Origin of the sequence: Pantoea sp. EKM20T (assembly GCF_011800485.1) — a bacterium.
Lineage (GTDB): Bacteria > Pseudomonadota > Gammaproteobacteria > Enterobacterales > Enterobacteriaceae > Pantoea > Pantoea agglomerans.
The window spans coordinates 287,042-400,601 of the sequence record NZ_JAALFW010000003.1 but is presented as its reverse complement, the minus strand read 5'-3'; the positions used below and the strand labels follow the sequence as shown (position 1 = coordinate 400,601).

111 protein-coding genes (2 of these 111 cut by a window edge) are annotated in these 113,560 nt (G+C 56.2%); 54 read left to right on the top strand and 57 right to left on the bottom strand.

All coding sequences use genetic code 11. From position 1 onward, the window contains the following. The 3 genes in view from HFD94_RS07850 to rhaM are tightly spaced (at most 10 nt apart) and all read left to right on the top strand, a layout consistent with a single transcriptional unit that may run on beyond the window. Positions 1-734: the 3' portion of an L-rhamnose isomerase gene (locus tag HFD94_RS07850; RefSeq protein WP_050680446.1), read on the top strand. It extends 523 nt beyond the left edge of the window; the window shows 734 of its 1,257 coding nt (coding positions 524-1,257); the start codon falls outside the window, past its left edge; it ends in the stop codon at positions 732-734. A 10-nt stretch (positions 735-744) separates the two neighbouring features. Then, positions 745-1,587 (top strand): rhamnulose-1-phosphate aldolase, encoded by an 843-nt coding sequence (gene rhaD / locus HFD94_RS07845; protein WP_010670187.1) that lies wholly within the window; start codon positions 745-747, stop codon positions 1,585-1,587. Continuing rightward, positions 1,577-1,891: an L-rhamnose mutarotase gene (rhaM, locus tag HFD94_RS07840; RefSeq protein ID WP_010670186.1), complete on the top strand. Its 315-nt coding sequence runs from the start codon at positions 1,577-1,579 to the stop codon at positions 1,889-1,891. Before rhaD ends, rhaM begins: the two co-directional genes overlap by 11 nt. Before the next feature lie 47 nt (positions 1,892-1,938). Here the strand turns inward: rhaM and HFD94_RS07835 are convergent, their stop codons facing one another. Further along, the gene (locus tag HFD94_RS07835; protein WP_122888861.1) at positions 1,939-2,589 is read right to left on the bottom strand and encodes a TetR/AcrR family transcriptional regulator; all 651 of its coding nucleotides are present in this window, start codon (positions 2,587-2,589) and stop codon (positions 1,939-1,941) included. Between the two features lie 307 nt (positions 2,590-2,896). Between HFD94_RS07835 and HFD94_RS07830 the strand changes: the two genes are divergently transcribed. Both HFD94_RS07830 and HFD94_RS07825 read left to right on the top strand, forming a co-directional pair. Next, complete coding sequence (locus HFD94_RS07830) at positions 2,897-3,154, top strand: DUF1471 domain-containing protein (protein ID WP_031592385.1); 258 nt, start codon at positions 2,897-2,899, stop codon at positions 3,152-3,154. Between the two features lie 37 nt (positions 3,155-3,191). Then, positions 3,192-3,449, top strand: a complete 258-nt coding sequence (locus HFD94_RS07825; RefSeq protein WP_033757723.1) for a YdgH/BhsA/McbA-like domain containing protein — start codon at positions 3,192-3,194, stop codon at positions 3,447-3,449. 61 nt (positions 3,450-3,510) lie between these two features. Here the strand turns inward: HFD94_RS07825 and HFD94_RS07820 are convergent, their stop codons facing one another. From HFD94_RS07820 to HFD94_RS07805, 4 genes are all read right to left on the bottom strand, one after another. After that, positions 3,511-4,695 (bottom strand): sugar transporter, encoded by a 1,185-nt coding sequence (locus tag HFD94_RS07820; RefSeq protein ID WP_010244774.1) that lies wholly within the window; start codon positions 4,693-4,695, stop codon positions 3,511-3,513. 174 nt (positions 4,696-4,869) lie between these two features. Beyond that, positions 4,870-5,412, bottom strand: a complete 543-nt coding sequence (cybB, locus tag HFD94_RS07815) for a cytochrome b561 (protein ID WP_010244777.1) — start codon at positions 5,410-5,412, stop codon at positions 4,870-4,872. A gap of 112 nt (positions 5,413-5,524) precedes the next feature. Then, positions 5,525-5,785, bottom strand: a complete 261-nt coding sequence (locus HFD94_RS07810) for a hypothetical protein (RefSeq protein WP_089414168.1) — start codon at positions 5,783-5,785, stop codon at positions 5,525-5,527. A gap of 167 nt (positions 5,786-5,952) precedes the next feature. Beyond that, positions 5,953-7,206 carry an MFS transporter gene (locus HFD94_RS07805; RefSeq protein ID WP_122888862.1) on the bottom strand — a complete coding sequence of 418 codons (1,254 nt, stop codon included), beginning with the start codon at positions 7,204-7,206 and terminating at the stop codon, positions 5,953-5,955. 95 nt (positions 7,207-7,301) lie between these two features. Here HFD94_RS07805 and HFD94_RS07800 point away from each other — a divergent pair, with 95 nt between their 5' ends. The 4 genes from HFD94_RS07800 (at position 7,302) to HFD94_RS07785 (ending at position 11,912) form a co-directional block, all read left to right on the top strand. Continuing rightward, a complete protein-coding gene (locus tag HFD94_RS07800; RefSeq protein WP_122888863.1) occupies positions 7,302-8,195 on the top strand; it encodes a LysR family transcriptional regulator in 894 nt (297 codons plus the stop codon). Positions 8,196-8,325: 130 nt separating this feature from the next. Further along, a complete protein-coding gene (locus HFD94_RS07795) occupies positions 8,326-9,543 on the top strand; it encodes an ROK family transcriptional regulator (protein ID WP_122888864.1) in 1,218 nt (405 codons plus the stop codon). 113 nt (positions 9,544-9,656) lie between these two features. Further along, on the top strand, positions 9,657-10,355 hold the full coding sequence (gene bioD, locus HFD94_RS07790) for a dethiobiotin synthase (RefSeq protein WP_122888865.1): 699 nt from the start codon (positions 9,657-9,659) through the stop codon (positions 10,353-10,355). A gap of 180 nt (positions 10,356-10,535) precedes the next feature. Then, positions 10,536-11,912: a nucleobase:cation symporter-2 family protein gene (locus HFD94_RS07785; RefSeq protein WP_033787814.1), complete on the top strand. Its 1,377-nt coding sequence runs from the start codon at positions 10,536-10,538 to the stop codon at positions 11,910-11,912. A gap of 526 nt (positions 11,913-12,438) precedes the next feature. Here the strand turns inward: HFD94_RS07785 and osmV are convergent. Genes osmV through HFD94_RS07765 form a run of 4 tightly spaced genes read right to left on the bottom strand, consistent with a single transcriptional unit; the run spans position 12,439 to position 15,877 of the window. Next, positions 12,439-13,575, bottom strand: a complete 1,137-nt coding sequence (gene osmV / locus HFD94_RS07780) for an osmoprotectant ABC transporter ATP-binding protein OsmV (protein ID WP_167432972.1) — start codon at positions 13,573-13,575, stop codon at positions 12,439-12,441. Further along, positions 13,575-14,222, bottom strand: a complete 648-nt coding sequence (gene osmW / locus HFD94_RS07775; protein ID WP_010244802.1) for an osmoprotectant ABC transporter permease OsmW — start codon at positions 14,220-14,222, stop codon at positions 13,575-13,577. The genes osmV and osmW overlap by 1 nt, the downstream gene beginning before the upstream one ends. 9 nt (positions 14,223-14,231) lie before the next feature. Continuing rightward, on the bottom strand, positions 14,232-15,143 hold the full coding sequence (locus HFD94_RS07770) for a glycine betaine ABC transporter substrate-binding protein (protein ID WP_122888867.1): 912 nt from the start codon (positions 15,141-15,143) through the stop codon (positions 14,232-14,234). Between the two features lie 17 nt (positions 15,144-15,160). Continuing rightward, the gene (locus HFD94_RS07765) at positions 15,161-15,877 is read right to left on the bottom strand and encodes an ABC transporter permease (protein ID WP_122888868.1); all 717 of its coding nucleotides are present in this window, start codon (positions 15,875-15,877) and stop codon (positions 15,161-15,163) included. 392 nt (positions 15,878-16,269) lie between these two features. Here HFD94_RS07765 and HFD94_RS07760 point away from each other — a divergent pair, with 392 nt between their 5' ends. Further along, complete coding sequence (locus HFD94_RS07760; RefSeq protein ID WP_122888869.1) at positions 16,270-17,736, top strand: MDR family MFS transporter; 1,467 nt, start codon at positions 16,270-16,272, stop codon at positions 17,734-17,736. Between the two features lie 39 nt (positions 17,737-17,775). On the opposite strand, the gene HFD94_RS07755 is transcribed toward HFD94_RS07760, so the two are convergent. Further along, positions 17,776-18,072, bottom strand: a complete 297-nt coding sequence (locus HFD94_RS07755; protein WP_033771805.1) for a DUF1161 domain-containing protein — start codon at positions 18,070-18,072, stop codon at positions 17,776-17,778. Positions 18,073-18,116: 44 nt separating this feature from the next. Then, on the bottom strand, positions 18,117-18,440 hold the full coding sequence (locus tag HFD94_RS07750; protein WP_010244816.1) for a DUF1283 family protein: 324 nt from the start codon (positions 18,438-18,440) through the stop codon (positions 18,117-18,119). Positions 18,441-18,720: 280 nt separating this feature from the next. On the opposite strand from HFD94_RS07750, the gene HFD94_RS07745 reads away from it, so the two are divergent. Further along, positions 18,721-19,047 (top strand): YnfA family protein, encoded by a 327-nt coding sequence (locus tag HFD94_RS07745; RefSeq protein WP_031292947.1) that lies wholly within the window; start codon positions 18,721-18,723, stop codon positions 19,045-19,047. A gap of 31 nt (positions 19,048-19,078) precedes the next feature. On the opposite strand, the gene ydfG is transcribed toward HFD94_RS07745, so the two are convergent. Next, positions 19,079-19,825 (bottom strand): bifunctional NADP-dependent 3-hydroxy acid dehydrogenase/3-hydroxypropionate dehydrogenase YdfG, encoded by a 747-nt coding sequence (gene ydfG / locus HFD94_RS07740; protein WP_033757999.1) that lies wholly within the window; start codon positions 19,823-19,825, stop codon positions 19,079-19,081. Positions 19,826-20,227: 402 nt separating this feature from the next. Between ydfG and guaD the strand changes: the two genes are divergently transcribed. The 5 genes from guaD (at position 20,228) to dcp (ending at position 28,221) form a co-directional block, all read left to right on the top strand. Further along, on the top strand, positions 20,228-21,556 hold the full coding sequence (gene guaD, locus HFD94_RS07735) for a guanine deaminase (protein ID WP_122888870.1): 1,329 nt from the start codon (positions 20,228-20,230) through the stop codon (positions 21,554-21,556). Continuing rightward, positions 21,553-22,995: a xanthine dehydrogenase small subunit gene (xdhA, locus tag HFD94_RS07730; RefSeq protein WP_122888871.1), complete on the top strand. Its 1,443-nt coding sequence runs from the start codon at positions 21,553-21,555 to the stop codon at positions 22,993-22,995. The genes guaD and xdhA overlap by 4 nt, the downstream gene beginning before the upstream one ends. Then, on the top strand, positions 22,985-25,351 hold the full coding sequence (gene xdhB / locus HFD94_RS07725; protein WP_122888872.1) for a xanthine dehydrogenase molybdopterin binding subunit: 2,367 nt from the start codon (positions 22,985-22,987) through the stop codon (positions 25,349-25,351). Before xdhA ends, xdhB begins: the two co-directional genes overlap by 11 nt. Beyond that, entirely contained in the window at positions 25,338-26,114 is a 777-nt protein-coding gene (gene xdhC, locus HFD94_RS07720) for a xanthine dehydrogenase accessory protein XdhC (RefSeq protein ID WP_122888873.1), read from the top strand. The genes xdhB and xdhC overlap by 14 nt, the downstream gene beginning before the upstream one ends. A 61-nt stretch (positions 26,115-26,175) precedes the next feature. Next, positions 26,176-28,221, top strand: coding sequence for a peptidyl-dipeptidase Dcp (dcp, locus tag HFD94_RS07715; RefSeq protein ID WP_122888874.1), 2,046 nt, complete (start codon positions 26,176-26,178; stop codon positions 28,219-28,221). A 51-nt stretch (positions 28,222-28,272) separates the two neighbouring features. On the opposite strand, the gene hpxO is transcribed toward dcp, so the two are convergent. Further along, entirely contained in the window at positions 28,273-29,430 is a 1,158-nt protein-coding gene (gene hpxO / locus HFD94_RS07710) for an FAD-dependent urate hydroxylase HpxO (RefSeq protein ID WP_122888875.1), read from the bottom strand. A 619-nt stretch (positions 29,431-30,049) separates the two neighbouring features. Between hpxO and HFD94_RS07705 the strand changes: the two genes are divergently transcribed. The 5 genes from HFD94_RS07705 (at position 30,050) to HFD94_RS07685 (ending at position 33,742) form a co-directional block, all read left to right on the top strand. Beyond that, a complete protein-coding gene (locus HFD94_RS07705) occupies positions 30,050-31,231 on the top strand; it encodes a glycosyltransferase family 4 protein (protein ID WP_022625633.1) in 1,182 nt (393 codons plus the stop codon). 67 nt (positions 31,232-31,298) lie between these two features. Beyond that, a complete protein-coding gene (locus HFD94_RS07700) occupies positions 31,299-31,544 on the top strand; it encodes a hypothetical protein (protein WP_022625634.1) in 246 nt (81 codons plus the stop codon). A gap of 31 nt (positions 31,545-31,575) precedes the next feature. Further along, positions 31,576-32,730 carry a class C beta-lactamase gene (gene ampC, locus HFD94_RS07695; protein WP_060680228.1) on the top strand — a complete coding sequence of 385 codons (1,155 nt, stop codon included), beginning with the start codon at positions 31,576-31,578 and terminating at the stop codon, positions 32,728-32,730. 89 nt (positions 32,731-32,819) lie between these two features. After that, positions 32,820-33,272, top strand: a complete 453-nt coding sequence (locus HFD94_RS07690) for an antitoxin Xre/MbcA/ParS toxin-binding domain-containing protein (RefSeq protein ID WP_167432971.1) — start codon at positions 32,820-32,822, stop codon at positions 33,270-33,272. Beyond that, on the top strand, positions 33,272-33,742 hold the full coding sequence (locus tag HFD94_RS07685; protein ID WP_010244853.1) for an RES family NAD+ phosphorylase: 471 nt from the start codon (positions 33,272-33,274) through the stop codon (positions 33,740-33,742). The genes HFD94_RS07690 and HFD94_RS07685 overlap by 1 nt, the downstream gene beginning before the upstream one ends. Before the next feature lie 40 nt (positions 33,743-33,782). Here HFD94_RS07685 and HFD94_RS07680 read toward each other — a convergent pair whose 3' ends face one another. The 3 genes from HFD94_RS07680 to HFD94_RS07670 all read right to left on the bottom strand — a co-directional run bounded on the left by HFD94_RS07680 (position 33,783) and on the right by HFD94_RS07670 (position 37,892). Continuing rightward, entirely contained in the window at positions 33,783-35,606 is a 1,824-nt protein-coding gene (locus HFD94_RS07680; protein ID WP_122888876.1) for a glycoside hydrolase family 15 protein, read from the bottom strand. A gap of 93 nt (positions 35,607-35,699) precedes the next feature. Then, positions 35,700-36,593, bottom strand: a complete 894-nt coding sequence (locus HFD94_RS07675) for an SDR family oxidoreductase (protein WP_010670164.1) — start codon at positions 36,591-36,593, stop codon at positions 35,700-35,702. Positions 36,594-36,857: 264 nt separating this feature from the next. Further along, positions 36,858-37,892 carry a LacI family DNA-binding transcriptional regulator gene (locus HFD94_RS07670; protein WP_060680225.1) on the bottom strand — a complete coding sequence of 345 codons (1,035 nt, stop codon included), beginning with the start codon at positions 37,890-37,892 and terminating at the stop codon, positions 36,858-36,860. A 221-nt stretch (positions 37,893-38,113) separates the two neighbouring features. Between HFD94_RS07670 and HFD94_RS07665 the strand changes: the two genes are divergently transcribed. From HFD94_RS07665 to HFD94_RS07650, 4 genes are all read left to right on the top strand, one after another. Next, a complete protein-coding gene (locus HFD94_RS07665; protein ID WP_033779163.1) occupies positions 38,114-39,139 on the top strand; it encodes an ABC transporter substrate-binding protein in 1,026 nt (341 codons plus the stop codon). Between the two features lie 87 nt (positions 39,140-39,226). Continuing rightward, complete coding sequence (locus HFD94_RS07660; RefSeq protein ID WP_167432970.1) at positions 39,227-41,452, top strand: iron ABC transporter permease; 2,226 nt, start codon at positions 39,227-39,229, stop codon at positions 41,450-41,452. Next, positions 41,449-42,510, top strand: a complete 1,062-nt coding sequence (locus tag HFD94_RS07655; RefSeq protein ID WP_033779165.1) for an ABC transporter ATP-binding protein — start codon at positions 41,449-41,451, stop codon at positions 42,508-42,510. The genes HFD94_RS07660 and HFD94_RS07655 overlap by 4 nt, the downstream gene beginning before the upstream one ends. 23 nt (positions 42,511-42,533) lie before the next feature. Continuing rightward, positions 42,534-43,328: an inositol monophosphatase family protein gene (locus tag HFD94_RS07650; protein WP_010244873.1), complete on the top strand. Its 795-nt coding sequence runs from the start codon at positions 42,534-42,536 to the stop codon at positions 43,326-43,328. 33 nt (positions 43,329-43,361) lie between these two features. Here the strand turns inward: HFD94_RS07650 and HFD94_RS07645 are convergent, their stop codons facing one another. Continuing rightward, positions 43,362-43,799, bottom strand: coding sequence for a GNAT family N-acetyltransferase (locus tag HFD94_RS07645; RefSeq protein ID WP_060680221.1), 438 nt, complete (start codon positions 43,797-43,799; stop codon positions 43,362-43,364). A 180-nt stretch (positions 43,800-43,979) separates the two neighbouring features. On the opposite strand from HFD94_RS07645, the gene hipB reads away from it, so the two are divergent. The 5 genes from hipB to HFD94_RS07620 all read left to right on the top strand — a co-directional run bounded on the left by hipB (position 43,980) and on the right by HFD94_RS07620 (position 49,571). Continuing rightward, the gene (hipB, locus tag HFD94_RS07640) at positions 43,980-44,228 is read left to right on the top strand and encodes a type II toxin-antitoxin system antitoxin HipB (RefSeq protein WP_022625644.1); all 249 of its coding nucleotides are present in this window, start codon (positions 43,980-43,982) and stop codon (positions 44,226-44,228) included. Continuing rightward, positions 44,228-45,541, top strand: a complete 1,314-nt coding sequence (locus HFD94_RS07635; protein ID WP_167432969.1) for a type II toxin-antitoxin system HipA family toxin — start codon at positions 44,228-44,230, stop codon at positions 45,539-45,541. The genes hipB and HFD94_RS07635 overlap by 1 nt, the downstream gene beginning before the upstream one ends. 104 nt (positions 45,542-45,645) lie before the next feature. Then, positions 45,646-45,852, top strand: coding sequence for a type II toxin-antitoxin system MqsA family antitoxin (locus tag HFD94_RS07630; protein WP_010244885.1), 207 nt, complete (start codon positions 45,646-45,648; stop codon positions 45,850-45,852). Between the two features lie 176 nt (positions 45,853-46,028). Then, positions 46,029-47,450, top strand: a complete 1,422-nt coding sequence (locus tag HFD94_RS07625; protein ID WP_167432968.1) for a Xaa-Pro peptidase family protein — start codon at positions 46,029-46,031, stop codon at positions 47,448-47,450. Positions 47,451-47,525: 75 nt separating this feature from the next. Then, positions 47,526-49,571, top strand: a complete 2,046-nt coding sequence (locus HFD94_RS07620; RefSeq protein WP_033757657.1) for an FUSC family protein — start codon at positions 47,526-47,528, stop codon at positions 49,569-49,571. A 386-nt stretch (positions 49,572-49,957) separates the two neighbouring features. Here HFD94_RS07620 and HFD94_RS07615 read toward each other — a convergent pair whose 3' ends face one another. The 8 genes from HFD94_RS07615 to HFD94_RS07580 form a co-directional block, all read right to left on the bottom strand. Then, positions 49,958-50,293, bottom strand: a complete 336-nt coding sequence (locus HFD94_RS07615; protein ID WP_010670154.1) for a gamma-glutamylcyclotransferase family protein — start codon at positions 50,291-50,293, stop codon at positions 49,958-49,960. 224 nt (positions 50,294-50,517) lie between these two features. Further along, positions 50,518-51,234, bottom strand: a complete 717-nt coding sequence (locus tag HFD94_RS07610; protein ID WP_010670153.1) for a fimbrial assembly chaperone — start codon at positions 51,232-51,234, stop codon at positions 50,518-50,520. Beyond that, on the bottom strand, positions 51,200-52,552 hold the full coding sequence (stbD, locus tag HFD94_RS07605) for a fimbrial usher protein StbD (RefSeq protein ID WP_167433004.1): 1,353 nt from the start codon (positions 52,550-52,552) through the stop codon (positions 51,200-51,202). Before stbD ends, HFD94_RS07610 begins: the two co-directional genes overlap by 35 nt. Continuing rightward, on the bottom strand, positions 52,530-55,091 hold the full coding sequence (locus HFD94_RS07600; RefSeq protein WP_243234776.1) for a fimbrial outer membrane usher protein: 2,562 nt from the start codon (positions 55,089-55,091) through the stop codon (positions 52,530-52,532). Before HFD94_RS07600 ends, stbD begins: the two co-directional genes overlap by 23 nt. Beyond that, complete coding sequence (locus HFD94_RS07595; protein ID WP_010670151.1) at positions 55,063-55,809, bottom strand: fimbria/pilus periplasmic chaperone; 747 nt, start codon at positions 55,807-55,809, stop codon at positions 55,063-55,065. Before HFD94_RS07595 ends, HFD94_RS07600 begins: the two co-directional genes overlap by 29 nt. 57 nt (positions 55,810-55,866) lie before the next feature. Further along, the gene (locus HFD94_RS07590) at positions 55,867-56,412 is read right to left on the bottom strand and encodes a fimbrial protein (RefSeq protein WP_010670150.1); all 546 of its coding nucleotides are present in this window, start codon (positions 56,410-56,412) and stop codon (positions 55,867-55,869) included. A gap of 20 nt (positions 56,413-56,432) precedes the next feature. Continuing rightward, positions 56,433-56,951 (bottom strand): LuxR family transcriptional regulator, encoded by a 519-nt coding sequence (locus HFD94_RS22990; protein ID WP_223565442.1) that lies wholly within the window; start codon positions 56,949-56,951, stop codon positions 56,433-56,435. Positions 56,952-58,691: 1,740 nt separating this feature from the next. Then, positions 58,692-59,711: an alpha/beta hydrolase gene (locus HFD94_RS07580; protein ID WP_010244912.1), complete on the bottom strand. Its 1,020-nt coding sequence runs from the start codon at positions 59,709-59,711 to the stop codon at positions 58,692-58,694. Between the two features lie 746 nt (positions 59,712-60,457). Here HFD94_RS07580 and uraH point away from each other — a divergent pair. Next, positions 60,458-60,880 (top strand): hydroxyisourate hydrolase, encoded by a 423-nt coding sequence (uraH, locus tag HFD94_RS07575; protein WP_010244915.1) that lies wholly within the window; start codon positions 60,458-60,460, stop codon positions 60,878-60,880. Positions 60,881-60,894: 14 nt separating this feature from the next. Here uraH and HFD94_RS07570 read toward each other — a convergent pair whose 3' ends face one another. Continuing rightward, the gene (locus tag HFD94_RS07570; RefSeq protein WP_167432967.1) at positions 60,895-61,818 is read right to left on the bottom strand and encodes a LysR family transcriptional regulator; all 924 of its coding nucleotides are present in this window, start codon (positions 61,816-61,818) and stop codon (positions 60,895-60,897) included. 152 nt (positions 61,819-61,970) lie between these two features. Between HFD94_RS07570 and HFD94_RS07565 the strand changes: the two genes are divergently transcribed. Both HFD94_RS07565 and HFD94_RS07560 read left to right on the top strand, forming a co-directional pair. Then, entirely contained in the window at positions 61,971-62,720 is a 750-nt protein-coding gene (locus tag HFD94_RS07565) for a glucose 1-dehydrogenase (RefSeq protein WP_033787857.1), read from the top strand. Between the two features lie 264 nt (positions 62,721-62,984). Then, positions 62,985-64,085, top strand: a complete 1,101-nt coding sequence (locus HFD94_RS07560) for an NADH:flavin oxidoreductase/NADH oxidase (protein WP_167432966.1) — start codon at positions 62,985-62,987, stop codon at positions 64,083-64,085. Between the two features lie 43 nt (positions 64,086-64,128). On the opposite strand, the gene HFD94_RS07555 is transcribed toward HFD94_RS07560, so the two are convergent. After that, positions 64,129-64,713: an NUDIX domain-containing protein gene (locus HFD94_RS07555; protein WP_033767247.1), complete on the bottom strand. Its 585-nt coding sequence runs from the start codon at positions 64,711-64,713 to the stop codon at positions 64,129-64,131. 82 nt (positions 64,714-64,795) lie between these two features. Between HFD94_RS07555 and HFD94_RS07550 the strand changes: the two genes are divergently transcribed. Then, a complete protein-coding gene (locus HFD94_RS07550) occupies positions 64,796-65,545 on the top strand; it encodes a DeoR/GlpR family DNA-binding transcription regulator (RefSeq protein ID WP_167433002.1) in 750 nt (249 codons plus the stop codon). Here the strand turns inward: HFD94_RS07550 and HFD94_RS07545 are convergent. From HFD94_RS07545 to HFD94_RS07535, 3 genes are all read right to left on the bottom strand, one after another. Further along, positions 65,538-66,056 (bottom strand): glutamate racemase, encoded by a 519-nt coding sequence (locus tag HFD94_RS07545; protein ID WP_167433003.1) that lies wholly within the window; start codon positions 66,054-66,056, stop codon positions 65,538-65,540. The genes HFD94_RS07550 and HFD94_RS07545 overlap by 8 nt on opposite strands. A 120-nt stretch (positions 66,057-66,176) precedes the next feature. Further along, complete coding sequence (locus tag HFD94_RS07540) at positions 66,177-66,575, bottom strand: VOC family protein (protein ID WP_167432965.1); 399 nt, start codon at positions 66,573-66,575, stop codon at positions 66,177-66,179. A 141-nt stretch (positions 66,576-66,716) separates the two neighbouring features. Further along, the gene (locus HFD94_RS07535; RefSeq protein WP_022625658.1) at positions 66,717-66,860 is read right to left on the bottom strand and encodes a hypothetical protein; all 144 of its coding nucleotides are present in this window, start codon (positions 66,858-66,860) and stop codon (positions 66,717-66,719) included. 433 nt (positions 66,861-67,293) lie between these two features. Between HFD94_RS07535 and HFD94_RS07530 the strand changes: the two genes are divergently transcribed. Then, on the top strand, positions 67,294-68,325 hold the full coding sequence (locus HFD94_RS07530) for an NADP-dependent oxidoreductase (protein WP_010244937.1): 1,032 nt from the start codon (positions 67,294-67,296) through the stop codon (positions 68,323-68,325). Between the two features lie 41 nt (positions 68,326-68,366). On the opposite strand, the gene HFD94_RS07525 is transcribed toward HFD94_RS07530, so the two are convergent. The 7 genes from HFD94_RS07525 to HFD94_RS07495 all read right to left on the bottom strand — a co-directional run bounded on the left by HFD94_RS07525 (position 68,367) and on the right by HFD94_RS07495 (position 77,351). Continuing rightward, positions 68,367-69,227: a PfkB family carbohydrate kinase gene (locus HFD94_RS07525; protein WP_167432964.1), complete on the bottom strand. Its 861-nt coding sequence runs from the start codon at positions 69,225-69,227 to the stop codon at positions 68,367-68,369. Positions 69,228-69,229: 2 nt separating this feature from the next. Beyond that, positions 69,230-70,087 (bottom strand): MurR/RpiR family transcriptional regulator, encoded by an 858-nt coding sequence (locus HFD94_RS07520; RefSeq protein WP_010244943.1) that lies wholly within the window; start codon positions 70,085-70,087, stop codon positions 69,230-69,232. Further along, positions 70,087-71,058 carry an ABC transporter permease gene (locus tag HFD94_RS07515; protein ID WP_010244946.1) on the bottom strand — a complete coding sequence of 324 codons (972 nt, stop codon included), beginning with the start codon at positions 71,056-71,058 and terminating at the stop codon, positions 70,087-70,089. The genes HFD94_RS07520 and HFD94_RS07515 overlap by 1 nt, the downstream gene beginning before the upstream one ends. Before the next feature lie 32 nt (positions 71,059-71,090). Further along, positions 71,091-72,593, bottom strand: coding sequence for a sugar ABC transporter ATP-binding protein (locus HFD94_RS07510; RefSeq protein WP_167432963.1), 1,503 nt, complete (start codon positions 72,591-72,593; stop codon positions 71,091-71,093). A 16-nt stretch (positions 72,594-72,609) separates the two neighbouring features. Beyond that, entirely contained in the window at positions 72,610-73,650 is a 1,041-nt protein-coding gene (locus HFD94_RS07505; protein WP_050679533.1) for a substrate-binding domain-containing protein, read from the bottom strand. A gap of 55 nt (positions 73,651-73,705) precedes the next feature. Next, positions 73,706-74,686 (bottom strand): TIM barrel protein, encoded by a 981-nt coding sequence (locus HFD94_RS07500; protein WP_010244956.1) that lies wholly within the window; start codon positions 74,684-74,686, stop codon positions 73,706-73,708. A gap of 307 nt (positions 74,687-74,993) precedes the next feature. Then, positions 74,994-77,351 carry a membrane-bound PQQ-dependent dehydrogenase, glucose/quinate/shikimate family gene (locus HFD94_RS07495; protein ID WP_167432962.1) on the bottom strand — a complete coding sequence of 786 codons (2,358 nt, stop codon included), beginning with the start codon at positions 77,349-77,351 and terminating at the stop codon, positions 74,994-74,996. Positions 77,352-78,019: 668 nt separating this feature from the next. Here HFD94_RS07495 and HFD94_RS07490 point away from each other — a divergent pair. Beyond that, positions 78,020-79,033, top strand: coding sequence for a GT-D fold domain-containing glycosyltransferase (locus HFD94_RS07490; RefSeq protein WP_167432961.1), 1,014 nt, complete (start codon positions 78,020-78,022; stop codon positions 79,031-79,033). 191 nt (positions 79,034-79,224) lie between these two features. After that, the gene (locus tag HFD94_RS07485) at positions 79,225-80,547 is read left to right on the top strand and encodes an MFS transporter (protein ID WP_061703962.1); all 1,323 of its coding nucleotides are present in this window, start codon (positions 79,225-79,227) and stop codon (positions 80,545-80,547) included. 92 nt (positions 80,548-80,639) lie between these two features. Here HFD94_RS07485 and HFD94_RS07480 read toward each other — a convergent pair whose 3' ends face one another. Both HFD94_RS07480 and HFD94_RS07475 read right to left on the bottom strand, forming a co-directional pair. After that, a complete protein-coding gene (locus HFD94_RS07480; RefSeq protein ID WP_062757637.1) occupies positions 80,640-82,070 on the bottom strand; it encodes a cytosine permease in 1,431 nt (476 codons plus the stop codon). Positions 82,071-82,425: 355 nt separating this feature from the next. Further along, entirely contained in the window at positions 82,426-82,881 is a 456-nt protein-coding gene (locus tag HFD94_RS07475) for a helix-turn-helix domain-containing protein (RefSeq protein WP_167432960.1), read from the bottom strand. A gap of 129 nt (positions 82,882-83,010) precedes the next feature. Here HFD94_RS07475 and HFD94_RS07470 point away from each other — a divergent pair, with 129 nt between their 5' ends. Together HFD94_RS07470 and HFD94_RS07465 are read left to right on the top strand one after the other, a co-directional pair. Further along, positions 83,011-84,222, top strand: a complete 1,212-nt coding sequence (locus HFD94_RS07470) for an MFS transporter (RefSeq protein WP_167432959.1) — start codon at positions 83,011-83,013, stop codon at positions 84,220-84,222. Further along, positions 84,219-85,103 (top strand): EamA family transporter, encoded by an 885-nt coding sequence (locus HFD94_RS07465; RefSeq protein ID WP_167432958.1) that lies wholly within the window; start codon positions 84,219-84,221, stop codon positions 85,101-85,103. Before HFD94_RS07470 ends, HFD94_RS07465 begins: the two co-directional genes overlap by 4 nt. Before the next feature lie 16 nt (positions 85,104-85,119). On the opposite strand, the gene HFD94_RS07460 is transcribed toward HFD94_RS07465, so the two are convergent. The 4 genes from HFD94_RS07460 to HFD94_RS07445 form a co-directional block, all read right to left on the bottom strand. Next, positions 85,120-85,752 (bottom strand): DapH/DapD/GlmU-related protein, encoded by a 633-nt coding sequence (locus tag HFD94_RS07460; protein WP_167432957.1) that lies wholly within the window; start codon positions 85,750-85,752, stop codon positions 85,120-85,122. A 626-nt stretch (positions 85,753-86,378) separates the two neighbouring features. Next, positions 86,379-87,680, bottom strand: coding sequence for a sorbosone dehydrogenase family protein (locus tag HFD94_RS07455; protein WP_010670132.1), 1,302 nt, complete (start codon positions 87,678-87,680; stop codon positions 86,379-86,381). A gap of 12 nt (positions 87,681-87,692) precedes the next feature. After that, on the bottom strand, positions 87,693-88,100 hold the full coding sequence (locus HFD94_RS07450; protein ID WP_010244987.1) for a hypothetical protein: 408 nt from the start codon (positions 88,098-88,100) through the stop codon (positions 87,693-87,695). A 165-nt stretch (positions 88,101-88,265) separates the two neighbouring features. After that, positions 88,266-89,381, bottom strand: a complete 1,116-nt coding sequence (locus HFD94_RS07445; protein ID WP_167432956.1) for an ABC transporter substrate-binding protein — start codon at positions 89,379-89,381, stop codon at positions 88,266-88,268. A 346-nt stretch (positions 89,382-89,727) separates the two neighbouring features. Here HFD94_RS07445 and HFD94_RS07440 point away from each other — a divergent pair, with 346 nt between their 5' ends. From HFD94_RS07440 to HFD94_RS07415, 6 genes are all read left to right on the top strand, one after another. Next, positions 89,728-90,882, top strand: coding sequence for a mandelate racemase family protein (locus HFD94_RS07440; RefSeq protein ID WP_167432955.1), 1,155 nt, complete (start codon positions 89,728-89,730; stop codon positions 90,880-90,882). A 123-nt stretch (positions 90,883-91,005) separates the two neighbouring features. Then, complete coding sequence (locus HFD94_RS07435; RefSeq protein WP_167432954.1) at positions 91,006-92,637, top strand: ABC transporter substrate-binding protein; 1,632 nt, start codon at positions 91,006-91,008, stop codon at positions 92,635-92,637. Then, positions 92,634-93,665 carry an ABC transporter permease gene (locus HFD94_RS07430; protein WP_010245000.1) on the top strand — a complete coding sequence of 344 codons (1,032 nt, stop codon included), beginning with the start codon at positions 92,634-92,636 and terminating at the stop codon, positions 93,663-93,665. Before HFD94_RS07435 ends, HFD94_RS07430 begins: the two co-directional genes overlap by 4 nt. Then, positions 93,662-94,567 (top strand): ABC transporter permease, encoded by a 906-nt coding sequence (locus HFD94_RS07425; protein ID WP_010245003.1) that lies wholly within the window; start codon positions 93,662-93,664, stop codon positions 94,565-94,567. Before HFD94_RS07430 ends, HFD94_RS07425 begins: the two co-directional genes overlap by 4 nt. Beyond that, a complete protein-coding gene (locus HFD94_RS07420) occupies positions 94,539-95,405 on the top strand; it encodes an ABC transporter ATP-binding protein (RefSeq protein ID WP_010245006.1) in 867 nt (288 codons plus the stop codon). The genes HFD94_RS07425 and HFD94_RS07420 overlap by 29 nt, the downstream gene beginning before the upstream one ends. 9 nt (positions 95,406-95,414) lie before the next feature. Continuing rightward, positions 95,415-96,179, top strand: coding sequence for an ABC transporter ATP-binding protein (locus HFD94_RS07415; RefSeq protein WP_167432953.1), 765 nt, complete (start codon positions 95,415-95,417; stop codon positions 96,177-96,179). Between the two features lie 70 nt (positions 96,180-96,249). On the opposite strand, the gene HFD94_RS07410 is transcribed toward HFD94_RS07415, so the two are convergent. Beyond that, positions 96,250-96,888, bottom strand: a complete 639-nt coding sequence (locus tag HFD94_RS07410; RefSeq protein ID WP_033767204.1) for an RpiB/LacA/LacB family sugar-phosphate isomerase — start codon at positions 96,886-96,888, stop codon at positions 96,250-96,252. A gap of 139 nt (positions 96,889-97,027) precedes the next feature. On the opposite strand from HFD94_RS07410, the gene HFD94_RS07405 reads away from it, so the two are divergent. The 3 genes from HFD94_RS07405 (at position 97,028) to HFD94_RS07395 (ending at position 98,680) form a co-directional block, all read left to right on the top strand. Then, entirely contained in the window at positions 97,028-97,357 is a 330-nt protein-coding gene (locus tag HFD94_RS07405) for a cupin domain-containing protein (protein WP_010245017.1), read from the top strand. Positions 97,358-97,623: 266 nt separating this feature from the next. Further along, complete coding sequence (locus HFD94_RS07400) at positions 97,624-97,863, top strand: hypothetical protein (protein WP_064691309.1); 240 nt, start codon at positions 97,624-97,626, stop codon at positions 97,861-97,863. A 322-nt stretch (positions 97,864-98,185) separates the two neighbouring features. Beyond that, the gene (locus HFD94_RS07395) at positions 98,186-98,680 is read left to right on the top strand and encodes an ATP-binding protein (protein WP_064691308.1); all 495 of its coding nucleotides are present in this window, start codon (positions 98,186-98,188) and stop codon (positions 98,678-98,680) included. Between the two features lie 19 nt (positions 98,681-98,699). Here HFD94_RS07395 and HFD94_RS07390 read toward each other — a convergent pair whose 3' ends face one another. Continuing rightward, complete coding sequence (locus HFD94_RS07390; protein ID WP_064691307.1) at positions 98,700-99,593, bottom strand: dihydrodipicolinate synthase family protein; 894 nt, start codon at positions 99,591-99,593, stop codon at positions 98,700-98,702. 125 nt (positions 99,594-99,718) lie between these two features. On the opposite strand from HFD94_RS07390, the gene HFD94_RS07385 reads away from it, so the two are divergent. The 5 genes from HFD94_RS07385 to HFD94_RS07365 all read left to right on the top strand — a co-directional run bounded on the left by HFD94_RS07385 (position 99,719) and on the right by HFD94_RS07365 (position 103,586). Next, complete coding sequence (locus HFD94_RS07385) at positions 99,719-100,033, top strand: antibiotic biosynthesis monooxygenase (protein ID WP_061901455.1); 315 nt, start codon at positions 99,719-99,721, stop codon at positions 100,031-100,033. 1 nt (position 100,034) lies between these two features. Next, positions 100,035-100,418, top strand: coding sequence for an amino acid-binding protein (locus HFD94_RS07380; protein ID WP_010245033.1), 384 nt, complete (start codon positions 100,035-100,037; stop codon positions 100,416-100,418). Positions 100,419-100,422: 4 nt separating this feature from the next. Further along, positions 100,423-101,133, top strand: a complete 711-nt coding sequence (locus tag HFD94_RS07375) for a helix-turn-helix transcriptional regulator (RefSeq protein ID WP_061901456.1) — start codon at positions 100,423-100,425, stop codon at positions 101,131-101,133. A gap of 325 nt (positions 101,134-101,458) precedes the next feature. Further along, a complete protein-coding gene (locus HFD94_RS07370) occupies positions 101,459-102,766 on the top strand; it encodes an MFS transporter (protein WP_122888982.1) in 1,308 nt (435 codons plus the stop codon). Positions 102,767-102,776: 10 nt separating this feature from the next. After that, positions 102,777-103,586, top strand: coding sequence for a substrate-binding domain-containing protein (locus HFD94_RS07365; RefSeq protein ID WP_122888897.1), 810 nt, complete (start codon positions 102,777-102,779; stop codon positions 103,584-103,586). Here HFD94_RS07365 and HFD94_RS07360 read toward each other — a convergent pair. Further along, positions 103,561-104,460, bottom strand: a complete 900-nt coding sequence (locus tag HFD94_RS07360; protein WP_033767197.1) for a LysR family transcriptional regulator — start codon at positions 104,458-104,460, stop codon at positions 103,561-103,563. The genes HFD94_RS07365 and HFD94_RS07360 overlap by 26 nt on opposite strands. A gap of 14 nt (positions 104,461-104,474) precedes the next feature. Further along, positions 104,475-104,966 carry a MarR family winged helix-turn-helix transcriptional regulator gene (locus tag HFD94_RS07355; RefSeq protein ID WP_010670119.1) on the bottom strand — a complete coding sequence of 164 codons (492 nt, stop codon included), beginning with the start codon at positions 104,964-104,966 and terminating at the stop codon, positions 104,475-104,477. Positions 104,967-105,039: 73 nt separating this feature from the next. On the opposite strand from HFD94_RS07355, the gene HFD94_RS07350 reads away from it, so the two are divergent. Then, positions 105,040-105,978: a zinc-binding alcohol dehydrogenase family protein gene (locus HFD94_RS07350; RefSeq protein WP_010670118.1), complete on the top strand. Its 939-nt coding sequence runs from the start codon at positions 105,040-105,042 to the stop codon at positions 105,976-105,978. Here HFD94_RS07350 and HFD94_RS07345 read toward each other — a convergent pair. From HFD94_RS07345 to pqqF, 10 genes are all read right to left on the bottom strand, one after another. Continuing rightward, entirely contained in the window at positions 105,965-106,414 is a 450-nt protein-coding gene (locus tag HFD94_RS07345) for a thiol-disulfide oxidoreductase DCC family protein (protein ID WP_033779212.1), read from the bottom strand. The genes HFD94_RS07350 and HFD94_RS07345 overlap by 14 nt on opposite strands. Further along, positions 106,383-107,006, bottom strand: a complete 624-nt coding sequence (locus HFD94_RS07340) for an AAA family ATPase (RefSeq protein WP_122888898.1) — start codon at positions 107,004-107,006, stop codon at positions 106,383-106,385. The genes HFD94_RS07345 and HFD94_RS07340 overlap by 32 nt, the downstream gene beginning before the upstream one ends. Then, positions 107,003-107,440: a PTS sugar transporter subunit IIA gene (locus HFD94_RS07335; protein ID WP_010245049.1), complete on the bottom strand. Its 438-nt coding sequence runs from the start codon at positions 107,438-107,440 to the stop codon at positions 107,003-107,005. Before HFD94_RS07335 ends, HFD94_RS07340 begins: the two co-directional genes overlap by 4 nt. 9 nt (positions 107,441-107,449) lie before the next feature. Continuing rightward, entirely contained in the window at positions 107,450-107,719 is a 270-nt protein-coding gene (locus HFD94_RS07330; protein ID WP_010245053.1) for a hypothetical protein, read from the bottom strand. Positions 107,720-107,814: 95 nt separating this feature from the next. Next, on the bottom strand, positions 107,815-108,657 hold the full coding sequence (locus HFD94_RS07325; protein ID WP_010245055.1) for a class II fructose-bisphosphate aldolase: 843 nt from the start codon (positions 108,655-108,657) through the stop codon (positions 107,815-107,817). Continuing rightward, entirely contained in the window at positions 108,644-110,011 is a 1,368-nt protein-coding gene (locus HFD94_RS07320) for a PTS sugar transporter subunit IIC (protein ID WP_008925155.1), read from the bottom strand. Before HFD94_RS07320 ends, HFD94_RS07325 begins: the two co-directional genes overlap by 14 nt. Then, positions 110,004-110,318 (bottom strand): PTS sugar transporter subunit IIB, encoded by a 315-nt coding sequence (locus tag HFD94_RS07315; protein WP_010245062.1) that lies wholly within the window; start codon positions 110,316-110,318, stop codon positions 110,004-110,006. The genes HFD94_RS07320 and HFD94_RS07315 overlap by 8 nt, the downstream gene beginning before the upstream one ends. 10 nt (positions 110,319-110,328) lie before the next feature. Then, positions 110,329-111,309 carry a 6-phosphofructokinase gene (locus HFD94_RS07310; protein ID WP_010245065.1) on the bottom strand — a complete coding sequence of 327 codons (981 nt, stop codon included), beginning with the start codon at positions 111,307-111,309 and terminating at the stop codon, positions 110,329-110,331. 458 nt (positions 111,310-111,767) lie between these two features. Then, positions 111,768-112,352, bottom strand: a complete 585-nt coding sequence (locus HFD94_RS07305) for a YceI family protein (protein WP_010245067.1) — start codon at positions 112,350-112,352, stop codon at positions 111,768-111,770. A 114-nt stretch (positions 112,353-112,466) separates the two neighbouring features. Next, positions 112,467-113,560, bottom strand: the 3' portion of a protein-coding gene (pqqF, locus tag HFD94_RS07300; RefSeq protein WP_167432952.1) for a pyrroloquinoline quinone biosynthesis protein PqqF. 1,183 nt of this gene lie beyond the right edge of the window; the window shows 1,094 of its 2,277 coding nt (coding positions 1,184-2,277); its start codon lies off the right edge, out of view; it ends in the stop codon at positions 112,467-112,469.

The following is a 113,560-nucleotide window of genomic DNA, read 5'->3' as shown; positions in this document are numbered from 1 at the left end:
AGCTTGGCACGCCGTCAGTGATGAATATCTGGGTGCCGGACGGCATGAAAGATATTACCGTGGATCGCCTGGCCCCGCGTCAGCGTCTGATGAGCGCACTGGATGAGGTCATCTCAGAAAAACTGAACCCGCAGCACCATATTGACGCGGTTGAGAGCAAGCTGTTTGGCATTGGCGCAGAGAGCTACACCGTGGGCTCCAATGAGTTTTATCTCGGTTACGCCGCCAGTCGCCAGACAGCACTATGCCTGGATGCAGGACATTTCCATCCCACCGAAGTGATCTCCGATAAAATTTCCGCCGCGATGCTCTATGTGCCGCGTCTGCTGCTGCACGTCAGCCGCCCGGTGCGCTGGGACAGCGACCATGTGGTGCTGCTGGATGATGAAACTCAGGCGATCGCCAGTGAGATCGTCCGCCATCAGCTGTTCGACAAAGTGCATATCGGACTCGATTTCTTCGACGCCTCTATCAACCGGATTGCCGCCTGGGTTATCGGCACCCGTAACACCAAAAAAGCGCTGCTGCGTGCCCTGCTGGAGCCAACCGATCGTCTGCGCCAGGCCGAGAACGAGGGCGATTACACCGCGCGGCTGACGCTGCTGGAAGAGCAAAAATCATTGCCATGGCAGGCGGTATGGGAAGCCTGGTGCCTGCGCCATGACGTCCCGGCTGATGCCAGCTGGTTAGGCGACGTCCGCCATTATGAACAACAGATTTTGAGCCAACGTTAAGGATTTCACTATGCAAAGCATTCTTTCTTCCGGGTTTGTTAAGGGAATGGTCAAAGCAACCAGCGATATGTGGCTGAAGGGCTGGGACGAACGTAACGGCGGCAACGTCAGCCTGCGTCTGCGGGAAGAGGAGGTTAAACCTTTTGCCGCTGATTTCTGCCTGCAACCGCGCTGTATTGAGCTGACACAACCCGCGCCGGCGCTGGCGAACGACTGGTTTCTGGTGACCGGGTCAGGAAAATTCATGCGTAATGTCCAGCTTGATCCGGCGGATTGTCTGGCACTGCTGCAGGTCGATGACAAAGGGCTCTCTTATAAAATTCACTGGGGCCTGTCGAATGGCGGTTTGCCGACCTCTGAACTGGCGTCACACTTTCAGTCTCATGCGGTGCGTAAAGCGGTCAGCAAGGGTGCAGACCGGGTGATCATGCACTGTCACGCCACCAACTTTATGGCCTTAAGCTATGTGGTTGAGATGGATTCCGCCCGCTTTACCCGTCTGCTGTGGGAAGGGAGTACCGAATGTCTGGTGGTGTTCCCGGACGGTGTGGGTGTTTTACCCTGGATGGTACCCGGCACCGATGAAATCGGCACCGCGACAGCCGGGCAGATGCAGTCACATACCCTGGTGATGTGGCCATTCCACGGTGTCTTTGGCACGGGCCCGACACTCGATGAGACTTTTGGTCTGATTGATACGGCGGAGAAATCGTCAGAAGTGATCGTCAAAGTGCTGTCGATGGGCGGTATTCGTCAGAGTATCACCACAGAACAGCTGGTTGCATTGGGTGAGCGCTTTGGTGTGAAGCCGTGGCAACCGGCGCTGGATGCAGGGCCTGCTAATGCTGCGTAAAGCCTTTGTGATGCAGGTGAATCCTTATTGCCATGCAGAGTATGAGCGTCGGCACTCACCGATCTGGCCAGAACTGGCCGAAACCCTGAAAGCGCACGGCGCGCACAACTATGCCATCTGGCTGGACGCCGAGCGGCATCTGCTGTTCGCCAGTGTTGAGATTGAATCTGAGGAGCGCTGGAACGCGGTGGCAGAAACGGAGGTCTGTCAGCGCTGGTGGGCATCAATGAAAGATCTGATGCCGTCGAATGCAGATAACAGCCCGATCAGTGAGCCGTTAAAACCGGTTTTCTTTCTGGAATAAAATCGGGAATAAAAGATGAAAAGGGCGGCATCGCCGCCCTGATATTTTTAACGCTTAGCCTGACACAGGCCGGTGAGTGTCGGCCACATCGCCATCAGCGTATCAATAATGCTCTCCAGATCGTCACGCTCAACGCCTTCACGCGCCCGCACCGACATGCCCTGCAGCATACAACTCAGATAACGTGACAGCGCGGAAATGTTTACTGACGCACTCAGTTCACCACGCTGCTGACGCACCAGCAGAAAATCTTTTAACACATGCTCCTGCGACTGATGCTGCTGTTGCAGCATGGTGGCAATCTCTGCTGAAGCCGCCGACAGGGCGGTTGAGGTGCAGATAAAGAAACAGCCGCCGGGAGAGTCGCGTTCGGTAAAACAGGCCGCGGTGGCGCGGAAATAGGCTTCAATAGCCCGATCCACCGGTAACTGGTCATCGCCCAATGCCGCTTCACGCCATGCACTGAACTTCTCCACGTAGCGCTCCATCGCCGCGCGAAACAGTCCCTCTTTATTAACAAACTCGGCGTAGAGGGTTGGCGCTTTCGCGCCGGTTGCGGCCACCAGATCGGCCAGAGAAGTTCCCTCGTAACCGTGCGTCCAGAACAGGGTCAGAGCTTTATCGAGCGCTGCTTCGCGATCGAACACTTTTGGTCGGCCGCGGCATTTCTTTACATCGCAATCCTGAACCTGACTCATACACCCTCACTGACAGTAAAACACCCTATTAAATTACCGATCATTATAAAAATGTGCAAGGCCTGGCGTGGATGCCGCCGACAGGGGTTGCCATTTTGTGCGCCAGCGCATTATTACAGCCCCTTAGGTTAAGTCAGAAAAGAGGCTGAAGCCCATAATCACGCCACTTCGCGAATAAAATAACGCTCATTAAATAAATGTTGACGACAAACCGTATCGGGGTCTATCATTTGTTTAACGGTCATTAATTAAATAGTGACAACCCATTCAGACCAACCGAATTTCAATATTGAATAGAGAGATTATTATGAAAAACATCAAAACCACCCTGGCAGCACTGGCACTGACGACTCTGACTTTTGGCGCATCTGCCGCTGACCTGGTGACCAGCGAACCTGTTAATCAGCAGCCAGTTGGCACCATTTCTGTACTGGGCGGCACCAATCTGTCTTCTGTTGAAGCGCAGTTGAGTGCTAAAGCGGATGAAGCGGGTGCGAAATCGTTCCGCATCACCTCAACCAGCGGCCAGAACAAACTGCACGGCACGGCTGTGATTTATCAGTAATTTTGATTTCAACAGAATAAGTGAGAAGGGGTTCGTTATGAAAAATATCAATATGATGGTCGTGGCGGCGGTGCTAAGCGGTCTGTCATTTGCCAGCGTAGCGGCCCAGCAGGTCAGCAGCACACCGCTGGATCAGCAAAAAATCGGTGTCATCAGCGCAACGGGCAGTACTAATCTGCTCTCGCTGGAGCAGCAACTGTCAGAAAAGGCCAGCGATGCAGGGGCAAAGTCTTTCCGCATCACTTCGACCTCTGGCAGCAACAACCTGCATGGCACAGCCGTTCTTTATAGATAAAGTGATCGGTAAATAACCCTGAACAGGCTTCAGATAACCCGCTTATCTGAAGCCTTTTTTATTATCCGTTACTGCGTAACTGTGGATAACGACGGAAGATATAAACACACCAGAGTAACGCCACCAGGCCAATCATCCCGCCGACATTGCCAACTTCCGCCATGCTCAGATGCAGGCTGACCTGATTACCCAGCAGCGCACCCGCGCCGATACCGATATTGTAGATACCGGACATCAGCGACATCGCCACATCCGTGGCATCCGGTGCCAGCGACAGCACTCGCACCTGCATACCCAGTCCGATCATCATCATCGCCATTCCCCAGACAACGCATAGCGTTGAGATAGCCGCAGGGCGAACGGCAGCAAAAATCAGCAGGCCCATGCACAGGGTGATCAGCGCGATGGCCGCAATCAGCAGTCCGGAGGGAAACTTATTACCGAGTGTGCTGAACAGTACGCTACCCACAATGCCCGCAGAGCCAAACAGCAGCAGTAGCAGGGTAGTGAAGTTGCCACTGGAATGGGCCACGGTTTGCATAAAGGGCTCGATATAGCTGTAAGCGGTGTAATGCGCGGTAACGACCAGCGTCACCAGCAGATACATGCTGACCAGCGCCGGACGGCGAAACAGCATCGGCACACTGCTCAGCGAGCCGGTATGTTCACTCGGCAGACGCGGCAGGATGCGCACCAGCATAATCATCAGCACCAGTGCCGAAAGGCCAATCGCGCCGAAGGTCGTACGCCAGCCAAGATACTGACCGACCACGCGGCCAATCGGCACGCCCAGCACCATCGCCAGCGCGGTACCGGTTGCCAGCATACTTAGCGCCTGAGTTTTCTTACCGGCCGGAGCGACGCGAATAGCCAGCGAGGCGGTGATCGACCAGAACACCGCGTGAGACAGGGCGATACCCACGCGTGACACCATCAGCGACCGGAAATCCCAGGCAACGGTAGAAAGTACGTGGCTGACGATAAAGATCAGGAACAACACACCCAGCAGCAGTCGTCGCTCAATATTGCGGGTCAGCAGCATCAGCGGCAGTGAGAGCAGTGCGACCACCCAGGCATAGATGGTCAGCATGATCCCGACGTCAGCCGTCTGCATTGAAAAGTCAGCAGCGATGTCAGATAACAGGCCAACCGGCACAAATTCGGTGGTATTAAATACAAAGGCGGCGATGGCCAGCAATACCACGCGTAGCCAGGCAGTTTTACGTGAAACAGTAGTTGGTTGCATGAGGAGTCAAGTCAGTCAGTACAGCGAATCGGATGCGGCAGAAACATCCAGCGAAAGTGACCTGCGTCACAAATTACTGACCATTGTAGTGAATAAAGCGGGAAGAGAAACCTTATAAACGCCTTTTAATGCTGAAATTTTTTTATCGCCCCATCACAGGGCGATAGCCTGAGGTTATTGACCGCGACGCCGGGCGGGCATCATTCGCAGCAGAGTATTGTCTTTAAGCAGATAGTGATGGAACAGTGCGGCAGCAGCATGCAGTCCGATCAGCCAGTAACCCAGCGGTGCCAGGGTTTCATGCCAGCCAATCAGCATATCCGCCATATCAAAGTCAGGTTCAGGCGCGACCGGCATGCTGATGCCAAACAGCCACCATTCCCGACCTTTAAGATAACGCGATGTCAGGCCGAGGATCGGCAGAGTGATAAACAGGGCATAGAGCAGGGTATGAGTCAGATGTGCCAGCCCGGTTTGCCAGCGCGGCGGAGCGGGAGTAATGGGCGGTGTGCGATGCCGGGTGCGTAAAAAGAGGCGGGCAAGCATCAATACCAGGATGGTCGCGCCGGCGCTGAAATGGGTAATGATCATGGCATAACCCTGCCAGGATCCGCGCTGTGCAAAACCGCGCAGTTCAATGGTGGCGTAGGCCGTCACCACCAGTAAAAAGGTGAGCCAGTGAAGGGCTATCTGAGCGCGCGCAAACTTATCCCGCATTGTGCATTCCATTAAAGAGAATCAGGAAGATTAACATAACGGAAAACAGCGGTAATTCTTAACAAATTAGCGCAGCGGGAAAAATTTTTTCCACCTTACCAGGTGGATCAGATTAACGCGAAGACGGGGTGTGCTTCAGGGCCACGCTGAGCTGGGTGGCCTGCTGGTCAACATTTTTGAGTGGACAACAGTTTTCACAGCCGATTGCGCCAGCATAATATTTTTTAGCCTGCAGGATGGCGGCATTCACATGGTAAAAACTGCCCAGAAACATACGGTTATCGATGTCGGGAAGATGGGTGCAGCCTGCGGCATGAACCACATGATTATTGTTATATCCTGATTGTTTATTGACGTAGTAGTAGAGAGCCACAGGCGTTCCTTGTTGCCGTGTTAAAAGGCAAAGCAGATGAATTATTACAATAAAAACGATTATAGCGGGAAACCTGCATTTTGTTTGCTGTGGCTCTGAATAGCGCGTTTATTGTGATAAACCGCCAGGCCCGCAGGAGAAGCCAGGCCTGGCATGAGAAGACATTCTCAGAGTTTTTTACTGTGCAGACGCCAGGCAACCAGTAACGCCAGGATCAGCAGGACGCTGATAAACAGCGTAATCCCGCTCCAGCCAAAGTTATGCCAGAACACGCCACCCAGTGTACCCGCGACGCTGGAACCCACGTAGTAGCTGAACAGATAGAGCGAAGAGGCCTGGCCTCTTGCCCGGCGGGCCCGGGGGCCAATCCAGCCGCTGGCAACCGCATGGGCGGCAAAAAAACCGGCGGTGAACAGCATCATCCCTGGCAGGATCAGCCAGAGGGAGTTGAAGGCGGTAATCAGCAAACCCAGCAACATGATGGCTGTAGCACCCAGCATCACCGGTCCCCGACCCAACCGGTTGGTCAGCGCGCCCGCCTTAGGCGAACTCCAGGAGCCGGTGAGGTAGACCACTGATAACAGCCCGACCACAGCCTGGCTGAGATGCCAGGGCGCATCCAGTAAACGGTAGCCAATATAGTTAAACAGGGTGACAAAGGCTCCCATCAGCAGGAACCCTTCGGCAAACAGCCAGGGAAGGCCCGGATCGCGCCAGTGCAGCCGGAAGTTAATCAGCAGATTACGCGGACGCAGCGTAATGGGCCGGAAATGGCGCGACGCAGGCAGGATTTTCCAGAACATCAGCGCCGAGGCCAGCGAAAAACAGCCGATTACCGCCACGGCGAGTCGCCATGAGAAGAGGTCGGTCACTACACCGCTCAGCAGTCGACCGCTCATTCCGCCTATCGAGTTACCGCTGATATATAACCCCATGGAAAAGGCGACGACCCGTGCATCCATCTCCTCGCTGAGGTAGGTCATGCCGACCGCCGCCACGCCACTCAGTGACAATCCCATCAGCGCCCGCATGATCAGAATGCCGTGCCAGCTGGTCATGGTGGCCGAGACCAGCGTGCAGATGGCGGCCAGCATCAGGGCTGTGACCATCACCGATTTACGACCGATAGCATCAGAGAGCGGCCCGGTGACCAGCAGGCCCAGCGCCATCAGGCCGGTAGAGATGGAGAGCGACAGGCTGCTGGTTGCCGGAGAGATACCAAACTGCTGTGACAGCACCGGCAAAATCGGCTGCACACAGTAGAGCAGGGCAAAGGTCGCCAGCCCGGCGGAGAAAAGCGCCAGCGTCACGCGCATAAACTGTGGCGAATCCCGGCGGATATGACCTGAAGCGGCAACTGACTCTGGCGGCGCAGAGACCGCATTCTCATCCACTGTGACAGCCTGTGTTGAGCGACTCACACATCATCCTCAAATTTAGAAAACCTGTCGTCAGCTTAAGAAAGCGGCATTATGATGTCTAATATATTAATAATCTCAAATGAGACGTTTAAGATATGAATGTCGAACTGCGTCATCTGCGCTACTTTGTTGCGGTGGCGGAAGAGTTACATTTCGGGCGGGCGGCCCAGCGTCTGAACATTTCTCAGCCGCCGCTCAGCCAGCAGATTATTCAGCTGGAAACAGAAACGGGCGCAAGGCTGTTCAATCGCACTAACCGCAGCGTGCAGCTTACCGCTGCCGGACAGCAACTGCTGAGTGACGCCCGCGCGATTCTGTTGCAGGTCGAGCAGGCGGCCGATCGCGCCGCCCGGCTGCATCGTGGTGAAGAGGGGGAGCTGCGGATTGGCTTTACCTCCTCGGCCCCGTTTACCGCCGTGGTCTCTGACGCGCTATTTCGGTTTCGTCAGCGCTGGCCGCAGGTACATATTCAGATGCAGGAGATTAATACCCGCCAGCAGCTGGCACCGCTTCATGATGGACGGCTCGATCTTGGCGTGATGCGCAACACGCCGCTGCCTGCCGATCTGCGTCATCAACTTCTGTTGAGTGAGCCGCTTTATGCGGTGGTGCATAAGGCGCATCCGCTGGCTGACGCCGATAAAATCTCTGTCACTGCCCTGGCGGCGGAACCCTTTGTCTTCTTTGATCCTCAGGGCGGAACCGCGCTCTACAGCGATATTCTGGCGCTGCTGCACCGCTACCATATCAAGCCCTTTATTACCCAGGAAGTGGGTGAGGCGATGACCATCCTTGGGCTGGTGGCAACCGGGTTAGGCGTCTCCATTCTGCCTGCCTCATTTCGTCGGGCGCGGCTGGCCGATCTGGTCTGGTTGCCATTAACGGAAGAGGATGCCATTTCAGAGCTGTGGCTGGTCTGGTCAGCCGGACGCGAAATAAATGCGCAGATGGAAAACATGATGGCGTTGCTGCGGCGAAACCGGCCCTGATGCGCGGGCAACACCGCATCAATCTGTGCGATAAATCACATTTCTAATCAAATATTTGACGCTGTCGCCGGATCTGGCTCACCATGGCGCATGTTTATTTAGAAGCGCGAAAATAACCGGGAGCAGGGTTGTGAATCCGGACAGTCAACCTGGCCACATTGACCAGATCAAGCAGACTAATGCAGGTGTCGTATATCGATTAATTGACCGTTATGGTCCCATTTCGCGTATCGAACTTTCCCGCCGTGCTCAGCTTGCTCCGGCCAGCATTACCAAAATTGTGCGTGAAATGCTGGACGCACATTTAGTGCAGGAGACCGAGTTTCAGGATCCCGGCAGTCGTGGTCGTCCGGCGATAGGCCTGATACTGGATACCGACGCCTGGCACTATCTGGCTATTCGCCTGCATCGCGGCGCCATGACGTTTACGCTGCGCGATCTCAGCAGCAAGGAACTGGTGGAAGAGAGCCTGCCGCTGCCTGATGAGTCTGCACAGCCGTTACTTACCGCGCTGATTGAACAGGTTGATGCCTTCTTTATTCGTCATCAGAAGAAGCTGGAACGCCTGACGGCCATTGCCATTACATTGCCAGGGCTGATCAACGCCGCGTCAGGTGTGGTGCATCGGCTACCGGGTTATAAGGTGCGCGATATGCCGCTGGGCGATGCGCTGGCGGCACGAACCGGCTTACCGGTGTTTGTGCAGCACGATATTTCAGCCTGGACGCTGGCGGAGTCGCTGTTTGGTGCCTCACGTGGGGCGCAGGATGTGATTCAGATTGTGATTGATGAAACCGTGGGAGCCGGGGTGATCAGTGGCGGTCAGCTGTTGCATAAAAGTGGCAGGGCGCTGGTCGAGATCGGGCATACTCAGATCGACCCGTATGGTCAGCAGTGCTACTGCGGTAATCATGGCTGTCTGGAGACCGTGGCCAGCACCGGCAGTCTGCTGGCGCTGGCGGCGCAGCGTCTGCCTGCCCAGCCCGACAGCCTGCTCAATAACCAGCCGCTGACACTGGAGTCACTGTGCGCAGCGGCGCAGTCTGGCGACCGTCTGGCGCGCGACACCATCGCCAGCGTGGGTCACCATGTTGGCCGGATTCTGGCGATGATGGTCAACATCTTCAATCCTCAACATATTCTTATCGGTTCCCCCCTGAATGCCGCCGCGGATGTGCTGTTTCCGGCCGTGAGCAACACCATTCTGCAGCAATCACTCCCGGCCTACAGCGCGAGTATCCAGCTGGCACCTACCGAATTTAGCGAGCCGGGAACGTTAGGCGGCGCAGCCCTGATCAAAGACGCGCTCTATAACGGACACCTGTTAGTGAAACTGTTGCAAGGTTAAGCGGGCCTAATCTTGCGCTAACGCAATCTGTTCTCATCCTCCATTCCTTAAAATGCCGGTTCGCAGCAAGGTTAATCACCGATTAACCACAAAGGTTCGAGAGGAGAAGTTGAGTGAACAGACTATTTGTTACCGGCACTGACACCGCAGTGGGCAAAACGGTGGTGTCACGCGCCCTGTTACAAAGTTTTATCCAGGCCAGGCTCAGTGCCGTCGGGTACAAGCCCGTCGCGCGCTGCGCGGTCAAAACCGCTGACGGCCTGCGTAACAAAGATGCACAGGTTCTGCAAAGCGCTTCATCCATCGATTTACCCTATCCGGCGATCAATCCGCTGGCCTTTCAGGAAGAGGAGATCTGCACCCATCCGAGCCAGATCATTGATTACGCATTGCTGACACAGGGCTTAAGCAGCCTGACGCAGCAGGCCGATCGCGTGGTCGTGGAGGGCACTGGCGGCTGGCGCAGCCTGATGAACGACGGACGTCCGCTCTCCTGCTGGGTCGTTGAGCAGCAGCTGCCGGTGGTGCTGGTGGTCGGCATCCAGTCGGGCTGTATCAGTCACGCCCTGTTAACAGCAGAAGCGATAGCGCAGGATGGACTGCCACTGGTGGGCTGGGTGGCCAATCGCATCAATCCGGGACTGGCGCAGTACAGCGATATTATTGAGATTCTGCGTGAAAAAATTAGTGCGCCGCTGCTGGGCGAGCTGCCTTATCTGCCGCGTGCAGAACAGCGCGATTTGACGCCTTACATCGATATTTCTCTGCTGGAGCAGAACAATCTGCACGCTGTGAGTGCAAAGATCGCCTGATTATGAAACAAAATAAGTCATCTGAGTCGGCAATGAGCCTAAAGTTTCAGGCTTGTTGTCGGCTGTCTTTAACTATTTCCATTTAGAATTGAAAGACCTGGCTCGGATATTGCGAAATCGTGGCGTCATGGCGCAGAAAATGCATTAACTCCGCTTATCACACTGAGCTGGAGCCCCATCATGTCGCACTCGCACGAGAAAGGTTTGTTATATGGGCTTGAAGCCCGCATCGGCCCCGCCCCGGCGTTTTTCGCCGCACTGCAACATCTGCTGGCCAGCGTGGTGGGAATCATCACGCCGCCGCTGATTATTGGCTCCGTTCTGGGGTTGCAGGCCTATATTCCTTATCTGATCAGCATGTCATTGTTCGTTTCCGGCTTAGGCACGTTTATGCAGGCCAGACGCTTTTATGGCATCGGGGCGGGCATGATCTGTCTGCAGGGCACCAGCTTCGCGTTTCTGGGGGTGATCCTCTCGGGTGGTCTGATGGTGAAAGGGCGCGGTGGTTCGCCGGAAGAGATTATGGCGATGCTGTTTGGCTGTAACCTGGTGGCGGCGTTGATTCCGATTCTGATCAGCCGCTGCGTTGGCTCGCTGCGCAAAGTTCTGACGCCGGTGGTGACCGGCACGGTGATCACCCTGATTGGCATCAGCCTGATAAAAGTCAGCATTACCGACTGGGCGGGCGGGCACAACGCCACAGATTTTGGATCGCCGGGAAATCTGGCGCTGGGGGCGCTGACGTTGCTGGTGATCGTGGCGCTGAACCGCTCGCGAAATCGCTGGGCGCGGCTGGTGGCGGTGGTGGCCGGAATCGCGGTGGGATGCGTTGCCGCGGCCTTGACCGGTCATCTGCAACTTAATGTCGCGCCGGAGAGCAACTGGCTGGTGCTGCCCGCGTTCTTCCGGTTTGGTTTTGCCTTTGACTGGACCATTTTCCTGCCGATCGCGCTGGTGTCAGTGATCGCGGTAATTGAAGCCGTCGGTGACCTTACCGCTAACTGCCTGATTTCACAGCAGCCGATCACCGGCAAACCTTTTCAGCAGCGGTTGCAGGGTGGCATTGTCGCCGACGGCCTGAGCTGTGTGCTGGCAGCGGTCTTCTCCGCCTTTCCCAACACCACGTTTGCGCAGAACAATGGCGTTATCCAGATGACCGGCGTCGCCAGCCGTTACGTCGGTATGCTGCTGGGAATCATGCTGGCGCTGCTGGGGCTGTTTCCCTTTATTGGCTCCCTGTTGCAGCAGATCCCGCCGCCGGTGCTGGGCGGGGCGACAATCGTGATGTTTGGCAGCGTGGTTGCTGCGGGCATCCGTGTGATGACCCAGACGCCGCTGGGTCGCCGCGAGATGCTGATTGTGGCGATCGCTTTTGGTATTGGTCTGGGCGTGGAGGCGGTGCCGGATGTGCTGAAGCAGTTCCCGCCGCTGATTAACAGTCTGTTTGGTCATGCGGTGACGACCGGCGGTATTCTGGCGATTGTTCTGAACATGGTGTTGCCAGACGAGGTGTCTGTGGTGGAAGAGGTGGAGGCGGAAACGCTGACTGAAAGCTGAATAACGCATAAGGGCTGAAGTTGTTCTGACAGATGGCTCAGAAATTTAAAGCGATGGGAGCATACGCCTGTAGCAAAGCATCGCGTGCCAGGGACAAAAGCGGCTGGGCTGTATTGAACAACGCAAAGCGTAGGCCCGGCTACGGACGCACCACTGGGATGAGGCGCGTAATAGCACGCGCTGAGCCAGCGGCGATTGGCTGCTTTTGCGTCTTTGCGGAGGGCGGGTGTTCCCTGAGCGACTGCTTTACTGACAGAGTACAGGTCCGATGCGATTGTTTGAGAATGTGGACCAACTTTGGCCAGAATGGCTTTAAGATCGAGCCTGCTCAGGGAACCGGGTCAGATCGTAAAGACGCAAAAGCCGTCGTCCCTGACTGCTCGGCCCGCGCCGTCCTGGCGCGGGACGCTTTCCTCCTCTGACCCGGTTCCCTGCGCGTTAAGCTAATGAGTTGCGGCATGATTCACTCGGAACTGGGTATCAGAGCTGTTTTAATGGGCCGGTAAGACCCATTTAGGTGACGAAATTATGGATTCAGACGACGGCGGGTACGACCGGAACTGAGGTAATCCGCAATATAATCCTGCGAAATCTCACCGCTGTAGCGACCCTCTTCATCGACAATCGGCATCCAGACCGTGTTGTGCTCATAGAGTTTTGATAGCACCACGCGCAGGTTCTCTTCCGCTTTACCGGTGACCTTAAAGGTGTGCAGTCGCTCTTCACAGCGGCCACTGACGTTACGCGCCTCGCGACGCTTCACGAAGCCCAGCGGTTTGCCATCCTCATCGACCACGGTAATCGACCGCATATCGTTCTCATCCATGGTGCCAAAGGCTTCTTCCAGCGGTGTAGAGCGGCGGACGGTGATGGTCGGCTGCTGGTCGGTCACGTCGCCCGCCTGCACCAGTAACAGGCGCTTAAGCGTACGGTCCTGACCCACAAACGAGCCGACGAACTCATTGGCAGGGGTCGCCAGCAGTTCATCCGGGCTGGCGCACTGCACGATTTTACCCTGACCAAATACCGCTATGCGATCGCCGAGCTTCAGCGCCTCGTCAATATCGTGGCTCACCAGCATCACGGTTTTTTTCAGCTGACGCTGCATGTCGAGAAACTCGTTCTGGATCACTTCGCGGTTAATCGGGTCAACGGCGCCAAACGGCTCATCCATCAGCAGCACCGGTGGATCCGCCGCCAGGGCACGAATCACCCCGATACGCTGCTGCTGACCGCCGGACATCTCACGCGGATAGCGATGCAGGAATTTGGTGGGATCCAGCGCTACCATGCTCATCAGCTCGGTAGCCCGCTCGTGGCACTGCTTTTTGTTCCAGCCCAGCATGCGTGGCACCACGGTAATGTTGTCCTCGATGGTCATGTTGGGAAACAGACCAATCTGCTGGATAACATAGCCAATGTTGCGGCGCAGGGTGGTGGTGTCCTGTGTACTGGTATTTTCACCATTAATCAGGATCCGGCCACTGGTGGCGGGAATCAGGCGGTTAATCATCTTCAGCGTGGTGGTTTTCCCGCAACCCGAGGGTCCCAGCAGCACGCACATCTCACCGGCTGGCACGTGCAGGCTGACGTTATCAACGGCTTTATTTGTCGTGCCGTTTTTCTGGGTAAAGGTTTTCGTCAGGTTTTCCAGCGTAATCATTATCGAATCCCCTTTGGAGTCAGCGCCTGCTGCAAACGGTGCAGCAGCCAGTCAAGAAAAATAGCCAGCAGACAGATCATCAATGCCCCGGCAATTAACATACGAATATCACTGCCGCTGATACCATCCAGCAGCAGCTGGCCCAGACCGCCCGCGCCAATCACGGCGGCAATCGCCATGACGCCAACGTTCATTACCACGGCGGTACGGATGCCACCGAAGATCACCGGCAGCGCCATCGGGATTTCAACCCAGCGCAGGCGCTGCCAGAACGTCATGCCGATACCACGACCCGCCTCACGCAGGCCGTCCGGCAGATTCTCCAGCGCGGTGTGGGTGTTGCGCACAATCGGCAGCAGCGAGTAGAGGAACACGGCGGTAATCGCCGGCAGCGCGCCAATGCCCTGACCGATGAGTGAAAACAGCGGGATCATCAGACCAAACAGCGCAATGGTGGGAATAGTCAGCACCACGGTGGCGATACCGAGAATCGGCGTTGCCAGCCATCTTACACGCACGATCAGAATGCCAAGCGGCACGCCAATCACAATTGCCAGTCCGACCGCGACCAGCACCAGCCAGCTGTGCTGCCAGCTCAGGGTGAGCAGGGTGCTCCAGTTATCCATGATGTAGTGAAGGGTATCCACAGTGCCTCCTTACAGCATGTTTTTGGATTTAAGGAAATCACGCGCCACGGTTTCCGGTGACTGATGATCGATATCGACCCGCTTGTTCAGCTCCGTTATCGCCTCATCGGTGATCTGCGCAGAAAGCTGATTAAGCGCGGTATCCAGGCCCGGATGACTCGCCAGCACATCCTGACGCACAACCGGCGTCACGTTGTAGCTTGGGAAGAAGTGCTTATCATCCTCCAGTACTTTCATGTCGAAGCCCTTAACCCGGCCATCGGTGGTGTAGATCAGACCGGCATCCACGAATCCGTCGCGTATCGCGTTATAGACCAGACCCGGGTCCATCTGGCGGATCTGCGGGCGATCCAGCGTCAGGTTGTAGGTTTTCTGCAGCGGCTTCATGCCGTCTGAACGACCCGAGAACTCCAGGTCCAGACCCAGTCGCCAGTTATGCTCCTGGTCGGTTTTACGCACCTGTTCAATCTTCGCAACCAGCTGCGACATGGTGCTGATGCCCTCTTTTTCGGCCCGTTCACGGGTCATGGCAAAGGCATAGGTGTTGTTCATTGGTGCCGGGTTAAGCCAGACCAGCCCCAGTCTCGCATCCAGTTTTTTCACCGTCTCATACGCCTGCTGTGAAGACATCGGCTGGTTGATATGGTTAAAGATGATCAGCGAGGTGCCGGTATATTCCCAGACCATATCAATCTGCTTATTCAGCAGCGCATTACGGCCAATGGTGGTGGCGATATTGCGTTTAGGCACCACCTCGAAGCCTTTCTTCTGCAGCCAGAGCACCGTCATTGCTGACAGGATATGCTGCTCTGTGAAACTTTTGGTCGCCATCACCAGCGGTGCAGCAGCCTGTGCCGTCTGGCTTAACAGCAGTGTCGCGGTCAGCGCGACAACGCTTTTCTTAATCCAACGCGTTAGCATTGCAAAGCTCCTTGTGGTCAGGCCGCAGCGTGCGGACTCAGAAAGCGGCCCAGCGCGGCCAGCATCATATCCAGTACCAGTGCCACCAGTGCAGTGGCGACGGCGCCGAGTATCAGCGTCGGAAAGTCATTCAGATAGATGCCCGGGAAGATCAGCTCGCCAAAGCTGCTGGCGCCAATCAGGAACGCCAGTGGGGCGGTGCCGACATTGATGGCGGTGGCGATGCGCACGCCAGAGAGGATGACCGGCAAGGCATTCGGCAGCTCTACCTGACGCAGACGCTGCCATTTGGTCATGCCGATGCCGTTGGCCGCCTCAATCAGCGACGGGGGAACTGCGCTCAGACCAGAGAAGGTGTTGCGGACGATAGGCAGCAGCGAAGCCAGAAACAGCGCAATCAGCGCCGGACGGTCGCCAATCCCGATAATAACCATCGCCAGAGCCAGTACCGCCAGCGGTGGCAGGGTGTTACCGACATTGAAAATCTGCATCACGTACTCTGCCCAGCGACGTGCAAACGGGCGACTTAGCAGGATGCCGCTGGGGATACCGACCAGCAAAGCGAACAGCATTGACCAGAAGACTAAGAAGAGGTGTTGTTGCCCGAGATAAAGCAGATCGACTTTACGTGCGACCAGCTGATCCCAGCCAAGGCCCCAGATCAGCACCGTGATCACCGCGACCACTGCAAGCAGTGCCAGACCGGCGCGTCGGGCCAGTGAAGCATTTTGCATAGGAGAATCTCCCTGATTACGATCTCAATTGTTATAACAACCATAAACAGCCCGACAGGTACGGCAAAAAATGCCGCCGCGCCCAATACCGAAACTGCGATAAAATGTAGATAAAATGACTGTTTACCCACTCTTTTTCAGTGAATACTGAATAAGATGGTGTAATGCTATAGCAGCCCTTTATTGCACAAGCCAGCTTTTAAGCCACAAATCAGAGAGATAGAAACAGGTTAAAATGGTGTTAAAGCCGCGTAGCCGCTGGGCTAATGCGACAATAAAAAATTTTCATCGACTTCTGGTGACACTGTCACAGAGGGCGCAGAAAATGCGCACGCGCGGGAAACTGCATTGTCTGTTTTTCAGCTAGCCTTGCAGATTAAAAAAGGAACCCTATGACTGAAAGCGCACAACTCCGGACCGGACATCGCCACTGGATCTTAATCGCCTGCATGCTGGCGATGTTTATGGCGGCCATTGAAGTCACTATTGTGGCCACCGCGATGCCCACCATCATTGCTGACCTCGGCGGTTTTTCGCAGTTTGGCTGGGTCTTCTCGATCTATCTGCTGACCCAGGCGGTCAGCGTGCCGCTCTATGGGCGGCTGGCGGATATGGTGGGTCGCAAAACGATGTTTTTTGTCGGCACGTCGATTTTCCTGGTGGGGTCGGTGCTGTGTGGCTTTGCCCATACCATGACCTGGCTGATCCTGTTCCGGGCGTTTCAGGGCCTGGGAGCGGGGGCGATCATGCCGCTCAGCTCCACCATCGTGGCGGATATCTATTCGCCGCGCGAACGCGCCAGCGTGCAGGGCTGGCTCTCCAGCGTCTGGGGTGTAGCGGCGATAGTGGGGCCGCTGACCGGCGCGTGGCTGGTACAGCACTTTAGCTGGTCGGTGATTTTCTGGGTCAATCTGCCCATCGGCCTGATCAGCATGCTGATGCTGTGGCGCTGGCTACCGTCGCACCAGAAGGAGGAGAAATCGCAGCCGCTGAACCTGGCGGGCAGCGGCTGGCTGATGCTCTGCGTGACGGCCTTGCTGATTGCGCTGTTGCAGGCGGAACAGCTGGGCGTCTGGCTGGTGCCGTTTCTGCTCTTCTCACTGTTCGCTGGCTGGCAGCTCAGACGCCACGAGCTGCATTCAGCGGCACCGCTGTTTCCGCTGATAATCTGGCGCAGCCGGCTTATCGTGGCGGGTAATGCGGGCAACCTCATCATCGGGGCGGCCATGATGGGCATCAGCGCCTTTCTGCCCACCTGGATTCAGGGGATCAGCGGCGGTTCACCGTTACAGGCGGGCAGTGTGCTGGCGATGATGTCGATTGGCTGGCCGCTGGCCAGCACCCTCAGCGGCAGACTGATGCTGCGCACCTCCTACCGCTTCACTGCCCAGCTTGGAGCGCTGTTGCTGGTGACCGGCAGTGCCTTGCTGCTGTTTTTACAGCCCGCAAGCTCACTCTATCAGGCGGGCGTTACGGCGTTTCTGATCGGTACCGGCATGGGGATGACCAGCACCACGTTCCTGGTTTCAGTACAAAACCAGGCGGATTACCAGATTCGCGGCATCTGTACCGCTTCAATTATGTTCAGCCGGATGATCGGGTCGGCGGTAGGGACGGCGATCATGGGCGCGGTGCTGAATCTCAATCTGCAGTGGCGTTTGCCGCAGGTCGAGGATCCGGTGCAGAAGATTATGTCCGAACCCAGCCGTCAGCAGTTACAGCCGGAAACCCTGCAGCAGATGACAGCAGCCATTGCCGCCTCACTGCACTGGGTGTTCGTGGTGGCACTGGTGATTGCGCTGTTTGCGGTGGGTGTGGCATGGATGATGCCGCGTCAGCGGCCGGAACAGGCGGACTAACAGGCAGGGCGACAGGATGTCGCCCTGATTTGAACAGAGCTACTGGGCAGATGAGTCCTGCGAACTGCCGGCACTGGCAGGTACGCTGGCTTCGTTGTCACTGCCTGAGCGCTTATAAACAATTTTTTGTGTGTCGTTCTCACAATGTCCGACGACCTGGCCACCCGCCTGATCAACCTGATCGTTGGCGACGATGTCGAGACTAAAACCCGACTCAGGCACACCGTTCTGAATAATTTTCTGGCTGATTTCGGTTTTTACCGATTCACAGGATGCCTGCGCCATCAGCGGCAGAGCAAATAACGCCGCGCTTAACAAAACCCTCTGTAGCTTCATCACGTCTTCCTTATGTTAGTCGTCGTCATTACTATAGCTCAAATTTACGGCGCTACCGGGCGACCGGAACGACGATCCAGACAACGCAGGGTGTTGGGCTCCCAGTAGGCGTTGAGATTGAGGCTCTGCTCGCACTTGTCGCGGGTATCAAACGCACGATCGGTTTTATCAAACTCTTTTTCGACGCGGGTGTTCACTTTGTTACGCAGCATGCGCGTGTCATTCCATTGCTCTTTATCCTGGCGCGCCGCTTCATTGCTCAGCGCGGAACTGCCATCTTCGATAATCAGACGATTAGTATTCGCAGTGGCAGTGAATGCCGCAGTGGAGAGGAGAACCATCAGCACGGCAGGGATCATTTTTTTCATCACACTATCCTTTAGTTAACGCAAACATCGCCATCCACGACAGCGGTTGCAGCGGGCATGCTTAGAGCCTGGCTCATCAGGGGGCATTGAGGCAGACAGTCTGGACACAGACAGCGCATTACAACCGGCGCGTACAGGGTGTACGTGAGGAGGGTGAGCACTGCCCAGGTTCAGACGGACAAATAAAACAGCCTGATGGGCCTGGCTCTTAGTATATCATCGCCGTTTCTTTGCTCACCAGCAGTGAGTCGTTTGTTTACGTTAAGGAGAGGTAAGGATGCTGATTAAAACCGCCTTGCTGTTTTTTATTACCGCGCTGGCGGAGATCACCGGCTGCTTTCTGCCGTGGTTATGGCTGAAAAAAGGCGGCTCAGCCTGGTTGCTACTCCCTGCGGCAGCAAGTCTGGCGCTGTTTGTCTGGCTGCTGACGCTGCATCCCGCTGCCAGCGGACGGGTTTATGCCGCCTACGGTGGCGTCTATGTGCTTACCGCGCTGCTCTGGTTGCGGGTGGTGGATGGCGTGAAGTTAAGTGTGTGGGACTGGAGCGGGGCACTGATCGCATTCAGCGGCATGCTGATTATCGTGATGGGCTGGGGACGCGGGTAACGCCAGCCGTGAGGGCTGGCGCTGCAGGGAGTTAAGGTTTATGCACTTTCAGCCCCGCCAGCGTCTGGCTGACCGGCATCATCTCAAGGCTATTGATGTTGACATGTTTAGGCAGTGTGGCCACCCAGTATACGGCTTCTGTCACATCTTCCGGCGTTAAGGCGGTAGCCCCTTCGTAGACCTGACCCGCTTTGTCATCATCGCCCTTAAAGCGCACGTTGGAAAACTCTGTGCCGCCGACCAGACCCGGTTCAATGTCGGTCACGCGTAGCGCGGTGCCGTGTAAATCGGTTCGCAGATTCAGGCTGAACTGGCGCACAAAGGCTTTGGTGGCGCCGTAGACGTTGCCGCCAGCATAGGGCCAGCTACCGGCAATCGAACCGATATTGATGATATGACCGACATCACGCTCCACCATCTGTGGCAGCAGGGCGCGGGTCATATAGACCAGGCCTTTGGTGTTGGTGTCGATCATGTTTTCCCAGTCTTCGACGTTGGCTTTGTGCGCCGGTTCGACGCCCAGCGCCAGACCGGCGTTATTGACCAGCACGTCGATATTGCGCCATTCCGCCGGTAACTGCGCCACCGCCTCTTCAATGGCGGCACGGTTACGCACATCGAGCTGTACCGTATAAATATTCTCGCCCAGTTCTTCCTTCAGCGCTTTTAAACGTTCAGCCCGTCGTCCAGTGGCAATCACTTTATGACCATTCTCAATAAAGCGGCGGGTGATGCTTTGACCAAAACCGGCGGTCGCACCGGTGACAAAAATAATCATCTCACTGTTCCTTATGCCATTTTCAGAGTCGATGGCTTCACCATAGCATTTCATTTCCGCTTCTGCGCGTGGAAAAACGGCCTGACCTGTAAACGGATTTTAACGGGTAGCCAGCTGCGCCTTTTCAGGGCAGATTGCACCGTTAAAGGGCAGGTTTGCGGGTAACCGGCCATACTCAAAATGACCAGGGCGCGCAATATTGCGTAGCAACCGTTTGCATCCGTTCCGTAAACGGTTGCCATGCCATCTCAGTCCTTATCTGTTGCGCAACTTCCCTCTGTTTAGCTTATTTAACTGATATTTAAAGAATTTATTCTATTTCAATTCTGGCACGCAGGTTGCAAAGGATTATTCAGATAATCATCTGCAGATATAACATCGCGCTTTCAGAAAGGACTACCCATGCTTTCAGCAACCGACACGGCGATACGCGCCAGCTTCTTTGACTTTACCGGCGTGGTGGATCGTCCCGACGACCTGGCCGGCCAGGCCCGCTATCTTGAGGATGCGGTGCTGCTGCTGCGTGATGGATGCGTAGTGGGGCTGGATAGCTGGGAGAATAGCGAGGCGATGCTGGCGGGGCATCCGGTCATCGACCTGCGCGGCAGACTGATCGTGCCGGGCTTTGTCGATACCCACATTCACTATCCGCAGACAGAGATGATTGGCGCATTTGGCGAGCAGCTGCTGGAGTGGCTGAATCACTACACCTTCCCGGTTGAAGCGCAGTATCACTGTCCCGATCATGCTGCGCGGATGTCCGCCTTCTTCCTGCATCAGCTGCTTTCCAACGGCACCACCAGCGCGCTGGTGTTTGGTACCGTCCATCCGCAATCGGTGGAGGCGCTGTTCAGCGCCGCCGAAGCGCTGAACATGCGGCTGATTGCCGGGAAAGTGATGATGGATCGCAATGCGCCCGACAACCTGATCGAAACCCCTGAACAGAGCTACCAGCAGACCCGGGCGCTGATTGAGCGCTGGCACCAGCGCGGACGCCTGAGCTACGCCCTGACGCCGCGCTTTGCGCCGACCTCATCCCCACAGCTGCTGGAAAAAGTGCAGCAGCTGCGTCAGGAGTTCCCGGATACCTGGCTGCATACCCATCTCAGCGAAAACCCGCAGGAGGTCGCCTGGGTCAAAGAACTGTTCCCGGAGCGTGAAGGCTATCTGGATGTTTATCATCATCACCAGCTGACCGGCCGCCGCAGCGTCTTTGCTCACTGTCTGCATCTGGAAGAGAACGAATGGCAGTGTCTGCACGATACCGATTCATCCATTGCTTTCTGTCCCACCTCAAACCTGTTTCTCGGCAGTGGCCTGTTTAACCTGAAACGCAGCTGGCAGCAGGGGGTGAAAGTGGGGATCGGCACCGATGTCGGGGCGGGCACTACCTTTAATATGCTGCAGACCCTGGGCGAAGCCTACAAGGTGGGCCAGCTGCAGCACTACCGGCTCAGCGCGGCCGAAGCCTTCTATCACGCCACGCTGGGCGGGGCGCGTGCGCTGGATCTCGACCACGTGATCGGAAATTTCAACGTCGGTAAAGAAGCGGACTTTGTGGTGCTGGATCCGGCGGTTTCTGCTCTGCAGCAACTGCGCATCGGCAACAGCAAAGATATCTGGGAAAAACTGTTTGTATTAATGACGCTTGGCGACGACCGTAATATTGCCCAGACCTGGGTTGCCGGTCGTCCGGTCTGGCAGCGCGACGCACAGGAGCAAGCCGCATGATCCAGTTTCTGTTAAACAACCAGCTGGTCAGCGAGGACACGCTCGACCCCAACCTCACGGTGCTCAACTACCTGCGCACCCGTCAGCAACGCCCTGGCACCAAAGAGGGCTGTGCATCTGGCGACTGTGGCGCCTGCAGCGTGACCCTGGGCAAAGCCGTCGGGGGAACGATGCAGTATGAAACGGTTAACAGCTGCCTGACGCTGGTCTCCGCGTTACAGGGCAAGCAGCTGATTACGGTTGAGGATCTGCGTCACGGCCGCGCACTGCATCCGGCGCAGCAGGCGATGGTCGACTGCCACGGTTCGCAATGCGGATTCTGCACGCCAGGCTTTGTGATGTCGCTGTTCAGCCTGCAAAAGACCGCTTCGGGCTGGGATCGCCATCAGGCGGAAACTGCGCTGGCGGGCAACCTCTGCCGCTGTACCGGTTACCGGCCGATTATGGCCGCCGCCGAACAGCTCTGCTCGCAGCCGGTGACAGACCAGTTCGATCAAGGTGCCGCCGCAACCGTGCAGCGGCTTGAGGCGCTGGCAACCCCGGAGATGCAGGAATTAGGGGGTGAGGGCCGCCGTTGCTTCCTGCCCAAAACCCCGGCTCAGCTGGCGGCGATCTATCTGGCACATCCCGAGGCGAGGCTGATTGCCGGTGGCACCGATCTCAGCCTGCAGATTACCCAGCAGCATAAAAGAATACCGTTGCTGATTGCGCTGGAGCAGGTTGCCGCGCTCAAAGTCTGCAGCGAATTTGATGATCACTACCTGCTGGGCGCAGGGGCTTCGCTGCAGCAGGTCAGCGAATTTCTTGCCAGCCGCATTCCCGGCGTCAGCGAGATGCTGCAACGCTTTGCCTCGCTGCAAATCCGTCTGCAGGGCACATTAGGCGGCAACATCGGTAACGCTTCCCCCATTGGCGACGCCTCGCCGGCGCTGCTGGCCCTGAACGCCAGCCTGTTGTTACAGCGTGGTGAGCAGCAGCGCAGTCTGCCGCTGGATCAGTTCTTTACCGGCTATCGCCAGACCCGGCTCGAAAAAGGGGAGTTTATTCGCGCCATTCGCATCGATAAAGTGACGGTGTCACCTGATTTTGTGGCCTGGAAAGTGTCCAAACGGCTGGACGATGATATCTCCGCCGTGTTCGCCGCTTTTAATCTGCAGATTGAACAGGGCGTAGTCAGTAGTGCCCGCATCGCCTTTGGCGGCATGGCGGCCACACCGCAACGTGCCCGTCACTGTGAACAGGCATTCATCGGTCAGCCACTGAATGCCGTGACGGTGTCACGCGCAGCCGCGGCGCTGGCAGAGGATTTCCAGCCGCTCTCCGATTTCCGCGCCAGCAGTGACTACCGTCTGCAGGTCGCACGCAACCTGCTGCGCCGCTACTGGCATCGCCACAACGGCGAAATAACCTGTATTGAGGTGGCCCGCTATGTCTCATAACCGTCCTGAACTCAACGAAGAGGTCATTAAGGCGCAGTATGCCGCTGATTTACAGAGCGGCGTTGGTCGCAGTAACCGCCATGAAAGCGCGGAAAAACATGTCTCCGGGGAGGCGCGTTTTATCGACGATAAGCCGGAGCTGCCGGGTCTGCTGCATCTCTGTCCGCGCCTGAGTGAGTATGCTCATGCGCGCATCCTGCATATTGATGTTCAGCCCTGTTATGCCGTTCCCGGCGTCGTCAGCGTCCTGACCTGGCAGGATGTGCCGGGCATCAATGATGTCGGGCCGCTGGAGCCGGGCGACCCGCTGCTGGCCCATGACAAAGTAGAGTATCTGGGACAGATCGTGATCGCGGTGGCGGCGGAATCCCCCGAAGCTGCGCGTCTTGGCGCGGCCGCTGCGGTAATTGAATATGAGGTGCTGGAACCGCTGCTGGATGTGGAACAGGCGCTGGCACAGGGCAGCTTTGTGCAGGAACCTCACATTCACCAGCGCGGTGATGTGGAAGCGGCCCTGGCGCGTGCGCCGCATCGGGTCAGCGGGGCGTTTCACATTGGCGGCCAGGAGCATTTCTATCTGGAAACCCAGACGGCAATGGTCATCCCCGGTGAAGATCAGCAGTTGCAGGTCTTCTCCTCAACCCAGAACCCCACCGAAGTGCAGAAACTGGTGGCGGAAGTGATGGGCATCAGCCTGAATCAGGTAACGATAGATATGCGCCGGATGGGCGGAGGCTTTGGTGGTAAAGAGACGCAGGCGGCCGGTGTCGCCTGTCTCTGCGCCATCGTGGCGCGCCTGACCGGCCGGGCGGCGAAGATGCGGCTTTCACGCCGCGACGATATGCGCGTCACCGGCAAACGCCATCCGTTCTTTGTGCGCTACGAAGCGGGCGTTGAAGAGGATGGGCGTCTGTGCGGCATCAAAATCGATCTGGCCGGAAACTGCGGTTATTCGCTGGATCTTAGCGGATCGATTGTCGATCGTGCCATGTTCCACGCCGATAACGCCTATTACCTCGGGGATGCACGGGTAACCGGCTATCGCTGCCGCACGAACACCGCCTCGAACACCGCCTATCGGGGTTTTGGCGGGCCACAGGGCATGGTAGCGATTGAACAGATCATGGATCACATCGCCCGTGAGCGCGGGCTGGATCCGCTGGCGCTGCGCAAGCGTAACTACTATGGCAAGCAGGATCGCAACATCACCCATTACCACCAGCAGGTAGAGGATAACCTGCTGGATGAGATTACCGAACAGCTGGAGCAGAGCAGCGACTATCAGGCTCGCCGCGCGGAGATTAAGGCGTTTAATGCCCGCAGTCCGCTGCTGAAGCGCGGTCTGGCGCTGACGCCGGTGAAATTCGGCATCTCCTTTACCTCCAGCTTTCTCAATCAGGCGGGGGCGCTGATTCTGATCTACACCGACGGCACGGTGCAGCTTAACCACGGCGGCACCGAAATGGGCCAGGGCCTGAACACCAAGGTGATACAGATTGTCGCCGAAGTGCTGCAGATTGAGATCGATAAAATTCAGATCACCGCCACCGACACCGGCAAAGTGCCCAACACCTCGCCAACCGCGGCCTCCAGCGGAGCTGACCTCAATGGCAAAGCGGCGCAGAATGGTGCAGAGATCCTGCGCGACCGCATGACCGCCATGCTCTGCGAGCTACACCAGTGCGACGCGTCGGCGGTGAGCTTCCGCAACGGGGTAGTGCGCGCCGGAGATAAACATTACACCTTCGCCGAGGTGGCGAAGCTAGCGTGGCTGAATCAGGTGCCGCTCTCCGCCACCGGCTACTACCGCGTGCCGGGGATTCATTACGACCGGGTCGCGGGTCGCGGGACGCCGTTCTATTACTACGCTTACGGTGCAGCCTGCTGTGAAGTGGTGATTGATACCTTAACCGGTGAATCCCGCCTGCTGCGCGCCGACATTCTGCATGACGTCGGGGCGTCGCTGAATCCGGCCATCGACATCGGCCAGGTTGAAGGAGGCTTTGTACAGGGCGTCGGCTGGCTCACCTGCGAAGAGCTGGTGTGGAGTGATAAAGGCCAGCTGCTGACCGATGGCCCGGCGAGCTACAAAATTCCTGCCATCAGCGACGTTCCGGCGGACCTGCGGGTCACGCTGCTGGAGAACCGCAAAAACCCTAAAGACACGGTGTTCCACTCCAAGGCCGTTGGTGAACCGCCGTTTATGCTGGGCATCGCCGCCTGGTGTGCCCTGCAGGATGCGGTCGCCAGCGTCTCCGATTACCGGCAGCACCCGCTGCTGGACGCGCCCGCGACGCCGGAGCGCATCTTCTGGGGCGTGCAGCGCCTGACGGGAGGGGTTGATGATTTATCATGACTGGATTGGCGTGCTGCATCAGTTGCGTGAAAAACGTCAGAGCTGCGTATTAATCACCGTGCTCAGTGAGCACGGTTCGGTGCCGCGCGACAGCGGCAGCAAAATGGTGGTGACGCAGCAGGAGAGTTATCTCACCATCGGTGGCGGTCATCTGGAGTTTGAGTGCATCGCCCAGGCCAGGGCGATGTTGCAGAGTGGGGCGACTGCGCCACACACCGAGGATTTCAGCCTTGGCGCGCGGCTCGGACAGTGCTGTGGCGGCAAAACCACGCTGCTGTTTGAGCCGCTGCTGCAGGCGCAGCCGGAGATCTACCTTTTTGGCGCAGGCCATGTGGGACAGGCGCTGGTCAATCTGCTGTCAACGTTACCCTGTCACATAAACTGGATCGATAGCCGTCCGGCGCAGTTCAGCCACGTTCCCGCTGGCGTGGTGACGCTGCAGCCGGACGATCCGCTCGACTGCGTAGCACAGGCACCCGCAGGCAGCTACTTCATCATCATGACCCATCATCATCCCCTCGACTTCGAACTGTGCGAGGCGGTGCTGAAGCGCGGCGATTTCCGCTATGCCGGGGTGATCGGTTCTGAAACGAAAAACCAGCGTTTCCGCTACAGGCTGGCGGGCAAGGGGGTGGAGAGCGAACCGCTGGCGCGCCTGCGCTGTCCGATTGGCCTGCCGGACGTCAAAGGCAAGCTGCCCGCCGAGATTGCGGTGGCGATTGCCGGTGAAATCATCAGCGTTTATCAGCAGCACGTCGCCTGAGTTGTCGCCTGCGCGGCAACCTGTCAGGATAAGACTTTGCGATGCCCACCAGGAGCGAACCATGAACGCCCGTCAGAATCCCTTCTTTAGCGTCAGCACACTGCCTTACCAGACCCCTCCTTTTGACCAGATTGAGGAGCAGGATTTTCTGCCCGCGCTGCAGGCGGGCATTGAGGAGAAGCGTCAGGAGATCGAGGCGATCGCACTGAACAGCGACGCGCCCAGCTTTTTCAACACTTATGAGGCGCTGGAGAGGAGCGGACAACTGCTCAACCGGGTGAATCTGGTGTTCAGTGCCATGACCTCGGCGCATACCAGCCCGTATCTGCAGCAGGTGGATGAGGAGATTGCACCTCAGCTCACCGCGCTCAATGATGACATCATGCTTAACCGCCCGCTGTTTTCGCGGCTCGATGCGGTCTATCTGCAGCGCGCTAAACTGGATGCTGAATCAAAACGGCTGGTTGAGGTGATCTGGCAGCGTTTCCAGCTGGCGGGAGCCAATCTGCCGGAAGCGCAGAAACAGCAGCTTAAAACACTGAATCAGGAAGCGGCCCGCCTCGGTACCCGCTTCACCAACAAATTGCTGGCCGCCACTAAAGCGGGCGGGCTGGTCGTCGATGATCTGCAGAAGCTGGCGGGACTCTCACCGGCCGATCTGGCGGTGGCGCAGGCGGAAGCGCAGGCACGCGGACTGGAAAAGCGCTGGCTGCTGGTGCTGCAAAACACCACCCAGCAACCCGCACTACAGAGCCTGGCCGATCGCGCAACCCGTGAAGCGCTGTTTAAGGCGGGTGTGACGCGCACTGAAAAAGGCGATGAGAACGACACCCGCGAGCTGGTATTACGTCTGGCGCAGGTCAGGGCCGAGCAGGCGCGGCTGCTGGGATTTGCCAGCTATGCCGAGTGGAAGTTACAGGATCAGATGGCCAAAACGTCTAAGGCGGCGCTGGCGTTTATGCATAACATCGTGCCTGCCGCGCGCGGTCGTGCGGAGCGTGAAGCGGCGGCTATCCAGCAGACCATCGACCAGCAGCAGGGCGATTTTACCCTGCAGGCCTGGGACTGGCGTTTTTATTCCGAACAGGTGCGGCGTGCCCGTTACGATCTGGATGAGAGCCAGATTAAGCCCTACTTTGAACTGAATTCGGTGCTGCAGAATGGCGTGTTCTGGGCGGCGACGCAGCTCTATGGCATCCGTTTCACGCCGCGACAGGATCTGCCGGTTTACCATCCCGACGTCCAGGTCTATGAGATTTTTGACGCCGATGAGACCCCGCTGGCGCTGTTTTACACCGACTTCTTTAAGCGCGACAGCAAAGGCGGCGGCGCCTGGATGAGCAACTTCGTCAACCAGTCCACGCTGCTCGACAGCAAACCGGTGATCTACAACGTCTGTAACTACACCAAACCGCCAGCCGGTGAACCGGCGCTGCTGAGCTGGGACGACGTCATCACGATGTTTCACGAGTTCGGCCACACGCTGCACGGTCTGTTTGCCAGCCAGCGCTATCCGAGCCTGTCGGGAACGGAAACCCCGCGCGATTTCGTTGAGTTTCCTTCGCAGATCAACGAGCACTGGGCCAGCGAGCCAGCGGTGTTCCGCAACTACGCTCGCCACTATCAGACTCAGGCGCTGATGCCCGCTGAGCTGCATGAAAAAATCGTCCGGGCCGCCACGTTCAACAAAGGCTACGAGATGAGCGAACTGCTGGCTGCCGCGCTGCTGGATCTGCACTGGCACAGCCTTAACCGTGATTCCGCGCCGCAAAGCGTGGAGGGATTCGAGCAGCAGGCGTTACAGAGCGATAATCTGGCGCTGACGGCGGTGCCGCCGCGCTATCGTTCCAGCTATTTCCAGCACATCTGGGGCGGTGGCTATGCAGCAGGTTATTACGCCTATATCTGGACGCAGATGCTCGCCGACGATGGCTATCAGTGGTTTGCGGAACATGGCGGACTGACGCGCGAGAACGGCGACCTCTTCCGGCAGAAAATTCTGTCCCGGGGGAACAGCAGCGATCTTAAAACACTGTATGAAATCTGGCGGGGCGGGCCTCCGCAGCTGGAGCCCATGCTGAAAAATCGTGGTCTGGCGGAGTCATAGCAGAACGGGCTGTCACGCGCTGGTCGCGCTGACAGCCCGGTTTTATTCGTATTAACCCAGCGGGCCACCTTCAATGGTTTCGCACATTCCGGCCAGCACCCGTTCACCGGTTTCGCTTTTCAGAGAGTCATACCATTCTGCCGTGATCGCCGGATCGCGCGCATGCGTGACGTCACAGCGTTTGCGCGCTTTCAGCACCAGATCTTTTACCCGTTCAACCCGTCGCGCCTGATAGCGCAGCAGTGCATCTTCAATACCCAGTGAATGAGAAGCCAGCGTTGAGGCCAGTACCACGGCATCCTCCATCGCCGCGCAGCCGCCCTGGCCGATATCGGGCGTGGTGCTGTGGGCAGCATCGCCCAGCAGGGCCACACGTCCTTTAACAAAGCGGCTGAAAGGTTCAATGTCGTGGATCTCAACCCGATTGGTGGTGTCAGGATTGATTGCCGCGATCAGCTGCCGTACCGGCTCCGCCCAGCCCTTAAAATAGCCGGTTAAGTCCGCTTTCACCGTGCTGCGATCCTGCGGCAGCCCTTTCGGCAGCGGCACATCAAAGAAGAAGTAGAATCGATTACCGCTGACCGGCATCAGCGACACCCGCTTGCCGTCACCGACAAAGGTGGTCCACTGATCGGCGGGCGCAATCCTCTCATCTATAGTGACCAGGCCATTCCAGTTAACGTAACCGGCGTAACGTCGTTCAAGCTTCTGCTCCAGCACATACTCGCGGATCACCGAATGGGTGCCATCGGCGGCAATCAGGAAATCGCCGGTGGCCTGAGTGTTGTCGGAAAAGGTGGCAATCACGCCACTGCCGGTCTGCTCGACCTGGATCACCCGCTTACCAAACTGCACCCGTTCACGCCCGAAGGTATCAATCAGCATCGCCTGCAGTTCTGCCCGCGCCACCGGACAGGGATATTCGCCAACCTGCTGCACCAGCGGTGCCATACTGAAGCGGGTCAGGGGCGCGCCGGTGGTGCCATCGTGATAGGCCATATAGGCCATGTTCCCGCCCAGCTCACGCAGCGCGGTTTTCATGCCCAGCGCATTCAGGCATTTAACCCCGTTGGGCCAGATGGAAATCGCCGCGCCGACGGGCTTCATCTCCTTTACGGCTTCAAAGACCTCAACGTCAATTCCGGATTTCTCCAGCGCAATGGCACTACTCATGCCGCCTATACCGCCACCAATCACGATTGCTTTCATAATGCTCTCCTGTCTGCATACGTCACTTCCTGCAACTTTTGTACCAGAGAGATGGTGGTAGAGAGTTTCATATAAATAACAATGTAAATCATAGGCTTAATGTATAATGGGGGGCACCTGACTCCCGCCTTCCTCTTAATCAGTTGCACTGAATTGTGGCAAACGGGCGTGCAAAAAGGGTGCGGCTATAACCGTACTGCATCATTTGTTTCATTATCGCCCGTCTGTGTCTGTGTTAATCATCAGCCAGTGGAACGCGCCGGGCACTTTTCAGCATGGTCATTCTTATTACTTTAAAAGTTATTAACTAAAATCCTCATCCGCTTCGCTAATATTCCTGACAATTAATTAAACATTTACATAACAACTGGCGCGAATATTTCCCGGAAAATAATCGTTATATTCAATAAGGGGTTAGCCTGACACAGTTAAACACACCTGTTAATAAAAAATGCAAATTCATAACCAGACACAATTGTGTCTGTTTTAGCACCGTGCGCAATCATTAGCAAAAGCGTTCAGGCCGCGTCATTACGGGCTTTTAGGATATTGCTCAGACCCGCCAGTCACGATCACGTGATATAGATCACTCCGGACACAAGGACTCTGGAAGGCGAACATGAAAATTGGAATCACGAATAACCAGTATCCGGAGCAGCGTAATATCTTAGTTAATCCGGATAACGAATATATCAATCTGAAAAAGAGCAATCTGTTCTACTTTATTAATCCGTTACGAACCCGATTGCTCAAAAAAAATAAAACCTTTGTCTTTCAGCCTGTGCCTTTTTCAGGGGCATCGCGGGCTGACATCCTGCATCTGTTCAATGAAGTGGCGATAACCCATCAGAAGTGGGTCGCGTCGTTTGAAACGGAGCTGCCGCGTGTGCTGCCGGTGGCGGGCGTCGCCAAGCAGGATAACCCCGAGCTGAAACGCCTCATTCCTTATCTGTTAAAAGATAACTGCCTGGGGTTGATTGCCATCTCAGATGCCACCCTGAACATTCAGATGAAACTGTTCAGGCCGGATATTGCCCAGCAAATCCGCCGTAAAACCCTGGTGCTGCATCCGCCGCAGAAGCTGTTTGTCCAGCAGAAAACGCCGCGTCAGCCCGGTATTCTGAAACTGACCTTTGCCGGTAACGAGTTCTACCGCAAAGGCGGGGCTGAAGTCGTGCTGGCGATCAGTGAGCTGATTGAAGAGCGCAAACTGGAAGAGTCGCAGCTGGATGTGCAGCTGATTGGCGATCTCGCCAAGCGTCGTAACGTGGCGCACCGCCAGTTCCAGGATGATGAGACCTTCTATAGTGGCATTGAGAACCGCATCAAACGCTATCGCTGCTTCACGCATCATTCACAGATGGATAACGGCGCCCTGATGCAGCTGTTCCGCCAGAGCGATGCCGGACTGCTACCAACCTGGCAGGAGACGTACGGTTTCTCAGTGCTGGAGATGCAGGCTAACGGCTGCCCGGTGATTACCAGCAACGTGCGCGCGTTGCCAGAGATTAATCCCGCCAGTGCAGGCTGGGTGATTGCGAGTCCGCTGAACGCTGACCGTGAATACAGTATTACCTCGCCAGAGCAGAAAACGCAGTTGCGTCAGTCGCTGGTGGAGGGGCTGAAATCGATACTGCTCGCTATTATCGACCGTCCTGAGATGCTGCAGGAGAAAGGTGAGGCGGCGATTCTGCGCATCAAAGATCAGCATGACACCCAGCGTTACATTGCCCGGCTCAACGATATCTACAGCCGTGGCGTGATTAATGTCACTCAACATCCCCCTGTGGTCTCAATTTGATTAGATTTCTCTGACGGGGCGCGCCAGACTGGCCATACTTAGTGCAGCGTCCCTCTGGAGAACTCTTATGAAAATGATTATCAGCCTGCTGCTGTCCGGATTACTGGGCAGCAGCGCCTTCGCTCAGCCCGCACCGCTTTTTCCGGCCCGCGCGCCCCTGGCACAGCTGACGCCCGTCGCTGCCCGCTGCGATGTCTCCGCCTGTCAGACCAACTGCTACACAGAACAATCGCACTGCAACACCCGGGACAACGGTGGCTGCAGTTCTCAGGCTCAGATGTGCGTGCAGGCCTGTGCCGACCAGTGTAAATAATTTAATTCAGTGAAGAATCCCTTAGTTGCCAATGAAAAAGTCTTTGTTTTATCTCGCGTTATTCTCTCTTTCTGCCAGCTGTGTCGCCGCCGATCTCTCTTCACAGCAGGTTACTTCTCTGGTTAAAGCCGCGATCGAACCGCTGATGGAGCAGCAGGAGATCCCCGGCATGTCGGTGGCGGTGCTTTACAAAGGCCGGGCGCAGTTTGTGAACTTCGGTGTGGCCGATCTCGAATCACGTCGCCGGGTCACGGAAAACACGCTGTTTGAGCTGGGCTCCGTGAGCAAAACCTTTACCGGCACCCTGGCCGGCGTCATGATCCGCAACGGCGAAATACGCCTTAACGATCCGGTGCAGAAGTACTGGCCGCAGCTGACCGGTGAGCAGTGGCGTCCGGTGCGGATGCTGCATCTGGCGACCTATACCGCGGGCGGCCTGCCTTTACAGTTGCCGGATGATGTCACCGATCAGGCTTCGCTGCTGCGTTTCTATCAGGAATGGCAGCCAGAAGCAGCGCCCGGCACGCTCCGGCAGTACTCTAACGCCAGCATCGGTCTGTTTGGTTCGCTGATGGTGAAGGGTGATTATGAGCAGGCGATGGCGCGAAATGTGTTTCAGCCACTGCGTCTGACGCGCACCTATATCACCGTGCCGCCCTCAATGATGCTGGACTACGCCTGGGGCTATAAAAATGGCCAGCCGGTACGGGTTTCACCCGGCATGCTGGATGCAGAAGCCTACGGCGTTAAATCCACCGCGCGTGACATGCTCACCTTTATGCAGGCAAATGTGGATCCTAACCGCCTCTCTTCGGGGAATGCCGTGCTGCGTAATGCCATTCGCACCGCGCAGGCGCGCTACTTCAAAGTCGGCACCCTGTTTCAGGGACTGGGCTGGGAGATCTACGACTGGCCGGTGACTGCCGACACGCTGATGGGCGACAGCGATAATGGTGTTGCGCTGCAACCCCGCCCGGCGACGCTGCTCAATCCGGTCGGGCCGTCGCAGAGTGCCAGCTGGGTGCATAAAACCGGTGCAACCAATGGATTTGGTGCCTATATCGCCTTTATTCCTGAGAGGAACAGCGGCATCGTGATACTCGCCAACAAGAATTACCCTAATCCGCTGCGTATAAAGGCGGCGTGGCAGATTCTGCAGGCGTTACAGCAGGAGAAGCCTGAGTAACAGGCATCACGCTTGCTCAGCGACGGGGTAAAGCTGGCACCTCCTGTTCATTTGCGCTAAAATAAAAATCAAATGAACAGGAGGCTGCTATGTCTATCGCCATCTACACACCCGCTCAGCATCGTCGCGACAATTCGCTGCTGCATGCCCTGAATCTGCCGGAAACACTGCCTGATGCGCACCAGCGTATTGCGGTAGGGTTCAGCAGCGGCGTGCTGAAACGCACGGCGTCGTTGTCCACCTTTGACGAGGGCTGGCTGTGCCGTCTGGCGGGCATTGATCGCACCACCTACAACCGCAAAGTCAAAGATCCACAGCAGACCTTTTCGCCCGATCAGAGCGGACGGATCTACATGCTGATCCGCATCCTCTCTGCCGGCAGCAAACTGTTCCGCGACGACAGGCAGCGTCTGGTGCAGTGGCTGGAAACGCCCGCCAAAGCGCTGGGCGGTAAGAAACCGGCGGAGATGACCACCACGGTGGCGGGTGCAGAAGCGGTGATTAACCTGATTGGCCAGCTTGAGCATGGCGTGATTACCTGATGGCAGTACGTTTCTTTCGCCTGGTGAAGAGTGAGTATGCGATGAGCGCCTTTGATGGTTTTGGTGCCCGCACTTACGGGGGGCGCTGGAATTCCGTGGGAACGGTCTGTGTCTATATGGGATCAAGCCGGGCGCTCTGTGTACTTGAGGCGCTGGTTCATCTCACCATTCAGGATCTGTCACACGATTACTCTATGCTGTCGATTAGCGTCCCTGAATCGCTGATTACCGAGCTCTCGCTGGCGGCACTCCCCGATGACTGGCAGGCCGATCCTGCGCCATCGTCCACGCGGCAAATTGGTGACGACTGGCTTGCCAGCCCGGATAACGGCCTGGTGCTGAAGGTGCCGAGCACGCTGACCGGTGAGTGGAATGCACTGTTCAATCCCCGTCATCCGGCAGCGGCTGGCATCATCAGTAAGGTGGTGGTAGAGCCATTTTTCTTCGATCCGCGTTTCAGGCTGCAATAGGGCGCCGGATTCGCCACTTTTCTCACCGCAACATCTCACATCACGCTGGTGCCTGCGATTCCGATAGCGCCTGCGCCGCGCAGATCAGTGCCAGATGACTCAGCCCCTGTGGCATATTGCCGCGCCAGCTCTGGCTGCGGACGTCATACATCTCATTGAAGATATCGACATTACCGTGGCCGTTCAGCGTAGCCAGGATCTCCTGCATCGCCTGTTCTGCCTCATCCGCCTCACCCATCTCTGCCCAGGCTTCCACCAGCCAGAAGGCGCAGGCGAGAAAGGTACTCTCTTCTTCTCTTACCCCGCTGTAGCGATAGAGCATGGCGCTGCCGTCACCCAGTTTTTGCCGGATAGCACGGTAGGTCGAGAGCATCCGCTGCGGATTGACCGCGTTGCCGTAGCTGTGAACCAGCGCCAGCGACGCGTCGAGGCGATCGTCACTGCCGGCGTAAAAGAGATAAGCCTGCTGTTGCTCTGACCAGCAGTGCGACTCAATCCAGTCGCGGATACGGTCACGTTCCCGCTGCCAGCGCCCCAGCCAGGTCGGTTCGATATGCTGGCTTTCTGCCAGCGCCACCGCCCGATCCAGCGCCATCCAGCAGGCCATTTTGGAGTGGGTGTAGTGTTGCAGCTCCGGCAGCTCCCAGATGCCGCAATCCTTCTGCCGCCAGTGATCGGCGCAGCAGTTCGCCAGCTCGCCCAGCATGCGCGAGGTGGTGATATCAAGCACGTGTCCCGCCTCGATAAAATGCTGCGCGGTGACCAGCATGTCGCCATACATACTGAGCTGCAGCTGGTCACGGGCATTATTGCCGACCCGCACGGGCTGAGAGTTCTGATAGCCGCTCAGCGGCGGATAACGCTCAGCGGGGACCTCATCACCATTCAGGGCATAGCAGGCGCGCAGCCTGACGCCATGGCGCATGATGGTCTGCGACAGCCAGGAAAAGGCCGCCTTACAATCTTCCAGCGCCCCGAGATAGACGAAGGCTTTAATAATCAGGCAGGCATCGCGCACCCAGGCGTAGCGGTAATCATAATTTTTTTCGCCGCCGATCCCCTCCGGCAGGGAGGTGGTGGCAGCAGCAGCCAGCGCGCCGGTCGGGGAGTACCAGAGAAACTTCAGCGACAGGGCTGAGCGCTTCACCAGCGTCGGGTAGCGGCCCTCATAACTCAGGCTCTCCACCCAGCTGGTCCAGCCGGTGTGGCTGGTTTCAATCCGCTGATCGATAGCCTCCAGCGGCGGCACCGCCAGCGGCTCTTTCTCGGTCACCAGCAGCGCGCAGAGCGAGCGGGAACCGGCATAGGTACGCAGCGTGGCGCAGACCTGCTCGTCATCCAGCTCCGTGATCTGAATATCTTCGCTGGTGCGCAACATCGCCATGATCTCCGCGATGTGAAACACCTTGCCTTTCTCATTATCGGCCACCCACGGTGAACGGGTTTCGGCGGCGGTGCCGAAGCGCAGGGTGATCGCTAATTCCACTTCACCGCTGACACCCTCTATGCGGCGAGCCAGTTCGCACCAGGGCAGACGGCCCGCCAGCGTGCTGTTAATCGATTCGGTCAGCAGCACGGTGCCGTCACGGGTTTCGAAGCGGGTCTCCAGCACGTTGCTGTTATCGCGGTAGCGGCGTGAGACCTGATAAGGCGCACGCGGGACAATCTGGAAGTAACCACCGAGTCCGGCATCAAGCAGGCGATCAAACAGGGGCTTTGCGTCGAGATTGGGCGCGCACCACCAGTCAATGGAACCGTCCGGCGCAATCAGCGCAACAGAACGGCCTTCACCAATGGTGGCATAATCACCCAGGCCCGCAAAGCCCTCTTTTCTGACCGGCGAATGAAAGATCGGGTTTTCCATAATCTGCTTCCTTATATCACGGTGGCGAGGTTTCTTAAGCGGGGCAAAAGCGGGACAAAAAAATGGCCGCGTTATGCGGCCACCTGAGTGAGATTACAGCGTACCGGTGCCGCCATCAGAACACCAGACCTGCCCGGAGGAGTAACTGCTCTCGGTTGAGGCCAGGGTAACGTAGAGTGGGGCGATCTCAACCGGCTGGCCCGGACGGCCCATCGGTGAGTCGGCGCCAAACTGCTTCACTTTCTCCATCGGCTGTCCGCCGCTGGACTGCAGCACGGTCCAGTACGGCCCTGGTGCAACGGCGTTGACCCGGATACCGTCACCACCCAGCTGCTTCGCCAGGGATTTGGTAAAGGCGACGATGGCCGCTTTGGTCTGCGCATAGTCGAGCAGAATATCGCTGGGTTTAAACGCCTGTACGGACGAGGTATTAATAATGGACGCACCGCGTGGCAGATATTCCAGCGCCGCTTTGGTGATCCAGAACATCGCATAAACGTTGGTTTTAAACGTTGCGTCAAAATCTTCCGTACTCAGGGTCCGGATGGACTCATTAAATTGCTGACGACCGGCGTTATTAACCAGAATATCCAGGCCACCTAATTTATCGGCTGCCTCTTTGACCAGCTGCTGACAGAATTCTTCAGAACGAATGTCGCCAGGAATAGCAAAAACTTTACGGCCTTCCGCTTCGATTAATTTAATCACTTCATCGGCGTCGGGCTGTTCTTCCGGCAGGTAGTTAATCACCACATCTGCGCCTTCACGTGCATAAGCGATAGCCACCGCGCGGCCAATACCGGAGTCACCGCCGGTGATCAGCGCCTTGCGGCCGGTCAGTCGGCCCGTGCCGCGATAGCTGGTTTCACCGTGGTCGGGAACCGGGATCATTTTACTGGCCAGGCCTGGCGCCTGTTGTGGCTGGTCCTCAAAAGGAGGTTTAGGAAATTGATCCAGATCGAGCGTCTTGTTAGTTGGTGTAGCCATTGTATGCTCCTTGAACAGAGTTATCTGAGACATTAAGCCTGGCACAAATGTGATATTTGTCACATCTGACTGCTGATTCATTGAGCAGTTAAAACCAGAAGAACTTAATAATGCAGATAAAGCGTAGACAGAAAATCGGAACACTGTGCAGTAGCGTCCGATTATTTTTCAGTGCAGGGGCGGGATATTTAAAGCGAAGCGTAAGATCGGTTGTGGATTATTTCAGGGCGTAATTACATAGCGGAAGAAAATAAAAAAGGGCGGTTAACCGCCGCGTACCGAACCGCGCCAGACCACATCTGCCGGATATATTCTCCGCTCCTGCTGCTGTTCATTTTTTGGCATCAGCGTCTCCGGTTGCGCTTCCGTCTCCACCAGCCAGGCAATGGCATCGCGGGCGAATTGCTCCACCGGCTGTGCAAAGGTCGTGAGGTTGTAAGAGGCCCAGCCCGACTGCGCGATATTATCGTGTCCGATGATGCAGAGATCGTCCGGAATACGCAGCGCAAAGCGGTGACGCGCCTCATCCATAAAGCCGCAGGCGAGCAGGTCGGTGGCACAGTACACCGCATCAGGGCGAACTTTACGTGTCAGCAGACGCTGGGCCAGAATCTGGCCGCTTTCGTAAGAGGTGGTGCCGAACCGCTCCACCTGGACCGTGACGCCCACTTTCTGCGCGGCGGCCAGAAAATCCGCTTCGCGCTTCAGCAGACTCGGCGTTCCCGCCAGCGAATTGACAAAAGCGATGCGGCTGCATCCCGCCCGCACAAACGCGTTAACCGCCATTTCTGCGGCGGGGCGGGAGTCGAGATTGATACTGAGCGTGCCGGGCAGGGACTCGTCGCGGTTAATCAGCACCAGATGCTGACCATGTTTGTAGCAGAGCCGCGTGATGCCGCTGTCCGGCATGCCGGAGAGAATAATCGATGCGTCGGCGCGAAAATTAATCGCCTGCTGCAGCGCGGCGGAAACGCGCGCATCAGATCGATCAGTGTTAATCAGCATCGCCACTTTTCCCGCTTCCTGCAGATACTGGGTCATCCAGCGCACCAGGCTGGCACGGTAGGGCGTGTCCACCTCGGAGGCAATTAAGCAGACGATGCCGCTGCGGTTGCGCACCAGGCCGCGCGCCAGATGATTGACGTGATAGCCCAGTTCCTCCGCCGCTTTCATCACCCGCTGACGGGTAGCATCTGACACGCTGGCTCCCGGTGTAAAGGTGCGGGAGACCGCTGAGCGGGAGACGCCCGCCCGGTCAGCCACATCCTGCGCACTCACCACCGCCTTAAGCTGCTGCATGTTCTCTCCTCGCCTGACATTGTCTGCACTGAGTTTGCCTGAAGTTGCAAGGCTGTGCAAAAAATACAGACGGGCGAAAGGTTTCAAATTTGTGACAGCGACTGACAATTGCTTAACAACTGAATTGACACTGCAGCAGGGCCGCCGTACTAATCTGCACATATGTTTGCACACATGTGCAAAAGCTGGCGCGCCTGCGTCATCCAGCCCAGGAGAACACCATGCGTTATTCCTCTCTGCTCGCTGCTGTAATTGTCTGCCCTATAGTGCCGTTTGCTGCCTCGGCGGCGGGCAATCTTAATATGATCTGCTCAGCCGATGTGGTGGTGTGCGAACAGATGACCACGCTGTTCAGCCAGTCCCATCCCGATATTAAACTCAGCATGGTGCGGCTCTCTGCCGGTGAAGCCTATGCCCGTATCCGCAGCGAGGCACGCAATCCCCGTACCGATATCTGGTGGGCCGGTACCGGCGATCCGCATATGCAGGCCGCCGAAGAGGGGCTGACCCAGGCCTATAAATCGCCACTGCTCGATCAGCAACAGCCCTGGTCACAAAAAGTGGCGGAGATCTCCGGTTATCGCACCGTGGGCGTTTATGCCGGTGCGCTGGGCTGGGGCTATAACACCAGACTGCTGGCGGAGAAAAAGCAGAAAGTGCCTGCCTGCTGGGCGGATTTACTCGACCCTGGCTTTAAAGGCGAGATTCAGATCGCCAATCCCAACTCTTCCGGCACGGCCTATAACACCCTGGCGACGCTGGTGCAGATCATGGGCGAAGACAAAGCCTTTGACTACCTGAAGAAGCTCAACGCCAACATCTCGCAATATACCAAGTCCGGCTCTGCTCCGGTCAAAGCCGCCGCGCGCGGTGAAACCACCATCGGCATTGTCTTTATGCATGATGCCGTCGCGATGGAAGTAGATGGCTTCCCGATTAAGCCCGTCGCGCCCTGTGAAGGCACTGGCTATGAAATAGGTTCGATGTCGATCATCAAAGGGGCACGAAACCTGGCCAATGCCAAAGCCTGGTATGACTGGGCGCTCAGCGCTAAAGCACAGTCGCATATGAAAGAGGCGAAATCGTTCCAGCTGCCCTCTAACCGCAAGGCGGAGATCTCTGAATATGCACCGCGCTTCGAGAACATCAGGCTGATCGATTATGACTTTAAAACCTATGGTGACTCAGCAAAACGCAAAGCGCTGCTGGGCCGCTGGGATAAAGAGATTGGTGCCAGCGCACAATAACGGTGGTGCGCCCCGGCCACCTGAGCCGGGTCTGTGCCAGACCGCGGTGGCGTAAGCCTGATGTCCGCTTCCTGATTGAGGTGATTTATGAATGCGCACAATCGTCGCTTAACCGGCGCGCTGCTGGCGGGCGCCAGCGCGCTGACGCTGCTGCCCTGGTATAGCCTGGAGCAGGGCTTCTTCTCGGGTGACTGGCTGTTCAGCTTATGGGGTGATGAGACCAATGCGCCTGCGCTGGGGCAGCTCGCGTTACACAGCTGGCTGGGCATCGCCGTGGCGCTGTGGCTGCTCTGTGCTGGCAGCGCCTTTCTGCCCCCGGGCCGCACCCGCAGCACGCTGCTGCTGCTGTTCAGCACCTGCGGCATTCTGTTTCTGGTGCTGGAAGGGCATGCCATCGGTTTCAGTGGCTGGAACTGGTTATGGCTGGAGAACCTCACCGGCCCGCTGGCGCAGGGGCAACCGGCGATGGGCGCGGGCGCGCTGCTGCTGCTGACCATATTTTTGCTGATTTTCGCCTTTGCCCTGGCGGAGCGCGGCGTGCTGAGAGGCGATGCCTTTGTGGTGGCGTCGATTGTGCTGCTGGTGGCGCTGGTCACGACCTTTGTGCTCTATCCGGTGCTGAGCCTGTTTGTCGCCTCGGTGCAGGATATTGATGGCAGTTTTAAACCTGACGGACTGATTGCCAATATGCAGGATCCCGCCATCTGGAGCCTCGGCTGTTTTACCGGTGGCACCTGCGGCACCGCCTGGCGCACGCTGGGACTGGCGCTGATGACGGCCAGTGGCGCTACGTTGCTGGGACTGGCGTTTGCACTGGCGGCGACGCGCACCTCGCTGCCGTGTAAAAAAGCGCTGCGGATGCTGACCATTCTGCCGATTATCACGCCGCCGTTTGTCATCGGTCTGGCGCTGATCCTGCTGTTTGGCCGCTCCGGCGTGGTCACCGAATCGCTGGCGACGCTGTTCGGCATCGAGCCGGGCCGCTGGCTCTATGGCATGACCGGCATCTGGATTGCCCAGGTGCTCTCCTTTACCCCCATCGCCTTTCTGGTGCTGATTGGGGTGGTCGAGGGCGTCAGTCCGTCACTGGAAGAGGCGTCACAGACCCTGCGTGCCAGCCGCTGGCGCACTTTCTCCCGCATCTCGCTGCCGCTGATGGCGCCGGGGCTGGCCAACGCCTTCTTAATCAGCTTTATCGAAAGCATGGCCGATTTCGGTAACCCGATGGTGCTGGGCGGCAGTCACGGCGTGCTGTCGACGGAGATCTTCTTCTCCGTGGTCGGCGCACAGAACGACCCGAGTCGCGCGGCGGTGCTGGCGATGATCCTGCTGGGCTTCACCCTGGCCGCTTTTCTGGTGCAGCGCGTCTGGCTCTCCGGCAAAAGCTTCGCCACTGTCACCGGCAAAGGCGACGGCGGCCGTCATGTGATGCTGCCGCGTCCGGTGCGCTACAGCGTCTATGGCATGGTGATACCCTGGGGTCTGTTCACCCTGTTGATCTACGGCATGATCATGATTGGCGGCTTTGTGCAGTCCTGGGGGCTGAATAACAACCTGACGCTGGATCACTATATCCGCGCCTTTAGCGTCAGCGTTAATCAGGGGCAACTGGTCTGGAGCGGCGTTGCCTGGAGTTCTTTCTGGACCACGCTGGAGATCGCCCTGATTGCCGCGCCGCTTACGGCCATTGTCGGACTGCTGACTGCCTGGCTGATTGTGCGACAGAAGTTTGCCGGTCGTCAGACCTTTGAGTTCATGCTGATGCTGAGCTTTGCCATTCCCGGCACGGTGATTGGTGTGAGCTATGTGATGGCGTATAACCTGCCGCCGCTGGAGATCACCGGTACCGCGATGATCCTGATCGCCTGCTTTGTCTTCCGTAATATGCCGGTGGGAGTGCGTGGCGGTATTGCGGCGATGAGCCAGCTGGATAAAAGCCTGGATGAAGCTTCCCTGACGCTGGGCGCAAACAGTTTCCGTACCCTGCGCAAAGTGGTGCTACCGCTGCTGAAACCGGCCATCAGCGCCGCGCTGGTTTACGCCTTTGTGCGGGCCATTACCTCTATCAGCGCGGTGATTTTCCTGGTCAGCGCCCAGTACAACATGGCGACCTCGTACATTGTCGGGCTGGTGGAGAACGGTGAGTATGGCGTGGCGATTGCCTACTCCTCGGTATTGATCGTGGTGATGCTGCTGATCATTGGCCTTTTCCAGCTGCTGGTGGGCGAACGTCGCCTGCGTCGTGCAATCCAACCGGCGGTGATTATTGCCGCACCCTCTGCATCCACTCTGACTCAGGAGAGAGCCGTATGACGACCATTAACGCCGGATCGGTAGTGTTTGAACATGTCGCAAAGCGTTTTGCCGGTTTTACTGCCGTGCCGGATCTGTCGCTCACCGTAGAGCCGGGTACGCTGGTGACGCTGCTCGGGCCGTCCGGCTGCGGCAAGACCACTACGCTGCGACTGCTGGCCGGGCTGGAGCATCCCACCGCAGGGCGGATTCTGATTGGCGGCAAAGATGTCACCCATCTGCCCGCCAACGAGCGCGACGTGGCGATGGTGTTTCAGTCCTACGCGCTGTTTCCCCATATGAACGCCATCGACAATATTCTCTACGGGCTGCTTTCCTCGGGCATGAACAAACGCGAGGCGCAGGACAGGGCGCGCGAGGGGCTGAAGCTGGTGGGTCTGGAGAGTCAGGGGCAGCGGTTGCCGTCGGAGCTTTCTGGCGGACAGCAGCAGCGTATTGCGGTCGCCCGCGCGCTGGTGCTGGAACCGCAGGTGCTGCTGCTTGATGAGCCGCTATCGAACCTTGATGAGCGTCTGCGCCGTCGGGTGCGCACCGACATCCGCGATCTGCAGCAGCGGCTCGGGTTTACGGCGGTTTACGTGACCCATGACCAGGAGGAGGCGCTGGCTGTCTCCGATAAGATTATTGTCATGAAAGAGGGAGATATTGCCCAGCAGGGTGCGCCGGAGACGCTTTACCATTCGCCCAATTCGGTCTTTATCGCGGACTTTATGGGGGAGGCGAATATTCTGCCCTGTGAAGTGGAAGAGGCAGATACGGATGACGCGCTGGTCCGCCTGGGTAATCAGCGCTTCCGGGTGCGAGGTGCCGGAGCAAAAACCGGCAGTGCTCAGCTGGCGGTGCGACCGCAGTTTATTACGTTGTCCGGCGACGGTCAGGGGGCGCTGCAGGGGGAGATCATTCACAGCACCTGGCTGGGTGACCATATCGAATATGAAGTTGCCACCGAACTGGGCGCGCTGTTCATTATCGATCCGCAGATGGAACAGCGTCTGCCGCTCGCCACCACAGTTGGCGTCAACTTTAAGCCGCAGGGCCTTGCCCTGATTGCCCGTTAATCTGACTAACTCAAGGAGTTCGCATGGAATCGCATGATGAAATAATGGCGCGTCTGGCTTTAGCGGAAGCCGTTGCCCGTGAAGGTGGCGCGACGGCGTTATCTTACTTCAACCGTCGCGAGACGCTGGTGGTGGAGACCAAGTACGATTTGCAGGATGTGGTGTCGATTGCCGACCGTGAAGTGGAGCAGCTGATTGCCAGCCGTATACGGGATGCGTTTCCCGATGATGGCTTTCTGGGTGAGGAGTCGGGACTGCAGGTGGGAGAGTCTGACTACACCTGGGTGGTTGATCCAATCGATGGCACCAGCCCGTTTCTCAATGGGATGCCGAGCTGGTGTGTTTCCGTCGCGGTACTGCGCGGCGATGTGCCGGTCATCGGGGTGATTTTCGCGCCGACCTATCAGGAGTGCTACGTGGCGGCACTGGGGCAGGGCGCAACGCTCAACGGTCATCGTCTGCAGGTCGATCCCACACGCACGCTGCAAAACCACGTTACCGGTTTTGGTGCCAACAGTTATGTCAGCCCGCAGCAGGTAGGCGAGATTGTGGCAGCACTATTGTCGGCAGGCGGTAACTTTATCCGTATTGGTTCCGGCGCACTGATGCTGGCCTGGGTTGCCGCCGGTCGGGTCGTGGGTTATTACGAACCCTATATGCACGCCTGGGATTGCCTGGCGGGTTACTGCCTGGTAAAAGAAGCGGGCGGCTGGTACCACCCGTTTAACACCGAAGGTGATCGCATCACTAAAGGCGCGCAGGTTCTGGCCGTGGCACCGGGTGCCGAAGCGGATCTGCGGCGCATTGCCGGTTTGTAATTATGTGACCCTGTCACGCTGATGGTACTGTGGTCAGCGTGATGCTTTTGGCCGTAGCGTTTTGGTCAGATAGTGACGCTGCATACCGGTTTGCGGAAAATCGGGCAGGGACATCTGCGGCTGATAACCCTGTTTCTGATAAAACGGCAGGGCCTGAAAACTAAAGGTATCCACCAGCGCATAGAGACATCCCATCTTTCCCGCCTCCTGCTCTGCGGCTTCCAGCAGTGCGCTGCCCAGACCACTGCCACGGAGCGTTTCGTCCACCCAGAGATAATCGATACAGAGCCAGTTTCCTTTGCGTGCGGCGATCACTCCCCCGCGCAACGTTCCCTGTTCGTCCCTGTGAGAAACCGACAGCGGTCCCCAGTTATCGCGGCTGATAAATTGCCGGTTGTAAGCCCCCAGTCCTGCCAGCAACTCTTCCCGATCGTCGTCGTTGACCTGATGGGTAAGGGTAAATGTGCTCATCCTCGTCCTCTTTTATTCGTGGTTCCGGCTTATCCCCTGCAAAGGATAATTGTGCAATTATCCGCTATAGGGTATAAAGTAATTGTTATCCCCTTCAGGGGGTAAAAGCTGTTTTATACCCTGTCGGGGATAATACCCCTGCGCTATGCTTACAGCCTGTGATCCAGAAGGAGCCACCCCATGATATACAGCCCGCTACAGCTGGCAAACCGGCTAAAGCTCATTCGTCAGCGTAATGGCTGGACCCAAAGTGAGCTGGCGAAAAAGGTCGGCCTGAAACAGGCCACCATCTCTCACTTTGAAAATGCCCCTGACAGTACCTCGCTGGCAACGCTGTTTAAGCTGTTACAGTCGCTGGAGCTGAGTCTGGAAGTTCAGGAGAAAGAGGAGGCCAGTGCGCCTCAGCTGCATGATGAGGATGAGTGGTAATGCAAAGGCTGATTGCGTGGATGAACGGCGAGCGGGTAGGCGTACTCACCCGGCAGCGAAACGGCGCTCATGAGTTTCAGTATGATACCGGCTGGCTGAGTAATCCGCTCTCCAGGCCGCTGTCACTTTCGATGCCGTTGCAGGTTAGGGCGATCACTTCACACGCCGTGATTAACTTCTTCGATAATCTGCTGCCGGATAGCCCATTGATTCGCGACAGAATTGTGGCACGTTACCAGATTAAATCCCGTCAGCCGTTTGATCTGTTGCAGGAAGTGGGACGTGACAGCGTCGGGGCGACTATGCTGCTGCCGCCCGATATGCCACTGCCCGCACTGCAAGCCCGCTATGAAGTGCTGGATGAAACCCGGCTGGAAAGCGTGCTGTCGGCCTATCAGTCAGATATCCCGCTGGGGATGCTGCGTGAAGAGACCGATTTCCGTATCTCGGTCGCGGGGGCGCAGGAGAAAACCGCACTGCTGCTGACCGATGAAGGCTGGAGCATTCCTGCCGGTGCCACGCCCACCTCGCACATCATTAAGCTGCCGATCGGAGAGATTAAACAGCCGGCCGCGACGCTGGATATGCGTGAAAGTGTGGAGAATGAGTATCTCTGTCTGGCGCTGGCCCGTGCACTCGGTATCGGCGTGCCGCAGGCAACGATTATCCGTGCCGGACAGATGCGCGCCCTGGCGGTAGAACGTTTTGACCGCCGCTGGTCACGCGATAAAACCCGGTTGATTCGCCTGCCGCAGGAGGATTTCTGTCAGGCGCTGGGACTGCCATCTTCAACCAAATATGAGTCGGATGGCGGGCCGGGTATTACGGAGATCATGCAGATACTGATGGGATCGAGCAACGCCATCGAAGATCGCTATCGCTTTATGATGTTCCAGGTGTTTCAGTGGCTGATTGGCGCAACCGACGGTCACGCCAAGAACTTCTCACTGTTTATTGAGCGCGGCGGCAGTTATCGACTGACTCCCTTTTATGATGTGATCTCCGCTTACCCGGTACTGGGCGGCACCGGTCTGAACAAGCGAGCACTGAAACTGGCGATGGGGCTGCGTGCCACTAAGGGGAAGAAGACAGAGATCGACAAGATCTTCCCGCGCCATTTTATCGCCACGGCAAAAAGCGTCAGTTTTGATCGTGACAGTTTGCAGCAGATCTTCGACTTCTTTATTAAGGCCTTTCCCCAGGCAGTGGTCTCGGTGCGCGATGCCTTGCCGCCCGATTTCCCGCAGCACATCGCCGACGCCATTTTTAGTCATTCACTGATTATGCTGGAGCGGCTGCGGCACAAAGAGTGATGGCGCTTATGAGCTGGCAATATCCTGAAAAACCTCTCCTCATGTGTATGGCTAAAAGCCTGTCGGCTATGCTTATCTGACAGGCTTAACAGGAGAGTCATGGTATGAAGTGTCCGGGATGTGAAGGAGAGGCGTTTGTGTACGCCACGCGCGACGTCAGTCTTAATACGGGTAATCCGGAGGACGTTGTGCCAGATGTAAAGGGCGATCACTGCATCCGCTGTGGAGCGGTGATTATGAATGCCGGAACGTCGGAGTTATATCCCGAAAAGGCTGAAGCGCTGGAGAATGCAGGCGTGCCCATCAAATAACATAGAGAGCCCGTTTAGCGCGGGCTTCTTTGTCTCTGTTACAGGTGAATGTCCCTCTTTTGATAACACGCAACGAGTAAGTTGTGTGATTGTGGCACCCTACAGGCTAAACCTCAGGTTTACCCTGGGAACGGAAATCAAACCCCCGTCAATCAATCTGGCCACTGGAGTGCGTTATGGATGCCAATCGCTATGCCCTGGAAACAATCCCGTCACCGCCGGCATTTCCCGGTGCTGCCAGCCCTGTGATGTCTGATGAAACACTGAATCGCCGTCTGGCCGCCATTATTGAGCGGATGCAGCAGCAGCAGATTGCGCAACTGATTATCTATGCCGACAAAGAGCACGGCAGCAATTTTGAATATCTGGCGGGATTCATTCCGCGCTTCGAGGAGGCGCTGCTGGTGGTGACTCAGCAGGGCGAGCTCACCTATATCATGGGTAATGAGAACCTCAAGCTGGTGCCGTTTGCCCGCAATCCGGGACGCTGTCTGCATGCGGCGGTCTTTTCTCTGCCCAACCAGCCTATGCGCGGGGAGCAGCCCCTGGATCAGCTGTTAACAGAGGCAGGGATATTGGCGGGAGAACGCACCGGGCTGGTGGGCTGGAAGTTATTTACCGGCAGGCAGCAAGGGATGTTTGATCTGCCGCAGTTCATCTATGCCGCGGCGGCGCAGGCAGCGGGCGGCGATGCACAACTGGTAAACGCCACCGGATTGTTTATCTCGCCTGACAACGGTGCACGCTGCGTTAACGGCGCCGATGAAGTGGCGTTTTATGAGGCGGGGGCCAATCTTGCTTCAACCGCGATGCTGGCTGCGCTGGATAGCGTAGCGCCGGGCGTCACAGAGAAGGCGTTAGGCGCACGTCTGAACGCAGAAGGGCAGCCAAACACGGTGGTGACGATTGCCGCGACCGGCGATCGTTTCGCCCAGGCCCGGCTCTATCCGTCTGATAAACGGATTGCGACAGGCGACAAGCTTTCTCTTACCACCGGCTACAAAGGCGGGCTGACCAGCCGCTCGGCTTACGTGGTCAGTGAAGCTTCTGAGTTACAGTGTAACGTCTCCGACTGGCTGACCCGGCTGGCGATCCCCTATTATCACGCGGTGGTCAGCTGGCTGGAGCAGCTGCGGATCGGGATCACCGGCGGCGAACTCTATTCGCTTATCGAAACGGTGCTGCCGAAAGCGCAGTATGGCTGGCATCTTAATCCGGGGCATCTGGTGGCTGACGAAGAGTGGCTAAGCTCGCCCATCTATCCCGATTCAGCCGTGACACTGAAAAGCGGTATGCTGCTGCAGATCGATATTATCCCGTCGGTGCCGGGTTATGGCGGCTGCAGTATCGAGGATACGGTCGGACTGGCGGACGCGGCGTTGCGTGATGAGCTGGCGCATCGTTTTCCCGATCTCTGGCAGCGAATGACTCAGCGCAAAGCGTATCTGACAGACGTGCTGAAGATTGAGCTTGCCGAAGAGGTGATTTTGCTCTCGAACACGGTAGGCTATCTGCGCCCTTTTTTACTGGATAAGCGCCGTGCACTGGTGCGCCAGCAGGGGCTTAACCGGCCTGATGCGGCCGGTAATAATTTGTAAAATTTAACTGAGAGTAAAACGCAGGCGCATCTGTCAGGATACGCGCCTCAGAAAGTTCCTGGTTGCTCTCATTCGATGAAATGGTTTACCAAAAACGCGGTTTTGTTTGCCTGCAAAACCTCCTTTGCCGCGTTTATCGCACTCTCTGTGGCGCTCGTTCTTAACTTCGAAAAACCCGCCTGGGCGCTGACCACGGTGTTTGTCACCTCGCAACTCTATGCAGCATCGACCGTCTCGAAATCGCTGTTTCGCCTGCTGGGCACGCTGCTGGGCGGCATCTTTATTCTGCTGATCTACCCCGAAACGGTGCAGTCGCCAGTGTTGTTCAGCCTGTGCGTATCGCTATGGGTAACGGTTTGCCTCTGGCTCTCTCTGCATGACCGCACGCCGAAGAGCTATATCTTTATGCTGGCCGGCTACAGCGCAGCGATTATGGGATTTCCAGACGTTGAGTCACCGTTGGCAATCATCAACACCGTAGTTTCACGTATTGAGGAGATTACGCTGGGCATCCTTTGCAGCACGCTGGTTCACCGGCTGATGTTTCCGGTTTCGATGCATCATCTGCTGGGGCAGAGCGTTAATCTCTGGTTTCAGAACGCGCGCAAACTCTGTGATGAACTGATCAGCGGAATGGCAAAGAACAAATCGCTGGAGCGCGAAGATATCCTGATTCAGATGGCGGGATATCCGTTGAATGTTGAAACGCTGCTGACCCACTGCGTCTATGAGGGCGAAGCGGCGCGTAATGTCATCCGTCTGGTCAGCGTACAGTATCAGCATCTGACTTATCTGCTGCCGACACTGACGGCGATTGAATCACGGCTGGGTGTGCTGGCCGAACTGAATATTCGTTTTCCGCCGTGCGTCACCGACGTGTTTCAGCAGTTCCTGTTGTGGCTGCATCACGATCGGATTAACGATATTGCCGGACTGCGTGAAGCGATTGCTGCCAGTCAGGCAACCCTGGAGCACGAATGGCGGGCCGGGCTGCTGGCAACCGAAGAGAGCCTGCTGCTGATTGGTCTGCTTGAGCGGCTGGCTAACTTTGTGCGCATTGCCGATGCTTATGAGAATGTCAGTGCGCGCGCAGGGGATCTCTACAGCCACGGGGATGGGGCGGCGATCCGCAATATCCGGGAACACCGGCATATCGATAAGGGACTGTTACGGCTGTCCGCGCTGACGGCATTTCTGGCGACCTTCCTCTCCAGCCTGTTCTGGATCGGCAGCGGCTGGGCCGATGGGGCGAATGCACCTCTAATGGCGGCGATCATCAGTTCATTTTTTGCTGGTGTCGATTCCCCGGTAACGCCGATGAAGCTGTTCGTGAAAGGGGTGATGATTGCGCTGGTGGTCAGCCTGTTCTACATCGCTTTTCTGATCCCGCAGGCCAATACCTTACAGGCGCTGATGATCATACTGCTGCCCGGTCTGATGCTGCTGAGCCTGGTTATTGCCAATCCGGCGACCAATCTGGTAGGGCTGAGTGTCGCCATTCAGATCCCCGGTTTTATCGGCTTAAGCCATCACTATGTCCCGAATCTGATCGTCACGCTGAATGCGGCCATCTCCTCGATGGTGGGGATTATGTTTGCGGTGGTGCTGACGGCGTTGATCCGCAACAAACGGCCGTCATGGATAGCCAGAAGAGCGGTGCAACGAGGGCTGCGCGATCTGTTAGGGTTTATTAAAATGGTGGAGCGCAATTCCGCCACGCTATTGTCACGGCAGCAATTTATTGCGCGGATGCTCGACCGGGTGAATATCATTTTGCCGCGTAAAAGGCTCGATCCGGTGCCGGATATCGTGGTGGGGGGGTATCTGATTACTGAAACCTGGCTGGGCGCCAACTGTTATGACTTCTACGCACGTTATCGTGAGGTGCTGGAGAGCCATCAGATTGATAGTGGTCAGATGTTTCACGAGCTGGCGCTATACCTGAAGCGCAAGATGAAGTCGCTGCAGTTAGCGCCACATCAGGATCTGCTGGAAGAGTTGGATCTGTTGCTGCTAAGACTGGAGCCGATCGCCCGAGAGGAGAGTGTGGCTGTTGCGCCCTTAATCCATCTGTTTAATATTCGGGTATCACTGTTTCCACATCAGCGCTGGCCAGATTAACCCGGTATAACAAGGCTGGCTGGTGGATTTAAGATAGCGTAAAGCGGGACCAGAGCGGACGATCTCATTTTAGTTACATCATACATTAGATCTTAATTAAATTGAGAATCAGGCAGCGTGCCCATTTATTTGTCTTGCAGGAAAATAAGGTCAGCAGAGTGGAAAGGTTGGTTTGTAAAAATGGCCAGCAATGGCCTGAGCGTGAAGCGCAGGCATTATACCGGTTTTAAATCAGACTGTTGCATTCAATTCTCTAGCCAGGAACGCCTGGTTAATACTGGTCATAAGCGCGTCCTGCTGCGTCAGAAGCCTGCAACAAGAGCAGGGCGCGCGCATCCCAATGCAGGAAAGCAGGGTTGATGCAGGAAACGTTCAGCGGTAATAGCTCAGCGGCTTTCCTGCGGCTGGAGCTGATAAATCCACGCACTGTATTGCCGATTATCTTCGGCAGAAACGCGAACCTCGACGCGATCGTAGCCATCTTCAAACGCATCCAGCATCGGCCAGTGGGCGTCCAGCTGGTCGGAGAGAAACAGATAACCCGGCACGTCGGTGCCGTGCTCATCCAGAACGATGCCCGGAAAATCAGCCGCTGCGCCCCAGCCGCGCTGATAGAAGGTACCGTTCACCGAACCGGCCAGCCATTCTCCGCCAATATTTTCCAGGATATGGGCATTCTCGCGGCCCGGACAGAGCGTGCCATAGACAAATAAGCGTTTCATTTTTTCTCGTCGTTGAAACAGTGGAAGCCAGCAACTCTAGCGCGGCTAAAATGGATTGTCTTGCGGAACTGCCTCTTCAGCCTCTCAAAACGCCATGCGCAGGTAAATTCTGCGTACTGCCAGCCCCATCAGATGCGCAGAATTCATGTAGCGACGCCCTGGACTGCCGCAAAAGGTCGGATTTATGTGCACTCTGCCTGTCGGCAGATGGCACTCCCGTCCGGTTACTTCAAGGTTGTCGTGTAGTTAACCGGAATCCCCTGGTCATTGATCACCGCATAACTCACTGACTCACCGGGTTTCGGCAGAGTGTGACTGTCAATGTAAGCATCAGATTGTGGGGCAAGAGTGAGATTTTTTATTGATTGCTGACCTTCAGAATAGACATTCATGCTCATGAACCAGGGAGTAGGGTTGGTTATGGCGATTTTATTTCCCTTTACCGCGAAACGGAGCTTTTCCGGATCGGTGGTCAGCGGGGCGTTTAGTCCCTCAGGCCGTATAAAGATTTTTAGCCGGATTCGCAGCGGTAACACCACTTTACGTTCAGCCGCGTTAAGCTCTTTTTTCAGCGCAGGGATCTGATAAATATTTAACCAGTAGAGGCTCTCTTTGTCCGCGGGCAGCGCCTGACGTGAAGTGAGTACCAGACGCAACGATCGCATTTCTCCCGGATACATTTTTACCACCGGCGGTATGACTATGACGGGCGTGATGCTGGCGTCGGGTGAGAGAGTCAGGTCACCGTCATCTGTCCAGATTTGCAAATACGTTTCGTTTCCGCCGCTGTTGACGACGTTAACAGACTGGCTCAGATCCGATTGATTGAAAACGATCCGGGTTTTATCCACATTGACCACCGCCCAGACGCTGAATGAGAGCAGGACGCCAGATAACACAACGACGTTACTGAAAACTGACCACAACCTGTAACTGCGCATTGACTGTTCCTGCTGTAATAGTTTGCCCGCTGAGCGCTTCAAGAGAGGCGGTGAAATCACCACTGTAAATATCAGCGCCTCCTGAGGAGATTTGCGACGTTAAATCTTTATAGGCATACCAGCCACGCCTGTTGCCCGTGCCCGTCACTGTTCTGTCAGGCAGTAAATTGAGCGCCATATTATGACTGTCATAAATTTTTATACCGACGCCGGAGGCGGCAGCGCTGCTACCATAGTGGGTATCCAGCAGCCAGGTTAGCCCGCCGCCAGCTGTACTCAGCCCCAGATTTCTTGCCTGCGTCACCGCATTCGACTGGTTAACGAGAAAGCCCATAGCGACATTTGCTGACGTGATCGTCGATGTACTGGTGCCGGAGATGGCACCGGACTCGCACTGGATAATGATAGTAAAAGGAGCCTGACTTTTCCCGCCCGCGGCAAGGGTATTCACGCTTACGGTCGGCAGCAGCACCACCGAAGGATAATCCTGGACTTCGCATAGCGCGCCACGCACATAGGTGACATTTGAGAAGGTGCTCCAGGCAGCGGGCCAGTTACGGTAAAAACCATACCAGTAAGAAAGACTATCCTGGCCCACTTTCAGATTATTGGTATCCAGCCCGGGTCCTTTAAAAGCAATATATCCGCGAGGTTGTGTCCAGTTGTCCACATAGCGATTGCTGTTGCTGGCGTAATAGCGCGTAGAGTCTATTTTAAACATTTCATACAGCACATTGCTGAAAGCACTGGCCGGAATATAAATATAGGTGCCATCAGAATACCAGTCACTGGCTGTCAGCTGTCGGGCTTTCCAGTAGCGACTGTAATATTCGCCGGTTGTCAGGTTAGTTAGCCTGACGGCAACATTTGCAGCGACATCATAATAGGCGCCGTCCACTTCAGAGGTAATATATTGACCGGCATAGGGGCTGTCACCATTGGTGGCATACATCTCATACAAACTGTCTGCATCTGCCACGGCGCAGCGGTAAAGAATCTGGTTAGCTGAGTAGGAAACATTGCTGGCCGATGACAGAAAGCTGCCTACCGAGCTGGCCAGCAGTGTGCCAGAGGGCTGGAAGGTCTTTCCGCTATTGATGCTGATCACAGATGGCAGGCCCACATTCCCTGAGCAGGTGTCGCAGGCGCCGGTCCAGTAGGCGGCGGTATAACCAGCTGCAATCGCGCTTTGAGACAACGAGGATGTGGCGGTAACAACACTGCAATTAGCCCAGGCGGGCACATTGAACAGCAATAATAAGATATACAGGAAATATTTTTCGATTCTCACACGATTAACCCTTATGGCAGACAGCATCCAGGCGAACAATATTCTCATTCACGCGACCGGTTATTTGATAATTAACAAAACATGTTTTATTGCCCTTATATTCCCAGTTTACCTTTAAGGTTCCAGAGTCATGCGGTACACGTGCATATAATTGACCACCCTGGCCCACAATACCTATCACGGTATTATCAGCATCACGGACCTCGGTGCCCATTGGCGGGATTTCATGATCTTCATTTTTGAGCGCGATTAAGACGGCCTTACCCTGCAGCGTGGCAAAATTAATTCGGGTAACGGAACCGGCATAGGGCACAACGCGCTGGCTTCCACCGCTTAATTCGGCATCAGCATTCATATAGCGTGTATCAAGGCTGACGGTGTTGGCCTGATATGGCGTCAGCGACGGCAGGATAGCGTAACCAAAATGATCAATGACGGCACCCTGACCATTGCGTACGCTGGCGCCCTGGGCACCATCCGCATGGATAAGCGCAAAAGTGTCGCTGGTATAAGGTCCGGCGGTGACGCCGCCGCGATGAATCAGCAACGTACCAGAAAGCCCTAATCCAGCCTGGCGATAATTATCCCCCTGACCATAATTCGCTCTGACCGCGCCTGCGCGCGTATTCTGCTGAATATTTCCGCCGAACGAGACACGGTGGTCGCTGTTACTTTGCGTATTTTCGGTTCCGCCATACAGGGACCAGGATCGCTGATTGTTCTCGCCAGATGAACCGGTCAGTGAGAGCGTCGAATTGCGCGTTTCTTTAGACTGGTTGTAGTTATAGGCCACAGAGGTAGTGTGATTGCCCCAGTTCAGCGGAACCGAGACATTCAGTGAAACGGTATTTTCGGTATATTTCTCGCGGTATGCGTTATCACCATCGTCCAGGTTCAGCCCGAAACGATCATAATTCCAGGTAGTACGCTGACGGGCAACGTTGAGACTGTAACTGATGTTATTCCAGCTGTTGCTGTAACCTAACTGAAGCTGAGTAATACGTGACCGGTTATTATAGTAATCCGCCGTGCTGCCGCTCAGGCTGATTAAGCCATAATCGGCCATTGACTGACTCAGGGTCACAGAAAAATTATTACGCTGATGCAGCGTATCTGAATAGTAACTGATGCCATTGTCCTGCTGGCGCCGAACGCCCAGCACATCCTGCAGGTCGCGATAACCGCTGGTTGAGTAACGATAGGCGGCCAGGACCAGGTTGGTGCCGGTAGCAAAGGTTTTGCTGTAGCTCAGCTCGGCGCGCCATCCCGAGGCATTTCTGTTCTGTGCGACCTTTGCATCAGAAAAGGTGGTGTTTAATCCCACTGCGCCCGCTGCCGAAGTCCAGACACCGCCAAGCAGCCAGGCCTGATAGTCCTGAGCCAGCCGCGATCCTGCCGTAGCGGTCAGTCGGTTACTGATACCGCGCTGCAACAGCCCTTCAAAGAAGGTGTTATTAACTGAGTAGAATTGCCGTACCCGACCCAGTGCAACCGAGTAATGCCAGTTTCCCGGCCTGACCGAATCAGGCACAGAGGCATAAGGAACGGTAAACGAGGACGTTTTGCCATTGGCTTCAATAATCTCAACATCGAGATCGCCCTGGCTACGGGTATTGTACAAATCGTTGATCACGAAGGGACCAGGCGCCACGCTGGTCTCATAAATAACGCGATTCAGTTGTCTGACGATAACCCGGGCACTGGAGGAGGCCACACCGCGAATTTCGGGCGCATAACCACGCCGGCTTTGCGGACGCATCCTTTCATCGGTAGTGAGCTTAATGCCATTATAAGAAAGGCTGCCAAACTGCGAACTTTCTGTATAGCTGTCGCCCAGTGTCAGCAGACTGTTCAGCGGTTCAATGGGGCGCTGAAGCCAGGTTCTGACCGTTGTGTAGCGAACGTCACTGCCGGTAACGTTATTGTCGATAAACCGCAGATTGCCCTGATGGCGCAGCTGCCAGTTATCAATATTAGTGCCCGCCGTGATGCCACTCCAGAGATACTGGTATCTGTAACCGGAAGCGGTATTTTCCGTCCAGCTATAATTGGTGTTATGCCGGATGAAAAGGGCGGAGATCCCTTTATCCCATTCGGCGACGGGAATATTTCCCCTGGGAAGATGAATTAACTCCGCATCCGGAATGGTGAACTGCAGCCGCAGTGAAGCCTGATCAAATTGCCAGCGGGCCGCTGATGACCAGTGACGCAAGGGCTGACAGCCCTCGCTGGCTGAGGATTTATTCAGTGACTTAAGGCTTAATGATTCAGCCACCGTCAGCGGGAGACAAGGTTCTATCGGCTGACCTTTCTCTGCTGACAGAAAGGTCAGGGTGACGCCGCTTTTAACCAGCTTATTGTTAACATAGATATCGACATAATAGTTTCCGGGGGCGATAGTCTGATGATTAAACTGATCAATATTCTGGCCAAAGGCGGAACCTTTAAACAGCGAAGGATCGAAATAGTACTCATCAGCGTGTCCATACGTTGAAAAAGTAAATGATGCACAGAGAGGCAAAAAAAAGATGCGGATATTACCTGCCTGCAATCGGATAGTCTTCACTGACTTTAGCTCCCTGGTCATTCATTGCTGAAAGAGAAATCACGCTATTAGCTGATAAAGAGTGCGTTGCCGGTTTACACCTGACTATTTTTTTGGCAAAGGGTGCAATCATTTCGGCTTCGCAGGCTGTTTTTTTGCCTGCTGTTTTTATTGCAACCTCTGTAAGTGAGAGATACCAGGGTTGAGTGTTGTTGATTTCAACCCCCTCTTTTTGCATCGTTACTTTTACACCGTCGAAAACATTAACCGGCTGACCAATCGCTTTAGGACGATAAAAGAGTTTCATGCGGTTACGTAACATTAAAACAATACTGTTACGGCCTGATTCCGCCTGAATATTACCGGGGGGGATCTGCAGGGAGTTGAACCAGTAAATCGTCTCGCGATCCTGTGGTAATGAGACATTAGGTATGAATCGGATTCTTAAAACCTGGCCGGTCAGAGGCTGGATCCGAAACAGCGGTGGCGTGATAATAAAAGGCACGTCACTCTTATCGCCAGGTTGCGAATCCATATTGCCATTATCAAGCCAGGCCTGAATGACATAAGGAATATTATCGTTGTTCTTTAACTGAACATCGACGGAGAGAGCATTACCCGGATAAATAATTCGGCTGCCAAGAATAGTGACGCTTGCCTGGACGTTATCCGAAATAAACGTCATCAAAAAAATCAGTATTACCATTTTTAATGGGAACAGCATAATGCGCGAATACATGTCGGATATCTCAAGCGTGGCGTGCGTATCTGGCTATCCAGATACGCACGAAAAATATTACTGGTAAGTCACGGCATATTGCAGTGATGCGGTAACGGTACCCGCCGTTGGCGTGCCGGATGCGTAATAACGGGCAGAGTAGGTGGCAGAGCCAGAAGTTTCACCGGTCTGCAGTGTCAGATCACCGCTGCCGGTATAACCACTGGTCAGATTAACCACCGCATCTTTCGGATCGAGGATTTGTACCTCAACATTTTTTGCGGTTCCGGTGTTAGATAAATTACCGGCAGCGCTAACGTTATTCCCCACAAACACCGTCGAGATTTTGGTGGCCGAGGTACTGTCCCCGGCGCAGCCGCTAACGCCCACGGTGAAGGTGGTATCACCCGCAGTTGCACCAGAGGCAGCAAGGTCCGAAGTACTGACCGTTGGCAGCAGCACGACAGGGGACGCATTGTTGCCATTTACGGAAACAGAACAGGTTTCAGTGGTCACTTCTCCCTGAAAGTTGATGGTGTTATCTGAAGCTGCAAACACGCTGGCTGACACCAGCCCGGCACTGATTAACACAGCAAGATTAAGCGTTCTGAATTTGGTGTTCATTTAATACTCCTTTATCATAATTATGCGGAAAATAACTGATTGAGGCTGATGCCCATTTTCCGGCGAATGGCATCTTTGATGTTATAAACACGCTTGACTTCAACTCCCATTTCTCTGGCAATAATCGGTAGTGACAGTCCGTTCATCGCCAGATCAAGGAACCGAACTTCATCCTGTTTAAGTGCATTCACTTTTTTCCTGACCTCGCCTTTTAAACCGAAATAACAGCCCTGGATTTGTCTGTTTATCTCATCCAGGGACAAATCGGCATAAATCACAGTTTGTATACGCAGGTCCTCTTTTTGCCAGTACGCCGCAAGCGGCTCCATATGGCGATCACTGACGATAATCAGCATTAATCCCGTATGTTTCAAATACTCAATCCAGTTGCTATTGGTAAAATACCTGACATTTTCCCTGGAGAAGTCAACGAATACACATCCTCTGCAAAAGAGGCTTTCATATTTTCCAGCGACCATGCTGAGTATGGATGAAGAGAAAAAATGATTCCCTCCAGGCCAGGTGGTAATTTTTTGCAACGGACATCTGTTATAAATGTCTGATGCGCGATGGGTGAGATCACAGCCATATTTACAACTGGCGCAGCGAATTTCCTCTCTGGTTATCTTTATCATAATATTTTGGCGTTGTTGCGAGAGTTGTGATTATTTTATCGATAAAAATCTCCGCGTTTCAAGGCGATGAAAATTATCCGCTATTTTCTTCATTCGGATTTTTCTTAAGGGGTCACCTCCACGGGCGGGAGTAATATTTGTTGAAAATTCGGGACAAAAAGGGCGACGACGCCCTCAGCAGTGCTGAGAGACCAGGATTTTTTTACGTCCGTTAGGAATATTTCGCAAATAACGCCACTTTGATCAATAAAAATTCCGCACTCAATGCTAAATATGAGCGAATTTTGTTCAGTGATCAATTTTGTATATAACGGCCACTATGATGGCATTGATAAATGATTTTTTACTGACTCTATTATTGCTTTCTCCCTTACTTCATTGAAACGATCTGCATTTTAAATGGCTTTTATAAAAAAATTAGCGACGATATTTATAGCTCACATCCCATTTTATTAAGAATACTCCTGGTAACAAAGATGTTAATTGACGCACTTGCTATAAATATTGATCTAAATCAGTTATTTAGTGCATGGAAACATCACTATTTTGGTCAGTGTCATTAAAAGAAAAGAGATCTATATTTATTTCTTTCCCGGGCGTTATCATTCAGATTTTGTATACGAAGAATCATTCTTGCTGTGCGAAATTTACGTTCTGCTTTTTTGTCAGATTATACGAGATAGTTATTGGATGACAGGACAGAGCAGGGACGTTACACCTCATTTTGCGTGTCGCTGATAGTGCTGAAAACGACCGGATGTCACTGACTCTTATTTTCAATGCTCAGGGCAAAAGCATCACTGCGCTGCGGTGACTGCCTTGCAATCGCAATGCGAATAGCCGGTATGAGTCCGGCTGACCAGACAGCCAGCAGAAAGCTGACTCAGGCTTTCTTGATCATTACAGGATTAATCTGGCAAGGAACAGAGTGAAGAAAGCGTAGTTACACGTGGACGCGTTTACGACAATTTAGTGGTACGCACGGCAGACAACGAGGATGAACATAAAGCGGTGATGCATAGACGCCTCTACAGCATTTTTGTGGCCGACAGCCCTGATGAATGCGCTAATTTTCACGTAGCGACGTCACTGCTTAAGTTGTGCAAAGCACCTGAGCAGAGAAACGGTCAGAATGCGCAGCAGTGCATCCAGCCAGCCGCAAAGGGCGAAGTCGTCATTGCATCGTCCGGCTGCAAATCTCCGATATCAGGTTTGTTGATGAGAGGATAGCGTGTAGAGTCGCTGAAGAAGATGTCCCGCAGGGAAAGCCATGCTGAATAACGTAGCATCACATTATTTCAGTTTCGGAACAGAATAAGCGACAGTAACAAGGTCAGGCAGACATTGTGATCGTTTCTGACAGATTTTGCTGTAAAGAGTAAAACAGTCAGGATCAGCCCAAAATGGTGAGCAGACCATACAATAGAGCATCACGCTCCCGATCATAATCAATATGCGCATAATGTATATTATGTTAAATAGGATATTAACAGCGCACTTATCGCTTCGATACTGCTCCGTTCTTTCCTGGTGTTCCGGCAATCGCACTGCCCTGCGTCTTCGAACTGATTCCTTCAAACTTACTGTATGGTAAGAACCCCGGACGAAGATTCGGTCCGGGGTTGGTTTCATGTGACCGGTCAGTTATTTGAGATGCGAACGCAACTCTTCACCCGCCTGATTAATAGCTGTTCTGACCGTGGGTTCCTGACTTAACGCGTTCAGCAAACCGTAATCATGAATCATGCCATTGTAGCGCGTTACGGTAACCGGCACGCCTGCAGCATCCAGCTTACGACCGAACGCTTCACCTTCATCACGTAACACATCCAGCTCTGCAGTCTGAATCAGCGTTGGCGGCAGCCCTTTCAGCTGTTCAGTGGTGGCACGCAACGGTGATGCCAGGATGTTATTACGATCTTTTTCCGAAACGGTATAGTTATCCCAGAACCACTTCATCATGTTCTTCGTCAGGAAATGTCCGTCAGCAAATTGATCATACGACGCGGTGTCGAAACGCGCATCGGTAACCGGCCACAGCATCACATCATAACGGATGGCCGGCGTTTTAAACTGCTTCGCCTGCAAGGCAACCGCCGCCACCATGTTACCGCCAACGCTATTACCAACCAGCGCCAGACGTTTTCCGTCAACGCCAATTTCAGCGCCATGTTCGGCGACCCATTTAGTGGCTTCATAAGCCTGAGTAATTGCCACCGGGAAATGGGCTTCTGGCGATGGTTGATAATTGACAAATACCGCAGCAGCGCCGGATGCATTCACCATGTCACGTACCAGTCGCTCATGGGTCGGAAAATCACCCAGCACCCAGCCACCGCCGTGGAAGAACATAAACACCGGCAAGGTGCTGCTGGCGTGCTCGGGCTTAACGATGGTCAGCGTCAGAGGCTTGCCCTGTACGGTGATGATCTTCTGTGAAATCTGTGCCGGCGGCAGTTCTGCGCCCTTCTGCGCCCCCGTCAACACCGCTCGGGCATCTTTGACGGAGAGTTGCTCAATCGGTTTACCACTCCCGCTGTTGAGCGCCTTCAGGAAAGCGGCCACGCCTGCGGTCGGTTGCGGACTGTTTTCAGTGGGTGCAGCAAACGCGGTACTCATCTGGCTGGCTAACAATAATGCACTGGCGATCAGTTTCATTTTCATCACAGGGTTCCAATTAACTTGCTATTAAGTAGTGTGCTATCTGGTTGGCAGGACAATGACACGGCGAACCTGGATTGTAAACTACTAAATAGCACGCTATTTATCTCAAGCTTTTACCCTCTCTGACTATTTTCGTCGTTAACAGACTACTTTGCTGCTATCTGTATCGATTTCAGCAATTAAGCACTGCGCCTGAGCACCTGAAAAAAGTTAAAAGCATAGAGTTTTTTTCTGGTTAAGTTCAGCATGGACGCCAACGGTGCTCGCTACCCTATCCCGCTGCCGCTGCCGCTGCTGAGTCCGTTCGGTTATACACCCTGTCTCGGTCAGACCTTTGTACGTATCCGGCTCGCTGATCAGGTGTGCCGGATTCACTTTCTCACGCCATTCGCGCCAGAAAACAGCCCGCCCGCGAGTCGACACATATACGGCAGTTGATAACTGACGAGACGATTCTGTGGATAGATCAGAGGATTGCTATCGCTACGTTGCCCGCCAGGGGCCAGTCTTTGTTTTATTGCTGAATTCAGAGAGGATTTCATCTGGTGCCTCTGTTCCCTGATTAGCTATGACTGCACAGGTGCTGGACTGTGATTAACTAGAGATTTTGTATGATGTAACTAAAGACATTTTTCTTCTTTCTCAGAAATTTCACATTTCCTGCGGCTAAATATCTCTTTGCCCTCAGGCGCATTACTCTCTCTGCACTGTCACCCGACTTCAGACAATCAATAAAGGAAACATTGATGAAAACTTCATATGCCTTGATCGCAACATTACTGATGACCTCTGGCGCATCCGCTATCGCTGCTCAGCCTGCTACCGCTAAAAACCCACTGAGCGTGCACGTTCTTAACCTGCAAACTGGCCAGCCAACGGCAGGCATCGAAGTTGAACTGGATCAGAAGCAGCAGGATAACTGGGTGAAACTGGCATCAGGCGTCACCGATAACAATGGTCGCATCAGCGCCCTGTTCCCGCAGGACAAAACAGCCAGTGCGGGTAGCTACCGCGTGGTGTTTAAAACCGGTGACTTCTATAAAAAGAACAACCAGAAAACCTTCTTCCCGGAGATCCCGGTTGAGTTCAACATGGAAGCCAGCGGTGAGCACTACCATATCCCGTTGCTGCTGAGCCCGTTTGGTTACTCTACCTATCGCGGCAACTGATCCCGATCCGGCACTCAGGTGCCGGATTTCCCCTCTCCCGCTACCCGCGCCGGAAAGCACTCCACCAGCCAGTCGATAAATACCCGTAGCCGTTGCGTTACGTGCCGGTTTTGCGGATAAACCAGATGAAACGGATAACCCGCCGGACGCCAGTCGTGCAGGATCTCAACCATTTCTCCCTGCCGCAGAATCGACGACAGCGAATAATTAAATGTCTGAATGATCCCAAGCCCTGCCAGTCCCGCGGCCAGATGCGCGTTGCTTTCATTGACGCCAATGCGATGCGCACTGGTGATCTCAATTTTCTCTCCATGACGTTCGAACCGAAGCGGAAATGGCTTGCCGGTTTGCGGCGAGAGATAACTCACCAGCCGGTGTCCGTTGCGCAGTTCATCAGGATAGGCGGGCACACCGAACGCTTTAAGGTAGGCGGGTGTCGCGCAGGTAATGAGCGTAGCGTGCCCTATCAGGCGGGCAATCAGTGAGGAATCGACCAGCGGACCGCCGCGGATCACACAATCAACGTTGTCGCTAATAAGATTGACCGGGCGATCGGATACGCCCAGATCCAGCGTAATATCAGGATAGCGGGCAAAGAAATCGGGCAGCAGCGGAATCAGAACGTCCCTGGCGGTAGATCCGCCGACATCGATGCGTAACTGCCCACGCGGCTTACTGCGCAGTGAATTGAAACAGGCATCAATATCCTCGAGATCGTGCAGGATGCGCAGCGCTTTCTCATAGTATTCACGCCCTTCTGCGGTGATGGTCACGCGTCGGGTGGTGCGCTGCAGTAGCCTGACGGAAAGATGCGCCTCCAGCTCCTGAACCAGCTTACTCAGCGTCGCCTTCGGCATATTCAGCGAGTCCGCCGCCCGGGTAAAACTGCCGCTTTCCACCACCCGTGAAAAGGCTTTTATCGCCAGCAGCTGATCCATTCTATCTCCCTATTATCCACCCGTGTGGATAGTCATTTTCATTTTAGCGGATTTATCCGCCAATCCTCTTCTCTTACAGTAGCAATCAGTCCGGCAGCCCCGCTGACCGGGAATAACCCAAACTGTCTAAGAGACTATCCGGAGAAGAACTTATGAACGCATCACTCGCAGGAAAAATTGCACTGGTTACAGGCGGAACGAGCGGAATTGGCCTGGCTACCGCCCGGGAGCTGGCGGCACAGGGCGCACAGGTTTTTATAACCGGCCGTCGTCAGGCGGAGCTGGATGCCGCCGTCGCTGAAATCGGCGGAACCGTCAGCGGCATCCGCGCAGACGCCTCACAACTGCACGATCTCGATGAGGTTTACTCGCGAATTGCAGCGCAGGCGGGACGCCTCGATATTCTCTTTGCCAACGCCGGGGGCGGCGACATGCTGCCGCTGGGGGCGATTACTGAAGAGCATTTTGACCGTATCTTTGGCACTAACGTACGCGGCGTGCTGTTTACCGTCCAGAAAGCCCTGCCTCTGCTGGTTGATGGCGCATCGGTAATTCTGACCGGATCGACTGCCGGAGCGCAGGGTACTGCGGCTTTTAGCGTCTACAGCGCCAGTAAAGCGGCAGTGCGCAATTTTGCCCGTTCGTGGGCGCTGGATCTGAAAGATCGCGGAATCCGGGTCAATGTCGTGAGCCCCGGCCCTGTCCGTACGCCTGGGCTGGGTGATCTGGTCAGTGAAGATCAGCGTCAGGGCTTGTTTGATGCGCTGGCAGCACAGATACCGCTTGGTCGCCTGGGTGAACCGCAGGAGGTTGCCCGCACCGTTGCGTTTCTCGCCTCGGATGCCGCCAGCTTTATCAATGCGGCAGAACTGTTCGTTGATGGCGGAATGGCACAGGTCTGAGAGTGACCCTGTAGCTGAATATCAGACCCTGGTGATTGTCCTTATCCGGTACGCAGAATCCCGGTTCGCCGGGCGTGAGCAGCAAAGCTGCGCCTGGCTGAACCGTTAACGTAATACCCCCTGTTAAAGGCAGCAGGCTGCGTTGATCTGCAACCTGAATCCGGCACGCCGTCATAAAATGTCACGTTGAAGAAACACCCGCCTGGCAAATCCCCCGCTATAGTTATTGCCTGTCACGTCAGTCATAAAAACCATGGAGATAACATGAGCCAACTTTTTTCCACTGTCTCGCTGGGCGAACTTACGCTGGATAACCGCATTGTGATTGCGCCGATGTGCCAGTACTCCGCTGAGGCGGGCAATGCGACCGCCTGGCACCGTATCCATCTTGGCCAGCTGGCCTTTTCCGGCGCAGGTCTGATGATTATTGAAGCCACCGCCGTAGAGGATATTGGTCGCATCTCCCCCGGCGATCTCGGTTTGTGGAATGATGATAATGAAGCTGCGCTGAAAACGGTTCTGGAAGATGTCCGCCGCTACTCCTCTATTCCGGTTGGTATTCAGCTGGGTCATGCGGGACGCAAAGCGTCGTGTGCCGTACCCTGGGAAGGCGGTAAGCAGATTGCGCCTGAAGCCGGCGGCTGGCAAACCGTGGCTCCGTCCGCACTGAGCTACAGCGCGGATGAAGTGAAACCGGTTGCCATGAACACTGACGATCTGGCGCGGGTAAAACAGGCCTTTGTCGACAGCGCCCTGCGTGCGGTGCGTCTGGGAATTCAGCTTATCGAAGTGCATGCCGCACACGGCTACCTGCTGCATCAATTCCTGTCGCCGCTGTCGAATCAGCGCAGTGATGAATATGGCGGCTCGCTGGAAAACCGTATGCGCTTTCCACTGGAGGTCTTCAAAGCCGTTCGCGATGCCGTACCCGCTTCCGTGCCGGTAGGCGTGCGCATTTCTGCCACTGACTGGGTTGCAGGCGGCTGGGAGATCAATCAGTCAATCGCCTTCTCGCGTGAGCTGGAAGCGCTGAACAGTGCTTATATTCATGTCTCAAGTGGCGGTTTGTCGGAAGACCAGAAAATCAGCGTTGGACCCAATTATCAGGTGCCGTTCGCCCGCGATATTCGTGAGCAGGTGTCGATTCCGGTGATTGCGGTCGGCTTAATTACTGAGCCGCAGCAGGCAGAAGATCTGCTGCAACAGGGTGAAGCTGACCTGGTGGCGCTGGCGCGCGGTATTCTTTACGATCCGCGCTGGCCGTGGCACGCAGCCGCTGCGCTGGATGGTAAAGTCCAGGTTCCGCCACAGTATCTGCGTTCTGAACCGCACGATGTAAAAGGCATCCTGACGCAGGATCAGTAAGCTTTAACGGGCAGACCGCATTAACAACGGTCTGCCCGTTCTCTTATAAAATGCCTTTCAGCCGCAGATGCTGCAGCAGCATGATGGTCTTGGCATCCACAATCTCACCCTGGTCAATCGCCTGTAACGCCTGGTCAAAACCGAGCTCAAGCACCTCAATATCCTCACCCTCTTCCGCTATTCCGCCGCCTTCACCGCTACGCTGCTGATCGCCATACTCGGCAATAAAAAAGTAGAGTTTTTCAGTAACCGAACCGGGGCTCATAAAGGCTTCAAACACCTTCTGGACATGGCTGACACGAAAACCGGTTTCCTCTTCGGCTTCGGCAACAATACGCGCTTCCGGCGAGGCGTTATCCAGCAGACCGGCGGCTGCTTCAATCAGAAAGCCATCATGTCCGTTCAGGAAAATCGGAAAGCGAAACTGACGGGTCAGTACCACCGTACGTTTGTCACGGTTGTAGAGCAGGATCACTGCGCCATTACCGCGGTCATAGGCTTCACGGCTCTGCTCCTGCCAGCGACCGTCACGGCGCAGCAGCGAGAACGTATATTTCTTCAGGGTATACCAGTTGTCTGACAGCAACTGCTCATTGATGATGCGCACGCGGGGATGGTTCTGCTGCATGATGCTCTCCAGGATAGTAGACAGCCATCACGCTATCATGCACAATCGTGCAACTTCAAGAAAAAACATGCAAAGGCCAGTCATGCTATCCAGCCAGCGAAAACAGACGATTCTCGCCCTGCTCGCCCAGGAAAAACAGGTGCAGTCGCGCGATCTCAGCCAGCGCTTTGGCCTCTCCGAAGACTCTATCCGCCGCGACCTGCGTGAACTGGCGGCTGAAGGATTGTTGCAGCGGGTACATGGCGGCGCGCTGCCGGTTTCCGCTGCGCTGGCCACCTTTGAAACACGCAAAAGCGTGCAGACTGCTTCTAAACAGGTTATTGCGCAAAAAGCCGTTTCACTGATTCAGCCGGGGCAGATCGTACTGATTGATGGCGGGACCACCAGCGCGGAACTGGTGCGACGGTTACCCGCCACGCTGAGCTTTACCGCGGTCACGCACAGTCCCAGCGTGGCGCTGGCGTTAGCCGATCATCCACTCGTGGAGATCATACTGATTGGCGGGCAGCTCTATAAACATTCAGTGGTGACGGTGGGCGCAGCGATGCTGGAGTCGATCAACCGCATCAATGCCGATCTCTTTTTTATGGGCGTCACCGGCGTGCATCCGGCGGCAGGCCTGACCACCGGTAATTTCGAAGAGGCGACGGTCAAGCGTGCGCTGGCAGGACGCGCAGCGGAAACCGTGGTGCTGGCGTCAGCGGAAAAGCTGAACTCCGCCTCGGCATTTGCCATAGGCGACCTGTCGCTGGCCAGCACGCTGGTCGTGGAAACGCAGCCGGACGAGGCGCTGCATCAGGCGCTGAGCCAGCAGGGTGTGACGGTCATCTGAGTTCGTAGCAGGCCTGCAGCGCAAGATGCGGACCGGTCAATGGTGGCTGTGTGTCAGGAAACTGCTGTGCTACTGGCGTCATTGAGCTTTGCGCCAGGGCCACCGCAACGGCTCCCTGCTGATAAGCCTGCTCTGCTGCTGCTGCAATCAGTGCAAAATAGCGTGTTGTCTCCCCCGCTTTAAACGCCGCCCATGCTCCCTCCACCAGCACGACCTCCACCTGGCTGCCGGGCTGGCAGAAAAGTGCCCGCGTCGCCGCCAGCGTTGATTCTGCCGCACAGAGCGCAACCTTGCGCCCTGCCTGACGCTGCAGTGCCTCCGCTAGCATTTCGTCGGTGCGCATGACCCGATCCTGCGCGCTGAAATCACCGGCAACCGGCCCCAGCGTCGAGCAGGTGATCAGCACCGCATCGAACTGCGGCAGCAACGTTTCAATCATTTGGGCAATACGGCGGCGTAACGCAGTCGTCATCCCGCCGCTGCGTTCCGCTTCTGCCAGCAGCGCAGGCATCACCAGATGATTCAGCGGTGGATTGTCACGCGCCAGTGCGCGGGCGGCATCATCAAATATCGCGATATTACTGGCCGCGGTGTGAAAGCAAAGAATGTTCAGGGTGAACTCCGGTACAGGTCAGATTGCGGATTGCCAGGCTGCATGCTGGATAACAACACGATAACCATCCCTGTCGATAAATGTCACGCCCCGTTGGTCCCAATAGGGATTAAATGAATTCAACCGCATAAATCCTGCCTCATCCATACAGGCACATCGGGCCAGCCAGTCAGGCCGTTGCGGAATGTAGAGCACCAGCAGGTCCTCATCTGTTGGCGATGGCCGGACGGGATGCGTGTGACAGAGCGTGAATTCGAGATGCCAGGCCAGCCCTTCAGCGCCCAGCATCACGCCACTGAACCCCTGATAATCAGTAAACTCACCGATTTCTTGCAACCCCAGCCCGTCACAATAGTTCTGACTGCTTTGCGTCAGGTCTGTCACCGGTCGGGCAATACGCAGATGCTGGATAATCATGGTTCTCTCCCTGTAGAGTTCACTGATATTTATCACAATCTTCAGAGCTTCCCGTGACGCCGGATGCGCAGCAACTTCCCATGCCCATAAATTGAAGGCATAAAAAAACCCGCCTTAGCGGGTTTTGGAGGAAGCTGACAGTCAACCAGCCTTTGCTTCGCGTGAACGCACTGTGCCTGAGCGCTCCGCAAGATCAAAAGATTCTTTGAGCTGACGCATTGCTTCCGCTTTACGCTCTGCAACTGTCATTTTTTTCAGGGTTGAAATATCGTGTTTTGAGTACATAACCTCTTCCTCCTTCGCCTATGGCGGTATTCACTTCATATATTACATCACGGGGCGGATGCTGTAAAACCCGGTCTAGAAGCGTTTTAGCTTCTCTGTTTCGGCAATCGCAAAATATGCCCTGGCCCTGTAAGTCTTGTGGTGAAGCGTAATGATAGTCGCCTCTCTCTGACCTGGATGCGTGGCATGCCGCACTGCTGATGAATCGCCTGCCCGTTTTTTGCAAGCGGATGTGAACAGCCATCAGCCTGAACCCATGACGCGAATGGTCCTGCATCCGCTGTGTCCCCGTGGTTAGCACCCTATGCCCTGTTATCGGTAAATCAGCTTACCGCTCACAGCGCTAAACGCATTCCCGCCGCTGTCATCTACACTTTCCCGGTATTCATATGGTGATGCCCTGAGCATTGCCCGGCTATAAAAGGATGACAATATGACTGAACAAGCAACCCAGAACCATGCCTGGTTACTGGCTTCACGCCCACACGGTGAGCCGACCAAAGAGAATTTCCGCCATGTGGCGCAGCCCGTCCCGGAAATCAAAGAGGGTGAAGTACTGCTTAAAACCATCTATCTCTCGCTCGACCCCTACATGCGTGGGCGGATGGACGAGGGTAAATCCTACGCCGCGCCGGCAGAGCTGGATCAGCCGATGGTGGGCGGCACCGTCTGTCAGGTCGCCGAATCGAAAAACAGTGACTTTAAGACCGGTGACTGGGTGCTGGCGCAGAGCGGCTGGCAGGAATATGCCGTCTCCGATGGCAAAGAGATTGCGAAGCTGGGCAACGATCTGCCTCATCCCTCATGGGCGCTGGGTATTCTCGGTATGCCAGGCTTTACCGCCTATATGGGTCTGATGGATATTGGTCAGCCGAAAGCGGGTGAAACCCTGGTCGTTGCCGCCGCAACCGGTCCGGTGGGCGCAACGGTCGGCCAGCTGGGTAAACAGAAAGGCTGCCGTGTCGTTGGTGTGGCGGGCGGTGAAGAGAAATGCCGTTACGCGGTCGATACGCTGGGCTTTGATGCCTGCCTCGATCACCACAGCGCCGACTTTGAAGAGCAGCTGAAAAACGCCTGCCCGGATGGCATCGATATCTACTTCGAAAACGTCGGTGGCAAAGTGTTTGATGCCGTATTCCCGCTGCTGAACACCGCTGCGCGCGTGCCGGTCTGTGGTCTGGTCTCGGCTTACAGCCAGCGTGAGCTGCCGCAAGGCCCGGACAGAACCTCTCTGATCATGGCGGGCATTCTGAAACGCCGTATCCGTATGCAGGGCTTTATCATCTTCCAGGATTATGGTGACCGTTACCCTGAGTTCCTGGAGGCGATGCGTCCGCTGGTGGAGAACAAAAAAATCCACTATCGCGAGCACATGATTGAAGGATTAGAGAACGCGCCACAGGCGTTTATCGATATGCTGAATGGCAAAAACTTCGGTAAAACCGTGGTGAACGTCGGTGCCTGACGACGTTAGCGTGCCGCGTCACTGACGTGGCACGCCATTAATCAGTGCGGCTGCCGGGAAACGTGCTCGGCAGCTGCACGATTTGCCGCACTCACCGCTTCTGCCAGCGTTACCCCGCTACTCAGGCGCTGACACAACACGCCGACAAAACAATCCCCGGCACCGTGGGTGCTCACCAGTGTCACCTTCTGCGCCGCCAGTGTATGAGTCTCTCCCGCCTCGCTGTAAGCCACACCATGTTCACCAGCGGTAACCACCACTCTGGCAAACCGGCTGGCCAGCGATTCCGCCGCTGAGCGCGCCGACGTCAGATCCTGCACGCTAATCCCGCACATATCGCGCGCTTCAATGGCGTTCACCACCAGCAGATCAATACAGTTTTCAAACGCGGCTGACAACGGCCGGGCGGGCGCGGCGTTGACGCAGACCGTAATCCCCCGCTGCTGTGCCGCCTGGGCCGCACAGAGGTTCACCGCTTCCGGGACTTCATTTTGCAGCACCAGCAGCGACACCGCCTGCCAGAAGCCGGGCTGCTCAAAGATCTCCAGCGGGATCTGCTGATTAGCATTGGAGACCACCACCGCACCGTAATCTCCTTCGGCATCGGTAATCGCCACGCTCATCCCGGAGGGAAGCGCATCAATGATGCTGACGGCGGTGCAATCGACCCCGGCCTGCTGCAGATGATCCAGCAGGAATTGTCCCTGCTGATCGCGCCCCACTGAACCGGCGAAGCGCACTGCGGCACCCGCGCGTGCCGCTGCGACGGCCTGATTACCGCCCTTGCCACCAAACTTATAGTGACAGGCGCTGCCCATCACCGTTTCGCCTTTTTCCGGGCGATGGTGTGCATCCAGCATAATGTCGTAGTGAAGACTGCCGGTGACTGCAATTTTGCTCATAGCTAGAATTCCCGCAGATCCTGAACCGCATGCTGGGTTTTCATCAGGTTCTTCTCCGCCCGCTTCAGATCTTTCTTGGCGATAGCGACAAACAGCGCATCCAGAATATTGAGCTGGGCGATGCGTGACGCGGCGTTTTCACCCAGCAGATGCGATCCCTGAGAGGTTGAATTGAGGACCACATGCGCACTCTTCGCGATCGGGGATTCGGCATAGTTGGTAATGGCGATAACTTTCGCGCCATTCCTCCCCGCCAGTCTGACCGGATCGTTCACCGCACGCGTAGCACCCGAATGGCTGATGGCGATAACCACATCGTCATCAGATAACACGGCGGCTGACATCAGCATGATGTGGGCGTCGTCATAGGCAGTCGACTTAATGCCAATCTTCAGCATCTTGTGTGACAGGTCCCGCGCCACGGCGGCAGAACCGCCCACGGCGTAGAGATCGATATGACGCGCTTTAAAGATAATGTCCGCCGCACGATTGAATTCAGAAACATCCAGAATCGATAAGGTCTCTTCAATCGCCTGGATAGAGGTTCTGAAAACTTTGGCCAGCAACTGCTCCGACGAATCATCCGGCTCAATTTCCGCATGCAGCCCTGCCACTTCAGACTGGTTGTAATAGATCAGGCCACTTCTGAAATGCCTGAAGCCGGTGAAGTTAAGTTTTTTGGTAATCTTAACGATCATCGCTTCAGAGACATTATTCTCCCGCGCAATCTCCTTTAATGAGGATTGCTCGGTAATGTCGGTTCGGGCAATTATCGCCTCAGCTACCCGACGTTCTAACGGCGTCAGCTGGGGCAAACGCATACGAATCTGAGCGCCAATGGCTCGCGGATCTTGCTTCATTACTTGCCTCGGGTCGCCCGGTCAATCAACATCGCTATGATAATAATAAGGCCGGTAGCGAGCAATTGGTAAAAGGCCTGAATGTTCAGTAAGGTCAAGCCATTACGTAACGCACCGAGGATAACCACGCCGATCAGCGTCCCGAAGATACTGCCCTTGCCGCCCATTAACGACGCACCGCCAATGGCCGCCGCCGCAATCGCATCCAGTTCCCACAGGTTGCCGATGGTCGGTTCGGCAGCCCCCAGACGACCAATCAGAATCAGCGAGGCCAGTGAGGCAAGCAGGCCGGAGAAGATATAGACCGTGACCTTGGTGCGCTTAACCGGCACACCTGCGACCCGCGCCGCCTCTTCATTGCCGCCAATCGCCAGAATATATTCCCCCAGCGGGGTCTTATTCATCACCGTCCACAGCAGCAGCGCAATCACTGCCACAATCACAATCGGCGTCGGGATACCGAAAAGCGTACTGTTGATCAGGCTGCGAAATTCCAGCGGAATACCAAAGATGGGATTGCCGCCGGTGTAGATCAGCGCTATCGCCCGGAACAGCGACAGGCCGCCCAGCGTGACAATAAACGGCTGCAGCCCGGCATAGGCGATCAGCGTGCCGCTGAACAGCCCGCACATCGCGCCCACACCCAGCGTCGCGAGGATCGCCAGCGGCACCGGCACGCCCGATGCCATCAGGGTTGCACCCAGCACCGCAGAGAGCGCCGCCGTGGGGCCGACCGAGAGGTCAATCCCGCCGGAGATAATCACCAGCGTCATGCCCAGTGCGATCAGGGCGTTGATTGAGGACTGCTGCAGAATATTCAGCAGATTAGGCAGGGTGAAAAAGACCGGCGACAGAAACGAAAATGTCACCACGATAATCAGTAAGCCAATTAAGGTACCGGCATCACGCAGATTAAATTTAAGCCGCAGCGCAGGTCGGGTACCCGGCCCGGTAGATGTCTGAGTTGTCATAGTTATAACCTTAAATAGTGTCAGGTAAGCGGTCAGGCGGTCTGGTCGATATCTTTAATGGCATAACGGGCAATGTTCTCTTCGGTGATCGCGCTGCCGGTTAACTCTTTGGTTATCCGGCCCTCGCGCATCACCAGAACCCGATCGGAGATGCGCATGATCTCGGTCATTTCTGACGACACCACCACAATGGCTTTGCCCGCCTGGGCCAGTTTTTCAATCAGGTGATAGATTTCAGACTTGGCACCAATATCGATACCGCGCGTCGGCTCATCAAACAGAAACACATTGGCATCCGCCGCAACCCAGCGGCCGATGATCACTTTTTGCTGATTGCCGCCGCTCAGCGTGCCGATGGTTTTCTCAATGTCGAGCGGGCGCAGTTTCAGGTCTCCCATGACCCTCAGCGCCTCGCGGTCCAGCCGGGCCTGGTTCATCAGCCCCGCCGACGTGAAGCGGTGCATCGACGGCAGCGCCATATTCATCTTCACCGCCCGCTCTTTGATAATGCCCTCTTTTTTGCGGTCTTCAGGTACCAGGCCAATGCCCGCTTTGATCGCCGCACGCACGTTGTGGTTCTTCACCGCGGCACCGTTGACGCTCACCGTGCCACGGGTGCGCCTGTCGATACCGGCAATCAGCTTCAGCAGTTCGGTGCGCCCCGCGCCGACCAGTCCGGCAATGCCCAGCACTTCGCCCGCACGAACGCTGAAGTTTGCCGCCACCACCTCATTGCCACGCGTCAGATCCTCTACCCGCAGCACTTCGCGATCGGTGACAAACGCCTGATGGTCAAGCTTGTCGATCTTCCGTCCGACCATTTTGGCGACGATGCTCTCCTCATCCTCATCACTGATGCTGACCACCCCCACCTGCTTTCCGTCACGCATAATGGTGGCGCGGTCGCACACCCGGAAAATCTCATTCATCTTGTGCGAAACATAGATCAGCGAGACGCCGGTCGACTTCAGATCGCCAATCAGCTCTGCCAGCCGGTCAAATTCGCGTGGCGTCAGGCTGGAGGTCGGTTCATCCATGGCGATTATTTTGGCGTCATCCAGCAGCGCCCGGGCAATCTCAACGATCTGCTGCTGCGATACCTTGAGGTTCCTGATCGGCGTATCGGGATCGATAGTGGGATCCAGCGTCTTCAGAATCAGGGTAGCCCGCGCCAGCTGGGCCTTTTTATCCACCCAACAGCCTCCGGCGCGGGTCAGCGGGCGACCCAGAAACATGTTCTGCGCCACGGAAAGCTCAGGCACATGCTGTAACTCCTGGTGGATCATCGCGATCCCGGCCTGACGGGCGCTGAGCGGACTGCGGATCTGCACCCGGTTTCCATTGACGCTGATCTCTCCGCTGTCCGCGCCGCGAACGCCGGAGAGGATATTCAGCAGCGTCGACTTACCCGCGCCATTTTCCCCAATCAGCGCGTGCACCTCGCCGGGCCGCACTGAGAAATCGACATCCTGCAGCGCGGCGGCGTTACCGTAACTTTTGCTGATGCCACGCATCATTAAGCGAAACTGTTCCATACCCGCTCCCGCTGACTTATTGTTGAGCCAGCAGCTGACGCAACCGGTTGTTGTCTTTGGTTGAGAACGCCTCGACATTCTCTTTGGTGATCAGCGCCTGGGGTGTCGAAACAACGCGCGACAGTTTCTGTCCATTGATCAGCCGGATAATGACGTCCATCGCCACTTCACCGGTCAGCACCGGGAAACTGTCGACCGTGCCGGTCAGCTCGCCGCGCTTAATCGAGGCGTAGGCATCGGAAATACCGTCAGTGCCAAAGATGGCCACCTGTGACGCTTTGTTCTGCGCGCGTACCGCCTCCACCACGCCCAGCGCCATGGTGTCGTTGTTGGCGTAGAAGCCGATTAAATCAGGATGCTGCTGCAGAATGGTTGATGCGGCGTTAAAGGCCTGCTCGCGACTCCAGTTAGCGGGCACGCTGGCCACGATGGTGAACTTACCGGCGCTGTCCAGCGTCTCTTTAAAGCCACGGGTGCGCTGTCCGGCGGCATAAACCCCTGGCTGCCCTTCAATCACCGCCACTTTGCCGCCCTGCGGATGGTGCTGAATAAACCATTTCGCCACCCGCACGCCATTGTCCTTCTGGACGTTGCCGACGTAGTAGCGCGCATTCGGCATCACCGCATCATTAACGTTCACCACCGGGATATTTTTACTGTTGGCACTCTCCAGTGCAGGCTCCAGGTTGATATCGGTCTGCGGCGAAACCAGCAGGCCGTTAAAGCCCTGCGAGATCAGGGTTTCCGCAATGGAGAGCTGACCAAGCTGATCGTCTTCATTGGCCGCCGCCTGATAAGCGACAGTGAAACCATACTTTTTCGCCACGTTCTGATAGCCCTGGCCGAGTGAGCGCCAGTACTCATTGGTCAGGGTTTTCGATACCCCGCCAATCTTCAGCGACTTATCGACTTTTGGCAGTGCGCCATATTTGGTGTCGAGCTGGGTCCAGTCGGTGCGATCCGGTTCAGTATCGGATTGCAGCGGTGCCAGTTCTGCCGCATAAACCGTGCTGCAGAGCAGTGAGGAGGCGATAAGAGCAAGCAGGCGTTTTTTCATTTTTTATTCTCAGGGTGTTGGGTAGAGGTGTGATGTTTTTATGATTAATCGGCTGTCAGCGCGCCAGCATGATGTCATTGACGATCTGCTGAGAGGCCACCGCATCCTGACGCTCAATGGCCGCCAGTAACGCCGCGTTGTCGTGCAGCTGGTCACACAGCCTCAGCAGACGGGTCACGGTCGCAATATTGCTTTCTGCCTCACGGATCGGGTCAAGACCGCTGGCATCCGGGAAGGTATCGAAGTAGTAGGCACCGCGGTAGCCATCACGCTGCATCTGCCAGAGAAACTCCAGCGTGGCGCGAGGGTTGACTGAGCCGACCATCAGGCCGTCATCACGCTTGCCCCAGCCGTCGTTAAGGTCCAGCCCCAGCAGCCGTGAGCGGCGCGCCACCATAGCGGCGGCGTAAGCCGGGATCTCATTGGCAAACAGTACATGAGCAAAATCCAGTGTGATCCCCAGGTTGGCGCAGCCCGCCTCTTCCACGGCCAGCAGACAGGTGGTGGCGTTGGGAAAGATGCTGTAGGCACGTGGCTCATTGGGTTTATATTCGATGCTGACGTCAACGTCCGGTGCATACTCCGCCACTTCACGCACGGCGCTGACCGCATCCTCCCAGATCTTCTTATAGTCCGCCTGGAAGCAGTAATCGAAACCGTCCTGCCCCATCCACAGCGTCATCAGCCGTGAACCAAATTCCCGACCCGCGTCAATGCCCCGTTTGGTCAGCTCAATCGCTTCGCGACGCACTTTCGCGTCGGGATGGGTAAACGCGCCGATTTTGAACTGTGGCGCGTCCCAGCGCATCTGCATACCGTTAACGGCCAGACCCGCATCACTGATCGCCTGGCGCAGTGTGGGGATATCGCTGGTGAGATGTTGCGGAAAGTTGAGGTCGAGATGCGTTAAGCCTTTGACCTTGCCTGCACGGGCAACCATCTGCAGCACAGAGGGCTTGCCCTGCTGATCGGGCCAGTAGAGGTGCGCCCCCGAGGCGAAAGAGTTAAGACGGGTAGCAAATTTCAGTTCCGACATGAGCATCAATCCTTCAGAGTGCGTATTGTGAAGTACTTTTCGTATTCACGATTAATTGTGAAGTCATATATTAATCTACGCCTCGCGGCTTAATGCGCAAGTCTGTCAGGCAGGAGAAATCGTTAAAGCGGGAGCGCTGTCACGAAATGGTTTCGATGCGTTATCAGATGATGTGAATGCGGAGATGAAAGAATTGAGATGAAATACAACAGGTTGTCGCGCGAAGCCGGGTGTGAGATCTGGCAGGCAGAGGTGTGAAAAAAGCTGAGCGCCAGGGTGGCGCTCAGCGGGTCGGTTTTTTAAAAAATCACTTCAGACGGAAAGCGACAACGCTGTCGCCCGCCGTGGTACCGAGCGAGCCGTGGCCGCCCGCGGCAATCACCACATACTGCTTGCCATCTTTGCCCATAAAGGTGGATGGCGTGGCCTGCGCACCCGCGCTCAGTTCAGTCTGCCACAGCAGTTCGCCGGTGGTGCTGTCGTAAGCACGGAAGAAGTTATCTGCCGTTGCGCCATGGAACACCAGATCACCCGCCGTCAGCAGCGGTCCGCCGTGCGCCACCATGCCCATCGGGAAACCGAGCGGGAAGCGGCCAGGCAGGAAGCTGGTCTTGAGGTTTTTGGTGGTGCCGACGCGACGCAGCCATTCGGTTTTGCCGGTGGTCAGATCCACACCGACCATCCGTCCCCACGGTGGCGCGATGCAGGGAATACCCAGACCCGACGCCATCTGCTGGATGTGGATAGCGTAGTCACCGTGGAAGTTCTCATTCCAGTACGGCGTACCATCTTTGGTGAAGGTACGCTGGGTTTCGGTTTCCGGCGTGCGTCTGATGAGGTTGTATTTGTAAGCCAGGCGCACCGGTGCCGCAATCAGCATCTGACGCTGTGGATCAACCGCTACTGAACCCCAGTTAAACACCCCGATGTTGCCCGGGAAGATCAGCGAGCCTTTCTCCGTTGGTGGCGTCCACGGGTTACCGTCATAGCGCAGCTCACGGAACGTGGTGCGGCAGGCCATCTGGTCAAACGGCGTAATGCCCCACATTGACTTCTCAGTCAGCGGTTGCGGAATGAAGTTCAGGCTGGAGACCGGCTGGGTCGCCGCATATTGCTCGCCTTTAATGCCATCCGTGGAGACCTTAACCTGCTCTACCGGATAAACCGGTTCGCCGGTCAGGCGGTTCAGCACAAACAGGTTGCCGGTTTTCGTCGGCAGGATCACCGCCGGTTGCGGTTTGCCCTGATAGTTGATGTCCACCAGCGACGGCTGTGACGGGTTATCGCGATCCCAGAGGTCGTGGTTCGAACTCTGATAACGCCATTTGAACGCACCGGTTTTCAGATCCAGTGCCACCAGCGCATCACGGAATTTTTCAGTGTTGCTGGCGGGATCGCGTTCAAGTCCCACTTCATCCGGCGAGGCGTTACCAAACGGCACATAGACCAGGCCGTTTTTCAGATCGGCGCTCAGGGTGGCCCAGGCGACCGGGGTATCCTGCGGATAGGTTGCCCCTTCAGCGACCGGTGCGGTGTTATCCGGGTTAGCCGGATCGAAGTTCCACACCAGACGACCGCTGACGGCATCATAGGCACGGATCACACCTGATGGGTTACCGCTGTTGAAGCCGTTATCCATCACCGAACCGCCGACAATCACCAGGTTGCCCGCCACCAGTGGCGCGGCAGTCTGCATCAGCGCGTGCGGACGCACCTCGCCCATGTTGGCGCGCAGATTCACCACACCGTTGTCACCAAAGTCAGCACAGGCTTTACCGGTATCGGCATCCAGCGCCAGCAGGCGGGCATCGGTGGTGGCATTGAAGACACGCTTGCGGCAGATGGCCGGCGATGCGCCCGTCTGCGCCTGCGCCTGCTGACCGGCATCGAAGAAGCTCACGCCACGACAGGTCTGGTGCTGCTGCAGATAAGAGCGGTTTTTATCCGGCGTCGTTTTCCACTTCACCGCACCGGTTTCCGGGTCAAGAGCATGGACTTCGTTGTGCGGCGTACAGAAGTAGAGCATGCCGTTGGCTTTCAGCGGTGTCGCTTCAAAGGTGTATTCGGTCGCATCATCACCCTGACGCAGGTCGCCGGTGTGATAGGTCCAGGCCACTTCAAGATCTTTCACGTTATCTTTAGTGATCTGCTTCAGCGCCGAAAAGCGCTGGCCATCTGTGGTTCCGCCATAGGCGCTCCACTCTTCAGCGGCACCGCCGGTCGCAGAGGCGTTGCGCGGCGTATTAATGGCGCCCTGCTGCGGCAGCGGATCGTAGAAGCAGAGACCGATGACCAGCAGCACCATCAAGACGACGGAACCCCCGAGGAAAGGATGGAAACGACGCTGCCCCTGATAGAGCGGACGCACCACCCACGGCAGCGCCAGCCAGAGACCCAGCACGCCAAACAGGTCGCCGCGCGGGATCCACTGCCATTTGTCGAAGCCCACTTCCCAGATAGTCCAGAACAGAGTGATCCACATCAGCAACGCATAAAGCGTCAGTGCACTGCGTTTGTTCATGAACAGCAGAATCGCGCTGAGCAGAACGCCCACGCCCATCAGCGCATAGAACGCGCTGCCTCCTGCAAGCAGGAGTTGTCCTCCCATGTAAATCAGGGCGATAGCAAATATCACCATGATTATACTGGTTATTTTATTGATCATGATCCATCCTCGGGTCATTAGCGGCAATTGAAAGGTTAAGCTGGAAACATAAATTCAACGAGATTTTAACTTACGCACGAAATATGTAAAAACGTGTATAAGCGTTAATCATTAGAAATATTTATTATAAATGTCACCTGTTAATGCGGTCAGGCCGCTTTTTTTACTTTCTGAAGGGCTGATTACGGGATATCCATCACAAAAAATTAACCATAGGCTGCTAACGACCGCACCTTTTGTTCAAAGGCGATTAATTAACAGACAAGCCGCCCTTCTGTAACGCCAGCTAAAGTGTGCCCGACGAAAGTTTTTCAGAGTCAAATAATCATAATGGTTTATTAACTCTGCTCTGAAATAACTCTTATTGCTGAAATCGGGAATGTTACTGCCCTGCTGTTATTATTGGCGGCTTCATCAACGCTGGTGCGGTGTCGCTGCTGTTTAAATGATTTAATTGTGCCAGCCTGAACGCGTTTTTCATTATTTTCCTGAAAAATAACACTCAGGAAATAGATTAATGAACAAAGGGATTTTGCCGATGAAAACGATTTCAGATATTCCGTAGCATGACGCTTATTTTATCTGTGATATATATCAGCTCTCTTATATTCGTTTATCCGGCCAGCAGGCGGGATTTTTCTGGCAGCAATGAACCAGGCAGGTTAACTATGACCGCACTTCACGCTATTTATCGCAAGTTTCGTTTCCCTTTTAAGTTTCTTAATGCTGCCATTCGCTATCCTGCCGCGCAGGCACGGGTAAAGCGTTATTCCGTTATGTCGATAGAAGAGACTGTCGATCTGTTATTACGTAACCCACAATTATCCCTGGCCCGTTATGGCGACGGTGAACTGGAAATGACCTGGTATAAAAATATCGGTTTTCAGCCATTTGACCCGAATCTCTCTGCACGGCTAAAAGCCTTGCTGCAGCAGGATTCAGGGGCCAATCCGAACTGTCTGATCTGTCTGCCGGATGCCTTTCGTACCACCCGTAATATGCGGAGCGGGTCGGCCCTGTTCTGGTTCTTTCATAAATCATTTTATTTTAAATATTATGAGGCTCTGCTGAATAAACAGTACCAGTATGGAAATACCTCGGTGACCCGTCCCTATCACGATTATAAAGGCAAGCAATTATCCCGGACGATATTTGATAAGTTTAAACAGCTCTATCAGGGCCGCCGGGTATTGATTGTGGAAGGCAGTGGAACGCGTCTGGGATTAGGCAATGATTTACTGGAGGGAGCCAGCGAAGTGAAACGTATTACGACGCTGAACCGTAATGCCTTTTCCGTCTATGATCGTCTGTTTGATACCGTTTTAAAGAATGCCGTCAACTTTGACCTGGTCTTGATTTCATTAGGGCCGACCGCAACCGTGCTGGCATATGATTTAAGTCAGCACGGTATCCGCTGTATTGATAGCGGCCACGTCGATATTGAATATGAGTGGATGCTGGCTAATGCCACCAGTAAAATAAAAGTGGACGGAAAAAACGTCAATGAGGCTGGCGTACTGCTGAGTGAACAGACTACGGTGGCAGATGCGACTTATCAGCAGCAGATTTTACTACACGTTGGCGAAATACCCCAGGCCGGGACGGCTGATACAGAAGCAGTCACGCAAGCCGTAGTTATCCCGCTGCCACACGTCAGCCCCAACCATCATAACGCCGCCTGAGCCTCACCACCGAAAGGCAGCGGCTGCACCGCATTGAAGCGCAGGCGAATTATTAGCGGGATCAGTTAAGCCTATTCGGGGCGGGCTCAGGGGGCCGAATTCTGTGCTTGTCCGCGGTTTGCCGGATAAATACCCTTTCCGGCATCAATTTTGCTTCTGCTCTCCTGAGACATTTAATCAGGAGAAGTGAGATGACAACCAGCCGTTACCGTTACACCATATTTTCACTGCTGTTCCTGATCGCCCTGATCAACTATATCGATCGCGGTGCCCTGTCGTTTGCGGCCAACGCCATTGCGGCGGAGTATCACTTCAGCAAAGTCCAGCTCGGTGCAGTGCTGGGCTACTTTGGCTTTGGCTATCTGTTTGGTTCGCTGTGTGGCGGCTTTCTTGCCGACCGTATCGGCACGAAAAAAGTCTGGCTGCTGGCAGGCGTACTCTGGTCGCTGCTGGAGATCGCCACCGCCTGGGCGGGGGAACTGGGCATGGCGCTGTTTGGCGGATCCGCCATTATGGGCTTTGCTGCCCTTCGCATTATGTTTGGTTTTTCCGAAGGCCCGGCCTATGCGCTGATGAACAAGGCGATTGCTCACTGGGCACCCGATAATGAGCGCGGCTTTGCGCTGGGCATCGGCCTGCTCTCGACCCAGGTTGGCGCGCTGCTGACCGCCCCGATTGCGGTGGGCCTGCTGCTGCTGACCCATGACTGGCGGATGATGTTTATCCTGCTCGGTGTTTTCTCCCTGCTGGCGATGGCGCTGTTTGCCCGCACCTTCAGCGACAGCCCGGAGAAAAGTCCACATACCAATGCCGCAGAACGTCAGCTTATCCAGACCGGTCAGCGCCGCAGCGCGGGCGACAGCATACCACTGCCCTGGTGGCGCTTCTTTACCAGCCGCACCCTGGTCTGCAACGCGCTGGGCTACTTCTCATTCCTCTACATCACCTTTACCCTGGTGACCTGGATGCCGAAATATCTGCAGGATAATTTCCATTACGACCTGCACTCACTGTGGTACGTCGCGATGATCCCGTGGAGCGGCGCCTGTATCACGGTGCTGCTGGGCGGTCGCATTGCCGATGCCCTGCTGGCTCGCTTCCGTAATCTGCGTCTGGCGCGCAATCTGTTTGCCGCCGTCACGCTGTGCGGCACCGCCTGCTGCTTTATGGCGATCCCCTATGTGCAGTCGGCTGCGGGGATTATTGCACTGATGACCCTGGGCAATGCGCTGAATGCACTGGTAAACAATGTCTACTGGTCGGTGGTGATTGATGTCACCCCTAAAGCGTCGGTGGGCACCTACAGTGGCATGACGCTGGCGATAGCCAATCTGGCAGCGATTATCTCTCCGATGCTCTGCGGCTGGCTGGCGGAATATTACGGCTACAACGCGATGTTTACCGTCACCGCGCTGATCGCCTTTGGCAGTATGCTGGCAATGACACTGCTGCAACCGGAGAAGCCGCTGGTGGCCGAGGCGCAGACCGGCGCAGCGGACGTTTCTGCCGCCTGATCTTAAAAGAGGATTTCCTGACACGCGGGTGATCACACACCCGCGAAGAGTGACACTCCCTGAAAGGCTGCCGCTCAGGCGGCCTGACCTTGTTATTGGGCGGGATAAATTGACTGTTCGGGGATGCCCCGACGATCCCAGCGGCTGGCGATCAGCCATAACAGTGCCGTCGCAAACCAGCCGATGATCCACGAGACATCATTACCGGCAAAAATCCAGGTCAGCGATCCATGGTGCAGCGGATTATCGATAAACGGCAGTTGCACCAGCACGCCCAGAAAATAGACGGTAATACCGGCCAGGTTCCAGCGTCCATACCGCCCGTCCGGCTGCGACAGTGCCGGGACATCAACCCTGCCCCTGGTGATCAGATAGAAATCGGTCAGGCTGATCGCGCTCCACGGCACAAAGAAAGCCAGCAGAAACAGCAGGAAGTGGGTGAAGGATTTCAGAAAGGCCGGTTCACTGAGCAGAGCAATGACGCAGGCCAGCGTAACCATAAGCACCACAAACAGAATGCGCCCGCCCCGACTCAGCGTGGTTTGCTGCCGGAAGCCAGAGACAATGGTGGTCAGTGACATAAAACTGCCGTAGGCGTTCAGCGTGGTAAACGTGATTTTTCCAAAGCAAATGGCGAAATAAATCACCATGGCCATGGTCGCCGTGCTACCCATGCTCACGATGTAACCGACCTCATTGCCTGCAAACGCACTTCCGGCAATGGCAGCGACAATCACCCCCAGCGTCATTGACGCCTGCGTGCCAAGTACGGTGCCAAAAAAGACTGAACTGAAGAGTTTCTTTGCGGAGACATCAGCTGACAGATAGCGTGAATAGTCAGAGACATAAGGACAGAAGGCAATTTGCCAGGATGAAGACAGGGAGACCGCCAGCAGGAAATTTGCCGGGGTAAAGTGCTGATTCTGCCACACGGCTGATAAGTCATGCGCAGAGAACAGCGTGATAAACAGATAAGCAAAGGCTAAAACGCCAATGACGCTCGCCAGCTTGCCCAGTTGATGAATCACGCGATAGCCCAGCACCGCAATGATCACGATGAGGGTGCTGAACAGGATCATCCCGGTTGAATGACTGACATGGATAAGTTTAGCCAGCGCCTGCCCGGCTAATACTGTCCCGCTGGCTGAAAATCCCACATACATAATGCACACCAGCACCAGAGGAATAACAGCACCAAACACGCCAAACTGCATACGGCTGGTGATCATCTGCGGTAAACCCAGGCGCGGACCCTGGATCGCATGCAAAGACATGATCGCTGCACCCAGAATCTGCCCCACCAGTAAGCCGATAAGAGACCACACGACGTCTCCACCCAGCACCACGGCCAGCGCACCCGTGACAATAGCCGTGATTTGCAGATTGCCACCAAACCAGAGCGTGAACTGGTTAAAGGGATGACCATGACGTTCACCCAACGGGATGTAATCAATGGAGCGGGTTTCTGACAGGCCCTGTTTTTCTGAGCCTGAATAATCTGATACAGATGATTTGACCGACATAGATTCCTCGCTGGAACAGTGAGAGACGTGTTGACTGAAAGCGTGATTTGCCCAATCCAGGGTTGAGAGTACATGTCTATACAAGCAGCGATATTGTCATGCGCATCGGGAAGTTACAAGGCAACCGGTCATTGGAAAATGTGATGATATCGACAGGCCTGTCATGATGCGGGGCAGGAAAGGATGAGGAAGCGCGGGGACCTGTTTCCGGGGATAACGCCCTTATGGCGGGGCGTAAAACGGGAGTAAGGCATTTTGTTCGATCACCGCTACAGGCGACAGCGATGATCGGGTAACGCGTGCGATGTCAGGCCTGCCAGGTTCAGAGTGTGTGGAAGAGGAAAAACCCTGACGGTTACCCTTCAGCAACCACACGCTGACGATGACAGTCGGCCGGTTCCAGTTTTTGCCCCTGTGAAGAGATAACCTCCAGGCGCGGCAGCGGCTTTCCTTCCGCATTATCCAGCAGCACGGAGTGGGTTTCGCCCTTCTCAAAAAGGTAACGCTCGCCCCACTGGCGCATCGCGACCACAACCGGAAACAGCGAACGGCCTCTTTCGGTCAGGACATATTCGCTGTAGGCGCTACCGTCGGAGGCCGGCGCAATCTCAAACACCCCTACCTCCACCAGCTGCTTCAGGCGTGACGCCAGGATATTTTTCGCCAGCCTTAAATTCCGCTGGAAGTCACTGAATCTGCGGACGTCATCAAAGGCTTCACGCACGATCATCATGCACCAGCGCTCACCTATCGACTCCAGGGTTCTGGCGACCGGACACTCGCTGGTTCTCAGGGATTCCTGCTTAGCCATGCTCTTCTCTCACGCTGCCTGTCTCATGATGGCAGTTTAGCCACTCCGAAAAGAAGTTGCAAAAAAAAACCAGCCCGGTTAAAGATATCGCCAATCCAGTTTCAAATAAAAACCAGAAAGGAAAGCAACATGACCTGTACGATTGGCAAGATGCGTGATCCTGAAGCCGATTCGCCCCCAGCCGCGATCCCGGTGCTCTCGTCCCGGATGATCTTTTTGTTCTCACTCACCTCTGCGCTGGCGGTCGCCAATGTTTACTCGGCACAGCCTCTGCTGGAGTCGATCGCCGCCAGCCTGCAGGTTTCCACCGGCACCATTGGCACAGTGGTAACGGCCACGCAGAGCGGCTACGCCCTCGGGCTGATCTTTCTGGTGCCGCTGGGCGACTGCGTGAACCGCAAAAAACTGGTGATTACCCAGTTGCTGCTTTCCGTGCTGGCGTTAATCACTGCTGCGGTTGCGCCAGACCTGATGACGCTGCTCTGCGCAATGCTGCTGGTGGGATTAATGGCGGTGGTCACGCAGCTAATGGTGGCGTGGGCCGCCATGCTGGCATCACCAGAACAGCGCGGACAGGTGGTGGGCAGCGTGACCAGCGGCATCGTGATCGGCATCCTGCTGGCGCGGTTTGTTTCCGGGATGATTGCTGACCTGGCGGGCTGGCGGGCGGTCTATCTGACGGCTGCCTGCCTGTTACTCCTGATCTCGCTCATCCTGGCGAAAGTGCTGCCCGCCACAGCAGGTCAGACGCGGCGCACATCTTATCCTCACCTCTTATTGTCTGTTTTCCGTCTCTTCCTCACGGAACCGCAGCTGCGCAGACGCGGGATCCTGGCGCTGCTGATTTTTGCGGCCTTCAGTATGCTCTGGTCTTCGATGGTACTGCCACTTACCGGCCTGTCACTGTCACACACCCAGATCGGGATGTTCGGCCTGGCCGGACTTGCCGGTGCGCTGGCGGCCTCCAGAGCAGGTGCATGGGCTGACCTGGGCCTGGGGCAGCGTGCCACTGGCTTAGCCCTGGCGTTGCTGACCTTCTCCTGGCTGCCGATAGCCGCGCTTCACACCTCGTTACTGTTGCTGATTTTCGGGGTGATCCTGCTCGATTTCGCCGTCCAGACGGTACATGTGATTAATCAGAGCCTGATCGTGGGCGCCCGACCCGAGGCGGCAAGTCGTCTGGTGGGTGCCTATATGTGCTTTTACTCGCTGGGCAGTGCGCTGGGGGCCATCGCCGCCACTCAGCTTTATACGCACTGGGGATGGCAGGCTGTCTGCTATGCCGGTGCAGCGGTCAGTGCCTCTGCCTTTCTCTGCTGGTCCGGAGTTCGTCACTCATGAAATTAACGCATCTGCTGCTCGCCGTCATGATCACCGCCATCTGGGGGGTTAACTTTTCAGTTATCAAGCTCGGCCTGCAGGCGGTCGACCCGTTTATCCTGGCAGGTATCCGCTTTACGCTCTGCGCCCTGCCAGCGTTGTTCTTTATTAAGAAACCGGACGTGCCGTGGCGCTACCTGATCAGCTATGGTCTGGTCTTCGGGATTGGCCTGTGGGGTCTGGTGAATCTGGGGATTAAAACCGGACTGTCGGCGGGCATCGCCTCGCTGCTGCTGCAGTTCAGCGCCTTCTTCACGCTGCTGCTCGGTGGCTGGGTATTTAAAGAGCGTCTCAGCCGCTATCAGATCGCCGGGTGTGCGCTGGCCTGCGCCGGTCTGCTGAGCATTTTTTTCATTACCGATGGCTCAGTGACGTTTTCCGGCATGCTGCTGGTGCTGGCAGGCGCGGTCGCATGGAGTATTGCCAATATCATCAATAAAAAAGCGGGCACCCGGCAGGTTTTTGCTTTTCTGGTCTGGTCGAGCGCCTTTGCACCCATTCCACTCTTCCTGCTGGACGGGCTGGTCAATGGCAGCGCGGGCTATCACGCACTGTTCACCCAGCTGGATGTGAAGGCGGTGTTGTCGATACTGTTTCAGGTCTATCCCAATACCCTGCTGGGCTACTGGGTGTGGAACTGGCTGCTGAAACACTATCCGGTTTCAACGGTCGCGCCACTATCGCTGCTGGTACCGGTGTTCGGCATCCTGGGTTCAGTGGCGATATATGGCGAAACGGTTTCACCTCAGAAAATCGCCGCGCTGCTGCTGATCGTCGCCGGACTGGCCGTCGGGCTCTATGGCCAGCGGGTTGTGCGCTATTTCGGCGTACAAACCGGCTGACGGCGCCGTGGGGTGGCTATGCACCGTGCCGCTGGCAGAACGCTTCGATGTCACCGTGCTGAAAATCGGGCAGATTCGCCAGCAGTTTCTCCAGGGGCCAGTTCCACCAGGCAATGCGCTGGAGACGGGCGGCGATAGCCGGTGTAAAGCGCACCCGCAGTGGCCTGGCCGGCACCCCGCCCACGACGCTGTAGGGCGCGACGTTTTTCGTCACGACTGCACCCGCAGCCAGCACCGCACCATCACCAATGGTGACGCCAGGCAGCACAATTACGCCGTGACCTATCCACACATCGTGACCGATTATCACCCGATCGGCGCGACGGGCGGAAAAGAACCCCTCATCGCGTCGGGCGTCGGGGTGGTAATACTCCGGGCAGTAGGTAAAACGATGCTGGGAGGCGCGGTCCATTGGATGATTCGGCGCGCCAATGCGCACCTGATTAGCAATGGCGCAGAAGCGCCCCACCTGGGTATCGGCCAGGCAGCAGTGTTCGCCGACATAGGAGAAGTCACCCAGCTCGCTATACTCCAGCGTGCTGTGCGCCAGGATCTCACACTGCTGACCCACAGTGGTTTCGCGTATCTTCACACTCTCATCAATCCAGGTGTGCGCTAATCGGGCGGGCATAACGGCGGCAATGGACATAAAACTCCCGGTCTGGATAAGCAGCGCCCCGGCGGCGTGCTTTGCCGCACCACCTTACCCGCCTCCGATGACAGAGAATTGACAAAGAAAAAAGGCGGAGTGGTTAGCTCCGCCTTGTTTCAAGTTCCGGTTAACCTGCGTGACCGGTCAGTTGCATAAGGGCAACGATGATCTGCAAGATGACCCGGATAAGATCCAGAATCAGCTTAGTCAGTTCCATCACTTTCCTTCTCCTTTTACAGGAGCGCGCTGTTCGGCAACCAGGGCTTTGACTCTACCCGCCGGGCGCCTAAGCACATCTTTGTGGAGAGAGCTGAGCGGCACTCATGGTTAAAGCCACAGGCCAGCACCACCTGATGCCTGCCGGGATTTTAAAACCGTGCCCCTGGGAGCGGCCAGTCGACAATGAGGCGATGCTCAACACTCAACACCTGTATAAACATACAGCATTTTGGCGAAACTTGAAATCCTTAGCCGCACATTTTACAATCTTGTTTGTGGAGAGTGCTGAGCACCTCGTTCGCAGCGCGGTTACCAGCCGGGTAGCGAACAAAAAATAAAGGATTTGGCGAAATGCCAAATCCTTTTTTTATGCCTGCTTTCTGCTTAAAAAAGCAGCGCAATGCTTACTTCGCGGCGCTGATTCGCCACACGGTATTACCCGCATCGTCAGCAATCAGGACACCGCCCTGTTTGTCGCTGGCCAGACCGACCGGTAATCCACGCACCTGCTTTTCGTCGTCCGTCAGGAAGCCCGAGACCACCGTCTGCGGCTGACCCACCGGCTTGCCGTTTTCAAATTTCACCCACACCACTTTGTAGCCATTCAGCGGCGTACGGTTCCAGCTGCCATGTTCACTGATAAACGCACCGCCCTGGTATTGCGGCATGTTATCTGCGCCGTAGAACAGCAGCCCCAGCGGAGCGACATGCGAACTCAGGGCATAATCAGGCTTAATCGCCTTCTCAACCAGATCGGGACGCTGCGGTTCGGCACGGGTATCCACATGCTGACCAAAGTAGCTGTAGGGCCAGCCATAGAAGCCTTTGTCCTGCACTGAGGTCATGTAGTCTGGCACCAGATCGGAGCCAATTTCATCACGCTCGTTGACGATGGCCCACAGTTTTCCGCTCTGCGGTTCCCACTGTAAGCCGGTCGGATTGCGCAATCCGCTGGCGTAGATCCGGCTGGCACCGCTGGCCGCGTCCACTTCCAGCACCGCGGCGCGGCGATACTCTGCGCCAATGCCGTTCTCGGTGACGTTACTGTTGGAGCCGACACCCACATAGAGCTTGCTGCCATCGGGGCTGGCCAACAGCGCTTTGGTCCAGTGGTGGTTAATCGGCCCGCCCGGCAGTTCCGTCACCTCTTCAGGCGCGGTGCGGATCTCCGTCTCCCCTTCGCGATAGGGGAACTTCACCAGGCTGTCAGCATTCGCGACGTAAAGCGTATTGCCAATCAGCTGCATACCAAACGGCGAGTGCAGATTCTCAATAAAGCGGTGCTGCTCCCATTTGCCATTAACGTTGCGCAGCAGCGTAATCCGGTTGCCGCCAGCGCCGCCCTTACCTGACGCTTTCTGCACAATGCCCATAATAAGCTGTTTAGGCCGGGTAGTGGGTTTGGCCGGGCCGTTGGATTCTGCCACCAGCACATCGTTATTCGGCAGCACATAAACCTGACGCGGATGCTGCAGATTGTCAGCGATCTTTTCGATTTTCAGCCCGTCAGCCACTTTTGGCATTTCGCCCGCTTTCCACGGCGTGCCTTCCGGCACCTGCATCGGCGGCATAAAGAAGTTCTGTGCCTGCGGCAGTTCGGGATTCGGTCCGATCTGCTTCTGCGGATCGACCAGCGCACCATCATCACAGCCTGCCAGCAGTGCTGTCAGGGTAAGCGCGAGCAACGTTTTATGCGGTATCTTCATGGTGGCTCCTCCTTAAGCGCTACGCTGACGTAACGCAAGTTGCACATTCGCCAGCAGCAGCAGCGCTACCACCAGCGTCGAAAGCGTCACGCCCAGCGGGATGACAGCGGCGGCATCACGGCTGTGAATAAACGCATTGACGATAGCGATCACAATCGCCACCAGCCAGAGCCAGAAATGACTCTTTTCCGCACTGTCACTGCCGCGGAACAGATAAACCAGCGCGATGAGTCGCGGCACAATCGCCAGTATCAGTCCCAGCGCAATCAGCCAGCCTGCGGCATCCGTCCAGAACAGCACAAAGGTCTGGCTATAGAGAATATCGAACAGCCAGGCCGCGACAAAAAAGCCCAGCGGCACCGGCTCCAGCAGAGCGTACAGCGTCACGGCAAAGGCCGATCTTCCCAGGGTATTGCGCATGTTTCTCTCCATTTTTAACGTGAATGCGGACCGCGTCAGACGTCGCGCTGCTCAGAGCAACTGACTCCGCGCCTGTAAAAGATTAGTAAATCTGAAGAGAAACAGAGGGTTTATTCAGGAGGAATTGCAAATCAGGCGGATGACGTCCCTGTCATCGCCGGTCTGTCAGGGTTTATCAGCGGGTAAAGTGACCCAGTATCCTGGCTGATAAGGCAGCGGCAGGAACTTCTCGTGGAACGTGCGGAAGGTGGCGTCCGGATCCAGATCGGCAAACAGATCGGGATGCAGCCATTTCGCCAGCGCCTGGATAGCCACAAACTGGTAAGGGCTGTCGTAGAACTGATGCCAGATGGCGTGGACATTGCCGTTGTGCGCCACCGGCAGGGTTTTAAAAGCATCGCGCATCATCAGCCCCTTAAGACGCGCGGTAGCCTCGGTGACATTGGCACCCGGACCGACGCCGACCCATTTGCCCACGGTATTGTAATTCTTCCAGTTAGCGCCGGTCACCACCACCACATCAGGCTGGCTGGCGATAATCTGTTCCGGGTTAACGGTGCCGAAGGTGCCAGGGATCAGATCTTTAGCGATGTTACGACCGCCCGCAATCTCGACCATCTGACCAAAGTTTTCATTGCCAAACGACATGCAGCACTCGTCGCTGTAGCCGCCTGCGCGGTCAATCATCACTTTCGGGCGGTAGCCGGTAAAGTTCTTCAGACGCGAGGTGACAAGGTCAATCTGCTGCTGGCGGAAGGTGACAATTTCCTGGGCACGCGCCGGTTTGTTCACCAGTTCGCCCATGATGCGGATACTTTTCTCAGCATTCACCATCGGCGCTTCGCGGAAATCGATAAACACCACCGGCACGCCTACTGCCTGCAGTTTTTCAATCAGCTTGCCTTCATCGGTGGCGGCTTTGGATTCCAGATTCATCAGCACCAGATCGGGCTTCAGGGTTAACGCCTGCTCGACGTTGAAAGTGCCATCTTTCGCCCCGCCAAAGGTCGGTAATTTTTTAATTTCCGGATAGCGTTTTTCGTAAGCCTGATAACCGTCCCAGTCCGCTTTCGGGAAGTCGTCACGCCAGCCAATCACCCGTTTAAACGGGGCATCAGTATCAAATGCCGCCAGCAGATACATCTGACGGCCCTCACCCAGAATGATGCGTTTTGCCTCCTGCGGCACCTCGACCTGACGGCCTGCGACATCGGTAATCAATTTGGCCGAAGCCGTCCCTGCCAGCGTGAGCAGCCCCAGCGCTAAAAACCATTTTTTCATTGTAAAAACCCGCACAAATGATAATGAGAATTATTAATGTAAAGCGGCGTTACTATCACCTAAAACAGTGGTCAGGGGAAGTCATCCGGTTAAATGTTTTTTGCGGCGGGGTTAACTGGCGGAGTTTCGCTCAAAGAGATCCCTTAAGAGGAAAAAGCGCAGCGTGTCGCTGCTCACAAAACGGTCAGCTTTCGTGAATATGTTCACAACACCCTGGGCAGTTGCACACATATTAGCCATTAATCGTATCGTTTTGGCTAATGCGTTAATGAATTGTGAAGGCTAGATTGAAAATGAAACAGCGTTTTAATAATTCATCAGGACAGACTGCCACAGGAGCTTAACCGTGAAGATCAGCGCCATTGATGTCACCCTTTTTACCTATCCCACCCAGCGTTGCGCCGACAGCGCCGGGCACTCCCACCCTGGCCCGGAAAATGATGCGCAGATGGCGCTACTGACCCTGACCAGCGAGGAAGGCGACTGTGGTTACGCCTTTGCGCCGCCGGAAGTGGTGCGATCCCATGTGGTTAATGCCTTTTTCCGCAAAGTGCTGATCGGTCAGAACGCCTTTGACCGGGAGCGTCTTTGGCAGGATCTGGTGCACTGGCAGCGCGGCAGCGCCCATCAGCTCACCGAGCGGGCGCTCTCCGCTGTGGAGCAGGCATTGTGGGATCTGATTGGACGGAAGCTGAAACAGCCTGTCCACAAACTGCTGGGCGGCTATCGCGAGAAGATCCCGGCTTACGGCAGCACCATGTGTGGTGACGAGCTGAGCGGTGGATTATCAACACCGGATGAGTATGCGCAGTTCGCGGAAAAGCTGGTGGCACGCGGGTATCAGGCGATCAAGCTGCACACCTGGATGCCGCCGGTCTCCTTCGCCCCCAGCCCGGCGATGGATATCAAAGCCTGCGCGGCGGTGCGTGAAGCGGTGGGCCCCGATATCGCGCTGATGCTGGATGGCTACCACTGGTACAGCCGCAGTGACGCGCTGACCATCGGCAAGGCGCTGGAAAAGCTTAATTTCGCCTGGTTCGAGGAGCCGATGGAGGAAGAGAGCATGGCCTCTTACGCCTGGCTGGCCGAAAACCTCTCTATCGACGTGCTTGGTCCGGAGAGCCTGGGCGGTAAACATCACAGCCGCGCCGACTGGGTGCGTGCCGGAGCCTGCGACATTCTGCGAGCCGGTGCCAACGGCGTAGGCGGCATCTCGCCCACCCTGAAAGTGGCGAATCTGGCTGAAGCCTTTGGCATGGATTGCGAAGTGCACGGTAACGGTGCGGCCAGCCTGGCGGTGGTCGGGGCGATCCGTAACTGCCGCTGGTATGAGCGCGGCCTGCTGCATCCCTTCCTGGATTATGAAACACCGCCCGCCTACCTCAACAGCCTGATCGACCCGATGGACGATCAGGGATTTGTCCCCCTGCCCACCCGCAGCGGGCTGGGTGAGGATATTAACTTCAGCTGGATTGAGACGCACACGCTGAACCGCTGGTAAATCGCACTACCGAAGTACGGCAAACAATAATAACCCCGTCGCCCGCCTGCTGCCTGCCATCCCGGTGGTCAGCAGCAGGCAAAGTCGTAAACGGGAAAACCTCTGACCTGCTGGACTTTACCTATGACCCTGACACAACGATGTAGCGCGTGGCTGATCACGCTGCTGGTGCTGACGGGCAGCGCGTCAATCCAGGCAAAGACCCCGGATGACCAGCTGATCGTCGGCATGAATATGAATAACCTGCTCACCCTGGATCCGGCCGCTATGACCGGCAACGAAGTGGTCGGCATTGTCGTGAATCTCTATGACGGACTGGTCGAGCTGAACCCGCAGCAACTCACCGAGGTGCGCCCGGCGCTGGCGGAACGCTGGTCAGTCAGTCCGGATAACCGCACCCTGACTTTTCACCTGCGCGACAACGTCAGGTTTCACTCCGGCAATCCGCTCACCAGCGCCGATGCGGTCTGGTCGATGCGGCGGGTGCTGCATCTGAACCTCGCGCAGGCGTCGGTGTGGAAATCGTACGGCTTCAGCCGCGACAATGTAGACCAGATGATTACCGCGCCCGACGACCACACGCTGGTGATCACCCTTCCGAAGCCCAACGATCCGCAACTGGTGATCTACTCGCTGGCGGCGCTGGGCAGCATGGTGGTGCTGGACAGCAAAACCGTGCAGCAGCATGAGGTGGATGGCGACTGGGGCAACCGCTGGCTCACCACCCATGAAGCGGGCTCCGGCCCGTTCCGGCTGGATGTATGGCAGGCAAAAGATGTGCTGCGCATGAGTCGTGCGGCTGATTACTGGCGCGGCGAGGCGAAGATGTCGCGGGTGGTGTTCCGCCATCTGCAGGAGTCGCAGACCCTGCGGCTGATGATGGAGAAAGGCGATCTGGATATCGCCAGTAACATGGCGATCCCCGACGTGCGCGCCCTGCGGCACGACCCCGACCTTACCATTGATGCGGTAAGAAAAGGAACGATCTACTACCTGGCGATGAGCATGAAAGATCCGCACTTCGACAATATTAAAGTGCGGGAGGCGGTACGCTACCTGGTCGATTATCAGGGCATCAATAAAAGCCTGATGACCGGCTATGGCGAGCTGCATCAGCGCCCGATTCAGGCTGGCATGCCCGCCACGCTGCCCGATCCCGGTTACCGGCTCGATGTGCCGCGCGCCCGCGCACTGCTGGCTGAAGCGGGTTATCCGGACGGCTTCGACACCACGCTGCGGGTGCTGGCCGATCAGCCCTTTCTGAACATCGCCATCGCCGTGCAGTCGACGCTGCTCCAGGGCGGGATCCGCGCAAAAATCATCACCGGCACCGGTAACCAGATCTATGGCGCGATGCGCGACCGCCAGTTCAGTCTGCTGGTCGGACGCGGCGGCAGCGGCGTGGAGCCACATCCCCACTCCAGTCTGCGCGCGCTGGTCTATAACCCGAATAATGCTGACAGCGCCCGGCTGACCAACTTCCAGGGCTGGCGCACCGGTTTCTACGACGCACAGCTCAACAGCATGATCGATCAGGCGCTGGTAGAGCGCGACAAAACCCGCCAGCAGCAGGCCTATTACGCCATCCAGCAGCGCTATGACCAGCTGGTGCCTGCACTGATGCCGATTTCACAAATGCTCGACTCCGTGGTGGTCAGCAACCGGGTGCAGGCTTATCAGCCGCATCCCTCAGCGACCACCTTCCTCCGCGATGTCTGGAAAACCCCTGAAGCCAAAGCGGGAGGCACCCTATGATCCTGACCCTGACCCGAACTCAGTGCCGCCGCATCAGCCATCGTGCGGTGCAGGTAGTGATTACCCTGTTCGGCCTGCTGCTGCTGACCTTTTTTATTGGCCGGGTAATGCCGCTGGATCCGGTGCTGGCGATTGTCGGCCCCGATGCCGATCAGGCCACCTATCAGCAGGTTTATCACCAGCTCGGCTTTGATAAACCGCTGTGGGTGCAGTTTGGCATCTACCTTAACGCGCTGCTGCATGGCGATCTCGGCCATGCGCTGCTCACCGGTCAGCCGGTGGTGCATGACATTGTGCGCGTCTTTCCGGCAACCGTAGAGCTGGCCACGCTGGCGATTGTGATTGGCGCAGGACTGGGCGTGCCGCTGGGTGTGCTGGCGGCGGCGCGTCGCAACAGCGTCATCGACTATGTGGTGCGGATGCTCAGCCTGGCCGGTTACTCCACCCCAATCTTCTGGGTCGGCATGATTGGCCTGCTGCTGTTCTATGCCCATCTCGGCTGGGTCGGCGGCGCAGGTCGGGTGGACTTCAGCCTGGATGGCATCGTGCCACGTCGCACCGGCTTTATGCTGATTGACGCCCTGCTGGCGGGCAACAGTCAGGTGTTCTGGAATGCGCTGAATCATCTGGTGCTGCCCGCCTCGCTGCTCGGCTTTCACTCCATGGCCTATATCAGCCGCATGACGCGCAGCTTTATGCTCGCGCAGCTGTCGCAGGAGTTCATTCTGACCGCGCGGGTCAAAGGCCTGACCGAATGGCAGGTGATCTGGCAGCACGCCTTCCGCAATATCCTGGTGCAGCTGCTGACCGTGGTGGCGCTGGCCTATGGCTCGCTGCTGGAGGGCGCGGTGCTGATTGAAACCGTCTTCTCCTGGCCCGGCTTTGGCTCCTACCTCACCGGCAGCCTGATGCTGGGCGATATGAATGCGGTGATGGGCTGTGTGCTGGTGGTGGGCCTGATTTTTGTGCTGCTTAACCTGATCTCCGACCTGCTCTATCAGGTGTTCGATCCGAGGACCAAAGTATGACGATCTCTTTTGACGCTGCGTCTGTGAGTCATTCCCGTGAGCGGCTGGTGCGCTGTCAGCGTTTTGCTGCCCGCTGCGGCTATTTCCTCTGGCGCATGGCCTGTAATCCCCTGACCGCGATTGGTGGTGGCATAGTGCTGCTGCTCTGCATCGTGGCGCTGTTCGCGCCCTGGATCGCGCCGTATCACCCGCTGGTTCAGGATCTGAACAATGCGCTGACGCCTCCCGGCGCGGCCCACTGGTTCGGCACCGACGAGTTTGGCCGGGATATCTTCAGTCGTCTGGTGTGGGGCGCACGCATCACGCTCTACATCGTGCTGCTGGTATCGGTCACCGTCGGGCCGCTGGGCCTGCTACTGGGCGTCACCGCCGGTTATTTTGGCGGCAAAGTCGACGGCGTGCTGATGCGCGTCACCGATATCTTTATCTCCTTCCCGAGCCTGGTACTGGCGCTGGCCTTTGTTGCCGCGCTGGGGCCGGGTCTGGAGCATGTGGTGATCGCCATTACGCTCACCGCCTGGCCACCCATTGCCCGTCTGGCCCGCGCTGAAACGCTGTCGCTGCGTCAGGCGGACTTTATCTCGGCGGTGCGCTTACAGGGCGCGTCGCCGCTGCGGGTGCTCTGGAAGCACATTATTCCCCTCTGCCTGCCGTCGGTGATTATCCGCATCACCATGAATATGGCGGGCATTATCCTCACCGCCGCCGGGCTGGGGTTTCTCGGGCTGGGCGCGCAGCCGCCGGATCCGGAATGGGGCGCGATGATCGCCAGTGGCCGCACCTACATGCTGGAGTGCTGGTGGGTGGTGACCGTTCCCGGTCTGGCGATCCTGATTAATAGCCTGGCATTTAACTTCTTAGGAGATGGCCTACGTGACCTGCTCGATCCCCGCAGTGAGTAACGCCTCGCCGTTGCTCGACGTGCGCGATTTGCACGTGAACTTTGTTAACGGACGCCAGATAACCCCGGCGGTGCGTGGCGTCTCCTTTCAGCTCGGTCAGGAGAAGCTGGCGATTGTCGGTGAGTCCGGCTCCGGTAAATCGACCGTGGGTCGCGCCCTGCTGCAGCTGCATCCGGCTAAGGCGCGCATTGAGGCGAGCCGGATGCAGTTTGGCGATATCGACCTGTTGCACGCCAGCCCGGCAGAGATGCGCGCTATTCGTGGCAAACGCATCTCGATGATTATGCAGGACCCGAAATATTCGCTGAATCCGGTGATCCGGGTGGGCGAACAGATTGCCGAAGCCTGGCGCAGTCACCATCGCGGCCAGAAATCGGCGGCACGTCAGCGGGCGCTGGCGATGCTGGAGGAGGTGCAGATCCGCGATCCTGAACGGGTATATCAGCTCTATCCCCATGAGATTTCCGGCGGCCAGGGGCAGCGCGTCATGATCGCCATGATGCTGATCACCGAGCCGGAACTGGTGATTGCCGATGAGCCCACCTCTGCGCTGGATGTCTCGGTTCGCCTGCAGGTGCTGGCGCTGCTGGATGATCTGGTGAAAGCGCGCGGTCTGGGACTGATTTTTATCAGTCACGATATCAATCTGGTGCGCAGCTTCTGCGATCGGGTGCTGGTGATGTATGCCGGACGCGTGGTGGAGTCGCTGGCCGCCAGCGAACTTGACCGCGCGCAACATCCCTACACCCAGGGACTGCTGGCAGCACTGCCCGACCTTGATCGGCGGCGCACGCGTCTGCCAGTGTTACAACGTCACGCCAGCTGGCTAACTGACTAAGGAGTTACGATGATTGAGGTGAAAAATCTCAACCTGAGTTTTGGTGAAGAGGGTCGCCGTAATCAGGTGCTGTTCGACGTCAGCCTGCAGGTTAAACAGGGTGAAATCTTCGGGCTGGTCGGTGAGTCGGGCTCGGGCAAAACCACGGTGCTGAAGTGTCTGGCGGGCCTGTTTAATCACTGGCAGGGAGAGCTGACCATTGATGGCCAGCCGCTGGCGCACCGCATCGATCGGGCGCGCTGCCGTCAGGTGCAGATGGTGTTTCAGGACCCTTATGGCTCCCTGCATCCGCGTCATACGCTGGGCGATATCCTTGAAGAGCCATTACAGATTCAGGGTATCGGGCAGCGCCAGCAGCGCGTCGTGGCGATGCTGGATAAGGTCGGGCTGAATCGCGCCTGGCAGACGCGTTATCCGCACCAGCTTTCCGGTGGTCAGCGTCAGCGCGTGGCGATTGCCCGTGCGCTGATTTTAGAGCCGCGCGTGCTGCTGCTGGATGAGCCGACCTCCGCACTGGATGTTTCGGTGCAGGCGGAGATCCTCAATCTGCTCAGCGATCTGCAGCAGCAGGAGAACCTGACCTATCTGATGGTGACGCACGATCTCGGCGTGGTGGCGCACCTCTGCCATCGCGTGGCGGTTATGCAACAGGGCAAGGTGCTGGAGACGCTGGATGTGCCGACGCTGGTGGCCGACCGCGCCGCGATACCCTACACCCGGATGCTGGTAGAGGCGAGTCGTCATTACAATCCGGCGCTGGCGCAGCAGAGCTGACGTTCAGCTGATGTCGGGAAAGAGAGAATAAAAAAAGGCCGGTCAGACCGGCCTTATGACCCCGGATGCGTTAGTGGGTCAGCTGACGCACAAAAGCGACGATTTCCTGATTTTTGCCATGCTCAAACAGACACTGCTGGAAGCGTGGGCCACTAACGGCAGTACGCACCAGTTCAGGTTCGATGGCGCGCAGCGTGTCGAGGTAGTTCTCTTTGATCACGGCAGCTTTGACCTGATTCAGCAGACCGGCATTACGCACCTGCGGCTCTTTACGCTCTGGCGGATAGCCATTGCCCTTCTCGCCGGTGAAGGCTTTTTCAAAGATAAAGCGCAGGTTAAGTTCAGCGCCCCAGCCAAAGCCTTTGGCGAATGGCAGAGATAAAGCATTACCGTTGTTGATCTGGGCAAACAGGTAGGCATCCGCCGGATCGATACAGTAGCCGCAGACGACGCCCGGATGAATGTTAAGCGACATCAGCGCACCCTGCCCGGTGCCGCAGCCCGCGACCACGAAATCCACGGCCTGACTGTTGAGCAACACGCTGGCCTGAATGCCGAGGTGAATATAGGTCAGGTGGTGATCCTGCTCATCGCTCATACCGACGTTGAAGACCTGATGGCCCAGCGGCTGTGCGACGCCTTCCAGTTCTTTCAGCACGGTAACGTTTTTAGCGGCCTGGCTGTTTTCCATCATTAACGCGATTTTCATGATCTACCCTTATAAATTAATTGAAACACCGTTTCATTTTAGTGAAAAACCACTAAAGTGCATAAACTAATTCACCCGAGTGCTGTGAGATCCATCACAAAACGGTCACCGCAGCAGGGGCAACCGCAGGAGGATTGCGATGTTTATCTACCATAAAGAGCGACCACTGGAAGATCTGGGCAACGGCGTGACCCGCCGCGTGCTGGCATACGGCGGCACTATGATGGCGGTAGAAGTGATTTTTGAGAAAGAGGCTGTCGGCCCGCTGCATCACCATCCCCACGAGCAGCTGACCTATGTGCTGAGCGGACGTTTTGCCTTCACCATCAATGGTGAAACGCGTGAGGTGGGCGCAGGAGATACGCTCTACAAAGCGCCCAATGTGGTTCATGGCTGTGTCTGTCTTGAGGCGGGCACGTTACTGGATACGTTTACACCGCAGCGCGAAGATTTCCTGACCGCTAAATAGTGCAGGCGGCCCGGTGGGCCGCCTGCTGACCTGACGCAGGACTGACCTGGTTTTTCCCGTCTCCGCATCCTGCTTCAGGCCCGCAGAATTTTTCTGAAATTCCTTCTCCCGCTAACTTAATGATTAGCTGACATTTACGCCGCAACCGCGCTGCGCTTAGCTTCGTCCTGAAAATCAATCGGGCAGATTTCTGTACAAATTCCGGATCGTTGTATAAGTTTAATAGCAATCGCCGAACATTTTTTAACCCGAAACAGGACAATACTATGCCAATGCAAAACACCCTCACGTTGCCGGTGAATCACAGTGGCCCGATCAAAAATGAGTTTAGTTCATCCTTTGCCGTGTCTGAACAGGACAAACTCAACTTTCTGATCGAAGAGTTACTGGAAGCGGGCAAGGAAAAAAGCTGTATGGAACTGCTGCGCCACCTGGCATCCGCAGACAGTGCAGAAGAAGAGGCATGCTGCCGCGAACTGCTGACGTTGCTGATGGCACAAAAATGAAGTCAGTTGCCAGCTGTTCAGCGCCGATTCACCCCTTTCTGAAAGCGTATCTGATATTGCACTCAACGCCTGACCGCACTTCCCCGTTCAGGCGTGTCAACGTGCCCAGCGAAAGCCGCGGTTTTTGCTGAATGCAGTAACGCCCGCAGCAGCGAAGGCTGTTACGCGCGGTAAATCCGGGTTTTACTCACCAGCAACTTTATGCCTCTCATTGCTTATCTCTCCCCTGTTTTGTTAGCCTGAATCCCGCTTCGGCGAGACCTGCTTTACCTTCCTTTCGCGTAATGCGCGCGGTTCACTATCAGGCTGACACAGGAGTGATATGACCATGACCTTTGCCCCCGCCACGCTGCATCTGCTGTGTGGAAAAATTGCCTCCGGGAAATCGACGCTGGCGGCTGAGCTGAGCGCCGCCCCCGATTGCGTGGTGATCAGCGAGGATCAGTGGCTCGCCGCGCTCTATAAGGACGAGATGCAGTCGGTGGCCGATTACGTGCGCTATGCGGCAAAACTCAGAAAGGCGATGACGCCTCATCTGGTCGCGCTGCTTAACGCAGGCGTGTCGGTGGTGCTCGATTTTCCTGCCAACACCCGGGCGAATCGCGACTGGATGATGTCGGTGATTAAGGCATCCTCTGCCGACCATCGCCTGCATTATCTGGACGTACCGGATGCGCTGTGTAAATCGCGCCTGCACGCCCGAAATCAGGACGGCGAACACGCCTTTGCCGCAACGGACGATCAGTTCGCGCTGATTACCCGCTATTTCGAAGCGCCGCAGGAGGAAGAAGGCTTTAACCTGGTGCGCCACGGTTAATGCCTTCTGGCGTGGGATCTTAAGAGAGGTCGAGTGCCGCGAGCACGTCAGCAATCTGCTGGCAGTCCGCCGCGGAGAGTGGCAGCAGCGGGCGCGGCAGGGAGTCGCGTTCGGTCAGTCCCAGCAGCCCCGCCGCGGCGCTGATCACCCGGAAACTGCCGCCATGCTGGCGGAACAGCGCCCATAACGGCTGCAGGCGATCGGACTGCGCCCTGACGCTCTGATGGTCGCCTGCGGCCGCCGCTTCGGTCATCGCTTTTGCAACGCGCGGAAACAGTCCGCCGCACACCGAATACCAGCCATCACAGCCCGCAATCAGCCCGTTGGCGGCTGAGGCATCGCCACTGACGCCAATCGATACGGAATCTGGCAGCGTGCCGCGCAGCTGAGCGAGGCGATCGTTAGCCGCAGATTGCTCCGCCGGTACACCAGGAATTTTCACTGACCCGACACCGGAAAGTGCGGCGATCCGGCTCAGCAGCGCATCGGAAAACGTAAAATGGGTGGTGCCGGGATTGTCATAGATACAGACTGGCACCGAGGCGTGTCGCGTCACGGTCTCGAAAAGCGTGAACACCTCATCTTCATTCAACGTCTGATAACCCAGCGGCGGCAGCAGTAAGGCGGCCGCGCCCGCCTGTTGCGCGTCCTCCGCCAGCGCCAGCACCTCGTCAGTGCCCACCGCACCAATGCAGATCATCACCGGAATCGACTCTGCATGTTCCACCGCCAGTTCTGCGATACGCCTGCGCTGCGCGCGGGTGAGATAGGCGTAGCTGCCGGTGGACCCCAGCACGCCAAGTGAATCGACTTTTGCATCAGTCAGCCTGCGCAGCAGCCGCAAAAAAGCCGCTTCATCGGGCTTGCCTGCCGCAAAGGGAGTAAGGGGGAACGCACTGAGTCCGCTGAACATATCATCTGCTCCATTACAAGATTGCACCGGCTGGAGGTCGCCCCTGCAGCCATATTTCGTTACCGGCCGAAGCATCAACCCGCCCCGCCCGCTATTTTTGCGCTATCACCCAAAGGAGGATAGCGATGATTGCCGTACTATTTGAAGCCGAAGCCCGACCCGAACACCAGATGCGTTACCTGCAACTGGCTGCCGACCTTAAACCGCTGCTGATGCAAAACAGCGGGTTTATCTCTCTTGAGCGCTTTCAAAGCCTGACCGATGAGAAAAAAATTCTCTCGCTCTCCTGGTGGCGCGATGAAGAATCGGTGCTGGCCTGGAAGCGCAACCTCTGTCACCAGTCCGCACAGCGTGAAGGCCGCGAGACCCTTTTTGCCGGTTACCGTCTTCGCATCGTCACGCTGATCAGAGAATATGCCTCACAACAGGGAGTAAATTAACATGTTCGATATTCATGTCATCCTGCAAAATAGTCCAGGCACACTTTCCCGGCTCACCACGCTGCTGGGCCGTCATGGGATTGGACTGGAAGGCGGCGGCCTGTTCTCCTTTGGTGAGCAAAGCCACGCTCATTTTCTGGTTGAGGAAGGCGAACGGGCGCGGGCCGTGCTTGAAGCAGAAGGTATCGCCGTCGAGGCAGTTAACGTCCCGCTTATTCGCAGGTTACCGCAACAGCGTCCCGGCGAGCTGGGGGCGATCACTGCACGCCTTGCCGATGCCGGAATCAACATCCTGGTGCAATACAGCGATCACGCTAACCAGCTGATCCTGATTACCGATAACAATCGATCAGCCGCCGGGCTGACCACAGAATGGGCACTGTAATCTGATGGCAACTCCACAACCGCATAACGCACCTGACGATAGCGAAGCACTTGAGAATGCGATTGTGGGCGTCGCCGCCGCAATGGCCGATCCGTCACGGGTGAAGATGCTGTCCGCGCTGATGGATGGACGCGCCTGGACCGCCACCGAACTCAGTGCCGTCACCGACGTGGCGCCCTCAACCGCCAGCGCCCATCTGAACCGGTTGATCACCAGTGGCTTGATCGTCTGCGTGGCGCAGGGGCGTCACCGTTATTACCGACTGACCGGCAGTGACATCGCTGCGCTGATTGAGAACATGATGGGCGTGTCGTGGCGACGGATTGCCGCGCCGGCGAGCACCACCCCGACATCACTTCGCTCCGCCCGCACCTGTTACGACCATCTGGCCGGTGAGATTGCGGTGCAGATCTATGCCGCAATGGCGCAACAGGGCTGGATCACGCCGGAAGGCAGCGCTGTCACCCTGTTGGGTCTGCAGCAGTTTGCGGCGTTGCAGATTGATCTGTCACAGCCCGGACGCCGCAGAGCCTGCTGTGGCTGTCTCGACTGGAGTGAGCGCCGGTTCCATCTCGGCGGCTACGCGGGTGCAGCGCTGCTGAGTGCCTTTGAAACGCAAGGCTGGCTAACCCGGCAGCCTGGCTACCGTGAAGTGGTTTTTACCGTAGCGGGCGTCCGACATTTACATCAGATTTTTGGCATAACCTTTCCCTGACGCCTTGCTGCCTGCGTTCTGAACCTTTTTTTTGCCGCCAGACTCTGCGCTGATGGCCTCAGACAAGCCAGATTCCCTCTATTCGCCTGCAACACGCTTATGAAATCTGTCACATTTCCGCAAACTCCTCTCAGACTCACTAACAGGCACAAAAAAACCATCCCGCCATTTAACCTGTTGAATGCGAAACACTTTAAGTGATAACGCCTGGCAATCATGCGGCTGGCACATTAATCGATGCCCTTTTTGCACTTATTTAGCGCCGGGCGCTGATCCACTCTTCAGTGACAGGCGCGGCAAAAAGCGTCAAACCTTACTGGAGTTACTGATGCAGACAACCTCACCCATGACTCACCGCGCCAGGATTGGCGCAATATTCCGTGTTACCTCAGGCAACTTTCTCGAACAGTTCGACTTCTTCCTGTTCGGTTTCTATGCCACCTACATCGCCCATACCTTTTTCCCGGCCAGCAGTGAGTTCGCCTCACTGATGATGACCTTTGCCGTATTTGGCGCAGGGTTCCTGATGCGCCCGATTGGCGCGGTAGTGCTGGGCGCGTACATCGATAAGGTCGGTCGTCGTAAAGGGCTGATCGTCACGCTCTCCATCATGGCGGCAGGCACCTTTATGATCGTACTGATCCCCTCTTACCAGAGTATTGGCCTGTGGGCGCCGCTGCTGGTGCTGATCGGTCGGTTGCTGCAGGGCTTCTCCGCCGGTGCAGAGCTGGGCGGCGTGTCGGTCTATCTGGCAGAGATCGCCACACCAGGCCGCAAGGGCTTTTACACCAGCTGGCAGTCGGGCAGTCAGCAGGTCGCGATTATGGTGGCGGCGGCGATGGGCTTTATCCTCAACGCGGTGCTGGAAGAGAGCGCCATCCGTGAATGGGGCTGGCGCATTCCGTTCCTGTTTGGCTGCCTGATTGTGCCGTTTATTTTCTTGCTGCGTCGCAAGCTGGAAGAGACCCAGGAGTTCAACAACCGTCGCAGCCATCCCGATGTGAAGCAGGTGTTCCGCATCCTGCTCGCCAACTGGCAGGTGGTGATTGCCGGGATGCTGATGGTAGCAATGACCACGACAGCGTTTTACCTGATTACGGTTTACGCGCCGACCTTTGGCAAGAAAGTGCTGCTGCTCAGCGCCTCTGACAGCCTGCTGGTGACGTTGCTGGTGGCGGTATCGAACTTTATCTGGCTGCCGATTGGCGGTGCGATCTCCGACCGCTTTGGTCGCAAGCCTGTGCTGGTCGCCATGACCCTGCTGGCAATAGTCACCACCTATCCGGCTCTGAGCATGCTGGCCGCCGCACCGGGCTTCTCGATGATGCTGGGCGTGCTGCTGTGGCTTTCAATGATCTATGGTCTCTACAACGGCGCGATGATCCCGGCGCTGACCGAAATCATGCCAGCGGAAGTGCGCGTGGCGGGCTTCTCGCTGGCCTATAGCCTGGCAACTGCGCTGTTTGGCGGGTTTACGCCGGTGATGTCAACCGGCCTGATTGAGATGACCGGCGATAAAGCCTCGCCAGGCTACTGGATGAGTTTTGCCGCAGTCTGCGCCCTGGGGGCAACACTTTACCTCTATCGTCGTACACGCAGTGCCGTATCACCTGCCCATGAAACCGCTAGCTGAGGAACGTAAAATGAAACTGAAAACGATGTCGCTGTACGCTGCTCTGCTGTTCAGCGTGGCGGGCAGCGCCACGGCGCAGGCAAAAGAGCTGACGGTGATGATTTCCGGCGGGTTTAAAGCAGCGTGGGATACGCTCTCGCCCCGCTTCGCCCAGCGTGAAGGGATCACTATCAACACCGTCGCCGGTCCGTCTATGGGCAAAACCCCGCAGGCGATTCCGGCACGACTGGCGCGCGGTGAACCGGCCGATGTGGTGATTATGGTCGGCGATGCGCTAAGCGATCTGCAAAAACAGGGCGAGACGCTGTCGGGTTCACGGGTTGAGCTGGCGGACTCCCGCATCGGCGCGGTGATCAAACAGGGTGCCACGCCGGTTAAGATCGGCAGCGAAAGCGCGCTGCGTACTGCTCTGCTGAACGCCAGCTCCATCGCCTACTCTGACAGCGCCAGCGGTAAGTATGTCAGCAGCCAGCTGTTCAGCCGCCTGGGCATTGAAGATCAGGTTAAGGGGAAAGCGGTGAAGGTTGAGCGCATCCCGGTGGCCTCAGAGGTCGCGGCCGGTAAATACGCTATCGGCTTTCAGCAGGTCAGTGAGCTGCTGCCGGTGCCAGGCGTCACTTTTATTGGCGAACTGCCGGACAAGCTGCAATACACCACCCGCTTCGCCGGTGCCGTGGTGCGCAAGTCAGCGCAGCCGGATGAGGCGGCTAAGCTGCTGCGCTGGCTCGCCTCTTCTGAAGCACAACAGGCGGTGCACGCCAGCGGACTGCACACCGTGAAAGCGTCAAAACCGGTCAGAGACGCTGATACTGTTCAATAATCAGGTTCTCCAGTTCGCCCGCAATGTGCGACAGCGTCCGGCCATTTTTACGTAGCAGACCCACGGTGCGTTTCACCTGCGGATCGGTCAATGGAACCGCCATCAGCAGGGCATGATCGTAGCCAGGCATCGACATGGCGGGGACGGCAGCAATGCCGAGCCCCGCCTCAACCATCCCCAGCATGGTGGTGACGTGCCGGGTTTCACAGATACAGGGTTTCTCCGGCATGATCGCCTGCAGCGCCTGATCCAGCAGGTTGCGATTGCCGGAGGTTTTATCCAGCCCGACCCACTCATACTGGTAAAACGCCTGCCAGCTCAGACTCTTTTTGCCAGCTACAGGATGGTCACGCCGACAGGCCGCCACATAGGGATCATCCATCAGCGGCTGGAAATGCACATCCGGCTGCGAGCGGCTGGAAAAACTGATGCCAAAGTCGGCCTGACCGCCAATCACCGCGTCATAAACGTTAGCCGCACTGCTGTCGATCAGTTTGACTCGTACGCGGGGATAGCGCGCCTGAAATAGCCGGATGATGTTGGGCATAAAGTAGTAGGCGGCTGACGGCACGCAGGCTACGGTAATCAGTCCCGTGCGGGCTAAGCTCACCTCACTGAGATCGGCCATGACCTCCTCAAAATCAGCCAGCAACTTATCCGAGCGCTGAGCAAACGCATGCCCCTTCAGGGTCAGCGTGACGCGGCGCGTGGTACGCTCAAACAGTTTGATCCCCAGCGAGGTTTCCAGCTTATCTATCCTGCGGCTCAGCGCCGACTGTGAGAGGCAGATCGATTCTGCCGCCAGGCGAAAATTGCCAAACTCCACCAGCGCGCGAAACGCATAGAGATCGTTGAGATCGAAATTAACCGGCATAAATCCCTCTTCCCTTAAACCGCATCATGCTTGTCATCATTTTCGTCACCTTCCGTAAGGGTAAAATCGGTAACAAATCTGCTGAGCAGTTGCTCCAGCGCCTCGCGATCGCTGTCCGGCCAGTGCCGGAAAACACGCTGATAGACCTGCACGCGCTGCGCATCGATTTTATCGGTCATCGCCCGGCCATCTGCGGTAATGGCTGCCTCGTTAATCCTTTTGTCCTGCTGATTTTTCTGCCGCACGACCAGCCCGGTTTCCTCCAGTTTCGCCACCTGACGGCTGACCGTGCTGTAGTCACGCCCCACCCGATCGGCCAGTTCGCCTACGCCGATCGGCCCGAACCGGCTGACCTGAACCAGCAGCGGAAACAGCGCCCGATCCAGTTCAATACCCGCCGCTTTAATCATCGCCATATCGCGCTGGGGGCGGTTAAGCGCGCCTGCAATCGTCAGCAGACAATTATGCAGCGCATCGTATTTATGTGTATTTTGCACACTTTTCATTGACGCCATCCTGAGGCAGGAATAATGTGTGTACTTTACACCTAATAACTCCCAGACAGAAGGCAGACCAACCATGAAAGCAGCGATAATCGATCAGGCAGGCGCAAAACCTCACTACGGTGACAGACCGGAACCCCAGGCCGGTGAGCATCAGCAGCGGATCACCGTCAGAGCCGCAGCACTCAGCCAGCTGGCGAAAGCCCGGGCGGCGGGCAACCACTACAGCGCCGTTTCGCAATTCCCGTTTATTCCGGGCATTGACGGAACGGGCTACCTCGACAACGGCGAGGCTGTCTACTTTCTGGCTTTTGACTCCGCCTCGGGCAGTATGGCCGAGCGGACGGTGGTCAGTAGAGAACACATCATCCCACTGCCTTCTGGCCTTGATCCGGTGCTGGCAGCAGCTCTCGCGAATCCGGGCATGTCCTCCTGGACAGCGCTGACCCGTCGGGCCGCACTTCGCCCCGGCGAGACCGTGCTGATCAATGGCGCGACCGGCACTTCGGGTCGCCTGGCGATCCGCATTGCCCGCGCGCTGGGTGCAGGCAAAATCATTGCCACCGGCCGTAACAGAGAAACGCTGCAGCAGTTGCACAATGAGGGTGCTGATATCACTCTGACGCTGGATGCGCTGCCCACCGAACTCCCCGCCCTGATGGCAGAGGGCGTTGATGTAGTACTGGATTATCTGTGGGGTGAGAGCGCACTGGCAATCATGACTGCGGCGGTTCGGGGTGGCGAAAAAATCGTGCGCTTTGTGCAGATTGGTTCGCTGAGCGGGCAGGAGATTTCCCTGCACAGTAAGCTGCTGCGCTCATCCGGGCTAACACTGATGGGAAGCGGGCTGGGCAGTGTGCCAGACCGTGAACTGATCGCCTCAATAGGGGAAATGCTGCAGGCCGCCGGACCGCACGGTTTTACCATTCCTTTCCGGTCGCGTCCATTAAGTGATATCGCGGAGGAATGGCAGAGCGACGACAGCCGTTGCCGGACGGTATTTACCCTTCCGTGACCGTCTGCTCCACCTCATGCAGAAATCGACCAGGATAATCGGGTTGGATAGCGTGCTGGGCGCTGTAACGCCCAAACAGCTTATAGCGGTTTAACGCGATGCGGTCATAAGCAAAGTTACTGATCGCGTCGGGAAAGTGGCGCAGCACCGCCAGCCCGCGCCACGGGGCCGGCAGGTGCTGCATCACGCGGAACACCGCCTGCGCCCGCAGCCAGTGCTGGTTATCGGCAATGTAGACAATGGTGCTGATGTTCTCTTCCGGCAGTCCGGCCCAGCGCAGCAGCGCTTTGCCCTGCTCGCTCTGCACCGAGGCAAAACGGACCTGCCGCGCCAGATGGTGACGCAGCAGGAACTGAACCCAGCCGTTGCACAACTTACAGACACCGTCATAGAGCACGGCGCTTTCACCGGTTTGCAGATAAGGGGGCGACGACATCCTGCAACTCCTCACTCCTCTGATGATGAACTGAAGTGTAGCGGGTTCTGGTCAGTTGCTGCTGCAGCCAGTGAATGACGGCAGCGTGATCCTGAACGCAGGCATCAACCTCATACACCGGGCCCAGCGCCATCGGAGTGGCCTGTTGTGCCAGCTGGCGCAGTTCCGGCAGATACTCAGCCCCTGGATGGCCCGGCAGCCGCTGCGACAGCCGCGCCTGATAGCGCGCCACCGCCACCTCCGGCTCAATCTTCAGCCACAGCTCCAGCACCTCTTCGACGCCCGCCTGTTTCAGTCCCTGCTCCAGCAGCGTACGGGGCTGGAACCCAAACCAGGCGTCGATCAGCCAGATCTGACTGGCGGGAGCCTGCGCGACGATGTTCCAGATCGCCTGATAGGCCGCGCAGCCCAGTTGCCGGTTACGCTGGCGATCGACCGGCGCAAAAGCGTGCATAAACGGCTCTTTCAGGCAGTCGAGCGTCAGCACCGGCCAGCCAAAGTGTTGTGACAGCACGCGCGTCAGGGTGCTTTTACCCGATGCCGGAATACCGTTAACCAGCACCACGCGTTTGGGGGGGATGTTTTGCGTCATAAGATATCGATGACCTCCGCGACACTGCTGGCCTGACGTAACCGGACCAGCGTCTCCTCATCCTCCAGCAGCGACACAATCGCGCGGATCCCCTCTTCTATATGCGCATTGCTGTCACGCGCGCCAAACATAATCACAATGTCCGCTTTATCACTGCCCTCGAACGAGATCGGTTCATTCAACAGAATCATACTGAAACAGTCGCGGATCACCCCCGCGTCCGGTCGCGCATGGGGAATGGCGATCCCCTCCTCAAACACGTAGTAAGCGCCATGGGCCAGCGTATTGGCAATGACCGCATCAGGATAAGAAGCATCGAGATAGCCGCCACTGACCAGGGGTTCGGCAGCCAGCGCGATAACCTGGCGCCAGTCCGTGGCGTCGATACCAATCTGAATAGCGTTTGCCTCTTGCAATAACTGCTTAATCGTCATCAGCTCTCCTTAAATCGACTGGCGAACCACATTGCGTAATTCATCGATTTTGACAAACAGCGCATCAATTTCATTGCGATAGCGACGGCTTTTCGCAAATAAGCTTAATGCCCGGTTATATTCCAGCATTAATTGTTTTTGCGTTTCGCCATCACGCGGATTAATAGCCAGCTGCTGCTCCAGTTGCGTTATTTTCTCGCGACTTAATTCCGCCAGATGATCCTGCTGCTGCTCGCTGGGTTGTTCCACAGCCGGAGACTTTTTTAAGAATCCAAACATAGGCTCTCCTGCCCCGTAGCATGTCGGGGTGGCTCAGATTAATAGGTAATTATAAAAGGTTTGACGCAATAAGCCGGTGATGGCGAAACGGGCGATTACCGGAATAATTGCATCTTCTCTACCAGCACACTGGTTACCGCATCATTGGCCGGCACCAGGAAATTACGCACGCTGTCATTGACCTTGCCTTTTTCAAAGGTCGATTTGCACTGCGCCACCCACTGAACATTCATTTCGGTGCCGACATTGACCTTCTCAATACCGCTGCTGACCGCCAGCCGCATATCTTCATCGCTGACGCCGGTGCCGCCGTGCAGCACCAGTGGCGTGTGGGTTGCCGCCGTGATATCTGCCAGCCGCTGATGCTGAATATGCGCTTTGCCGGTGTAAAGTCCATGCACGGTGCCGATGGAGATCGCCAGCATATCGACGCCGGTCTCTTCGACAAAGCGGCGCGCATCTTCCACCGGCGTAAACGCAATCGCCTCCATCTCCACACATTTACCATCTTCCGAGCCGCCAATCGCGCCCAGCTCCGCTTCTACCGAAACATTGTGCGGACGCGCCATATCAATCACCCGGCGGGTATTGGCAATATTCTCCTCAATTGACAGATGGGACCCGTCATACATCACGGAACTGAATCCGGCATCAATCGCGGTCTGAATCGCCGCTAAATCGGAACAATGATCGAGATGCAGACAGGTCGGGACATTTTTGCTCTCTGACAGCGATTTAATGGCATCGACCAGTAATTTATGGCCGAGATATTTCGCCGTGCCGGTGGAGATCTGAATCATTAACGGACTATTGGTTTTCTCTGCCGCTTTAAAATAGGCGGGCAGCATCTCCAGGCAGTGAAGATTAAAAGAACCCACCGCTTTAAAGTCGCGCTGTTTAGCCAGCTGTAACAGATCGGCGAAGTTATAAAGTTTCATGGATTTTTTCCTCTTGAGGTTTTGTGGATTTGCCATTAACAAACCAGGCAAGCGCGGTAACAAAGGCAATAAACAGAGCAACGAACAGCCAGTTATTCTGGAAGGCGTGGCCGAGCACCAGGCCGGTACTGATGACATCTGAGTCACTGAAGGTCACACCGGTGAAGCCATAGCTCTCCAGCATCGGCACCAGGATGGCGGGCAGAATGGTGATAAAGAGGCCGTGGACGAAGCCGCCGATCATCGCGCCGCGCCGTCCGCCCATGGCATTACCAAATACCCCGGCGGTGCCACCGGCAAAGAAGTTGGTCAGCAGGCCAGGCAGGATCATCGCCAGACCAAACATCGGGAAGACGAGCATGCCGACAATTGAGCCGAGCGTGGTGGCGAGAAAGCCAACAATCACCGCGTTCGGGGCATAGGGAAACATCACCGGGCAGTCCAGCGCCGGTTTGGCATCCGGCACGACGCGCATGGCGATACCACGGAAGGCAGGCACCAGCTCGTTCAGCAATAGACGAACGCCGCTGTAGAGCACAAAGACTCCGGCCACGAACTGAATCGACTGCATAAAGGCGTACATCAGGTAGTTCATGCCGTTGCTGTACTGGGCGATAAACGCCGGTCCGGCCGCCACAGCGGGGATCAGGTACATCGGCACCATCACCAGCGCCATCGACAGATAGGTATCCTGCAGAAACTTGAAGTTATCGGGCAGCTTAAGATCTTCAGTGGATCGCGATCCTTTGCCGACCACTTTGGCGACCGCCGCCGTGACCAGATAACCAATGGTGCAGAAGTGACCCAGGGCAACGTCGTCTGAATCGGTAATACGTCGTACCACCGGCTGCGCCAGCGCAGGCATCACCACGGCCATGATCCCGCCAAAGATACCGCCGGTCAGGATCAGCGGCAGACCGGTCAGCCCCGCTTTATAGCCAATCACCGCGCCAATCGTCGCCATCCACAGCAGGGCCTGGCCGGTCAGGAAGATGTACTTAAAGGGCGTCAGTCGCGCGATGATGATATTGACGATAAAGATCACCAGCAGCGTCAGTGCCACTTCAGACCCCAGCTCACGGTTAGCCAGCCCGGCAATGGCGGCAACATCGGTGATATAGCCGCGCATGCCAAAGCCGTGGGTAAAAATGGTATTGAGGAACGTCAGGGTTCCCACAATAATATTGATACCCGCCATCATAATTAAAAAACCGAGCAGGGTTTTAAAGGTGCCTTCCACCACCTTGCCTGCGGATTTCTTTTGCAGCAGCAGACCAATCAGGGCAATAAAGGCGATCAGAATGGACGCCTGCCCCAGCAGATCTTTTACCAGGAAGTCGATCACACTATTCATGGGCGGCGACCTTTACGTTGCGTTCTTTTAAAAAGGCCAGGATCTTCTGCTCTATTTCCGCTTTATCGGTGAGCCGGTTAAGAATAATGACCCGCTTAATCTGTTCCGGACTGGCGTCGGCATTTAACACATCGGCAAAGGCTTTTTGCGTCAGAATCATGTCCGACTTAAAGGCATTCGCTTCTGAAATGGTGGTGTGATCGATATCGGCCTCAATCTCCAGTTTTTTTAAAACCGCTTTTGCGCTCATCTCAATCGCAAAACTGGATCCTAAGCCACAACCACAGACACATAATATTTTCAGCATGGTTTTCTCCTCACAATATATTGAGTTGTTTAGCGAGTTTGTAATGGTGCCCGTCAATATCGACCAGGCGTTTTTGCATGCTTATTAAATCAATCGGAATCGGTTTATTGCTGCCATTAATAATGACCGCTTTATTCCGCATGCCTGACTGAATACAACGCACCACTTCACTGGCCATAATGGTGCCCTGATAAATCTCTTCGCAGGTGGGATCACCATTCCGCAGCCCGTAACCGAGGATAGTTTTACGGACGCGTACGCCAATAAGCGGCTCAAGCTGTTTGATTAAGGTGTCGATAGCCCCCTGAAAACCGGGCGAATATTCGCGGGTGTAGCCTTCTGAACAGAGAATGATCACGCTGTTCTGTTCTGCCAGTCGCTGGGTGATGCGCTGCGCCAGCTGTGGCAAAGGAATCTGGCACTCCGGGATCAGCGCAATGTCCGCGTTGGATTTAATCGCCGACTGCAGGGTTAATTCGCCGCAGTAACCGCCGAGTAACTCCAGCATAAATACCCGGCCAGGTAAGGCGCGCCCGGTATTCCGCAGTTTCGCGACCTCTTTTAATACCTGCTCGCAGGCGGTGGAAAAACCCAGGGTGTAATCACTGCCGAAGACATCATTATCGATAGTCATGCCGACGCCGAAACAATTAACGCCAGACTCCGACAGGGTATGGAGAAATTGCAGCGACCCGTCTCCGCCCGCCATAATTAATACGTCAATACGGGCGCTTTTCAGCTGGCGGGCAATACATTCATATTCGCTGCGCACCAGTTTCTTTTGCGTGCGTCCCGATTGCATAACCGGAATTGAGGCGATGGAAAAGTCGAGCAGATCACGCTGGCTGATATCACGATGGTTATTTGCCAGCAGGCCGGGAATACCACCATCAAATATCACGATCTCCGCCTGCGTCAGACGCCCTAACTGGAAGACAAAATTATTAATGCCGGTTACATCACCGCCACTGATCACCATTCCAATTCGCATTTCCCTCACCTCGCTGTCTTAATCTGCTGAGGGCCATTCTTCCGGTTCGTGGGGTTGCTATTTGCAGAGGAGATCACAGTTACGAGCGGTATTTTTTGGGCGGAGTTATTGACAGGGGTGTCTGAACGGCGGTTTTTGAGATCAAAATCACACTATTCGCGGGAAGGCCGATTAGAGTGAAACGATATAAATCAATGAGTTATTTCAGAAGACATCTGAATTTTATTTCGCCACACAGCGGCACAGAGTGGCTTATTCCGTGCTGTTGCAAATTTGTGACTTTCGCCTCATTTTTCCCGGTTCCGGGCCAGATAAAGCGTTCAGAAAATAGTTGATGAGGAGATATCCGGATTATTTTATGGCAGATAAACAGGCGGGCAGAATAGATTTCAGAGGGGAAGAAGGCACAGAAAAAACGAATAAGGGGCGTAGCAGCAAGCCGCTACGTCCCAAAAAGCTTACTTGGCGTAGGCTTCAGTAGACAGAGTCAGAGTGACCTCGTCGCTTACCGCTGGGACATATTTGTCCAGCTTGAAGTCAGAACGCTTGATGGTGCCGGTGGCATCAAAACCAATCGCCTGCTTTTTCACCATCGGATGCTCGCCCTGCTTGTTCAGCGTCGCGTGCAGCGTAACTGGCTTGGTGATGCCTTTCAGGGTCAGGTTGCCTTCAACATCAAATTTGTTGTCGCCCTTCGCCACCACTTTGGTGCTGTGGAAGGTCGCAGTCGGATATTTAGCGGTGTCGAAGTACTCAGCGCCTTTGAATTCTTTGGTCAGCGCAGCCACGTGGCTGTCTATTTTGCTGACTGGCAGGGTCACGTCAACGCGTGATGCCTCTGGATGATCTTTATCAAACACCAGGTTACCGGTTGCATCAGGGATATCAGCGGTAGGGTTTGAGAAGCCGAAGTGGTTCCAGGCAACTATCACCGACGTATGCTCAGGATTCAGCTGGTAGTGCATCGCCTCAGCCTGAGACAACGGGGCGTAGAGGGTGGCAGCGGCTAACAGGGGCAGTGCAATACGTTTGAAGTTTTTCACGGTCAATTCCTTATGCGGACAAAGTGAATTGAGTGTGGTCCAGTTCGCCCGGAATAGACAGTGAAGAGATTTGTCGGTAATTTTCAAATAAATTCAGCAACTTTATACCGGGCGCTACACATTCTCGCCGCCGGTGAACAGCACCCGCCAGCGGCGGCGATCCTGAATCAGCGTGCGGTGAAGCTGTTGCAGATCCGCAAGTGTCAGCGCCTCAATCTGCGCCGCATCCGGTTCTGCCAGGCCATTGTCAGCGCGTAAGCACGCCAGTGGCTGCTCCACTTCCCGGCTCAGAAGACGCGCTTTCAGTGCCGCCAGATCGTAACCCGCCAGCGTCTCGTTCAGTGACCGCAGGAAGTTGCGGCAGTAGCGCAGCAGTGACAGCGCGCTGTAATCGGGCGATTGCAGCGCAAACAGTACCCCATCTTCATCGGCACAGCGCATATAGCGGCTGCTCACCACATAACCGATAGGCTGCTCAACGCGATAGCGCTGGAAAAAGCGCGGCTCGTAGATCAGCGCCAGCGCGCGTAGCGCCGCCAGCTGTTCAGGTCGATGCAGCGGGATAAACAGCAGCAGAGCATTGTCCGCGCTGCCGTGTGGCAGGCGCGTCATACCGGTTTGCGTCGTCATGCGCTTTGGCGGCGTGTCAGGGTTAACCGGCAGCGACAGTGCGCTCAGCCGCCGGGCAATCAGTGAATGCAGTGCCGCGTTGCCGCCTTTCAGCGCCGCCCGCCAGCAATGTGGCGTAATGGTGGCGGCCAGCTGCCAGGGCAACTGCCGCAGCAGTGCACGGATCGCGATGCTTTCTCCCGAAGAAGGCTGCGCCGCCTCAACCGGCAGCGTCAGTGCGGCGACGATCTGGCTCAGCGCCCGGTCAGCCACTGCCTCATCCGGCGTCAGTTGTAGCGTCAGTTGCCACACGCCCTCCACCTCCTGCCAGCTGCCGTTGCCGCCCTGATGACGCAACGCGGCAAACAGCGGACGTAACCGCCGCCCCAGCGCTTCGCCTGTCGCTTCGGTGAACGTTGACCAGAACTCTGGTCGCAGGATCAGCGTCGCCTGCAGGTCGTCAGGCTGATGATGCGGCAATGCCACCGCCTGTGCGGGCAGCGGCTCAGACGTTAAGGCAGTCTCGAACGGGTAGAATGTGAAATGCGCCGGAGGTAGCGCCTCAGACGGGGCTGGCTGCCAGGCGGTCAGCGCAAGGC

Excerpts from the sequence above, each read along its gene's own strand:
- rhaD (WP_010670187.1), top strand. The coding sequence starts at position 745 with ATGCAAAGCATTCTTTCTTCCGGGTTTGTTAAGGGAATGGTCAAAGCA.
- rhaM (WP_010670186.1), top strand. The coding sequence starts at position 1,577 with ATGCTGCGTAAAGCCTTTGTGATGCAGGTGAATCCTTATTGCCATGCA.
- HFD94_RS07835 (WP_122888861.1), bottom strand. The coding sequence starts at position 2,589 with ATGAGTCAGGTTCAGGATTGCGATGTAAAGAAATGCCGCGGCCGACCA.
- HFD94_RS07830 (WP_031592385.1), top strand. The coding sequence starts at position 2,897 with ATGAAAAACATCAAAACCACCCTGGCAGCACTGGCACTGACGACTCTG.
- HFD94_RS07825 (WP_033757723.1), top strand. The coding sequence starts at position 3,192 with ATGAAAAATATCAATATGATGGTCGTGGCGGCGGTGCTAAGCGGTCTG.
- HFD94_RS07820 (WP_010244774.1), bottom strand. The coding sequence starts at position 4,695 with ATGCAACCAACTACTGTTTCACGTAAAACTGCCTGGCTACGCGTGGTA.
- cybB (WP_010244777.1), bottom strand. The coding sequence starts at position 5,412 with ATGCGGGATAAGTTTGCGCGCGCTCAGATAGCCCTTCACTGGCTCACC.
- HFD94_RS07800 (WP_122888863.1), top strand. The coding sequence starts at position 7,302 with ATGAATGTCGAACTGCGTCATCTGCGCTACTTTGTTGCGGTGGCGGAA.
- HFD94_RS07785 (WP_033787814.1), top strand. The coding sequence starts at position 10,536 with ATGTCGCACTCGCACGAGAAAGGTTTGTTATATGGGCTTGAAGCCCGC.
- osmV (WP_167432972.1), bottom strand. The coding sequence starts at position 13,575 with ATGATTACGCTGGAAAACCTGACGAAAACCTTTACCCAGAAAAACGGC.
- HFD94_RS07770 (WP_122888867.1), bottom strand. The coding sequence starts at position 15,143 with ATGCTAACGCGTTGGATTAAGAAAAGCGTTGTCGCGCTGACCGCGACA.
- HFD94_RS07765 (WP_122888868.1), bottom strand. The coding sequence starts at position 15,877 with ATGCAAAATGCTTCACTGGCCCGACGCGCCGGTCTGGCACTGCTTGCA.
- HFD94_RS07760 (WP_122888869.1), top strand. The coding sequence starts at position 16,270 with ATGACTGAAAGCGCACAACTCCGGACCGGACATCGCCACTGGATCTTA.
- HFD94_RS07755 (WP_033771805.1), bottom strand. The coding sequence starts at position 18,072 with ATGAAGCTACAGAGGGTTTTGTTAAGCGCGGCGTTATTTGCTCTGCCG.
- HFD94_RS07750 (WP_010244816.1), bottom strand. The coding sequence starts at position 18,440 with ATGAAAAAAATGATCCCTGCCGTGCTGATGGTTCTCCTCTCCACTGCG.
- ydfG (WP_033757999.1), bottom strand. The coding sequence starts at position 19,825 with ATGATTATTTTTGTCACCGGTGCGACCGCCGGTTTTGGTCAAAGCATC.
- guaD (WP_122888870.1), top strand. The coding sequence starts at position 20,228 with ATGCTTTCAGCAACCGACACGGCGATACGCGCCAGCTTCTTTGACTTT.
- xdhA (WP_122888871.1), top strand. The coding sequence starts at position 21,553 with ATGATCCAGTTTCTGTTAAACAACCAGCTGGTCAGCGAGGACACGCTC.
- xdhB (WP_122888872.1), top strand. The coding sequence starts at position 22,985 with ATGTCTCATAACCGTCCTGAACTCAACGAAGAGGTCATTAAGGCGCAG.
- xdhC (WP_122888873.1), top strand. The coding sequence starts at position 25,338 with ATGATTTATCATGACTGGATTGGCGTGCTGCATCAGTTGCGTGAAAAA.
- dcp (WP_122888874.1), top strand. The coding sequence starts at position 26,176 with ATGAACGCCCGTCAGAATCCCTTCTTTAGCGTCAGCACACTGCCTTAC.
- hpxO (WP_122888875.1), bottom strand. The coding sequence starts at position 29,430 with ATGAAAGCAATCGTGATTGGTGGCGGTATAGGCGGCATGAGTAGTGCC.
- HFD94_RS07705 (WP_022625633.1), top strand. The coding sequence starts at position 30,050 with ATGAAAATTGGAATCACGAATAACCAGTATCCGGAGCAGCGTAATATC.
- HFD94_RS07700 (WP_022625634.1), top strand. The coding sequence starts at position 31,299 with ATGAAAATGATTATCAGCCTGCTGCTGTCCGGATTACTGGGCAGCAGC.
- ampC (WP_060680228.1), top strand. The coding sequence starts at position 31,576 with ATGAAAAAGTCTTTGTTTTATCTCGCGTTATTCTCTCTTTCTGCCAGC.
- HFD94_RS07690 (WP_167432971.1), top strand. The coding sequence starts at position 32,820 with ATGTCTATCGCCATCTACACACCCGCTCAGCATCGTCGCGACAATTCG.
- HFD94_RS07685 (WP_010244853.1), top strand. The coding sequence starts at position 33,272 with ATGGCAGTACGTTTCTTTCGCCTGGTGAAGAGTGAGTATGCGATGAGC.
- HFD94_RS07680 (WP_122888876.1), bottom strand. The coding sequence starts at position 35,606 with ATGGAAAACCCGATCTTTCATTCGCCGGTCAGAAAAGAGGGCTTTGCG.
- HFD94_RS07675 (WP_010670164.1), bottom strand. The coding sequence starts at position 36,593 with ATGGCTACACCAACTAACAAGACGCTCGATCTGGATCAATTTCCTAAA.
- HFD94_RS07670 (WP_060680225.1), bottom strand. The coding sequence starts at position 37,892 with ATGCAGCAGCTTAAGGCGGTGGTGAGTGCGCAGGATGTGGCTGACCGG.
- HFD94_RS07665 (WP_033779163.1), top strand. The coding sequence starts at position 38,114 with ATGCGTTATTCCTCTCTGCTCGCTGCTGTAATTGTCTGCCCTATAGTG.
- HFD94_RS07660 (WP_167432970.1), top strand. The coding sequence starts at position 39,227 with ATGAATGCGCACAATCGTCGCTTAACCGGCGCGCTGCTGGCGGGCGCC.
- HFD94_RS07655 (WP_033779165.1), top strand. The coding sequence starts at position 41,449 with ATGACGACCATTAACGCCGGATCGGTAGTGTTTGAACATGTCGCAAAG.
- HFD94_RS07650 (WP_010244873.1), top strand. The coding sequence starts at position 42,534 with ATGGAATCGCATGATGAAATAATGGCGCGTCTGGCTTTAGCGGAAGCC.
- HFD94_RS07645 (WP_060680221.1), bottom strand. The coding sequence starts at position 43,799 with ATGAGCACATTTACCCTTACCCATCAGGTCAACGACGACGATCGGGAA.
- hipB (WP_022625644.1), top strand. The coding sequence starts at position 43,980 with ATGATATACAGCCCGCTACAGCTGGCAAACCGGCTAAAGCTCATTCGT.
- HFD94_RS07635 (WP_167432969.1), top strand. The coding sequence starts at position 44,228 with ATGCAAAGGCTGATTGCGTGGATGAACGGCGAGCGGGTAGGCGTACTC.
- HFD94_RS07630 (WP_010244885.1), top strand. The coding sequence starts at position 45,646 with ATGAAGTGTCCGGGATGTGAAGGAGAGGCGTTTGTGTACGCCACGCGC.
- HFD94_RS07625 (WP_167432968.1), top strand. The coding sequence starts at position 46,029 with ATGGATGCCAATCGCTATGCCCTGGAAACAATCCCGTCACCGCCGGCA.
- HFD94_RS07620 (WP_033757657.1), top strand. The coding sequence starts at position 47,526 with ATGAAATGGTTTACCAAAAACGCGGTTTTGTTTGCCTGCAAAACCTCC.
- HFD94_RS07615 (WP_010670154.1), bottom strand. The coding sequence starts at position 50,293 with ATGAAACGCTTATTTGTCTATGGCACGCTCTGTCCGGGCCGCGAGAAT.
- HFD94_RS07610 (WP_010670153.1), bottom strand. The coding sequence starts at position 51,234 with ATGCGCAGTTACAGGTTGTGGTCAGTTTTCAGTAACGTCGTTGTGTTA.
- stbD (WP_167433004.1), bottom strand. The coding sequence starts at position 52,552 with ATGCTGTCTGCCATAAGGGTTAATCGTGTGAGAATCGAAAAATATTTC.
- HFD94_RS07595 (WP_010670151.1), bottom strand. The coding sequence starts at position 55,809 with ATGTATTCGCGCATTATGCTGTTCCCATTAAAAATGGTAATACTGATT.
- HFD94_RS07590 (WP_010670150.1), bottom strand. The coding sequence starts at position 56,412 with ATGAACACCAAATTCAGAACGCTTAATCTTGCTGTGTTAATCAGTGCC.
- HFD94_RS07580 (WP_010244912.1), bottom strand. The coding sequence starts at position 59,711 with ATGAAAATGAAACTGATCGCCAGTGCATTATTGTTAGCCAGCCAGATG.
- uraH (WP_010244915.1), top strand. The coding sequence starts at position 60,458 with ATGAAAACTTCATATGCCTTGATCGCAACATTACTGATGACCTCTGGC.
- HFD94_RS07570 (WP_167432967.1), bottom strand. The coding sequence starts at position 61,818 with ATGGATCAGCTGCTGGCGATAAAAGCCTTTTCACGGGTGGTGGAAAGC.
- HFD94_RS07565 (WP_033787857.1), top strand. The coding sequence starts at position 61,971 with ATGAACGCATCACTCGCAGGAAAAATTGCACTGGTTACAGGCGGAACG.
- HFD94_RS07560 (WP_167432966.1), top strand. The coding sequence starts at position 62,985 with ATGAGCCAACTTTTTTCCACTGTCTCGCTGGGCGAACTTACGCTGGAT.
- HFD94_RS07555 (WP_033767247.1), bottom strand. The coding sequence starts at position 64,713 with ATGCAGCAGAACCATCCCCGCGTGCGCATCATCAATGAGCAGTTGCTG.
- HFD94_RS07550 (WP_167433002.1), top strand. The coding sequence starts at position 64,796 with ATGCTATCCAGCCAGCGAAAACAGACGATTCTCGCCCTGCTCGCCCAG.
- HFD94_RS07545 (WP_167433003.1), bottom strand. The coding sequence starts at position 66,056 with ATGCCTGCGCTGCTGGCAGAAGCGGAACGCAGCGGCGGGATGACGACT.
- HFD94_RS07540 (WP_167432965.1), bottom strand. The coding sequence starts at position 66,575 with ATGATTATCCAGCATCTGCGTATTGCCCGACCGGTGACAGACCTGACG.
- HFD94_RS07535 (WP_022625658.1), bottom strand. The coding sequence starts at position 66,860 with ATGTACTCAAAACACGATATTTCAACCCTGAAAAAAATGACAGTTGCA.
- HFD94_RS07530 (WP_010244937.1), top strand. The coding sequence starts at position 67,294 with ATGACTGAACAAGCAACCCAGAACCATGCCTGGTTACTGGCTTCACGC.
- HFD94_RS07525 (WP_167432964.1), bottom strand. The coding sequence starts at position 69,227 with ATGAGCAAAATTGCAGTCACCGGCAGTCTTCACTACGACATTATGCTG.
- HFD94_RS07520 (WP_010244943.1), bottom strand. The coding sequence starts at position 70,087 with ATGAAGCAAGATCCGCGAGCCATTGGCGCTCAGATTCGTATGCGTTTG.
- HFD94_RS07515 (WP_010244946.1), bottom strand. The coding sequence starts at position 71,058 with ATGACAACTCAGACATCTACCGGGCCGGGTACCCGACCTGCGCTGCGG.
- HFD94_RS07510 (WP_167432963.1), bottom strand. The coding sequence starts at position 72,593 with ATGGAACAGTTTCGCTTAATGATGCGTGGCATCAGCAAAAGTTACGGT.
- HFD94_RS07505 (WP_050679533.1), bottom strand. The coding sequence starts at position 73,650 with ATGAAAAAACGCCTGCTTGCTCTTATCGCCTCCTCACTGCTCTGCAGC.
- HFD94_RS07500 (WP_010244956.1), bottom strand. The coding sequence starts at position 74,686 with ATGTCGGAACTGAAATTTGCTACCCGTCTTAACTCTTTCGCCTCGGGG.
- HFD94_RS07495 (WP_167432962.1), bottom strand. The coding sequence starts at position 77,351 with ATGATCAATAAAATAACCAGTATAATCATGGTGATATTTGCTATCGCC.
- HFD94_RS07490 (WP_167432961.1), top strand. The coding sequence starts at position 78,020 with ATGACCGCACTTCACGCTATTTATCGCAAGTTTCGTTTCCCTTTTAAG.
- HFD94_RS07485 (WP_061703962.1), top strand. The coding sequence starts at position 79,225 with ATGACAACCAGCCGTTACCGTTACACCATATTTTCACTGCTGTTCCTG.
- HFD94_RS07480 (WP_062757637.1), bottom strand. The coding sequence starts at position 82,070 with ATGTCGGTCAAATCATCTGTATCAGATTATTCAGGCTCAGAAAAACAG.
- HFD94_RS07475 (WP_167432960.1), bottom strand. The coding sequence starts at position 82,881 with ATGGCTAAGCAGGAATCCCTGAGAACCAGCGAGTGTCCGGTCGCCAGA.
- HFD94_RS07470 (WP_167432959.1), top strand. The coding sequence starts at position 83,011 with ATGACCTGTACGATTGGCAAGATGCGTGATCCTGAAGCCGATTCGCCC.
- HFD94_RS07465 (WP_167432958.1), top strand. The coding sequence starts at position 84,219 with ATGAAATTAACGCATCTGCTGCTCGCCGTCATGATCACCGCCATCTGG.
- HFD94_RS07460 (WP_167432957.1), bottom strand. The coding sequence starts at position 85,752 with ATGTCCATTGCCGCCGTTATGCCCGCCCGATTAGCGCACACCTGGATT.
- HFD94_RS07455 (WP_010670132.1), bottom strand. The coding sequence starts at position 87,680 with ATGAAGATACCGCATAAAACGTTGCTCGCGCTTACCCTGACAGCACTG.
- HFD94_RS07450 (WP_010244987.1), bottom strand. The coding sequence starts at position 88,100 with ATGCGCAATACCCTGGGAAGATCGGCCTTTGCCGTGACGCTGTACGCT.
- HFD94_RS07445 (WP_167432956.1), bottom strand. The coding sequence starts at position 89,381 with ATGAAAAAATGGTTTTTAGCGCTGGGGCTGCTCACGCTGGCAGGGACG.
- HFD94_RS07435 (WP_167432954.1), top strand. The coding sequence starts at position 91,006 with ATGACCCTGACACAACGATGTAGCGCGTGGCTGATCACGCTGCTGGTG.
- HFD94_RS07430 (WP_010245000.1), top strand. The coding sequence starts at position 92,634 with ATGATCCTGACCCTGACCCGAACTCAGTGCCGCCGCATCAGCCATCGT.
- HFD94_RS07425 (WP_010245003.1), top strand. The coding sequence starts at position 93,662 with ATGACGATCTCTTTTGACGCTGCGTCTGTGAGTCATTCCCGTGAGCGG.
- HFD94_RS07415 (WP_167432953.1), top strand. The coding sequence starts at position 95,415 with ATGATTGAGGTGAAAAATCTCAACCTGAGTTTTGGTGAAGAGGGTCGC.
- HFD94_RS07410 (WP_033767204.1), bottom strand. The coding sequence starts at position 96,888 with ATGAAAATCGCGTTAATGATGGAAAACAGCCAGGCCGCTAAAAACGTT.
- HFD94_RS07405 (WP_010245017.1), top strand. The coding sequence starts at position 97,028 with ATGTTTATCTACCATAAAGAGCGACCACTGGAAGATCTGGGCAACGGC.
- HFD94_RS07400 (WP_064691309.1), top strand. The coding sequence starts at position 97,624 with ATGCCAATGCAAAACACCCTCACGTTGCCGGTGAATCACAGTGGCCCG.
- HFD94_RS07395 (WP_064691308.1), top strand. The coding sequence starts at position 98,186 with ATGACCATGACCTTTGCCCCCGCCACGCTGCATCTGCTGTGTGGAAAA.
- HFD94_RS07390 (WP_064691307.1), bottom strand. The coding sequence starts at position 99,593 with ATGTTCAGCGGACTCAGTGCGTTCCCCCTTACTCCCTTTGCGGCAGGC.
- HFD94_RS07385 (WP_061901455.1), top strand. The coding sequence starts at position 99,719 with ATGATTGCCGTACTATTTGAAGCCGAAGCCCGACCCGAACACCAGATG.
- HFD94_RS07380 (WP_010245033.1), top strand. The coding sequence starts at position 100,035 with ATGTTCGATATTCATGTCATCCTGCAAAATAGTCCAGGCACACTTTCC.
- HFD94_RS07375 (WP_061901456.1), top strand. The coding sequence starts at position 100,423 with ATGGCAACTCCACAACCGCATAACGCACCTGACGATAGCGAAGCACTT.
- HFD94_RS07365 (WP_122888897.1), top strand. The coding sequence starts at position 102,777 with ATGAAACTGAAAACGATGTCGCTGTACGCTGCTCTGCTGTTCAGCGTG.
- HFD94_RS07360 (WP_033767197.1), bottom strand. The coding sequence starts at position 104,460 with ATGCCGGTTAATTTCGATCTCAACGATCTCTATGCGTTTCGCGCGCTG.
- HFD94_RS07355 (WP_010670119.1), bottom strand. The coding sequence starts at position 104,966 with ATGAAAAGTGTGCAAAATACACATAAATACGATGCGCTGCATAATTGT.
- HFD94_RS07350 (WP_010670118.1), top strand. The coding sequence starts at position 105,040 with ATGAAAGCAGCGATAATCGATCAGGCAGGCGCAAAACCTCACTACGGT.
- HFD94_RS07345 (WP_033779212.1), bottom strand. The coding sequence starts at position 106,414 with ATGTCGTCGCCCCCTTATCTGCAAACCGGTGAAAGCGCCGTGCTCTAT.
- HFD94_RS07340 (WP_122888898.1), bottom strand. The coding sequence starts at position 107,006 with ATGACGCAAAACATCCCCCCCAAACGCGTGGTGCTGGTTAACGGTATT.
- HFD94_RS07335 (WP_010245049.1), bottom strand. The coding sequence starts at position 107,440 with ATGACGATTAAGCAGTTATTGCAAGAGGCAAACGCTATTCAGATTGGT.
- HFD94_RS07330 (WP_010245053.1), bottom strand. The coding sequence starts at position 107,719 with ATGTTTGGATTCTTAAAAAAGTCTCCGGCTGTGGAACAACCCAGCGAG.
- HFD94_RS07325 (WP_010245055.1), bottom strand. The coding sequence starts at position 108,657 with ATGAAACTTTATAACTTCGCCGATCTGTTACAGCTGGCTAAACAGCGC.
- HFD94_RS07320 (WP_008925155.1), bottom strand. The coding sequence starts at position 110,011 with ATGAATAGTGTGATCGACTTCCTGGTAAAAGATCTGCTGGGGCAGGCG.
- HFD94_RS07315 (WP_010245062.1), bottom strand. The coding sequence starts at position 110,318 with ATGCTGAAAATATTATGTGTCTGTGGTTGTGGCTTAGGATCCAGTTTT.
- HFD94_RS07310 (WP_010245065.1), bottom strand. The coding sequence starts at position 111,309 with ATGCGAATTGGAATGGTGATCAGTGGCGGTGATGTAACCGGCATTAAT.